This window comes from Telmatospirillum sp. J64-1, assembly GCF_006980715.1.
Lineage (GTDB): Bacteria > Pseudomonadota > Alphaproteobacteria > Rhodospirillales > Magnetospirillaceae > Oleiliquidispirillum > Oleiliquidispirillum nitrogeniifigens.
In genome coordinates this window covers 1-106,726 of record NZ_SBHN01000023.1, presented here as the reverse complement: position 1 = coordinate 106,726, position 106,726 = coordinate 1, and the positions used below count along the sequence as shown (strand labels likewise).

Below are 106,726 nucleotides of genomic sequence, written 5' to 3'. Positions count from 1 at the left end.
CGGAGCCACCATCGCCCCCACCGGAGCCGCCGTCCCCGCCACCGGAACCACCGTCCCCGCCACCGGAACCGCCGTCACCTCCGCCGGAACCGCCGTCCCCGCCACCGGAGCCGCCATCCCCGCCGCCGGAGCCAGCATCGCCCCCACCGGAGCCGCCGTCACCTGCGCCGGAGCCACCATCCCCGTCACCGGAACCACCATCACTGCCGCCGGAGCCACCATCACCTCCACCGGAACCGCCGTCTCCGGCACCGCCGCTACTTCCTCCACTGCCGGTTCCGCCGCCAGCGTCTCCGCTCGCGTCGCCAGGGGCGGAGGCCAAGCCGATCCCGGCTCCTGATCCGCCGCTTGGCGTGGAGAAGATGTCGGGGGAGGTGGCGATGCCGCGTTCCTCGGCATAGCGGGCAAAGGCGTCGCGGCATTGGCCGCGTGCAGCGGCGTCGGCCAATTGTTCGGGCGTCAGGGTCCAGCAATCGAGGATCGCCGTTTCGGTCGGGCGCGTCGCGCAGCCTGCGGTCAAGGTGACGGCCAATCCGGCCGCCATCAGGGGGATGATTGGGCGGGGCATGCTTCTCCCTTTTCGTCTACAGCATCGCTCGGCATGCAGAACGGCGAGTATGACCACACCGTTCCGTCACAACGGGCGGTGCAAAAGGAGAGGGGGTGGAACTTCCGTCGAGTGAAGGCGTTCCTCGCAGATGCGCGGAGTCCGTAAAGGGCGGCGCATCCGCCTGCCTGACGGGGCGGCAGCAAGATTGAAGCAGCGGGGGAATGAATGTTCGACCAGATCCTGTCCTTCTACGGCTTGCAGACGAAGCCCTTCCGGAACGAGGGGGAAACGAGGTGGCTGATGCGCGGTACCTCCACCGAGGCGGCGTTGCGCGATGTGGCGCGGGCGGTGGAGAAGCGGCGCGGCGTGATCCTGCTGCTGGGCGAGGGCGGCATCGGCAAGACCGCGCTTCTTGACCTGCTGAACGAGGATCTGGCGGCGGAGGCGGAAATCCTGCGCCTGAAGGCCGAGCCGCCCTCGGAGGGGCGGCCGGTCACGCGCCAGGTCTTCGAGGCCCTGAGGCGCCATCGCGGCGGAATCGGTGCCGACCGCATGCTGGTGCTGATGGTCGATGATGCCGAGAAGGCGGGCGAGGAGGAATTGCAGCGCCTGCTGGAACTGGCCGATCCCCAGACCTTGGGCAGCACGCGGCTGCAACTGGTCCTGGCCGGGCGGCCCGAGATCGACGGGCAGATGGAACGGGCGGTCTTCCGCTGTCCCCGCCGTCCGGTGGTCTGGCGCCGCCGCATGGAAGCGCTGCCCGAGGCGGAGCTGGTCGCCCTGCTGCGCCATCGCCTGAAACAGGCGGGCGCGACGCGCGACATCTTCGCCCCCGAGGCCCTGGCGCGGATCGCCCATCATGCCAAAGGCCTGCCGCGCCAGGCGGGCCTGATCGCCACCAACGCGCTGTTCTTCGCCTATCCCGCCGATCCCATCCAGGCGGTCCATGTGGAGGCCATCGCGGTCAAGGACGGCGATGACGGGCATTCCACGGAGCCCTTGTCGCCGGGCAGGATTCCCCTGACGGCCAAGGACGACCTGCCGCTGCCTTTCGACGACGAAGAGGAACGCCCCGCACGGCGCCGGGTCCATGCTACCGCCGTGGCCGCTGCCCTGGTGATCTCCGCCGGGGCAGGGGTGCTGCTGTATCAGGGGGTGCGGGACGTGACACGGGCGGAGCCGGAGGTGGCCGCCAATCCGGCCTATGTCGGCGAGGATTACCTTACCGACCAATTGGGCCGGTACGAGGAGGCCCTGCCGGTCTACGAGGAAGCCCGCCCGACGCAGATCGCTTCGCTGCCCGATGCCAGCGATCCCATGCCCGATCCTGAGGAACCGCCGATCCTGGCGGAGGGCATCCAGGTCGAGGCGCCGGGCGTCTCGCTGCCGAGCGTGGCGGTGCCGGACGAGCCTCCGGCGGTTCCCTTGGCGCCGGAACTGGAGGCGCGCGCGCCCGAGGGGCCGCAGCCGCCGCAATTGCTGTCGGTGGCTCCGCTCGACCTGTCCCGGCCCGAGCCGCAGCCGCTGCGGGCGCCCGAGGCGGAGGTGGAAACGGCGGTGGCGCCCGAGCCCGCTCCGGCTCCGGTCGAGGTTCAAGCCCCGGCCCCGGAACCCGAACAGCCTTCCCTGGAGGAGAGGGTAGCCGAGCTTCTGGGCAAGGCCGAGGACCAGGCCCGCGCCCTGGCCCTGACCAGGCCGCCCGGCGACAACGCGCTGGAAACCTATCGCGAAGTGCTGGCCCTGGTGCCGGACGAACCGCGCGCCTTGGCCGGTATCCGTGCCTTGGCCGGACGGTATGCCGACCTGTCGGTGACGGCCGAACGGCGGGGGGACATGGCGCGGGCGCAGGAATATCTCGACCTGGGCCTGTCGCTGGCGCCGGATCACCCGGTGCTGCGCCGTGTGGCGGAACGGCGCGAGCAGGAAGAGGCGCAGCGTCAGATAGCCGAGGCCGAAAGGCGGGAACAGGCTGAACGGGAATTGCAGGAGGCCATGCGCCTGGAGGAAGAACAGCGCGCCCGGCAGGAAGCCGAACTGCGCCGTCAGGTGGAAGAGCGGCAATTGGCCGAAAGCCAGCCGCCGCAATTCACCGAACCGGAAAGCCTGCTCCGTCCCGTGCCGGAGGACCCGCCCGGAACCGTGATCGTCTACCAGTCGCCTCAGCTCTCGCAGGATGGTCCGGTCCCGCTCTATCCGCCCCGGCAGCAGGCGGCGGTGGTCCAGGCGGTCCGTCCGCTGCAGATCAACATGATGGACAATCCCGCCGCCCTGCAGGCCGCCCTGGACAGCGGGGCCGATGCCAATACCAGTTTCGCCAATGGCCGTCCAGCCTTGGTGGTGGCGGCCGAACGGGGGCGGGCCGATCTGGTGCGTCTGCTGCTCGACCGGGGCGCCCAGCCCGACCTGCCCTCGAATGACCGGGCGACGGCCCTGATGTATGCCGCCTGGAACGGCGATGCCGACAGCACCAGGGCTCTGCTGAGTGCGGGCGCCAATCCCAACCTGGTCAATCTGGACGGCAAGACCCCCTTGATGGGGGCGGCCTTGCAGGGCCATGACGCCATCGTCCGCCTGCTGCTGGACCGGGGCGCCAATCCCGACATTCAGGCTGGTAACGGCTGGACGGCCCTGATGTATGCGGTCTGGCAGGGCAACGGCTCGACCGTGGCGCTGCTGCGCCAGGCCGGGGCCAATCCCGACTTGCGCAATGCCGAGGGCGAAACCGCCCGCGACCTGGCCCAGCGCAGCGGCCAACGGACGATCGTCGGCCTGATGGAGTGATCTTTTCGCGTCCTCGGGAAGGCTTCAGCCATTTCCGTACTTGCGGCGGCCCGCGCTGATGGGGTACAGCGCGGGCCATGATCCATCTCGTCAAGCTTGCCGTCGGCATCGAGGATGTCGGCCATCTGCGCCGCATCCAGTCCCAACGCCTGAAGGACCATGGCATGGTCTTCCACCGCACCCGCATGATCCCCCGCCGGGCCGAGGAATTATGCGCGGGCGGCTCGATCTACTGGGTGGTCAAGGGCAGCATCGTTGCCCGCCAGAAGGTGCTGGCCGTGCATGAGGACAAGGAAGACGACGGGCGGCCTTTCTGCCTGCTGGAACTCGATGCGGAACTCGTCGAGACCATGCCCCAGCCCAAGCGGCCCTTCCAGGGCTGGCGCTATCTCAAGCCCGAGGACGCGCCCGCGGACATGGCGGGCGGCGACATCGCCGAGATGCCGCCCGAGATGCTGCGCGAGTTGAAGGAATTGGGGCTGCTGTAGGGGGCTGGGCCGCCTCGCCCTTCGAGACGGCCGCTATGCGGCCTCCTCAGGGTGAGGCTAATTTCTTATTTCCTTTCAATAAGATAAATCTCATGCTGAGGAGGCCCGAAGGGCCGTCTCGAAGCATGGCCTGCCGCCTCACACCGGCCGCAGCAGGTGCAGGCTGAACAGCCCGGCATCGTCCACATAGGTCTTCTCGGTCGCGAAACCGGCCTCCCGGGCCAGGCGGCGGAAGCCTTCCACCGAGTATTTGTAGGAATTCTCGGTATGGATCGTCTCGCCGGCGGCGAAGGAGAAATCGTGGCCGCAGGCCCGGGCCGTCTGGCCATGGCGGCTTTCCAGATGCATTTCCACCCGGCTGTCCTCGTCGTTCCAGCGGGCGCGGTGGCGGAAGGCGGCGAGGTCGAAATCCCCGTCCAACTCGCGGTTGATGCGGGCCAGAAGGTTCAGGTTGAATTCCGCCGTCACGCCTTCGCGGTCGTCATAGGCGGCATGCAGGATCTCAGGGGCCTTGCGCAGGTCGACTCCCACCAGCATGGCCCCCTTCGGCCCCAGCAGGCGGGCGGTGCGGCTCAGGAAATCGCGGGCCTGGGCCGGGGTGAAATTGCCGATGGTCGAGCCGGGAAAGAAGCCGAGCGTCGCGCCCGCCCCGCTTTCTAGGCGGGGCAGGGCGAAGGATTGGGTGAAATCGGCGCAGATCGGCAGGACCGCAAGGTCGGGATAGTCGAAGGCCAGCAGGCGGGCCTGGGCCAGCAGATGCTCGCGCGAGATGTCCACCGGCAGATAGCAGGCCGGGCGCTCCAGCGCCTCGAGCAGGATGCGGACCTTGCGGGTCGAGCCGCTGCCGAATTCCACCAAGCGGCAGCCCGGCCCCATGCGCCGGGCGATGTCGCGGCTATAATGCTGCAACAGGCCCATCTCGGTGCGGGTGGGGTAGTATTCCTCCAGCTCGCAGATACGCTCGAACAGGGCCGATCCACGCTCGTCATAGAGAAACTTGCAGGATACTTCCTTGCGTGGGGCCGACAGGCCGGTCACCACGGCCTTGCGGAATTCCTCGAGAAGGTCGTGGTGGGCTTTCTGATGCTTCATGCGTCCTCCGCAAGTCGGATTCCCGCCACCTGCCAGCGGGCCGAGGGATAGAAGAAATTGCGGTAGCTGGGCCGGATATGGCCGGAGGGCGTGACGCAGGATCCTCCGCGCAGCACCATCTGGTTGCACATGAACTTGCCGTTATATTCGCCCACCGCGCCGGAGGCCGGGCGGAAGCCCGGATAGGGGATGTAGGGACTGCAGGTCCATTCCCAGACATCGCCGAACATCTGGCTCAGCCCGGTCCCCCTGGCGGCGCGGGGCAGCAGCGGCCCGTCGGCGAAATTGCCCTTCTCGGGCGCATCGGGGCCGAGAGAGACGGCGGCCACTTCCCATTCCGCTTCGCTGGGCAGGCGCTTGCCCGCCCAGTTCGCATAGGCGGAGGCCTCGTAGAAGCTGAGATGCCGCACCGGGGCATGGGGGTCGAGGTCCAGGGGGCCGAGCAGGGTCATCTCCTCCCAGCCGCCTTCCTCCGTCCGCCGCCAGTAAAGGGGATGGCGCCATCTTTCCGCCCTCACCTGCGCCCAGCCGTCGGACAGCCAGAAATCCGGCCGCTCGTAGCCGCCATCGGCGACGAAGGCGGCATATTCGCCATTGGTGACGACGCGGCTGGCCAAGCGGAAGGGGCGCAACAGGACCTCGTGTCGGGGACCTTCGTTGTCGTAGGCGAAGGCCGGATCGGCGGCGTCATGGCCGATGGTATGGATGCCGCCCTCGAAATCGATCCAGGTCAGCGGCGGCGCAGGGGAGGAAACGGGCGGCGGCGCGGCGCTGAAGGCCGGACGCAGGGGATTGAGGGAGAAGAGATGCAGGATGTCGGTCAGGATCAGTTCCTGATGCTGCTGCTCGTGGTTCAGCCCCAGCTCCAGCAGGGGCGCCACCGAGGCCCAGACGGCATCCTGGGCCTGGACGATCAGGCGCTGGACGGCTTCGTCCACATGGATGCGGTAATCCATGATGTGGTCCAGGCTGGGACGGGTCAGCATGCCCCGCGCCGGGCGGGGATGACGCTCGCCCAGGGCCTCATAATAGGAATTGAAGAGATAGGCGAAATCCGGATCGAAGGGGCGGTAGCCCGGCATATGGGGCGCCAGGACCAGCGTTTCGAAGAACCAGGTGGTATGGCCCAGATGCCATTTGGTCGGGCTGGCGTCGGGCATGGACTGAACCGTCTGGTCCTCGGGCGAAAGGCGGGCCGACAGGACCATGCTGGCGGTGCGGATGGCGCCATATTTCTTCGCGGCGGCGGCGCGGCCGAAGCCAAGGGACGCCGTTTCGACGAGGTCGGAGCGGCGGAGTTGGCTATCGCGTGGCATGAAACTCTCCCCTTATCACGGCTTCTGCTTTTGCATCGTCACCTGGGACTGCCGGGCTTGTCTGCCAAGGCTGCGTTTACGTCAGGTCCACTCGCCTTTGGTCAGGGGTTCGATGGGATGGCGGGACTTGATCATGTGCAATTCGCGGAAGATTCCGGCTTGGTCGGGGTCCTCGCAGCCGTGGGGCAGGTCGACGTCCAGTTCCGCCTCGGCATCCTCGCGCGCGCCCACCAGAAGCAGTTCCATTCCCTCGTAGTCGAGGAAGTCGGGGGGATCGGCGGGGGCGAATTTACGGTCGTGGAAGACCTCCTCCAGCCGCCTGGGCAGGTCGGCCTTGCGCTGCGAGGGCAATCCGGCTTCCTTGGGGGAAGGCTTCTGCGGGTTCTTGACCGACAGCACGTAGGAGCCCTCGGGCTCGATATGCAATTCCTTCTGGGCCTCGCCGGGCTCGCTGGGGAGCTGCAGGCTGTAGGCGAGATGGGTGTGGTTGCCGTGGCGCAGGATCAGGTAATGCCCCTCCCCGGCGGGACGGGCGGGTTCCTCGGGGCGTCCGCCGGCTTCCGCGCCGCTCTTGCCCTGCAGGTCGCGCTCGACCGTCGTGCCGCTTTGCGCCACCTGATCGACGAAGCCCCAATGACGCTGATGCGCGTCGATGCGCGCCATCTTCTTGCGCCCCAGCACCAGGCGGCGCAGGCGTTTCTTGCCTCGGGGGCTGAGGACCACGAAGAAGCGCTGCACATCCGACAGGTCTTCCACTTCCTCGGCCCCTTTCTTGGGGCGATAGATGAAGTAGATGCTGCCGTCTTCGAGGATTTCGGTGTCTTCGTCCTTGCGGGCCATTTCCGCCTCCTGCCCTGCGGCTCTTCAAGGACGAACAGGAGGCGGGCGCGAGGGTTCCCTTACAGCGGCAATTGCATGGCGGCGGCCGGACTGCGCATGGAGGATGTGGCGAGGGCCTCGCCATAGGCGGCGCAATAGGCTTCGGCCATGCGGCGCGAACCATAGCGCAGGGCGCGGCTGCGGGCGGCATGGCCCATGGCCTCGCGCAGGGAGCGGTCCTCGGCCAGCTGGCGCAGCCTGGCGGCAAAGGCGGCGGGATCGTCAGGGCAGGCGAAGAGGGCCGCCCCCGTCCAGATTTCCCGCAAGGAAGGCGTATCGGCCAGGACCAGGGCGCAACCCGACAGCGCGGCTTCCAGCACCGACAGGCCCGAGGGTTCGAAACGCGAGGGATAGACGAAGATGGCGGCGCGGGCATACCACGCGGCCAATTGCCCTTGGGGCAGGCGGCCCAGCAGCGAGACGTTGTCCAGGCGGATCGCCTCGCCCGCAGGGGTGCGGTTGTCGCCCGCAACGACCATCGGCCAGTTCAGCAGCGGCGCGATGTCGTCGAGCAGCGAGAAATTCTTGGCCGATTCCCAGACTCGGCCGACGCCCAGAATCAGCGGTTCCTTGTCCGCCGGTGCGAAGGCGGAGGGGTCGCGGCCGGGGGGAATGATGCGTCCGCCGGACAGCCCGTAGCTTTCCACCAGCAGGGACAGCACGGCATGGCTGGGTGCTACCACCAGATCGGCGGCGGTCAGGCTGCGGCGCAGGGTTTCGCGCTGGCGGGCCCAGCTATCGGGATCGTTCGCCTGGGGCGGCCGGGTCAACTGGCCGGGATGGACGGACATGACGGTGCGGGTGCGCCAGGGCAGGGCGCCCTCGAGGCAGCCGTTGAGATGGACCACCCGGGGCGACAGGGCGTCTTCCAGGTCCAGCAGCCAATCGGCGCATTCTTCCGGTCGCGAGGACGCATTCTCCTGCATGTCCAGGCCCGGGATGCGGTAGGCCAGGGCCCGCTGGTCGGGAGAGAGGGAGCCGCCGGTCACGGCCAGGGTCACCTCGGACCCCGCATCGCATAATTCCCGGGCCAGTTCGACGCTGCGCGTCCAGGCGCCGCCCGCAGGCTCCACGGTCATCAGGATGCTGGCGGGGACTGGTGGAATGGCCGGATGCTCCATCATACTCTCTCCTCCCTCCAGGTCGGTCGGCATTGTTTTCTGCTTGGACCGATCCCGCTATCCCACCACATCCGGCCCGATGCCTGGCCCCGGCGGAAGGGGCAGGAAGAAGGTGCAGAAGAGGAGGGATCAAAGACCCGGTCACCCTTATGGGTACGCCGAATGCACGGTAGGGGTGCAATATGTCTTCCGACCTGTCGCCGAATGGGTGGGGAGAGGGAAGGGCTGGCGCTCAGGGCATTTCAATCCTCCGGCGAAGCCAGGGAGCGTGTCGCCGGGCCGTTGACCACGTTCCCGTAGCGGTCGAAACGCGAGCCGTGGCAGGGGCAGTCCCAGCTTTTCTCGGCATCGTTCCAGCGCACCAGGCATTTCATGTGCGAGCAGACCGCCGAGCGCTTGTGCAGATGGCCTAATTCGTCGCGGTAGACGGCCAGATGGCTCAGGCCATGGGCGATGATCGCGCCCTGGCCGGGGGCGATGTCGGTGGTGCTTTCGACATCGCCACCGCCCAGCCAGCGGGCGTAATGCTCGGCCACTTGAAGGTTGTCGCTGGCATATTCGGCGGCGGCCTTCATGGTCACGCGGCTGGGATCGTAGAGGGCGGCCCAGGGATTGTCCCGGCCTTGGATCAGGTCCGAGATGATCATGCCGGCGATGGTGCCGTGGGTGATGCCGTTGCCGGAATCCCCCGTGGCGACATAGACGTTCCTCTCTCCTGGGTTGCGTCCGGCGAAGGCGATGCCGTCCGCCGGTTCGATAATATGGCCCGACCAGCGCCAGCGGACCTCGCCCATGGTGGGAAAGCGCTTGCGCGCCCAGTCCTCCAGGCGTTTCCAGCGCTGCTCGCCTTCCGCCGGGCGGCCGGTGCGGTGATCTTCGCCGCCGACGATCAGCACCTCGGTGCCGTCCTCCATGCGGTGCAGGCGGACGTAATGATAGGGCTCGTCATTGTCCCAATAGAGGCCGAAGGGCACGGAGCCGGCGGCGACGGGGGCGGCGATGACATAGGTGCGGTCGGGGCTCTGCTTGGAATGCAGGGTGATGCGGTCGTTGATGGGGGTGCAGGTGGCGACGACGGCGGCCTGCGCGGTGACCTGAAGGGATTTGCCCACGCTGACGCGGACCGTGTCGCCATCGCTGACGCCATGGACCGGCGAGCCGGTATGGATGCGCCCGCCATGACGCCTGACCGCCTCGGCCAGGCCCAGGACATAGCGATAGGGATCGAACTGCGCCTGGTTGGGGAAGCGGATGGCCGGGCCCTTGCCCAATCCCGCCACCGGCGCATGGTCGCGCAATTCCGCATCGGCCAGTCCGGCCGCACGGGCCGCCTTCACCTCGTCGCGCATCTCCTGCTCGGTGCCGCCTTCGCCGGGATAAAGCCAGCCGTCCAGGCGCTGGAAGGCGCAGTCGATGCCTTCCTCGGCCTGGATGCGCTCGATCATGTCGATGGCCGCGCCATGGCTGGCGGCGACCAGCCGGGCGGCCTCGGCGCCCAGCAGGTTGCTCAGTTCCGCGTAATGATCGTCCACGGCGCTGGCGATATGGGCGGTCGAGCGCCCCGTCTCGCCGCAGCCGACCCCGCCCCGGTCGAGCACCAGAACCTGACGCCCGGCGCGCGCCAGCAGATAGGCGGTGGTCAATCCGGCGATGCCGGCCCCAATGATGCAGATCTCCGTCTGCACCGCTTCGCGCAGGGGATCAAGCTCGGGAAAGGTCTTTCCGTCCTGCCACAACGGCATGGTCTCGTGGGCATCATGGCTCATTGACTGTGCTCCGGGGCAAGGGTGGCCTTGTTGATCTGGGGCGGGGGGCGGTCGGGCATAGGCCCGATTGCCCGTTATCGGGGGCGCCGCGTCATGGGGCGTACTCCCCAAGGAACCATTTGCTGCGTCGAATGTTTGCTTGCCAGGACCACGACGTCAGCAACAACGGAGTACGCATCCATGGCTTCGAATCAACTCTTCGAGATGCTCAAGCAGGACCATCAGCGGGTGCGTGATCTGTTCAGCCAGATCGAACAGACCTCGAACGGCGCCAAGAAGGACCGCGAGGAATTGTTCCACAAGCTGAAGCAGGAATTGATCGCTCATGCCCATGCCGAGGAGAAGGTCTTCTACCCGCCTCTGCATGAGAAGCAGAAGGACATGATCGACGAGGCCACCGAGGAGCATCACGAAGTGGAGAAGATGCTGGGCGAGGCCGAGAAGCAGCCCATCGACAGCGACGCTTGGCTGAAATGCATCCAGCAGATCAAGGAAATGGTCGAGCACCATGTCCAGGAAGAGGAGAGCGAGATTTTCGACAATGCCCAGAAGCTGCTGGGCGAGGAAGACATGGAGCACATGGTTGAGGATGTCGAGGAGGTGAAGGAAGAGGAAAAGAAGCACATTTCCTGACCCTTCGGTAAGCGTTTCCCGCCGTTCCGTCCTTTCGGACCGCAGGCCGCCGCCCCTTCGTTCGGGGGCGGCGGCCGTTCGCGTCTCCCTGTCCGATTAGGGATTACTCCATCAGTTCAACTTAATTTCATCGGTTGGTCTCCACACCTCTTGGCCTATCCAACGGATATAGACTGACAGACTCCCGGGAGCAGAGACGAGCCCCATCCACGACGTTCGTCGTTATTTTCCCCCCGCAAAAGGTGAAGGACATGGCGGAATTCGCACTCATGGTTTCCGAGCACATCCCCAACCTGCGGCGTTATGCTCGTGTCCTTGTCCGGGATTCGGTTCATGCAGAGGACCTTGTCCAGGACTGTCTAGAGCGCGCTATATCAAGGGAACATTTGTGGCGCCAAGGAAGCAATCTTCGTGCTTGGTTGTTCACTATTCTCCATAACCTTTATATCAACCAGTATCTCCGCCACTCTTCCGTGACGAATACGGTGCCTTTGCTTGACGAGCACCAGGTTCTGTCCTGCCCTGCCCGCCAATACCATAGCGTCACCCTGACCGATCTGGCCCGTGCCTTCGACGACCTGCCCGAACAGGAACAGCAGGTGGTCCTGATGGTCGGCCTGGAAGGCATGCAATACGAAGACGCGGCCGAAGCCCTGGGCGTTCCCATGGGCACGGTGAAATCCCGGTTGTCCCGGGCGCGGCGCCGCCTGCGCAACCTGATGGACGGCGATCTGCGCTCACCCATGCCGCGCGGGCGCTCCGGGATGCCGCGCCCCATGGTCGGTGGGCGGCGGCGTGCCGGGTGATGCTGTGACAAAAGGAGGAGAACGGAAGGAGAGGGCGGCGCATTGCGCCGCCCTCGCTATTTTAAGGACAGCGAAACGCTATAGAGACGGAGGAAGTCGGATGAAGAACATCAAGAAGAGCGTCGCGGCGCTGCTCTCGGCGGCCATGCTTGCCTCCTGCGCGCAAGGGGGCGCCGGCGGAACGGGGATGAGCGGCGAAACGGTGGGGACCCTGGGCGGCGCTGCGGCCGGGGCCTTGGCGGGCGCGCAGTTCGGACGCGGTTCGGGCCAGTTGGCGGCGACGGCGGCGGGCACGCTGCTGGGCGCCTATCTCGGCCGTCAGGTCGGCGCGCGTCTCAGCGAGCCGGCCCAGAACCAGGCCGCCCAGGCCGAGCGTCAGGCCCTGGCCTCCAACAGTTCGATCACCTGGAACAATCCGGAAAGCAATGCCAGCGGTACGGTGACGCCGGTGCGCAGCTATCAGGACGGCAACCGGAACTGCCGCGATTATGTCCATACCATCTATATCGAGGGGCGCGCCCAGGAAGCCCGCGGCACCGCCTGCCAGCAGCCCGATGGAAGCTGGCAGCTGGCCAACTGAGACCACGGACCGGCGGCCCCGGCCGGATCGGGTGAAACCCGGCGGTGCGGCCGCCTTCCCCGGCGTTTTTTGCAATGCTGGGGGGAGCGGACGCGCAGAGGATTCGGTCAGGCCGGGACGGCGGAACCTTTCATGTTGCGCCGCCGTTGTTTCCCATAGGGCATGGCACTGCCGGTGTCGTGTACCGATACCTCCCTGCTAACTTAAGGCCGGCCTCGCGCCGGCCTCTTTTTCGTGCCCGGCAGGTCCGGAATTTCCCGTTCCATCTCCATGGGATGCTTGGTTTTTCCCCGAAAGTCCGGGCTCCCTCCCCGAAAGAAAGGGGGAACTCCCGGCGAGCCGGGGGCGTTAGTCCCAGTGAGTGGCGGGCGGGCATATCGCTCCGCCCCGCAAGGGACGCATCCCATTCCAGGGACGTATTCCAAGGACGAATGGCAACACGGAGGAATTCCTAGATGCTCAAGCGCATAATCAGCCCTGCCGCCATCGCTCTGATGCTTTCCACCCCGGTTTGGGCGCAGGGGGCTCAGCCCGCCGAAGATCCGGCGGCTGCTCCCCAGCAGCAGGGTGCTGGTCAGCAGCTCGAGGTCGGCGCCGCCGCTGACGACATGGAGCAACTGCAGGCCCAACTGCCGCAGAACGCCATCCCAAGCGATGACATCGTCGGCCGCAGCGCGGTCAATCCGCAGGGCGAGAATCTCGGTAATATCGACAGCCTGATCATCGACCGCGACAACGGCCAAATCACTCATGCCGTGGTTTCGGTGGGTGGCTTCCTGGGCATGGGCGACCGCAAGGTAGCGCTGAACTGGGACAGCCTGGAAATCACTCCGGAACAGGTGACCGTCAACGCCACCCGCGAACAGCTTGAACAGGCCGAAGCCTATGTCGATCCGGATCAGGCGGGTCAGCAGGGCAGCGCGCCGCAGGATGCCGAGCAGCAGCCCGCGCCGGGCGGTACCGCTCAGTAAGAAGTGCGTTTATTGGTCCCGTAGGAGAGGGTGACCTCCGGCTGGTCACCAAAGACCCCCAAACTGCGGCGCATGCCTTCCGGCTTGCGCCGCTTTTTTCTGTCCCGGAAGGACAGCGGAATCGCGAGAGGTCGGGAAGGGAGCTTGGGCCTGCCGCCCGCCCCTGGAGGGGGCCGGGGCCGGCAGGTCTAAGCAGGAAGACAATACAGAACGTCGAATATGTCTCGCCTCGCCCGGATGCCTGCCATCCGTCCTGCGGGACGGGGTGGACGGCCCCGGAGCCGCTTAATGGCTGATGCTCGACACGTTGTCGGGCGAGGTCAGGCCAAGCTGGGCGGCGGCGACCACCGCACGGGTGCGGTTGTTGACGTTCAGCGCCTTCAGGATCGCGGTGACATGCAGCTTGACGGTTCCTTCCGCCAGTTGCAGGACGCGGGCGATTTCCTTGTTCGACTTGCCCTGGCCCAGCAGGGTCAGGACCTCGCGCTGGCGCGGCGTCAGGAAGGAAGCGGTGTTCTCGGCACCGAAGGGGCTGCCGGGATTGTCCATCATCGGCTGGCTGGAGGCGCTTTGCTCCAGCAGGGCCGGAGGCAGATAGACGCCGCCCGACAGGACCAGCTTGAGCGCGCTCAGCATGACGCGGGAGCTGGACGTCTTGGGGATGAAGCCGGCGGCACCGATATTGACGGCCTGCAGGACATGGCGGCGATCGTCCGATGCCGACAGGACGATGATCGGCACTTCCTCGGGCAGACGCTCGCGCAGGGCTTGCAGGCCCTCGCCCCAAGGCATGCCGGGCATGGCCAGGTCCATCAGCACGATGTCCAGGCCTTCTTCGGTCGAGGCCTTTTCCAAGGCCTCGGCATAATCGCTCGCCTCGATAATCGTCAGGCCGTCACCCAGCTGGTCGAGGACGTGGCGGAGCCCGTCCCGAAACAACTCATGATCATCTGCGATCATAATTTTCATGACCTTGTCCCTCACCATATGCGACGGGCCGTCTGTGACCACTGCCATACCTACCCCCATCGGCTCGAAGGATACCTCATTCCATACCGGAATGCAGCTATTGCTACGCCCAAAATAGCTTTAGGGGAATTGAAAGCAACTTATTTGTGGGCCAATACGGCGGTCTAACTCCATGGTCATATGACAGGCATAATGCCAGTTATACCAAAGCCTTGACCTTTCTCTTTCAGTGTCGTTCTTCTTTGTTAAGAAATTGTTCTCTGTGTGGAGATTTACGTCAGGCCTGATTCTCTACCAAGGATTGGGGTGTTTTCTCTAATTCTTGCGACAGAAGACTGCGTAGTCTTTCGGGTCTGACGGGCTTGTGCAGCAGCGGCAGGCCGTGGCTCAGCGCCTCGCGCAGGCGGTCGGGCGCGGTGTCGCCGGTGACCAGCAGGGCCGGAACGGGGGCCTGCTGCTGGCGCCGGATGTCCTCGATCGCAGCGCCGCCGGTCAGGCCGCCGCACAGGCGGTAATCGGCGACGATGGCGTCGAGTCGGATCTTTTTCTTTTCCAGCAGGGCCAGCGCCTCGGCGGCGGAGGCCGCCGAGTAGGTCCGGCAGTTCCAGGCCTCGAACAGCAGGCGCAACGCCTCGCGCACGTTGTTTTCGTCGTCGATGACCAGGATGGTGCGGCCGCTCAGGTCGTCGGTGGCGGCCTGGGGCATGGGCACCGGACGCGGCGCGGCGCCTTGGGCCAGGGGGATCTCTATGCCGAAAGTCGAGCCTCGCCCCAGACGCGACCGAACCTCCAGATGAAGTCCTAGCAAAGCGGCGGTGCGTTCAACAATAGCCAGTCCCAGTCCAAGTCCTTTATTTCCCTTGGCAGGGGCTTCCAACTGGACGAATTCATGGAAGATCTCCCCGACCTTGTCTTCGGGAATACCGGGGCCGGTGTCCCAGACCTCGATGCGCAGCATGGATCCGCGCCGGCGGCAGCCGACCAGCACGCCGCCCCTCCGGGTGTAGCGCACGGCATTGGATACCAGGTTGCGCAGGATGCGTTCCAGCAGGGCCGGGTCGGTATGGGTCAGCAGCGGCAGCGGCCGCACCGCCAGGCGCAGCCCCTTGGCCTGGGCGAGGGGCGCGAAATCGGCGGCGATACGTGCCAGCATGGCATTGATCGGGAAGGTGGTCGGCACCGGCTCGACCACGCCGGCATCCAGCCTTGAGAGGTCGAGCAAGGCGTCGAACAGGCTTTCCAGCGCTTCCAGCGAGCCCTGGATCTTGCCCACCAGGGCCCTTTCCTCCGGCGGCAGGTCGCGTTCGGCCAGGGTCGCCGAGAACATGCCCAGGGCTTGCAGGGGCTGGCGCAGGTCGTGGCTGGCGGCGGCCAGGAAACGGGTCTTCTCCAGGTCCGCTTCCTCGGCGGCCTCCTTGGCCTCGCGCAATTCCTCCTCGCGGATCTTGGTGTCGGTGATGTCGATGAACATCCCGACGATGGAACCATCGGTCATGCGATGCTTGCGGATATGCAGCCAGCGCCCGTTCACATGGCGCTCGGTGACGCCGCTCCGCCCGTCTTTTCCCTCGGGCAGCAGCGTTTCGAGGTCGGCGCCCTGGGGGAACAGGTTGCGGAAGTGGCTGTTGGCCAGCAGGACCTTGCCGTCCGGAGCCAGCAGCAGGAAGCCTTCTGGGATGTTGTCCACCGCGTCGATGAGGCGCTGCTGGGCCGCCGCGGCCTTCTCCTGGGCCTCGACCTCCTGGGTGATGTCGGTGCCGGTGCCGCGATAGCCGAGCAAGGTGCCGTCTTCCGCGAAGATCGGCCTGCCGCTGAGCCGGGCATGAATCCAGCGTCCGTCCGGCCCTTTCAGGCGGTAGCGGAAATCGCGGAAGGATTCGTGGCGGCGCAGCTGATCGAGATGACGGCGCCATGCCATCTCGTCTTCCGCCTCGGCGAGACGTTCGGGCATCAGGCGGCCGTACATCGTCGCCGAAAGCAGGGCGGCAAGGCTGTCCGGGCGTTCCGAGATATAGGTGAATTTCAGGTCCGGGCCCCGTTCCCACAGCCATTCCGAGCCCGCCTCGGCGATATCGCGGAAGCGCTGTTCGCTGGCGCGCAAGGCGGCTTCGGCGGTGTCGCGGGCCGAGACGAAGACCCGCAGCGCGCGGGCCATGTCGGTGATCTCGTCCTGGCCCTGGAGGGGGATTTCCACTTTCTCGCCGGCGGCACCGGCCACCATCGCCGTCTTCAGGTCCTCGATGCGCCGCAGAATGGTCCGCGAGACATAGGCGGCGAGGGCGAGGACGCCCAGCAGGCAGAGGAGAGTCAGCAGGATCAGCAGCCGGCTGTGGGACGCCAGCAGGTCTTGGCTTTCGGTCGTGGAGGCCTCGATGCGCCGCTGGGCGGCATGGCTGAGTTCGCTGACGGTGAAGATCAGCCGGTCGGAAAGATGGGCATGGCGGATCAGCAGCCCTTCCAACTCGCTCTGGGCGGCCAGTTCGCGGCGGCGCTGCGTGAAAAGACCGTTCTCCCCGATCCCGATCTGCCGGATCTGTTCCAGGTCCGGGTCATCGGCCAGGGCGGCGGATTGCACAAGGCGGAGGAATTCCGCTTCGAGCCGGTCGATCTCGCGGTAATGCTGGGCCAGTCCCCCCTGCAGCAGCAGGTCCAGGGCCTGGCGCGACGGCGCCTGTTCGTTCGGGGCGGACTGGAGCTGGGCGAGATCGTCCAGCAGCGCCTGCTTGCGCAGACGAGCGTCGATATGACGGCGCGCCGCCGTGTTCAAACCGTGGAAGGTGGCGCTCAGCAAACGCTGCTCGAAGGCGATGGCGTTGATCTGCTCGGAAGAGACGCCCGGCATGCCCGACAGGAGGTCCAGCAATTCGTTCAGCCGGGCTTCCTGGTCGCGGATACGGTAGAAGGCGGTCTGGCGCTGGGAATGCATCAGCGACGCGGCGACGGCCGGCGCGGCGGACACGGTGGCCTCGGCCTGCTGGGCCAGGTTGTGGGCCGCGATCAGGGTCGGCAATTCATAGGAGGAGATTTCCGACAATTCACGCTTCAGCCGGGTGAAGGCGTCGATGGCCACACCGCTGGCGATGATCGTGAATGCAGCCGCCCCCACCAGACTGATCATCAGGCGGGTTCTTACCCCCATGCGGAAGGCTTTCATGATTCGCCCTGCTTTCCGTTCGGGTGCCCGTCGCATTGAACCCGGCTAAGAGGTATACTAGCTTTGGCGCTCCGATATGACAATGGACGTGTCCCATGTCCCGTTTTCTCGTTCTGTTCCTCTCGCTTCTGATCTTCGTGGCGAGTGCACATATGGTTCAGGCGAGTCAGACCCTTGAAGAGGTGCGGCGGCGGGGGATGCTCCATTGCGGGGTCCCGCCCAATGTGCCGGGTTTCGCCTCGGTCATGGAAAATGGCCGCTGGACCGGTTTCGAGGTCGATTTCTGCCGAGCCCTCGCGGCCGCCGTTCTGGGCGACGGCGAGCGGGTGAAATTCGTGCCGCTCGGCGTCCAGACGCGGATCCCGGCCCTCCAGACGGGCGAGGTGGACGTCCTGTTCCGCAGCACCACCTGGACCTATTCGCGGGATGCCGCCATGGGGGTCCATTTCGCCAGCACCATCTTCTATGACGGCCAGGCCTTCATGATGCGGCGCAGCCAGGGCGTGACGCGGCTGAGCGAAGTTCCTGCCGGCGCGTCGGTCTGCGTCCAGGCCGGTACCACGGCGCATCAGAACCTGACGGATTACCTGCAGGTTCACCGTCTCGACCTGCGTCTGATGGTCTTCAATTCCGAGCAGGAAATGAAGACCGCCTTCTTCACCGATCGCTGCGATCTCTATACCAGTGACAGTCTTCTCCTGATGGCGCTCCGCCTGAGCGCCGCGCCGAATCCCGACGATTTCCTGATCCTGCCCGAGCGGATTTCCAAGGAGCCCATGACGCCGGCGGTGCGGGACGACGACCCGGCCTGGTTCAATATCCTGCGCTGGGTGATCTTCGTCATGATCGAGGCCGAGGAACGGGAGATCACGCAGGCCAACGCGCCGGAGATGCGCAGCCACGGCAACCCGGAAAACCGCCGCCTGCTGGGCAGCGTGCCGGGGATCGGCGGGCCGTTGGGCCTGGACGACGAATGGGCCTATCGCATCCTGCGCACGGTGGGCAATTACGGGGAAATCTTCGAGCGCCATCTCGGCGCGAAGTCTCCGTTGCAGCTGGAACGGGGCCTCAACGATCTGTGGACGCGCGGCGGCCTGCTCTATGCCAGCCCGATGCGCTGAAAGAATTCTTGATTTTCTCAGGGCCAGCCCGGAAAACACGCGGCATGACTGACACACTCTCCGACATCGTTTCCACGCGGCGTACCTTCGCCATCATCTCGCATCCTGACGCCGGTAAGACGACGCTGACCGAAAAGCTTCTGATGTTCGGCGGCGCCATCCAGGCGGCCGGGGCCGTGCGTGCGCGCGGCGAGCAGCGCCGTACCCGCTCGGACTGGATGAAGATCGAACGCGAGCGCGGCATCTCCGTCACCGCCTCGGTGATGACCTTCGAGCATGAGGGGCTGACCTTCAACCTGCTCGACACCCCCGGCCACGAAGACTTCAGCGAGGATACCTACCGTACCCTGACGGCGGTGGACTCGGCGGTCATGGTGCTGGATGCGGCGAAGGGCATCGAGACGCAGACGCGCAAGCTGTTCGAAGTCTGCCGCATGCGCGACGTGCCGATCATCACTTTCGTCAACAAGGTGGACCGCGAGGGCCTGGAGCCGTTCGAGCTGCTGGACGAGATCGAGAAGACCCTGGCGCTGGACGTCACGCCGCTGACCTGGCCCATCGGCATGGGCCGCGACCTGAAGGGCTGCTACGACCTGGTCAACGACCGGGTGCTGCTGTTCGATCCGGGCCGGGGCGACCATATCGTCACCGAGACGGTGGACGTGTCGCTGGAGGATGCGCGGCTGGACGAGGTGGTGGGCGCGGCCAATGCGGAGAAGCTGCGCGAGGAAGTGGAATTGGCCCGTGCCGCCTGTCCACCCTTCGACCTCGAATCCTATCGGGCCGGTCATCTGACGCCCGTCTTCTTCGGCAGCGCGCTGAAGACCTTTGGCGTGCGCGAATTGCTGGGCGGCCTGGCCCAATACGCGCCCCCGCCCCAGCCGCAGAGCGCCCAGCCGCGCGAGATCGCGCCGGAAGAAGAGAAAGTCACCGGCTTCGTGTTCAAGGTCCAGGCCAACATGGACCCCAACCACCGCGACCGCGTGGCCTTCGTGCGGCTGTGCTCGGGCCGCTTCAAGCGCGGCATGAAGCTCAAGCATGTCCGTTCGGGCAAGGCGATCGCCGTCTACAACCCGATGTTCTTTCTGGCCCGCGACCGCGAACTGGCCGAGGAAGCCTTCCCCGGCGACATCATCGGCATTCCCAACCACGGCAACCTGCGTATCGGCGACACCCTGACCGAAGGCGAGGATCTGCAGGTCACCGGCATCCCCAGCTTCGCCCCGGAAGTCCTGCGCCGCGTGCGCCTGGACGATCCCATGCGTGCCAAGCAGCTGCGCCGCGCGCTGGAGGATCTGGCCGAGGAAGGCGTCAGCCAGGTCTTCAAGCCGCTGGCCGGTTCGGCCTGGATCGTCGGCGTGGTCGGCTATCTGCAATTCGAAGTGCTGAGCACCCGGATCGAGACCGAATACAACATCAAGGCCGGTTTCGAGGAAGCGCCCTTCGAGACGGCCCGCTGGGTCGATTGCGAGGACAAGGCCATGCTGAAGAAATTCCAGGAAGCCAACAGCAGCAACATGGCCGAGGACCGCGACGGCGCCCTGGTCTATCTGGCCCGCAATTCCTGGCAGCTCGGCCGCGCCCAGCAGGATTTCCCGGAAATCCGCTTCTCGGCCACGCGCGAGCAGCATTAGGGGGAAGAACGCAGGGCGCCGCCCTGCACTCGCCAAGGGCCTCGGGCCCTTGGAACCTCTTTATGGTTCGCCTCGCCTTCATCCTGAGGAGGCCCGAAAGGGCCGTCTCGAAGGATGAACGAGGGGCCGGTTCTCAGCGGTGGTCCGAGAACAGGTCCCTGACCTTGCACAGCAATTCCCCCACCGGACGCGGTTTGGGCGGGGCGAGGCGGTGGGCGAGCCAGTCGGCGGCAGCCTTGGCGGGATCGGACTCGGCGGTCAGGGCGGCTTCGATGCCGCGCTTTTCCATACGCCGCTTGAAGCTTTCGCCGGCACTGGCAGCGATGACCACGGCGACGTCGCCCAGGGGGTGGGGACGGTCGTCCTTGAAGTGATGGAAGACCAGTTCCTTGGGCAGTTCGACGCGGGTCGCTTCCGTCGGCGGGGAGTCGGGCTGCGCAAGGAAGACCAGCCAGCGGCGGCATTGACCGGCATGGCCTGCGGTTCTGTTCCAGTCGGCCCCCACGGCGACGGCGATCTTCATGGCTTGCGGTCCCGTCCGAAGAAATAACCATAAAAATTTTAAGATATTTCTTCGTTCGCCGCAACTTCGTCCAGCCTTTCCTTGTCCGGGGCGTTTCCGGGATGGCGGAAGCCGGAACGCCGCCGGACAAGGTGGGGGCCGTCAGGCCGTTCCGCCCTGGGTTTCGCTGGGCAAGGGGATTTCGTATTTCTCGATCAGGCGGTAGAGGGTGACCCGCGAGATGCCCAACTGTTCGGCGGCGCGCGTGATGTTGCGCCGATGCAGGGTCAGGGCCTTGCGGATCAGGCTTTCCTCGACCTCTTCGCGGGCGGTCTTGAGCATCGGCAGGCCGCTGCGCCCGCGTCGGGGCGGGGGAGGCAGGCCCAGGTCCTCGGCCTGGATCCATTCGCCCTCGGCCATCACCACGGCGCGGCGGACGCAGGCGATCAGTTCGCGGATATTGCCCGGCCAGGGATGGGTCTGCACGACCTGCGCGGCTTCCTGCGACAGGCCATGGACGGGGCGGCCGATCTCGGCGGCGAAGCGTTCGAGGAAATGGCCGAACAGCAGGATCACGTCGTCGCCCCTTTCGCGCAGGGGCGGCATTTCCACGCTCAGGACGTTGAGGCGATAGAACAGGTCCTCGCGGAAGCGGCCCTCGGCCACGGCCTGGCGCAGCGGCACGTTGGTGGCCGCGACGATGCGGGCATTGACGGTGATCGGTTGCGAGCCGCCGACGCGGTCGATGGTGCCTTCCTGGAGGAAACGAAGCAGATGGGCCTGCAGGTCGAGCGGCAGGTCGCCGATCTCGTCCAGGAAGACCGTGCCGCCGTCGGCGGCCTGAAGGCGGCCGATGCGGCGCTGATCGGCGCCGGTGAAGGCACCCTTTTCATGGCCGAACAATTCCGATGCGATCAGGGTCGGCGGCAGGGCTGCGCAATTGATGGCGACGAAGGGGCCGGACGCGCAGGGCGAACCGGCATGGATGAAATGCGCCGCGACTTCCTTGCCGGTGCCGCTTTCGCCGGTGATCAGGACCGGGGCGCGAGTGGCGGCGAATTTGGCAAGGGTTTCGCGTACACGTTGCATGGCCGGGCTGCGGCCGACCAATCTGGGTGCCGTCCGGTTGTTTTCCACCGTGGCGGGAGGCTGGGCGCGGGCAGGCAGGGCAGGGCGAAGCCGTTCCAGAAGGTCAGGATCTTTTACGGCCTGTTCTAGAAGAAGATTCGCCAAGTAATCGCTGCCCAGAGACTTGAGCATATCCTTCGTTACCGAAGAATTGTTCCGACAGTTCATGTGAAGTGTCATTGCGTCTCGCAGTAATGGGGAGAAAACGCCGTTTGCGCTGACGTCAGGGGCACGCGAACGGATATTGTTATACGTCGCGTGGGGATGGGCAGCCACGGTGCAGACAGCTTACTACCCTGGCCCTAGGCTCCTCCGCCTGGGTCAACCGTCAGGTGGGTTGACCCCCTATGGGTGGAGAATTGGGGGAGAGACGCCCCCTTCCTAGCCCGGTTGCGTAGGCTCCGCTCTCTGTTCTCCCCATCCGAATCGCTCCTTTTGGTACGTCGTTTCATCCCTTTGTCCATGTTCCCGGCGTGGATGGTGAAGAGGAGGAGCATCCGGGCGGGTGGGATGGAGGCGCTGCGGCATCGCTCGTATATTCGCTCACAGGCGTCGCCTTGAAGTTTTATTTCCAGGACCACGCAGAATTACGGTGCGTGTGTGGGCTTTACTTTGTGCAGGCCGCCCCGCGCCATAGCCCGATCTCACTACCCGAGGTGTCCATGAAGCCGAGATTAATGACATCCGCCGCCGTGCTCGCCCTGACTGGCGGGCTTGCAGCGGCCGGTGGAGCTGGGGCTGGAGAGATTGAGCCGGCTCCTCCGATTGCCGTGCAGCAAAACCAGGCGGACAAGGATATCGAACAACTCAAGCGCGATATGGAGGCCTTGAAGGCCCTGGCGGCGTATCAGCAGGGTGAGATGGACCGCCAGAGCCAGGAACTGGAGGCGCAGCGCCAGAAGATGGCCTTGATCGAGGCCGGACTGGGCGGGCCGGGATATCAGATCGGCACTTTCGCCGGACCTCGGCCTGCGGCGGTTCCGCTCGCCCAGGCCGGTGGCGCGGCGCGGATACAGACGGTTCAGGCTCCCGCTCCGGCCCAGACCATGCAGCAGCAACCCCAGCCCCAGCCGCAACCGCAGCCCCAGCAGCAATCCCAGCCGCAGACCCAGGGGAGCGTGGATGCGCCGCGCGGGACGAATGTGCTGACGCCGCCCGGCCGTTTCGTCATCGAGCCGTCCCTGGAATTCAGCCATACCTCGTCCAACCGTTTCGTCGTCGGCGGCGCCGCCGTGCTCGATACGGTTCTGATCGGTGCCTTCGAGGCGACGCAGGCCCGGCGCGAGACCGTGACGGCGACCCTGGGCGTCCGCACGGGGATCATGAACCGCCTGGAAGGGGAAATCCGCATCCCCTATGTCTACCGCTCGGACCGCACCACCAATACCATTCTCGCCACCGAGACGACGACGGCCACCACCGATATCAGCAGCCACGACCTGGGCGATATCGAGGCGGCGCTGCATTACCAGCTGAACGAGGCCCGTCCCGGCGAGCCGGTGCTGATCGCCAATCTGCGCGTCAAGAGCGACAGCGGCCGCGGCCCCTATGACGTCTCGCGCACCACCAGCGGCCCGACGGCCGGGCTGGAAACCGAATTGCCGACCGGTTCGGGCTTCTGGGGGATCGAGCCCAGCGTCACCTTCCTGATGCCCAGCGACCCGGTCGTGTTCTTCGGGAATATCGGCTATATGTGGAACATCGCCCGCGACATTAACAAGTCGATCGGCGGCGCGCTGGTCGAGCGTGTCGATCCCGGCGATTCGATCCGCTTCAGCGTCGGCATGGGCCTGGCGATGAACGAGCGCACTTCCTTCTCGCTCAGCTATTCCTACGACTACATCTATCCCACCGACACGCGGATCGACGGCGTGAAATACTCCACCGAAACCCTGCATGTGGGCGCGCTGACCTTCGGCGTGAACTACCAGCTGCGGGACGATTTCGGCATCAATTTCAGCGTCGGCGCCGGCTTGACCGAGGATGCGCCGGACATGCGGATGATCCTGCGCACGCCTTTCAGCTTCTGACCGCCTGCCTCCCGGCATCACCCGGTCCCCGCAAGGGGGCCGGGTTCTTTTTATGGCCGGGGGCGGATGGTCCGGCCGGACGGACAAAAGGCCCGGACGTTTCCGTCCGGGCCTTTGTCCGCCAGCCCGCCGGAGGGCGGATCAGGCTGTCAGTAGCGATGGCCGAGCCGGGCCGCTTCGCGTGCGACGCGGGCGGCATTGGCGACGCTGTTGAAATGCGTCACGGCGTTGTTGAAGCCGGGTGCCGTGATGTGGAAGTCGGTGGCGTTGTTGACGGTCACGTCGTTGAGATTGTTGCTGATGACGACGCCGACCGAGTTGGAGGAGATCTGGTGCAATACCCGGGTCGCCTCGGCGGTGATGGCCTCGGCCAGGGCCGCGGCATCGGGCACGGCGCCGTCCGGGCCGACGACGAGGCCGATATCCGTGCCGGTTCCGTTGGGCGTGGTGAAGGTGATGCCGTCCATGCCGTTCTTCACCACGTCGCTGACCACGTCCTGGATATTGCCCATCTGATCGAGGGTCAGGCGGGTGGTCAGGCCGATATCGCCGGTTGCGGTCTCGACGGTGGTGCGGATGTCGACGGCGAAGTTGAAGGTCAGGTTGCCGAAGCTCATACCGCCGCGCAGCTCGTTCATCTCTTCCGCGCCCAGGGGCGAGAATTCGGCGAAGGTCGCCGGCCCTTCCAGGGCGGCGGCACCGGCGGAGAACCCGGCCAGGGCCAGGCTGCCGGCGATGGCCGCGACGGCAAGGCGGTTGCGTGCAGGATGCGATCTGGGTTGGATATTGTTGTTGTCGTTCATTCGTGGAGTCTCTCCGTTTCCGCGCCGGAAAACAGATCAGGCGGCTCCTAGAAGCCGCCGATGCTACCGCTGCGCAAGGGCAAGGTAAGGTGATGCAAGGGCAGGGTGGCTGACCCCAGCCCTCGCCGTTGGAACCCGGTCTCCAGCGGAGAAGATGGCTGCAACCCCCATTCCTCGACCTGATTGAAGCTGGCCTGGCCCACCGGCGTTTCGTCACGGATCACGAAAAGCACGCCGCTCCAGATCTTCTCGAAATCCTCCCGCCCCATAGTCTTCACGCCCAGGGCGGGATCACCGATGAGGATGCGCCCGTCGCGGATGCCCTTGATCACCACGAAGTGGCGATAGCCCTTGGTGTCGATCAGGGTGACGGCGGGAACGCCGACTTCGATCAGCTTGTCCAGCGGTACCCGGAACCCGTCGGAGCGCAATCCGTGGGTCGCGAGATAGGCTTTCATGTCCAGCAGCGAAAAACCGTGCTTGCGGATGGCCTGCTGGTCGCCGTTCTCCCACATGGCCTTGAAGACTTCCTTCTCGGGCGTGGGACGGCCGTAATGATAGGTCAACAGCGTGGCGATGGCGGCCGAGCCGCAGGAAAAGTCGTATTCCTGCTGCACCACTCGCTTGAAACGGGCTTCCTTCATGCTGATCACCGGCATCGAGAAACTGGCTCCGGCGACATGGGCCCGTACTTCTCCGGCCGCGGCAGAAACGGCGCTGCCGCCGTAAAGGCAGACAGCCAAGGCGGCGGCGATCAACGGAGTCTTGTGGGACAGCGGGGTTTTGCGGGGCATCGCGTCTCTCCCGTCCGGGCGTGACGGCTATTGCAAATAGACGTTCACGCTCATGGCATGGTTCATGTTCACCAGGTTCCCGGTGTTCTGCATCACGGTCAGGACACCGCTGTTATGGGACATGCCGACATTGCCGATGGCGCCGTTGTTCATGCTCGCGCCGTTGCCGAGGCCGATGGTGTTGTTGTTGTTGGCGCTGTCGATATTGGTGTTGTTGTTCTGGGTGACGTTGGTGTTGATCTCGAAGTTGTCGTAGCGGCCGGCGGCGCTGGCCAGTTCTTCTCCCGGCATTTCCTGCCAGCCTGCGAGGGCATCCAGTTCCCCCGCCCAGGCCGGAGCGGCCAGGAAGAGGGCACAGGCGGCCACAGTGGCAATCCGTACAGTCATTGCTCTCTCCATCACATGCGCACAACGCGACACGGCCGGCGGGAGGAATTCCCGCCGGCCGGTCTTCGTCCTTAACGGAAGGACGAGTGGGCGTTGATGTTGACCGACTGCAGCTGGTGGGTGTTGATGCCGGTGCTCATGGACAGCGCGGTCAGGCCGTTGACCTGATTGAAGCTGACCGAGCCCAGGGCGCCGGTCGAGAAGCTGGCGGTCACGTTGCCAGCCGAACCACCCCAAGCGTCGCCGCCGAAGACCTGGGTGTCCAGGTTGGCCGCGGCGGTCTGCTCGGCATTGCCGCCCGCGCCGGTCAGGCTGCCGGTGGCCGCGCCACCGTTGCCGCTTTCGGCGATCGCGCTGGCATCGCCGCCTTCGCCGCCCGTGGCGGTGGTGTTGGCGTTGCCGCCGTTGCCGGCATTGGCGCGGGATTCACCGGCCTGAGCCAGATCGGCATCAGCCGTCGGGCTGTTGGTGCCGCCGTTGCCGCCGGTCGCGGCGGAGTCGACATTGGCGTTGCCCTGGGAACCAGCGCCGTTGCCGCCGCCGGATTCGTCGGTCACGGCGACGGAGACCGGAACGGTCACGCCCACGCCACCGGCATTGGCTTCGGCACCGTCGGCGCCATCGGCGTCGGCACCGGCAGCGGACAGGCCCAGGTTGCCCTGCAGGGAAACGGCCAGACCGCCAGCCCCGCTGGTCGAACCGCCGGCCGTGGCGGTGGATTCGCCGCCGGCCACGCCGTCAACGGCAGCGCCGGTGGTGCCGCCGGTCAGGCCGCTGACTTCACCGTCGAAGGCACCGGCGGTGTTGGTGGCATCCACGGCGGCCGTGGGAGTGGCCGAGGTTTCGCCCGAGGTGGCATCGCCGCCACGCGACGGACCGGCGCTCAGCGTGAAGGAGGTGTCGGTGTTCGACGAGGACATGTCGATGGTGTTTTCCATCGTCAGCTCCGTCGTGTTGAAGGTGTTGTTGTAGCTGCCGCTGGTCGTCGTCGTGGTGCTGGTCGCGGTGTTGGTGCTGTTGTCGTTGAAGGAGTCGCTGATAGCGGTGTTGTAGGAGTCAGCGATCGAGTTGTCGCTGTTGTCGTTATGGGAGTCGGTGATCGAGTTGTCGCTGCTGTCGATCGTGGCATCCACGTCGACGGCCACCGCGACATTGGTGCTGTTGTCGTTGTGGGAGTCGGTGATCGAGTTGTCGTTCGCCGACAGGTTCAGATGGGTTTCGTTGTTGGAGTCGGTGACCGAGTTGTCGTTCGCCGACAGGTTGAGGTTGGTTTCATTGTAGGAGTCGGTGACCGAATTGTCGTTCGCCGACAGGTTCAGGTTGGTGCTGCTATCGTTCTGGGAGTCGACGATATTGCCCATACCCGCGATCGCGTCACCAGCGCCGGTGCCGGCTTCGTTGTAGCTGCCATCGATGTCCGTGGCCCAAGCCGACGCCGAGAACATCAGGGCGGCGGCGGCAACGCCGGTCAGAAGCGACTTTTTCATCTGTTTCCCTCCGTAGGATTTCGTCTGCACGCAGATACCAAGGCTGCCGAAAAGGCGTCCTCTCCGGTCGGGGCTTCCGTGTCCCCGGTACCGGGGGATCAACCCACCGGCTCCGGCTGCCCCAATGATTGCATTCGTCGTGCCAACTCGGCTGGAGAGATGAAAGGCATTGAAAAAGAATAAAAAAAATTCCGGCGCGGGGCGTGGCCCCGGCCGGAAAACTGTTTCAGGAATGAAACGGGCTGTTTCGCTTCTTTACGCTTCTTTCGGGATCAGCCTGAGCGAGGCGGAGTTCATGCACCAGCGCATGCCCGTCGGGCGGGGGCCGTCGTTGAAGACGTGGCCCAGATGGGCTTCGCAGCGGGCGCAGATCGCTTCGTCGCGGATCATGCCGTGACTGGTGTCGAGGCGGGTGGCGACGGCGTCCTCGCGGATGGGGGCGAAGAAGCTGGGCCAGCCACTGCCGGAATCGTATTTCGTCTCGCTGCTGAACAATTCGTTGCCGCAGCAGGCGCAGACATAGATGCCCGGTGTCTTGGTGTCCCAGTACTTGCCGGTGAAGGGCGCCTCGGTGCCGCCGCAACGGCATATATTGTATTGCTCGGGCGTCAGTTCGGCCCGCCATTCCTCGTCGCTTTTCCGCAGCTTGTCGGGTGACTCGGCCATGATGCTCTCCTGTGCCTAGGCGGGCGTGGGGGCGGCCAGCTGTGCCTTCTGGGCGTCGGTGAAGCCCAGGACGACCATGCCGTCGCGTTCGAAGACGGGGCGCTTGATCAGGGCCGGATGGGCCAGCATCAGCGCCTTCGCCTTGTCTTCGTTGAGACCGGCGGTCTGTTCGGCCGGCAGGCCGCGCCAAGTGGTGCCGCGCTTGTTGAGCAGCGCCTCCCAGCCCAGCCTGCCGATCCAGCGGTCCAGCATCGCCTGGTCCAGGCCATCGGCGCGCAGATCGTGCCAATGGTGGGCGATGCCCTGGGACTCGAGCCAGGCACGGGCCTTGCGGCAGGTGTCGCAGCTCTTGATGCCGTAGACCGCGAGCATGATCAGGCGGTGCGCTGGATCAGGTGGAAGCCGAACGGCGTCTCGACCACGCCGGAAACTTCGCCGGGCTGCAGGGCGAAGGCGGCGTCCTCGAAGCCCTTGACCATCATGCCGCGGCCGAAGCTGCCTAGGCTGCCGCCTTCGGCGGAGGAGGGGCAATCGGAGAATTCGCGGGCGACGTCGGCGAACTCGGCGCCGTTGTCGATACGGGCCTTCAGTTCGGCAATCTGGGTTTCCGCTTCTTCGCGCGAGCGGGTGGCGGTCGAGCGCATCGAGCCCTGATACATCAGGAGGATATGCGAAGCGCGGATCTGGTCGGACATGATCACCTCTCGATTAAACGAAGCGGCACCTTAACCGGTGCCGCCGCTCCGGGCCAGAATTTCCAGCCCATTTGGTCTGGTGGGGCTGCCTCGGCTGGGGTAGAAGCCTTGTGGTTTCATTGCCAAACGGAGAGCCCTGTCATGCTGGCCCTGCTGTCGCCCGCCAAGAAGCTGGACTTCGATCCGCCCGTGCTGCCCTTGCCCCATACCCAGCCCGCCTTCCTCGAGGAAACGGCGATCCTGGTGGAAACGGCACGGGGGCTGTCGCGGGCCGATCTGTCCCGCCTGATGGACATCAGCCCCAGCCTTGCGGATATGAATTATGAACGCTTCCGCTCCTTTTCCACGCCTTTTACGCCGCAGAACGCCAAACAGGCGGTCCTCGCTTTCGCCGGTGACACCTATATCGGCCTGGAGGCTTCGACGCTGGGGGTGGAGGACCTGACCTGGGCACAGGACCATCTGGGCATTCTGTCCGGCCTTTACGGCCTTCTGCGCCCCTTCGACCTGATCCAGCCCTACCGCCTGGAGATGGGGACGCGGATGGCGAATCCGCGCGGCAACGATCTGTACGACTTCTGGGGGGCGCGTCTCGCCCAGGCGGCGGAAGCCGCCGTCGCCGGCCATGCGAGCCCGGTCATCGTCAACCTGGCCTCGACGGAATATTTCAAGGCGGTGGGGGCCAAGCGCCTGTCGGTGCCCCTGATCACGCCGGTCTTCAAGGAGGTCAAGGGCGGCCAGGCCAAGGTCATCGGCCTGATGGCCAAGCGCGCGCGCGGCATGATGGCCCGCTTCATGATCGAGAACCGCATCGACGAGCCCGAGGCGCTGAAGGATTTCTGTGCATCCGGCTATCGCTTCCGTGCGGATCTGTCGAACGGCAAGGAATGGGTCTTCCTGCGTGACCACGACCTCCAGGAAAGCCTAAGCGAAAAGGAGGTAATGCTCGCCTAGCTATGGCGATCACCTTTCCTTCCGTATAGAAGGACTTGGCCGAATGGCCTGTGGCAAGAAGGACACGCTTTCTTTTTCACACATTCTTCCTCGTCAAGAACAGTGACGGCGGACAGAATAGTGCTATGATGAGTAGTCGGTCTCGCCACCTTGGACATCCGGGATGGAGTTGGTAACCGCTGATACGTCTTTCCGAGCCCTGCGGCCCCGAGCCGCCGGGAAAGGTCGTGTTGGCACGGAAGCGCCCCGCCATGGTCGCTGACTTCGAGATCGAGTGGGCAAAACAGGAATACGTTGCGGCAGGACGAAGCCGACACAACCGCCTTGTATTCCAGGCTTTGGGCTGTGGCCTGGAAAACGCCGGACCAGTTCCCGTCATCGCGGGGACGCGCCGGGGGACAGGGTGGAAGGTCGGAACGGCCGAGGCTGAGTAGGCCAGCGGCGACAGACGAGTAGATTAAGATACCTAACGGACTGGAAGTTAGAACATGGCATGGAAGCGCGACAACTTTGGCGATCGCCCGCGGCGTGGTGGGCGTGGGGATGATTTCGAGGCGGCCTTTGAGCCTCGGATGCCCAGCCGCAGCCCCTCGATGGGCTTCGGTGGTGGTGCCCCCCGCCAAGCGGTTGTGGATACTCCGAACGTCACCGCTACGGTGAAGTGGTTCAACGCCTCGAAGGGCTTCGGCTTCGTCGCGCCGACGGACGGTTCGCAGGACGCGTTCCTGCACGTCTCCGTGCTGACCCGCGCCGGTCTGGGTGAAGTCGAGGAAGGCGCAACCATCGTTTGCGACCTGGGCCCGGGCCAGCGTGGCCCGCAGGTCATGAACGTGCATAGCGTCGACAGCAGCACCGCCGTCGCGTCTCCCCGCTCCGCTCCGCGTGGTGGCGGCCACATGTCGATGCCTTCCGAAACGGTCGAAGGCACCGTCAAGTTCTTCAGCGCCGACAAGGGCTTCGGCTTTGTCGCTCCCGATGAGGGCGGCAAGGACGTGTTCGTCCACATCAAGGCGCTGGAACGCTCGGGTCTCCGTGCCCTGGAAACCGACCAGCGCGTGCGCATGTCGGTCAGCATGGGCCAGAAGGGCCCGCAGGCCGAGCGCGTCGACCTGATCTAAAAAAGAAGGGCGGCAATCTTCGGATTGCCGCCCTTTTTCTTTTCTGGCCATGACAGCGGAGCCTACTGCTCCGCAGAGACTCTTTTTGTCTCTATTCTTGGCCTTGGTGTCTTTCTGTCTTGGCGGTTCCTCGCGTTTAGAAAGCGACCAAGACACAAAGATGCCAAGAGGCTGCTTTCGGGGGCTGGCCACCTTCCCGACAGTTTCCGCCCCTATAGTTTCCGCCCCTACAGTTTCCGCAACGTCTCGCAGAAGCGGGCGATCTCGCCTTCCGTGTTGTAGTAATGCGGCGAGGCGCGCAGCAGGGCCGTCAGGCCCCGTTCCGCGAAATCCAGCGGCGCCGCCCCGGCTTCCGCGACGGAAACATTGATTCCTTTCGCCGCCAGGGCCTGTGCCGCCTGCGCCGCAGACATGCGCTCCAATTCGAAGGTGACGATACCGGCCAGCGGGGCGCCGCATTCCTGGAGCGTCACGCCGGGAACGGCGGACAAGTCTTTCCGCAGCTTGTCGGCCAGGCGGCGCACATCCTGCCAGATGGTTTCCGGGCCGACCTCCAGGCAATAGAGGATCGCCTGGGTCAGGGCGATGCGCGCGGCCAGGGAATGTTCGTATTGCTCGAAGCGGCGGGCCGCGCCGCGCGGGACGAAATCTTCCGGCCCGGTCCAGCGGAAACCAGCGAGGTCGGGCAGGGGCGGGCACAGGCGGTCCAGCATCTCGCCGCGGACATAGAGCAGGCCGCTGCCGCGCGGACCGCGCAGCCATTTCCGCCCTGTCGCGGCCAGCATGTCGCAGCCGATTCTTTTCACGTCCACCGGCATCTGGCCGACCGTCTGACAGGCGTCGAGCAGGAAGGGAACGCCCTGCCGCCGGGCCAGGGCGCCGATCTCGCGGGCCGGGGCGACGGCTCCGCCGGTGCTGGCGAGATGGGTGACGGCAAGCAGGCCCGCCGGACGTTCCAGGGCGGCGGCCAGGGCCTCCAGCGAGACGCTGCCGGTGGCGGCATCGTCGGGCAGGATCTCGATCTCCAGCCCTCTTCGCCTGGCCTCCTGATAGAGGCTCATCAGGTTGCTGCCATATTCGGCCCGTCCGATCAGGACGCGGCTGCCGCGTTTCAGGTCCAGGGCATGGAAGGCGGTCTGCCAGGCCTGGGTGGCGCTGACGGCAAAGGCGATTTCATCCCTGCCGCAGCCCAGCAGCTTCGCGGCGGCGGAGTAGAAGCCCTCGGCGTCCTCGGCGGCCTCGCGGGCGGCACGGGTTCCGCCGCGCATCAATTCGCGGGCGAGATGTCCGACCTGGGCGCGATGCACCGGCAGCGGCATCAGCGCCGCACCGGCATTGTTCAGGTGAAGGACTTCGCTGCATCCCGGGGTGTCCCGGCGCAGCCGTTCCAGGCTGATCCCGCCCGTGTCGAAGAAGGGGCCGGATTCCGGCATCGCACATCTCCTGGTGGTGGTTCCCCCACCGCCGGAATGTGGGACGGTGCTAGAGCGGCTGCAATGGCCAGAAGACGGGGATCAGCAGGGTCGCGGCGATCCAGAAGATGAAGTTCAAGGGAGCGCCGATCCGCACGAAATCGAACCAGCGATAGCCGCCCGCCGTATAAACCAGGGTATTGGTCTGATAGCCGATGGGGGTGGCGAAGCTGGCGCTGCCGCCGAACATCACGGCGACGATGAAGGGGCGGGGGTCGAGGCCCATCTGGTAGGCCATGCCGATGGCGATCGGCGTGACCAGCACGGCGACGGCGGCGTTGGTCACGATCTCGGTTAGGATCGAGGTCAGCAGATAGAGCATCGCTAGCACGGCGATCGGCCCCAACGCCCCGACCATGGCCACCGAATGCTGGGCGATCAGGGCGGCGGCCCCGGTCTTGTCCATGGCGAGGCCCAGGCTCAGCATGCCGAAGATGATCAGCAGCACCGGCCAATGGACGGCGCGCAGCAGGTCGGCAGGTTCGATACAGCGCAGCAGCACCACCGCCACGGCGGCGATCAGCGCCAGCCCAGCGATGGGCATGATGTCGAAGGCGGCCAGCCCGATCACTGCGGCCACCGCGATCACGGCGATGGGGGCTTTGTCACGGCGCAGGGGGCGTTCCTGGGGCTCGGTGATGTTGATCAGCTCGCCCGCCTCGATCAGCTTGCGGATGTCCTCGTTGCGGCCTTCCAGCAGCAGGGTGTCGCCTACGGCCAGACGGGTGCCCTCGAAGTCGCGCAGATTCTCGCCCTGGCGATGGACGGCGACGATATAGACGCCGAAATGGCGGCGGACCTGGGCGCTGGCGAGCTTGCGGCTGACCAGCGACGAACCCGGCCCGACCACGCCTTCGGCAATGGTCGTGCTGCGGGTGCCGATCTCTTCAAGCTCCGCGTCGAAGACGATGCCGGCCCGCTCGCGCAGGGCCATCAGCCCGGCGACATCGGCCTTGATGACCAGACGGTCGCCGCTTTGCAGCCGGACCGAGGAGAGGGCGTCGCGCAGTGATTCGTCGTCGCGGATCAGGTCGACGATGCGGGCGGCGGGAATGGCGTCCAGCCTGCTTTCCGAGATGGACTGGCCGATCAGGGGCGAGCCGCTGGGAACGGCCACTTCGGTCAGGAAACGGCGTGCGGGGGCCTCGGCCAGCAGGAAGGACGGGGTCATGCGGTCGGGCATGAAGCGTTGGACGATGATCAGATAGATCAGGCCGATGACGGCCATGCAGACGCCCAGTCCGGTGATCTCGAACACGCCGAAGGCGGGCTGTCCCATCTGCCGGGCCACACCGTCCACCACCAGATTGGTCGAGGTGCCGATCAGGGTGCAGGTGCCCCCCAGGATAGCGGCATAGGACAGCGGGATCAGCAGGCGCGACGGCGCCAGGTGGAAATGCTGGGCCAGGCGGATCGCCACCGGGATCAGGATCACCACCACCGGGGTGTTGTTGATGAAGGCCGAAGTCACGACGGCAAAGGCGATCAGCCCGGCAAAACCCAGCAGGGCGCTTTCCCCGGCCATGCGGGTGACGGCATTGCCCAGCGCCTCGATACAGCCCGTTCGTTCCAGCGCGGCGCTGAGGACGAACATGCAGGCGATGGTGAACATGGCGTTGTTGGACAGGGTGTCCAACACTTCGTTGGGCGTCAGCACGCCGCTGATCAGCAGCACCGGCGGCACGCAGAGCGCCACCATTTCGGGCGGTACCCATTCCTTCATGAAGGCGACCAGGGTGGCCACCAACACGGCGAACACGACCACCAGATGCAGCGTTGCTGCGTCCATCCCCATTCACCCCCCTGTCTGCTGTCGTTCACATTGTTTTGGTTTTGCGCCGCCTCCCATTCTCTCCGTCACCTCCGCTTGCGCGGGAATGACGGGAGAAAGAACAGAAGCCTAATGCGCGAGCGCCCAATTCTCCGCCGCACCGGTCTCGACCACCAGCGGCACGTCCAGGCTGGCGGCGCTTTCCATCACCTGCTTGACCAGGGCACGGGTGGCCTCGACCTCGGCATCGGGCACTTCGAAGACCAATTCGTCATGCACCTGCAGCAGCATCTTGGCCGACAGCCCCGCCGCGGCCAGGGCCGGAGGCAGGCGCAGCATGGCGCGCTTGATGATGTCGGCGGCCCCGCCCTGGATGGGCGCGTTGATGGCCGCGCGCTCGGCGAAGCTGCGCATGGCGCCGTTGCGGTCCTTGATGCCCGGCGTGAAGCATTTGCGGCCGAAGGGCGTGGTCACGAAGCCCTTTTCTCGCGCCTCTTCCTTGGTCCGCTCCATATAGTCGCGGATTTCCGGATAGCGGGCGAAATAGGCCTCGATATAGCGCTTCGCCTCGCCCTGGGGGATGCCCAGCTGGTTCGCCAGGCCGAAGGCGCTGATGCCGTAGATGATGCCGAAATTGATGGCCTTGGCCTGACGGCGGATCATCGGGTCCATACCCTCGACCGGCACGCCGAAGACCTGGCTGGCGGTGACGGCATGAATGTCGGTGCCCTCGTGGAAGGCCTGTTTCAGCCCCTCGATATTCGCCACGTGGGCCACCAAGCGCAGCTCGATCTGCGAATAGTCGGCCGACAGCAGCTTGCAGCCCTCGGGCGCCACGAAGGCGCGGCGGATCTTGCGCCCGTCCTCGCTGCGGATCGGGATGTTCTGCAGGTTCGGGTCCGAGGAAGACAGGCGGCCCGTCGTGGTGACGGCCATGGAATAGCTGGTATGGATGCGCCCGGTCTTCGGATTGATCTGGCCGCCCAAGGCATCGGCATAGGTGCTTTTCAGCTTGGCCAACTGGCGCCAGTCGAGCACGCGGGCGGGCAGGTCGTGGCCCTGGGCGGCAAGGTTTTCCAGGATATCGGCGCCGGTGGAATAGGCCCCGGTCTTGCTTTTCTTGCCGCCGGGCAGGCCGAGCTCGTCGAACAGGATCTCGCCCAATTGTTTGGGCGAGCCGATATTGAACGTGCGCCCGGCCAGTTTGTGGATCTCTTCCTCGAAAGTGGCTAGACGGCGGCCGAAATCCTCGGACAGGGCCTTCAGCTCGGCGGCATCGACCTTGATGCCTTCGCGTTCCATGGCGGCCAGGACCGGCACCAGGGGGCGTTCCAGCGTCTCGTAGACCGTGACCATGTGCTCGGCCACCAGGCGCGGCTTGAGCAGGCTGTGCAGGCGCAGGGTGACGTCCGCATCCTCGGCGGCATAGTCGAGCGCCCGGTCCAGCGGCACCTTGTCGAAGGTGATCTGCGCCTTGCCGGTGCCGCAGACATCGGCGAACTTGATGGTTTCATGGTTCAGGTGCAGCGAGCACAGCTCGTCCAGCCCGTGACCATGGGCGCCGCCGTCCAGCACGTAGGACAGCAGCATGGTGTCGTCGATGGGCGAGACCGCCAAGCCGTGGCGGTCCAGGACCTGAAGGTCGTATTTGATGTTATGCCCGACCTTCAGCACGGCGGGATCGGCCAGCAGCGGCGCCAGCCGCTCGACCGCTTGGTCCAGCGGAATCAGGCGGACGGCCTCGGCATTTTCCTCGGGCGCGGACAGCGCAAGGCTGCCCTGGGCCTCGGTCGGGGTGTGGCGCAGTGGGATGTAGCAGGCCTTGCCCGGCGCGACGGCCATGGAAATGCCGACCAGATCGCAGCTCATGGCGTCCAGGCCGGTGGTCTCGCTGTCCAGGCCGATGATTCCGGCCTTGCGGGCCAGGGCGATCCACCTGTCCAGGTCCTCGACGGTCAGGACCAGTTCGTATTCGGGCTTCACCGGGGCGGCGGCGGGGGCGATCTCGGCCCGCACCGCGCCCTTGGCGGCGAGATGGCTCTGCACCCGGCCCAGGATCGACTTGAAGCCCTGCTGGCTGAGGAAGTTCAGCAGGAATTCCGCATCGGCCTGGCGCACCGCCAGGCTTTCCATCGGCTCGGGCAGCGGGCAATCGACGCAGAGGCGCACCAATTGCTGCGAGATGCGGGCGGCCTCGGCATTGTCGAGCAGGGTCTGGCGGCGCTTGGGCTGCTTGATCTCGCCCGCGCGGGCCAGCAGCGTTTCCAGGTCACCGTAATCCTGGATCAACTGGGCGGCGGTCTTGATGCCGATGCCGGGCACGCCGGGGACGTTGTCGGTGGGATCGCCCGCCAGGGCCTGGACATCCACCACGCGCTCGGGGCCGACGAAGAATTTCTCGCGCACCTGATCGGGGCCGATGACGCGGTTCTTGATGGGGTCGAGCATGTCCACCCGCTCGCCTACCAATTGCATCAGGTCCTTGTCCGAGGACACGATGGTCACGCGCGCCCCCCGTTCCACCGCCTCGCGGGTATAGGTGGCGATCAAGTCGTCGGCTTCGTATCCCTGCAATTCCAGGCAGGAGACGTTGAAGGCCCGCGTCGCCTCGCGGATCAGGGGGAATTGCGGGATCAGCTCTTCCGGCAGTTCGGGGCGGTGGGCCTTGTACTGCGGGTAGATGTCGCTGCGGAAGGTGGGGCCGCTGGCGTCGAAGATCACCGCCAGATGATCGGCATCCGTGTCCTGCAACAGCTTCATCAGCATATTGACGAAGCCGTAGACCGCATTGACCGGGGTGCCGTCGGCACGGGTCATGGGCGGAAGAGCGTGGAAGGCGCGGAAGATGAATCCGGAGCCGTCCACGAGGAAGACGTGGCGGGGGGTGGTCCCGCTCATGCGCGCACCTACGATCTAGCGTCCCGCGGCAGGCGGCTCTGGCGCAAGCCGGGGACAGAGGGGAAGGGAAGGGCTTTAAAAACGGACCTGGCGGGCTTTAATGATGCCAAGTCCGGCTCAATGATGATCGTCCTTGGCGCCCGGCAGCAGCTTGTAGGTGCGCGAGCAATAAGGGCAGACGACTTCGGTGTCGCCGGGTTTGAAGGTCATATAAATCATGGGATGACCCAAGGGGCCGCCGCCGCCGTCGCATGCGACGGTCTTGGTCTTGACCTCGATCACTTCCTGCTGCTGCATGATCACGCCTCGTAGAGGTAGGGGGATGCCTATCCGTTTGACCGGTATGATGGGCGGATGATACCCATGTGCGCCCCAGGTTCAACGACATCTTGTATAGCCAAACCGAGTTAGGGCCACCATAGATGAGCGATGCGCTTCCCACCAATGCCGTCGAGATCGACGGACTGAACAAAATTTATCGCGGTCGCGGGGCGCCCAAACATGCCCTGCGAGACGTGTCCCTGGCGATTCCGCGCGGCTCCTTCTTTGCCTTGCTGGGCCCCAACGGTGCCGGAAAATCCACCCTGATCAACATCCTTGCCGGTCTGGTGACCAAGAGCACGGGCAGCGTGAAGGTGTGGGGCCACGACATCGACAAGGCCGAACGCCAGGCCCGCCTCGCTATCGGCGTGGTGCCGCAGGAGTTGAACCTCGACCCCTTCTTCACGCCGCGCGAATTGCTGGAGGTCCAGGCGGGCATGTATGGCGTGCCCAAGTCCCAGCGCCGCACCGACGAAATCCTGGAAGCGGTGGGACTGACCGACAAGGCCGATTCCTATGCCCGCACCCTCTCGGGCGGGATGCGGCGGCGCCTGCTGGTGGCCAAGGCCATGGTCCATTCGCCGCCGATCCTGGTGCTGGACGAGCCCACCGCCGGGGTGGACATAGAATTGCGCCAGAATCTGTGGGCCTATGTGCGCCAGCTGAACATGGCCGGCACCACGGTCGTCCTGACCACCCATTACCTGGAAGAGGCGGAAGAGCTCTGCGACGAGATCGCCATCATCGACCGGGGTGAGGTGGTGGCCTGCGAGCCCAAGCAGAAACTGCTCCGCCGCCTGGATTCCAAGGTCCTGCGCATCACGCCGGACCGACCGCTGACGGCGGTGCCGGGGGAATTGTCGCCCTTCTCGGCCGAGCTGGATGAGGAAGGCCGCTTGGTCTTCCACTACAAGCCCAGCCGCACGCCCATCGACGCCATCCTTTCGGCCTGCCATGCCGGCGGGCTGGGCGTGGCCGATCTCTCGACCGAGGAAGCCGACCTCGAGGACATCTTCCTGCAGCTCACAGGGACGGCCCGTGACGCGCAAAAGGAGAGGTAGAAACGGGACGCTGGCTTCACTGGGGGCATACCTTATATTGGGTAGACGAAGACGCGGCGGCGGTTGTCTCCGCGCTGGCCCCCAGATTCCATTGGTAGAGCCCGCTTGTGAAAAACGTCCGTCCGACGCCTTTCAAACACGCTTTCCGCGTCCTTGTCGTCCTGGCCGCCGCAGCGATGATCGCCTGCACTTCGCAGGGGCAGCCCTTGGGAGTGTCCTTTTCTCCCCCTTCCGTGAGAGGGGAGGAGGGGATCTCGGCGGCTGCCAAGGCGCCGGCCTTGCCCCTGCGCTCCTGGTTGCCGGAGGGACAGGAGGTGACGGCGGCGGTGGTGGCGCTGCACGGCTTCAACGATTATTCCAAGGCCTATACCGGCGCCGGCGAGCATCTGTCGGCGCGCGGCGTGGCCGTCTATGCCTATGACCAGCGCGGCTTCGGCCAAGCGCCTTTCCCCGGCATCTGGGCCGGGGCCGATGCCCTGGTCGAGGATGCCAAGCGCATGGTCGCCATGGTGCGCGAACGCCATCCCGGCGTGCCGGTCTATCTGCTGGGGGAAAGCATGGGCGGCGCGGTGGTCATGGCGACCATGACCCGTCCCAACCCGCCCGAGGTGGACGGCGTGATCCTTTCCGCCCCGGCGGTCTGGGGGCGTTCGACCATGAATCCCTTCCAATCGGCGGCGCTGTGGGTGGTGGCCAATACCTTCCCCAGCCTGAAGCTGTCGGGCAAGGGCGTCATCAAGGTCACGCCCTCGGACAATATCGAGATGCTGCGCGCCCTGTCCCGCGATCCGCTGGTGATCAAGGAAACCCGCGCCGATGCCATCTATGGCTTGGTCGATCTGATGGATGAAGCCCTGGCGGCGGGCCGCCGCCTGACCGTGCCGACCCTGGTGCTCTATGGCGAGCGCGACGAGATCGTGCCGCCGCGTCCGACCTTCCGCATGATCAGCGAATTGCCGCGCAACGGCGCCAGCCCGACCGTGGCCCTCTATCCCCAGGGCTATCATCTGCTGATGCGCGACCTGCAGGCCGAGGTGGTGCTGAACGACATCGCCGCCTGGATCAACAATCCCGGCCAGCCTCTGCCCTCGCGCGCCGATCGTCGGGCGGCCGAGAGACTGGCCGAGCAGCAGGAGGCCGGCGGGCAGCGCAGCTGAGGACGCCGCATCGCGGCTCAGACGGCTGACAACCCCTTTTTTCCTCGTCACTCCCGCGGAAGCGGGAGTCCATGGAGCCGGCAGAGGCGTTCATAGCCAAAGAAAAAGGGGCGGCCGAAGCCGCCCCTTGATCTTTTCCGGCAAAGGCTGCCGCGCTTAGATTTCGCGCAGGTTGCCGGCCGAGGTCTTGCCGCTGCGCTGGTCGCGCTGGGCCTCGAAGGACAGCTTCTGGCCTTCGCGGAGGTTGCCCAGGCCGGCGCGCTCGACGGCGGAGATGTGGACGAAGACGTCGGCGGTGCCGTCGTCAGGCTGAATGAAGCCGTAGCCTTTGGTGCTGTTGAACCATTTCACGGTGCCAGTGGACATGGATGTCTCCCTTTCCGGCGTTTCCCCACACAGAATTATGAGGGGAGCAATCAAATTCGTCAGGGGAACATCAGGGTCGTCACTGAAGAACGTGACCTGTCTTCGGCCCAAAGCAAACTCGATGGGTAGAAACATAGGGGGCTTGCCGAGGGGCTGCAAGCGAGCATTTGGGAATTATTTTTCCTCATTCGCGGCCACGCCCCCATGCTTTCAGCGGTTGCCGCCGGCCAGACGGACGGAATCGGGGTGGGCGCGCAGCCTGCTCATGGCCCAGACACCCAGGAAGGGGCCGATGGCGAGGCTGGCGAAGGCATAGCGCCAGCTCACCTGTTCCGCCAGCCAGGGCACCAGATGGATGGTCAGCAGGGTCAGCAGGAAGCCCAGGCATGTCTGCACCGTCAGCATGGTGCCGATCTGCGAACGGTCCGACAGTTCCGCGACGCTGGCCGAGAATTGCGCGGAATCGGCGACGATGCTGGCCCCCCAGACCAGGCACAGGGCGACCAGCAGCCAGGGATGGGCGCCGAACAGGAAGCCGACGAGCAAGGCGCAGCTGCCGCTGACCGCCATCGCCAGCATGGTCAGGGTGGTGCGTCCCCAACGGTCGGCGAAAAAGCCTCCGGCCAGGCTGCCCACCGCCCCGGCGGCCACCGTCGCGAAGGCCGCGAGGCGCGACCAATAGGCGGCGTCGCTGCCCGGCATGGAAAGCTCGAAACTGGCATGCAGGAAGACGGCGATCCACGCCCACATGGCGTAGAGTTCCCACATATGGCCGAGATAGCCGAGATTGGCGAGGCGGATGGATTTCACCTGCCAGGCGCGCAGGGCCATGCCGGGCGTGAAGCGGGGGGCGGGGCCGAGATTGGGGCCCAGACGAACAAAATTGATTATCACCGCCGCCCCCAGCGCGGCCAGGGAGGTGGCGCCGATGGTGAAGCGCCAGTCGATGCCGCCCAGGGCGTTGAACAGATGCGGCGAGGCCGAGCCGAAGGTCAGTGCGCCGACCAGGATGCCGACCAGCAGCCCGACATCTCCCTTGGCCCAGCTTGCCGCCATCTTCATGCCGACGGGATAGATCCCAGCCATGCACATGCCGGTGACGAAGCGCAGCAACGTCACCGAATAGGATGTGGGATCGGCCACCAGGATCAGGGCATTGGCGCCACCCGCGACCAGGGCGCAGGCCATGAAGAAACGGCGGGGATCGAGGCGGTCCGCAAGGCCCAGCAGGGCGCTGGCCAGGGTGCCGGCGACGAAACCGGCCTGGACGGCGCTGGTGAACAGCGAGGCGTGGAAGGGCTCCAGCCCGTATTCCGCACGCAAGGACGGCACCACGGCCGAGGCGGAAAACCACAAGGCCAGGGCCAACACCTCCGATGCCGCCAGCAAGGCCAGCGACGGCCATTTCCCAGACATGCTTCCTCCGGCGCGCTTTCTTGCGCGTTCGTATCAACCGTTACAGCTTAGCTTCTGGCGGGGCCGGTGCAAGCCTTCCCTCCCATTCGTCATTGCAGGATGGGCTGCTACGGGCTACCACGGCGCGGAGCGATTTGGAGAGCCTTCATGCGTAGCTGCGGACCCTGCACCATCTGTTGCCATTTCTTCCGTGTGCCGGAAACCGGCAAGCCGGAAAACCAATGGTGCGGGCATTGCACCGACCGGGGCTGCGCCATCCATGAGACGCGGCCGCAATCCTGCCGGAACTTCGAATGCTTCTGGCTGATGGAGGAAAACTTCCCCGAGGACATGCGCCCCGACCTCTGCGGCATCGTCGTCTCCTTCAACGACGACAAGGACAGCGTTGTGCTGCATGTGGACCCCGACCGCCCCGAGGCGCTGGGCGAGGAGGCCGGGGAAGCCTGGGTCGAGGCGCTGCTGAAATCCTATCGGCGCCTCTACATCGTCTGCGGCGAGGACCGCATGATGCTGGATCGCGACGAATTGCTGGGGAACGGCGCGTCGGAATAGGACCGTCGCGAAGGGCGGGGCGGGCCAAAAGCCTTTTCAGGCGGTAACGGCTGAAGCCTTACCGTATCCGCCCGCGCACGAAGCCGCCGTTGCGGCGGCGCATTTCCGCCGCCAGCAGATTTTCCACATGGCGGCCCTGGAACAGGGTGATGCCGAGGCTGTGGCCCAGGGTGATGGCTTCCTGGGTGTCGCAGCGGCACAGGATGACGCGGCTGGGGCCGGTGCGCTCGATGGCCTCGGCCAGGCGTTCGCGGCTTGCCTGGTTGCCCTGTAGCATGTCGTCGTCCCACACCACCTTGACCAGGTCGGCGCCCAGCCGTCCGCGATCGATGAAGGGCAGGGTCATGTGGTTCATGCCGTCGATGCAGATGCGGTAGCCGCGTTCGTGGGCGAAGTCGCGGGCGAAGAGATAGGCGCCCAGGTCGGCGAAGATGTCCACCTTCTGCAATTCCAGAACGATGGTTCCGCGCGCTCCGGCCTTGATGTTGTCGTCGAAGGTCAGGAAATCGGGCGACAGCAGCGTGGCGACGTTGAGATTGATGCTGACATTGCCGGCGATGGTGCGGTCGTCATGCTTGTTCAGCAGGGCCAGCACGCGGCGGTCCAGCGTTTCCGTCAATTGCTGGAACAGCCAGCGCGAGGAATTGAGGTTGACGTTGGGCAGCAGGGTGTCGCGCAGATCGGCGATCGAGATGAAAAGCTCGTTGAAGACCGGTTCGGGCGCGCCCTTGCCGACGATGGCGCAGATGGCCTGGCGGCGCAGCAGGTTGGCGAGGTCGGCCTGGACCAGCGCCTGTTCGCAACGGGCCAGCAGTTCCGGCGTCAGGTCGTCTGTGCTGCGCGGGCGCGAACGGGCAACGTTCGCCCCCTGGGATTTCTGCAATTCCTGGGCGCGGCGCTGTTCTTCCTCGGCCACCATGCGGCGGCTCAGCTCGATCACCTTGTCGTAATCCTTGGCCAGCGCATACCAGGTGGCGAAGACGCCCTGGCGGTCCTCGGTGTCGTCGGCCAGCATGGGGTCGTCGGAGAACAGGAAGCGTAGCTTGATGATCGCCGCTTCCACGTCATCCAGCGCCGCCTCCTTGAAGACGAACATCAGGTCCGAATTGCCCAGCACGAAGATCTGTCCCTTCAGCATGCGGACCAGGCTGTCGAAGGTATTGGCGGCAATGCGCACGTGATGCTCGCGCCGGTTCTGCGCCATCAGCCGCGAGAGATGGATATGGACGGCGTGGCGGTCCTTGCGGTGCTTGTCGAGCCGGTTGAGGTAATCGAGAAGCAGGTGTTCCTGCGCCGGAAGGCGCTGCTGGATCTGGGTCTTCTGCACTGTCATAGCCATTATCGCCGCGGTGCCTGCATCCGGGGGAAAGCGTCGAGTCGGGTCAGGTCGCCGCATTCGGCCCGCGGCGCGCCGGACAGCACGCCGCGCCGGCTGATGCATTGCCCCAGCGTGCAGCCCAAGGGCTTGCCCTGGGGACATCCGGCCATGGTATAGGCGGCCAGCATGGCGTCGACATAGCGGCCCTGGAACTTGGTGATGCCGGTTTCCATGCCCCAGCGTATGGCGCTTTCGGAATCGCAGCGGGCCAGGATGGCCTTGTCCAGGCCGAAACGCAGCAGGCCTTCCTGCACCTCTTCGCCGGTGCCGCCCTCGGTATAGTCGGGGCTCCAGTTCAGCTTGACCAGATCGGCGCCGTATTGGGTGATGTCGGAGAATTGCAGCGACAGCGGGTTGAGGCCGTCGAGCAGGACCCGGTGGCCCCGTTCCTGCAGCCAGTCGCGGGCGAAGAAGAAGGCGCCGAGATCCGAGAAGACGTCGATCAGCTGCACTTCGACGATCAGCTTCACCCGCTTTTCGATGGCGGCGACGAATTCCTTGAAGCTGGGATTGATGGTGGTGCCGACATTCAGGTTGACGCTGGCCGCCGGAGGCAGGGATTTCAGCTTGAGGTCGGACAGCACGCCCAGCATGCGGCGGTCCAGCGTCTCGCTCATATGCTGGAACAGCCAGCGATTGCCGAGAAGCCCGGTATCGGGCGCGACCGCACGCTGCAGATCGGCGACCGAGAAGAAGAATTCCTGGAAGATGACCCCGGCATGGGAGCCGGTGGCGATGTCGATGGCGGCCTGCCGGCGCACGAAGGGCGAGACGTCGATGGTGCCCAGCTGGTGCAGCAATTCGCCCAGGCGCTTGGGCTCCAGCGGCGGCAGGGAAGCCCCCTCGGGCTGCTGCTGGCGCATGCGGCGGCGGGCTTCCTCGTCCATCTCGCGCGCCATGGCGAAGAAGGCCTCGTAATCCTCGGCCAGTTCGTACCAGGTGCAGAAGCGGTCGCGGCCGTCGCCGGAATCGGAGAAGGTCAGCGGGTCCTTGGCGAACAGCGCGCGCAATTTGTAGACGAGTTCATCCAGGTCGCGCAGCGGCACGTCGCGGCACAGTAGGACGATGTCGGAATTGGTCAGCAGGAACAATTGCGACCGATGGCCGTTCACCAGGGGATCGAACATGCGCAAGGCAATGCGCAGATGCGCGTCCTGCCGGTTGTAGGGGCGCAATTGGGACAGGTGCAGGTGGATGCCGATCCATCCCTGGCGAATCTTGGACAAACGTTCGGCGGCCTGAAAAAGCAGCGCCTCTTGGGTTACCACTTCCTGCTTTGCGCCGAGTGGGCCTTGCACCGTCGCGTTCATCCCCCGTGCCTTTCGTCGCTACCCATCTGCCCCGCTTGCCGCGCACGGGTAGACGGCCGATGTTACGGCAAAGTCATAGCATCGTGCACCGTTTACAACCAGAGGAGAAATGTTTTTCAGCCCGATCAAGAGAGCAGCCCGCATGTCTTGTGTTCCTGACGGCAGTATTGTCTACGCCATCGGTGACGTCCACGGCCGTGCCGACTTGCTGGATTCATTGCTCGCCCTGATCGAAGACGATGCCGAACAGGCCAGCGCCTCGCGGCGGCTGGTGGTTTTCCTGGGCGACTACATCGATCGCGGCGCCCATTCGCGCGAAGTGCTGGACCGGCTGGTGGCCGGTCCCGCGCCCGGCTTCGAATGGAAAACCCTGCGGGGAAATCACGAGGATTTCCTTCTGCGCTTCCTGCAGGGACAGGCGGTGGGGCCGACTTGGCTGATCAATGGCGGGCTGGAAACCCTGGGAAGCTATCTGGGGGAAACACCGGAAATGCCGGCCACTCTGGGCGAAACCGAGGCCCTGCGGCTGGCGCTGGAGGCGGCCCTGCCTCCGGAACACAAGGCTTTCCTGGAAGGGCTGGCGGTCAGCCACCAGGAGGGGGACTACTTCTTCGCCCATGCGGGCGTGCGGCCCGGGATTCCGCTGGAGCGCCAGAATCCGGCGGACCTGATGTGGATCCGGGGCGACTTCCTCGAATCGAAGGCGGATTTCGGCAAGGTGGTGGTGCACGGCCATACCATCGTCCCCCGCCCCGAGACACGCACCAACCGCATCGGCATCGATACCGGTGCCTATGCCAGCGGACGACTGACGGCGCTGGCGCTCGAGGGAGAGCGCCAGCGGTTTCTACAGACTTGAAGGCGGCGCCTTTCCGGGCGCCCCTCCCTGAACCCGGCTAAGGAGGCGCAAGGACTATGCAGGTTTCAAAACGCATTCTCGTCACCGGCGGGGCCGGCTTTCTGGGCTCCCATCTTTGCGAGCGTCTTCTGGCCGACGGCCATGACGTCTTGTGCGTCGACAATTACTTCACCGGCCGGCGCGAGAATGTGGCCCGTCTGATGGACAATCCCCGCTTCGAGGTCATGCGCCACGACGTCACCTTCCCGCTTTATGTGGAAGTGGACGAAATCTACAATCTCGCCTGCCCGGCCTCGCCCATCCACTACCAGTTCGACCCGGTCCAGACGACCAAGACCAGCGTGCATGGCGCCATCAACATGCTGGGCCTGGCCAAACGCACGCGGGCCAAGATCTTCCAGGCCTCGACCAGCGAGGTCTACGGCAATCCGCTGGTCCATCCCCAGGTCGAAGCCTATTGGGGCAACGTCAATCCCATCGGCCCGCGCGCCTGCTACGACGAGGGCAAGCGCTGCGCCGAGACGCTGTTCTTTGACTATCACCGCCAGCACAATGTGGAGATCCGCGTGGCGCGCATCTTCAACACCTATGGCCCGCGCATGCACCCTAATGACGGCCGCGTGGTGTCGAACTTCGTCGTCCAGGCGCTGAAGGGCGAGCCCATTACCATCTATGGCGACGGCCAGCAGACCCGTTCCTTCTGCTATGTGGACGACATGATCGAGGCCTTCGTCCGGCTTATGGACCATCCCAAGCTGACCGGGCCGGTCAATGTGGGCAATCCCGGCGAGTTCACCATGCTGGAACTGGCCGAGATGGTGCTGCGCCAGACCAATTCCCGCTCGCGCATCGAATTCAGGCCGCTGCCGGTCGACGACCCGACCCAGCGCCGTCCCGACATCACCGTGGCGCGCGAGGAAATGGGCTGGGAACCCAAGGTGCCGCTGGAAGACGGCTTGCGGGAGACGGTCAATTATTTCCGTCAGATGATGATGTAACCGTCCAGGCCCGTCCGCGGCGGGTGCGGGTGGCACGATTTTTCCTTCTATGTTAATAGGTTCTATCCGGCCATACTGTCTGCGGGGATGGCCTGGAGGCTATTTGAGGGAAAAATGTCGTCGCTACGTTTCCTGCCGACGGACGTTGCAGGCGAGGCACTGGGCATGGTGCTGGACGAGGGCGCCTTTGGCGATTTCCTCGATGCCGTGCCGGCCCATGTGGCTGTCCTTGACCGCAAAGGCACGGTTCTCGCCGTCAATGCCGCCTGGACCCGCTTTGCCGCCCTCAACGGCATCGACCCGGCCCTTTCCGGCGTGGGTGCCGATTATCTTTCCCTCTATGCCGCGATCATGAGGAATGATCCCGCCGAGGCGGAGGAGATCGTCCAGGGGGTCCGCTCGGTCCTGGACGGCCTTCTGGCGAATTACCAGATGGAATACGCTTTCCTCGCCGGTCCGGTGAGGCGCTGGTTCCGCTGCTATGTCTCCCCGTTGCATCGCAAAAGGCTGCCGGGCACGCAAGGGGACGGCACGGAACGGGTGCTGCAGGGGGCGCTGGTGATGCATGTGGACATCACCGACCGCAAGCTGGCCGAGGAAGAGGCCCTGCTGGCCGCCGAACGGATCCGGCTGATCGCCGATTCCGTACCGGCCCTGGTTTCCTATGTGGATGCCGACGAAATCTTCCAGTTCGTCAATCGCCGCTACGAGGAATTCTACGGCCTGCCGGCCGAGGATATCGTCGGCAAGCGCCTGTCCGATCTGCTGGGCGAAACCGTCTATAACCGTATCAAGCCCGATGTCGACAGGGTGCTGGCGGGGCATCCGGCGCGGTTCGAGGGCATCTCACAGGTGGACGGCGAAAGCTGGTACTGCGCCAATCTGGTGCCGCATGTCAGTGCCGACGGACGGGTGCTGGGATATTTCACGCTGGTCCAGGACATCAGCGAGCATAAGCGCCTGGAGCAGGAACTAACCGAGGCCAAGGCCCGGGCCGAGCGGAACAATGCCGCCAAGTCCGATTTCCTGGCCAATATGAGCCACGAATTGCGCACGCCGCTCAATGCCATCCTCGGCTTCTCGGAAGTGCTGACGGGGCAGTTCTTCGGTCCGCTGGGGCATGCCCGCTATGCCGAATATGCCGCCGACATCCATTTCTCGGGGCAGCATCTGCTGGGGCTGATCAACGACATCCTGGACCTGTCCAAGATCGAAGCCGGGCGCATGGAACTGCACGAGGAACGGGTCGATCTGGACGAGGAAATCCGCCATGTCCTGTCGATGCTGGCCGATCGGGCCGCGCGCGGCGGGGTGAGCCTGCAGCGCGACCTGCCCGAACGGATGCCCGCGGTGCGGGGGGATGTGCGGCTGCTGCGCCAGGCGCTGCTGAACCTTCTGTCCAATGCCGTCAAGTTCACGCCGCCGGGCGGCTGCGTGGTGCTGGGAATGCGCCATGAGGACGGGATGCTGTGCCTGGAGGTGCGGGACAACGGCATGGGCATTCCCGCCGACAAGATCGCCACCGTGCTGGAGCCCTTCGGGCAGGCGGGCAATAGTGCCCTCAGCGGGGAACGCGGCACCGGCCTGGGCCTGCCCTTGGCGCGCCGCTTCATCGAATTGCATGGTGGGCGGCTCAACCTGTCCAGCACGGTCGGCCGGGGCACGACCGTGACGATCATGCTGCCGCTGGAACGGGTTCTGGCGGACCGGTAACCCTCTCTTTACGTCTTTCCTGCACCCTTCCGCTTGCGCGGAAGCGTCAGTTGCGCTAGGGCAAGCCGGCTGCTTTGCCGCGCTTGCCGAAGGACCCGATTTCATGACCGACCAGTCCCTGCTTGCCGCCCATGTGGAAAATCTGAACGGGGCCGCCGTGCTCTGCGTCGGGGATGTGATGCTCGACCGCTTCGTCTATGGCGAGGTGGAGCGCATTTCCCCCGAGGCGCCGATCCCCGTGCTGCGCATCCAGCGCGACAGCACCATGCTGGGTGGTGCCGGCAACGTGGTGCGCAATCTGGTGGCCCTGGGGGCGGCACCGGCTTTCGTCTCGGTGATCGGCGACGACGTGGCGGGGCGCGACCTGGCCGGGCTGGTCGGCGAGCATTCCGATGTCGATCCCTGCCTGGTGGTGGAGCAGGGGCGGCAGACTACGGTGAAGATCCGCTATGTCGCGGGCAGCCAGCAATTGTTGCGGGCCGACCAGGAAACCTCGGCGCCGCTGTCGGAACATACGCGCGAGCAGCTGATCCAGCATGTCGAGCGGCTGGTGGGCGAGGCTTCGGTCCTGCTGCTGTCGGATTACGGCAAGGGTGTCTTCTCTCCGACCGTGCTGCAACGGCTGATCGCCGCCGCCCGTGTTGCCGGCAAGCCGGTGATTGTCGATCCTAAGGGCACTAACTACACCATCTATCGCGGCGCCAGCCTGCTGACGCCCAACCGCAAGGAACTGGCCGAGGCGACCAAGATGCCGGTCGGCAGCGATGACGACATCGTCACGGCGGCGCGCTGGCTGATGACCAGCTGCGAGGTCCCCGCCGTGCTGGTCACTCGCAGCCAGGACGGCATGACCCTGGTGACCGAGGACGGCGCGGTGCGCCACCTGCCCGCCGAAGCGCGCGAGGTCTTCGACGTCTCGGGCGCCGGGGACACGGTGATCGCCACCGTCGCCGCCGCCGTCGCGGCGGGCGTGCCGCTGGAGGATGCGGCGCGGCTCGCCAATACCGCCGCCGGTATCGTGGTCGGCAAGGTCGGGACCGCCGTCGCCTATGCCGCCGATCTTATCGCCGCCCTGCATCACAGCGATCTCACCAGCGCCGAAAGCAAGGTGCTGACCCTGGAAGCGGCGAAGGACCGCATCGCGCAATGGCGCCGCAAGGGCCTGCGCGTGGGCTTCACCAATGGCTGCTTCGACCTGCTGCATCCCGGCCATGTCTCGCTGCTGGCCCAGGCCCGGGCCGCCTGCGACCGGCTGGTGGTGGGGCTGAATTCCGATGCTTCCGTCTCGCGCCTGAAGGGCCCCCAGCGTCCCGTCCAGTCGGAAGCCGCCCGCGCCACCGTGCTGGCCTCGCTGTCCTCGGTTGATGCGGTAGTGATCTTCGGCGAGGATACCCCCTTGCGGGTGATCGAGGGCTTGCGCCCCGACGTGCTGGTCAAGGGGGCGGACTACACCATCGACAAGGTGGTCGGCGCCGACTTGGTCCAGGGCTGGGGCGGGCGCGTGGTGCTGGCCGAATTGCAGGCCGGTTTCTCGACCACGGCTACCGTGGCGCGGATAGCCCAGCGCTGATCCAGCTTCCGCCGAAGCAAAACCTCCGAACCTTTCCGGGTTGCCGTGCGTTCACTTTCTAGAACGTGATGCAGGGACGCTGCCTCACGCTCCGGGAAGATTTTTGCGCCCTGTCCAAGTGCGCGCCTCCGCGCGCTTGGCCGCTCCAAAGGAAGGAGGCTCGGATGTTCGAATTCATCGGTAAGACGGCGCTGGCGATTTTCGTGATCGGGCTGCTGGTCGTGATCGGATTGATCGCGCTTCTCGTCTCGCTGTTCTGATGTCGAGGAGGTAACGATGTTCGGTTGCCTCGGTCGCACCGTTCTCATCATTTTCCTGATCGGCCTGATCGTCGTGGTCGGGCTGCTCAGCCTGATCTTTTAGTCATTCGCCCATATTCAGCAGCAGGCCGCGCTTGCGGGCGATGTGGTGGACCCACAGGAACAGGATTGTGGCGCTGCCGAGATAGAGGGCGTTCAGCGCCACAGCGTTGAACAGCAGGTCCCAGCGGAAGCCGTGGCCGAACAGGACCGAGCGCATGCCTTCGAAGACGTGGGAGGCCGGCAGCGCCCAGGCGACGGGTTGCAGCCAGTGCGGCAGCACCTCGATTGGATAGTAGATGCCGCTCAACGGCGCCAGGGCGAAGATCAGCGCCCAGGCCAGGCTTTCCGCGCCCAGGCCGAAGCGCAGCACCATGGCGGAAACGGCCAGCCCCACCGCCCAGCCGGTGACCAGCAGATTGCCGAAGAAGGCGACCAGCGGCAGGCCCAGGGTGAAGATGTTGTAGTGATAGAGCGGGATCGCCAGCAGGGCGGCGGGCAGCAGGCCGATGGTGGTGCGCAGCAGGCTCATGGTCATCAGGGCGACGACCATCTCGCCGGGGCGCAGGGGGCTGACCGCCAGATGGCCCAGGTTGCGCGACCACATCTCTTCCATGAAGGACAGCGACAGGCCCAGATTGCCCCGGAACATCACGTCCCACAGCAGCACGGCGGCCAGCAGTACGCCGGCTGCCTGCGCCACCCAGTCGGAATGGCCGGCGAAGAACTGGGTGATGAAGCCCCACATGACCATCTGCACGGTGGGCCAATAGGCCATCTCAACAAGGCGGGGCCAGGACCCGCGCAGCACGAAGACATGGCGCAGCACCAGGGCGTAGACCCGTCGGGGCGAGAAGCCCGACCAAGTGCTGGCATGATGGCGGACCTGCCGGGTCATTGCACGGCCTCGTCCTTGCGGCGCGAGCGGGCGATGTCGAGGAAGACGTCCTCCATGGTCTCGCGGCCATAGCGCGACAGCAGGTCCTGGGGCGATCCCTGATCGACGATCTCTCCGGCACGCATCATCAGCACGTTGTCGCACATGCGCTCGACCTCGGTCATGTTGTGCGAGGCCAGCAGGATCGTCGCGCCGGTGCGTTGCTGATAGGCCTGGAACCAGCCGCGGACCCAATCGGCGGTATCGGGGTCGAGCGAGGCGGTGGGCTCATCCAGAAGCAGCAGATCAGGCTCGTTCAGCAGGGCCTTCGCCAGCGCCACCCGCGTCTTTTGCCCCGCCGACAGCTTGCCCGCCGGGCGTTTCAGCAGGTCCGTCAGGTCCAGTTCCTCGGCCAGTTGCGCGATGCGCTGCTTAAGGTTGCGGATGCCGTAGAGATGGCCGTAGACGACCAGATTCTCGCGCACGCTCAGGCGATGGGGTAGGTCGACATAGGGCGAGGAGAAATTCAGCCGCGGCAGCACCCGGTGGCGGTGGCGTACCATGTCCTCACCCAGCACGCGGATGCTGCCCGAACTCGGCAGCAGCAGCCCCAGCAGCATGGAAATGGTGGTGGTCTTGCCCGCGCCGTTGCCGCCCAGCAGGGCCGTGGTGGAGCCTGCGGGCACGGAAAAGGACAGGCCGCGCACCGCCTGGACAGGCCCGAAGGACTTGGTCAGGTCGCGGACATCGAGGGCTGCTTCGGTCATCGCCCGAATATGGGGCGGATTCTCCGGCGGCACCAGGGGGTTGGTGCAGGGGAGCGGCTCCCCCCTCGAATGCCGCTCCCCTGGTCAGGTCACCGCCCCAGCAAGCCGCGGGCGATGACCTGGGCCTGGATCTCCGCCGCGCCCTCGAAGATGTTGAGGATGCGGGCATCGCAGAGGATGCGGCTGATCGGGTATTCCTCGGCATAGCCGTTGCCGCCGTGGATCTGCAGGGCGTTGTCGGCGCAGGACCAGGCGACGCGGGCGCCCAGCAGCTTGGCCATGCCGGCCTCGATGTCGCAGCGCTTGTCGCTGTCCTTCTGGCGCGCCGAGAAATAGGTGAGCTGGCGGGCGATCATGATTTCCACGATCATCCAGGCCAGCTTGCCCGAGACGCGGGGGAAGGCGTAAAGCGGCTTGCCGAACTGGATGCGTTCCTGGGCGTAGCGCATCCCGGTTTCCATGGCACATTGGGCCACGCCGACGGCGCGGGCGGCGGTCTGGATGCGGGCCGATTCGAAGGTTTCCATCAGCTGCTTGAAGCCCTGGCCCTCGACACCGCCCAGCAGGTTGGCAGCGGGCACTTCGAAACCGTCGAAGCCCAACTCGTATTCCTTCATGCCGCGATAGCCCAGCACCTTGATCTCGCCGCCGGTCATGCCCTGGGCGGGGAAGGGATCCTCGTCGGTGCCGCGCGGCTTTTCGGCCAGGAACATGGACAGGCCGCGCCAATCCTTGCTGTCGGGATCGGTGCGCACCAGCAGGGTCATCATGTCGGTGCGGGCGGCATGGGTGATCCAGGTCTTGGCACCGGTGACCTTGTAGACGTCGCCTTCCTTGACCGCGCGGGTGCGCAGGGAGCCGAGGTCCGAGCCGGTATTGGGCTCGGTGAAGACGGCGGTGGGCAGGATCTCGCCCGAGGCGATCTTGGGCAGGTAATGCCGCTTCTGCTCCTCGGTACCGCCCAGGCGGATCAGTTCGCCCGCGATTTCCGACCGGGTGCCCAGGCTGCCGACGCCGATATAGCCGCGCGAGAGTTCCTCGGTGACCACGCACATGGCGGTCTTGCCCATGCCAAGCCCGCCATATTCCTCGGGCAGGGTGAGGCCGAAGACGCCCATCTCGGCGACCTGCTCGACCACGTCAAGCGGGATCAGTTCGTCCTTCAGGTGCCATTCATGGGCATGGGGGATGACCTGTTCCTCGCTGAAGCGACGGAATTGGTCGCGAATCATCTCCAGCGTCTCGTCGCCCAGGCCCAGTGCGCCGAAATTGCCGTCGGCGGCCAGTTCGGCGATGCGGTTACGCACGGCGGCGGTATTGCCGTTCTCGCGCAGGGCCGCGATTTCCGGGCTGCTGAGCTTGTGGCGCTGGGGGGCTGCGATGCCGAAATCGGCGGGGCGGACCACTTCGCCCTGGCTCATGGGGATGCCGCCGAAGATCTGGTCGAGATATTCGCCATAGGCGGCCTGAAGGATCAGGCTTTCCAACTCGCCCAGCTTGCCCTCTTCCTTCAGGCGCTCGGCCCAGCCCAGCATCTGCGCCAGGGCTTCCACATAGGTCGCCAGCCAGGCATAGCCATGGGCGGCGAATTGGTTGGCCTCCAGCAGGGCGCCGTCGATCTTTCCTTGCGGCGCCACGAGCTGGAGCACGCCCTGCTTGGCCGCATCCTGCACTTTGCGGATGGAGCCGAGGGCGGAGGCACAAAGGGGCAGAAGGTCGGCGAGAAGCACATCCTGCGGAGCGATGGCATTCATGGGTGTGGTCTCCGATGGAAAGGCGGGTGGGGCGGAAGCATCCTCCGGCCCCTTACTGGTTTGCGCGGACAGAGCTTGTGAAAGAAACGATTGAGCGCCAGGCATCCTTCGAGACGGCCCTGCGGGCCTCCTCAGGGTGAGGTGTCTTTCTCTGACAATTAGCCTCATCTTGAGGAGCCGCGAAGCGGCGTCTCGAAAGGTGCAGGCGGGCCAAAAGCGTTTCTTTACGATTCTTCACAAAACATCAGCCCTCGATGCATTCCTCGATGGTGCGGCGGCCCGGGACTCGGGCCTGGACCAGGACGGCCATGTTGCCGGGCTTGTGTTCGTTGCGCAGCATCTTCATATGCGCGGCCGGGATGTCGTCCCAGGCAAAGACCTCGGACATGCAGGGGTCGATGCGGCGTTCGATCACCAACTGGTTGGCCTGGGCCGATTGCAGCAGGTTGGCGAAGTGGCTGCCCTGGATGCGCTTCTGGCGCATCCACACGAAGCGGGCGTCGAAGGTCAGGTTGAAGCCGGTGGTGCCGGCGCAGAACACCACCATGCCGCCGCGCTTGACGACGTTGCAGGACACCGGGAAGGTGGCCTCGCCGGGATGTTCGAAGACGAAGTCGACGTCGTTGCCCTTGCCGGTGATCTCCCAGATCGCCTTGCCGAATTCGCGCACCCGTTTCATGTAATCGGCAAAGACGGCGGGGTCGCCGTCGACATCGGGCAACTGGCCCCAGCAGTTGAAGTTCTTGCGGTTCAGCACGCCCTTGGCGCCCAGCCCCATCACGAAGTCGCGCTTGTCCTCTTCCGAGATCACGCCGATGGCATGGGCGCCCGCCGTCGCGATCAGCTGGATGGCCATCGAGCCCAGCCCGCCCGAAGCGCCCCAGACCAGCACGTTCTGGCCGGGCCGCAGGATATGCGGGCGATGGCCGAACAGCATGCGGTAGGCGGTCGCCAGCGTCAGGACGTAGCAGCCCGATTCCTCCCAGGTCAGATGCTTGGGGCGGTGCATCAATTGCTGGGCCTGGACGCGGGTGAACTGGGCGAAGGAGCCGTCGGGCGTCTCGTAGCCCCAGATGCGCTGGCTGGGCGAGAACATGGGGTCGCCACCATTGCATTCCTCGTCGTCGCCGTCGGTCTGGTTGCAATGCACCACGACCTCGTCGCCGACCTTCCAGCGCTTCACCTTGCTGCCGACCTTCCAGACGATGCCCGAGGCATCCGAACCGGCGATATGGTAGGGCGCCTTGTGGTAGTCGAAGGGAGAGATGGGTTTGCCGAGCGAGGCCCAGACGCCGTTGTAGTTGACGCCTGCGGCCATGACCATGACCAGCACTTCGTTGCTGTCGATCTCGGGCGTCTCGACCACTTCGCATTGCATGGCCGTGTCGGGCGTGCAATGGCGCTCGCGCCGGATCGCCCAGGCATACATCTGCTTCGGGACATGGCCGAGCGGGGGAATCTCGCCGATCTCGTAGAGATCCTTCTTCGCCTGGCCGGGCCGGGGTTCGACCATTTGCGCCGCTTCGCTCATGCCGATTCTCCTTCCTTGGTCGAGGGCGCCCGCCAAAGGCTGGAAGACGCCGCACGACACCCCAATCTCAATCCCACAGGCTGTGAGCTGCCGGGACTTCTCGCTCTCTTGTAGCGTTTTGCCCCTTTCTTCGCAATGCACAAAATGATAGTTTATTTCGCACAGGCAAGGTACTAAGTAATTTTTTGTCGCCATCTGGCGACAATAGGTAGCATACGACCGCTGAAGTATTCGCTTTCGTGGAGTTATAGGATGATCCCCACCCCCGCCGCCGAACCCCGAAAGGATATACCTTCGCGCGAAAAGCCCTGGCTTTTCCGTACATATTCCGGCCATTCCTCGGCCGCCGAAACCAACAAGCTGTTCCGCACGAATCTTTCGCGCGGCCAGACCGGCCTGTCGGTCGCCTTCGACCTGCCGACGCAGACGGGATATGATTCCGATCATGTCCTGGCGCGGGGCGAGGTGGGGAAGGTCGGGGTGCCGGTCAGCCATATCGGCGATATGGAAACCCTGTTCGAGGGCATTCCCCTGGACAGGATGAACACCTCGATGACCATCAACGCGACGGCGGCCTGGCTGCTGTCGCTCTACATCGCGGTGGCCGAGCGCCAGGGCGCGGCGCGTTCCTCGCTGGCGGGCACCACGCAGAACGACATCATCAAGGAATATCTCTCGCGCGGGACCTACATCTTCCCGCCCGAGCCCTCGATGCGCCTGACGGCGGACGTCATCTCCTTCACCTACAAGGAGGTGCCGAAATGGAATCCGATGAACGTCTGCTCCTACCACCTGCAGGAGGCAGGCGCCACGCCGGAACAGGAACTGGCCTTCGCCCTGGCCACCGCCCAGGCGGTGCTGGACACGGTCCAGGCCTCGGGCCAGGTGCCTCCGGCCGATTTCGCCCAGGTGGTGGGGCGCATCAGCTTCTTCGTGAATGCGGGCATCCGCTTCATCACCGAAATGTGCAAGATGCGCGCCTTCACCCAGCTGTGGGATGAAATCTGCCGCGAGCGCTACGGCATCGAGGACGCCAAGATGCGCCGCTTCCGCTATGGCGTGCAGGTCAATTCCCTGGGCCTGACCGAGCAGCAGCCGGAAAACAACGTCTACCGCATCCTGCTGGAGATGCTGGCCGTCACCCTGTCCAAGGATGCCCGTGCCCGCGCCGTACAGCTGCCCGCCTGGAACGAGGCCCTGGGCCTGCCGCGTCCCTGGGACCAGCAATGGTCGCTGCGCCTGCAGCAGATCGTCGCCTTCGAGACGGACCTGCTGGAATATGGCGATATCTTCGACGGTTCCCGCGTGATCGCTGAGAAGGTCGAGGAGTTGAAGCTGCTGGCGCGCGAGGAACTGGCCCGCATCGATGCCATGGGCGGCGCCATCGCGGCGGTGGAATCCAGCTACATGAAGCAGAAGCTGGTGGAATCGAATACCCGCCGCATCGCCGCCATCGAGGGGGGCGAGCAGATCGTCGTCGGCGTCAACAAGTTCACCGATGCCGAACCCAGCCCGCTGACCACGGGCGAAGGCTCCATCCTGACCGTCGATCCCGCCGCCGAACAGGCCCAGATCGAAAGCCTGAAGGCCTGGCGGGCCAGCCGCGACGGCCAGGCGGTGGAGAAGGCCCTGGCCGAGCTGCGTGCTGCCGCCCAGGAAGGCCGCAACATCATGGAACCCTCCATCGCCTGCGCCCATGCCGGTGTCACCACCGGCGAATGGGCGGGTCTCCTGCGCGAGATCTTCGGCGAATACCGCGCCCCGACCGGGGTGGGCCGTGCCGCCTCGCATGCCGGACGCGACGACATGAAGGCGGTGCAGGGCCGGGTCGAGGAAATCTCCGCCCAGCTTGGCCGCCGCATCAAGATGCTGGTGGGCAAACCCGGCCTGGACGGCCATTCCAACGGGGCCGAGCAGATCGCCGTGCGTGCGCGCGATGCGGGCATGGAAGTGGTCTATGAAGGCATCCGCCTGACCCCGGCCCAAATCGTCAATGCCGCCCTGGAAGAAGGCGTGCACGTGGTCGGGCTGTCCATTCTGTCGGGCAGCCATGTGCCCTTGGTCACCGAAGTGCTGGACCGCATGCGCAAGGCGGGGCTGGGCGACATCCCGGTGGTGGCGGGCGGCATCATTCCGCCCGAGGACGAGAAGACCCTGCGGGCGGCGGGATGCGCGCGCATCTACACCCCCAAGGATTACGATTTGACGGCGATCATGCGCGATATAGTAGAATTGGTGGGCGAGAGCGGTCAAAAGGCGGCGTAAGAAAGAAACGGCAAGGGAAGAAACGATTTCACGCTTTCATCCGAAAGGATTGCCGTTCTTTCGCCATCTGAAGTGTTTCAGTCTTCGTCTTCGATCCCCACTGTAATTATACGGAAGCGCGCTCCTCGTTTTCTCATCGGCGCGGAAAAGCGATCCGTACCGCCAGGCTTCTCTCTCTCTTTGGCGGTGGGTTTTGAAGGCCATTACGCTCCTCTCTCTCCGGGCGGGGGTGGGTTGTCCCGCCTCCGCCTATTTTCTGACGGAATGCCGCGGAGGATTGATGAAGACTGAAATCGCGATCACCAATCGTCACGGGACCAAGCGCATCATCGCCCAGGTCAACGAACCCGATCACTGCGGCGATGACCTGATCATCGCTCCTGGCGAAACCGTTGTGGCGGCATTGAACAACGGCACGACGATCTCCCTGAGGGAGATGCCGGTCACGGACGGGGAAACCATCGACGTTCTTCACACTCTAGGGCTCGCCCAGGCGGCGGAATGACGGCCCGGCAAGAAATGGCACAATAGGGATGGAAGCAGGGAGGGAGATTCGGTCTCCCCGGACCTCCCTCCGGAAAGCTGCCCAGCTTCTTTTCTCTCCTCTCTCATTCTTTTCTTGCGACCGGAAGTGGAGTATCCTTGCCCGAATCATCCCTTCTTGAGCGGGTCGAGGGCAGGAGGCTTCATGGTCGTTCATCTTGGTGCGCATTCCGCGTCCGCGCCTTCCCTTTCCTGGCGGAACGGCCAAGCCGGGCAGGACAAGCCCGCCCCCTTCGCCCAGGAACGGGACGAGAAGGCGGAAAAGGCCCTCCAGGCGCTGGAGCATCTGCGTCGTACCACCTCGAAACCCTCGGAAACGCGCAAGGCGGCGGCCAAGGCCAAGTTGCTCCGGCTGAAGGAGCAGATCCGGATGCTGCGCATGTTCTCCTTCGGCGATCCGAAGGCCATCGCCCGCCAGGCCAAGAGGCTGGCGCGGGAATTGTCCTCGGCCGCCGCAGCCTATGGCGCGGAAGGGGGCGGCAGCGTGACCGTGGCCTCCGCTGCGTCGGTGCCTTCAGGACAGCAGCAGGCGGAACAGCAGGCCGCCGCTTCCCGGCCGGAGAATGCCGGAAAGGCCGAGGCGGAGGCGCAGGCGGCGATCCGGCAGGCCGAAACGAAGGACAAGGACGGAGAGGAAAGGAAAATCCTTCGGCCCACCAAGGATGAGGAGTTCATTCTTCTGGCGCGCCGCCTGTCCAAGGAATTGAAGGCGATCATGCAGAAACAGGCCCTGCGCCTGCGCCAGCAGGCCGGAAAGGACACGCCGGAAGCCCGCGAGGTCGAGGCCCTGGCCCGCAAGACTGAACTGGCGGTGATGGATGCCGAACGGAATCTGCGGAAGGGAGGACCAGCGGTCCTGTCGCTCCTCGTATAGCGTTTAAGAGGCGATTAAGAGGAAGGGCGCCCGACGCCTCTTCTCGTCACTCCCGCGGAAGCGGGAGTCCATGGAGCCGCTTCATCCCTTTCTAGCGGCTTACATCTCCATGCTCCTCAACATGGGCCGCCGCTTCCGCGGGGGCGACGATCTGCTGTGGGCGGTAACTGCTTCGTCCGCAGCCTGAGGACGGAGGGGCGCCCGGCACCCCTCCTTTCGCGTCATTGGGTGGGAAGCGGGTCCTGGATGATGGCGCCGTACCAGCCCAGGCCGCGATAGGTTTCGTAACCCGGGGTGAGGGCGAAGCCGACGACTTGTCCCTCGGGGCTGATATAGCTGCCCATGTCCTTGCCGCCGGTTTCCAAAGGATAGCGTTCCCGCAGGATGCCGTTGCCGTCGGAAGCGGCGATGACGCGGAAATTGCGGTCCAGCAGCAGGCAGCGCGTGCGGTTTTTCTCGTCGGCGCCCAGGCGCACGCCCTCGACCACCGCCGCAGCCTGGGGAGTCCAGTCGAAATGGATGCCCAGCACGCCCACCACGGGGCCATGGGTCAGGCCGCCTTCGCGGATGGCGGTGGCATAGGTGGCGACGGCTTGGCCGCCCAGAAGGTCGTTGGCTTCGATATCCATGGCGACGAATTCCTCGCCGCTGGCGGTCTTCATGGCGTCCTGGAACCAAGCGGTCTTGGCGACCGAGCGTCCGCAGACATGGGGGAAGCGACCGGATTGCGCATTGGCCAGGATGGTGCCATCCAGTCCGGCCACCCACAGATCGCAATAGACGGTATAAGAATTGATGATCACGCCCAGGCGTTCGGCGGCATGGGAACAGGTGGCTGGGCCGGGATTGCTGGCGGCCTCGACGATGGCTTGGTCGGTCGCCCACCAGCGTACGTCGCAGGAGCGTTCATAAAGATTGCGGTCGATGATCTCGATCATGTTGAGGCTGAGATCGGCCAGGCGCTGCCCGCGCATCTGGTCGATCATACGGGCGCCCAGTTCCTCCAGCTCGTGCAGGGCGCCGCGCAATTCGGTCGTCAATTCGTTGGCAACCAGGGTGATGTTGCCCGAAACCCCCTTGACTTCGTTGGCGACAACGGCGAAACCCCGTCCCGCCTCGCCGGCGCGCGTCGCTTCGATCATGGCGTTCAGGGCCAGGATGCGCGTGCTGGCGGTGATGGCGTTGATGCGCTCTATCTTGCTCTCGGTAATGGCGGAAGCCTGCCGAGTCAAAGTCAGAATCCGTTCCGGTTCGGCCATCCACACCTCCAGGGTGATCGGTTTCTGTGCAATTAAAAAATAGAACAATTTTTAATCATCAATAACTGTAAGTTTTTTGTGGGATTGGGGTGTGATCGCCCTGGGTGGAAAAGCAGGGGCGAGAGCGGGCGGGTTAGCTTTCATTGCCGTTGCGGCAATGCGCCGCCCTGCCCAGATGTCGCAGAAAGAACCAGGAAGGAGGCGCAACGCATATGCTGGGGCGGAAAAGGCTGAAGGACGTGGTCCCGACGGTGGACGGCAAGGCGATTCCCATCCTGGCTGCCTTCGACCTGGATGAAACGGTCGGCTTTTATCGCTGCCTGGGTTTCGGCCTCCAGGCCCGCTACGACGATTATGCCGTCCTGGCGCGCGGACAGATCGAGCTGCATTTCTGGGTGCCCGAGGGGCAGGTCTCGGCCGATGGTGCCGGCTGCTATCTCCGCGTCAACGATGTCACCGCGCTTTACTACGAAGTCCTCGCCTCCGGACTGACCTCGGTCGGGCGGCTGGAGGACAAGCCCTGGGGCATGCGCGAATTCCACATCAGCGACCCCAGCGGCAACCTGCTGCGCATCGGCCAGCAGATCCGCTAGAGGCTGCGGAGAAAGTCGGCTCTGTCTGCACCGCCTCGCCACCCCCGCGAAAGCGGGGGGCATGTGGGGGCTTGTGGAAATGCGAAGCGCTCAATACTGATGCTGCGGCAGCCTGGGTTCCCGCTTTCGCGGAATGACGAGGAAAACAGCGGTTTTTTCCGCAGACTGCTAGGCCTGGGCGGGCTTGCGGACGGTCATGTGCCGTCCCCATTCCCGCAAGGCGGCGAAGGCCGTCATCACGGCAACCCCGGCCAGCCCGACCGTGATTTGGACCGCCAGTCCGTCTCCCGCCAGGGTGCACAGGGCGTCGGCGATGGGCGCCAGCAGGACTCCCAAGCAGAAGACCTCCAGCGAATGGCGCCCCATCAGCCGGATCTGGCGGGGCAGGGGAGTATCGAGCCAGACGCCCCGGGGAATCAGGATGGCGGTGCAATAGGCCAGCGAGAGGAAATGGATCAGCCGCAGCGGGTCCAAGTTGGTCTTGTCGATGGGATAGAGCCATTGCCCCAGGGTTGGCGCGATCAGCGCGTCGTGGAGCTCGGGTCGGCCCCAGGTCCAGACCAGGGCGGCGGACAAGGCCAGGACGACCAGGGCGGCGGACAGCAGCCAGCGGTTCGGCGCCCTGGGCGCGGCGAAGGGCACGCCCCGGTACAAGGCGGCCACGCCGCCCAGGAAGAACAGGAACTGCCAGGCCAGCGGATTGAAGAACCATCCCCCGCCCGTCTCGGAGGGCAGGTTCCAGTCGAAATGCAGAGCCAGCGCATAGAGGCCGCCGGAGGCCGCCAGGCTGGCCAGCGGATATTTCACCAGCAAGGGCAGCATCGCCGCGAAGGCCAGCATCAGGATGATGTAGAGCGGCAGCGGGTCCATCAGATGCGGCTTGAAGCGCAGCGTCAGCGCTTCGATCATCGCCTGTTCGGGATGGCTGACGAAATAGGCGAGATGCATCTCCTGGACGAAATCGCGCGTCTCGACATGGCTGTTGGCGAGGGATACGGCGCCGATCAGCAGGACCAGCAGGAAGATATGGGCGATATACAGCGTCCAGGCACGGCGCAGGATGCGGCCGCAGGCGGCGGCGAAGCCGTCGCGGAGCAGCACGTTCCGATAGGCCAGCGTCGCGACATAGCCGGCCAGGAAGACGAACATCTCGGCCGCATCGCTGAGGCCGAAATTACGGATCGTGACGTCGCCCAGCACGTTGCCGGGAATGTGGTCCCAGAAGATGAAGACCAGGGCAAGGCCACGAAAGAAGTCGATACGGTCGTCGCGTATACCCTGCATGAGCGTTTCCCTCCGACCGCTACATGATCAGCCGGAGGAGTATGAGTAGAAAAAATGGCAAGAGTTTGCAGCTTGTGACGGCAATGTTACCGCCGCTTCAGGCCTCGGCCTTCGGCCCCGTATAGAATTCCGGCCATTCCCGCCGCACCACCTCGCTGTCCGAGGCCAGGGCGTGGCAGGTGTCGAGCAGGCCGGGGCGCGGCGTCTTGCCCTCCGTCTCCATGCGCTTCTTGCGCAGGGGATAGATGGTCTGGAAGGCGGTGGTGGCCAGCGGGCCGAACAGCTCCACCAGATGGGTGCAGCCCTGGCGGCCGCCGAAGCGGCTGCGCAATTCCCGCATGAAGCCCTTGTCGATGCGCAGGCCCTTCAGTTCGGAGAAGCTGGGGGCGATGGACGGACAGAGGGTGAAGGGGGAATGGTCGGTCACCGCCTCGACCGCATGGATCAGCATGTCGTCGTCCAGGGTCACGCGCAGCCACATCTCGTGGATCGGCTCGCCCGCCGCGATGCCGCCGCGATCCTTGTTGGGGAAGGCGTAGGTCTTGACGTCGGTCATGTGGCCTTCGATGTCCCACAGCCCATCGGCACGGCGATAGCCGGTGCAGGTGACCTTGCGGGTATGGATGTGTTCGCGGTCTGCGGGCGGTGAGAGAGGCATGGCTGTCAGATGGGAAGATGCTGCATTGCGGTCAAGCGGGAGCCTATGCCTTGTCTTCGAGGCTGTCGCGCGGCGGCGGGGTGATGCGGATGGCGGTCAGCTGGTTGCGGTGGCGGCGCACCACGTCGAAACGGAAGCCGTGGAACATGAAGCTTTGCCCCACTTCCGGGATCAGCCGGGATTCGTGCAGCACCAGCCCGGCGATGGTCGAGGCCTCCTCGTCGGGCAGGCGCCAGTCGAATTCCCGGTTCAGGTCGCGGATGGTGACGTTGCCGTCCACCACATAGGAGCCGTCGGTCTGCGGCCGCACGCCCAGCACGGCGATATCGTGCTCGTCCGAGATTTCGCCGACGATCTCTTCCAGGATGTCTTCCAGGGTGACGATGCCCAGCAGGGCGCCGTATTCGTCCACCACGATGGCAAAATGCTCGCGCCGGTCGCGGAAGGCCTGAAGCTGGTCGAACAGGCTGGTGGAATCGGGAATGAACCAGGGCGGCGAGGCCAGCGACACCACGTCCAGCTCGTCCAGGTCGCCGGGATGGGCGCGCACGGCGCGCAGCAGCGCCTTGGCGTGCAGGATGCCGACCACGTTGTCCTGTTCGCCCTGCCACAGCGGCAGGCGGGTGAACGGGCTGGCCAGCACCTGATCGACGATGGCCGAGGCCGGCTGGCTGGCGTCGATGGTGACCATGTTGCGGCGATGGGTCATGATCTCGGCCACCTCGACCTCGTCCAGGTCGAGGATCGAACGCAGCATGGCGCGCTCGTGCTTCACTTCCTCGGTGGTGTGCAATTCGATGGCGCCGCGCAGCTCGGCCAGGGCCTCGGTCAGGCTCATCTTGGCCGCTTGCTTGCCGCCGAACAGGCGCATGGTGGCGCGCACGATCACCTCGATCACCACCACCACCGGGGCCAGTACCACCGACAGGATGCGCAACGGCAGGGCCACGATCAGGGCCAGCTTGTTGGCATTGTTGATGGCGTAGGTCTTGGGCATGATCTCGCCGAAGATCAGCACCACGACCGTCAGCCCGACGGTGGCATAGGCCACGCCCGCCTCGCCATAGAGGCTGATCAGCAAGCTGGTGGTCAGGGCCGAGGCCAGGATGTTGACGAGGTTGTTGCCGAGCAGGATGGTGCCCAGCATGCGGTCCTTGGCCTCGTGCAGGCGGTTGACGAAGCTGGCGCGCCGGTCGCCCTCCTGCTCCATCTGGTGCATCAGCGGCTTCGATGCCGCGGTCAATGCCGTTTCCGAGGCAGAGAAGAAGGCCGACAGCAGCAGCAGGAACAGGACGGCCAGAAGGGTGAGGAGCATGGGAGTGTTCGTCTCTTGGCGTCAGCCGGTCGTCAGGGAATCGGCCAGGACGCCCAGTACTTGTTCGGGGTCCACGTCGCGGTCGAGATAAGCTTGGCCGATGCCTCGGGCAAGGACGAAGGTGACCTTGCCTTCCTTGACCTTCTTGTCGCTGGCCATGTGCCCCAACAGCACGCGGGCGTCCCAGTCCACCCCCGGCAGGCGGGGCGGCGTGACGGGCATGTCCAGGGCGCGCAGATGGCGGACCAGGCGCTCGACATCCTCGCGCGGGGCCAGGCCCATGCGGGCGGAAAGCTCGAAGGCCATGACCATGCCGATCGACACCGCCTCGCCATGCAGCAGGCCGGCGCCGTAACCGGCTTCGGCTTCCAGGGCATGGCCGAAGGTATGGCCGAGATTGAGCAGGGCGCGCAGGCCGTTTTCCTTTTCGTCCAGGGCGACGATGCGGGCCTTGGCGGCGCAGCTCGTGACCACCGCCTGGCGCTGGACGTCCTCGTCGCCCGCCAGCAGGCGCGCGCCGTTCTCTTCCAGCCATGCGAAGAAGGCCGGATCGTCGATCAGGCCGTATTTCAGCACCTCGGCATATCCGGCCTGCAATTCCCGCCGGGGCAGGGTGGACAGGGTCTCGGTATCGGCCAGGACCATGCGCGGCTGGTGGAAGCTGCCGACCAGATTCTTGCCGTGGCGGGTGTTGATGCCGGTCTTGCCGCCCACCGAACTGTCGACCTGGGACAGCAGGGTGGTGGGGATCTGCACGAAATCGACGCCGCGCAGCAGCACCGAGGCGGCAAAGCCGGTGATGTCGCCGATCACCCCGCCGCCCAGGGCGACGATCATGGTGTCGCGCTCGCAGCGTGCCTCCAGCATCGCGTCCAGCAGGCCTTCGAGATGGGCGAAATCCTTGGTCGCCTCGCCTGCCGGCAGCACCGCATGGGCGTGGCGGATGCCTGCCGCATCGAAGGACTTGCCCAGCCGGTCGAGATAGAGCGGCGCCACGTTGTCGTCGCTGACCACGAAGGCGCGCTTCTGGCGCATCACCGGGGCCATCAGCGCGCCCGCGCGGTCGATCAGGCCGCGCCCGACATGGATGGCGTAGGATCGCTCGCCCAGCGAGACGGTCAGTTCGGTCGTGCTCATGGCGTCACCGCCTGATGGCAGGCCAGGGCTTCCAGAACGCGCTTGACGGTGACTTCGGGGACTTCGTCGGCACTATCCACGACGATATCGGCTTGGGCATACACGGGATATCTCTTCTCCATGAGGGCCGCCAGGGTCTGGCGCGGATCGCCCTGGTTCAGCAGCGGCCGGTGTCCGCGTCCGGCGGTGCGCTTGACCAGCAGGTCGAGATCGGCGCGCAGCCAGACGGAAATGGCCCGGTCGCGGATCAGGCTGCGGGTCTGGCCGTCCATGAAGGCGCCGCCGCCGGTGGCCAGGATGCAGGGCTTGCCTTCCAGCAGGCGGCCGATGACGCGGCGTTCGCCTTCGCGGAAATGGGCTTCGCCGAACCGCGTGAAGATTTCGGTGATCGGCATGCCTGCGGCGGCTTCGATCTCGGTATCGGCGTCCAGGAAGGGCATGTGCAGGCGGGCCGCCAATTTGCGGCCGATGCAGCTTTTTCCGGCACCCATGAGGCCGATCAGGACAACGGTCCGGTTCGGCCGGACAAAAGTATCACAAGGGTCAGAGGACATAAACGCTCCGGCGGCGTTGAAAGCCGCAGCCGAGGAAGATAGACTGCCGCAGTTTCGCCATGGTCGAACCCTATCACAATCCGCAAGGCCCTAACAGAATAGGTTGTTTGGGCCAAGCCTTCTTGGGTCCGGCGAGCAAAAAGAGCATCCGTCGGTTGTTGCCAGGGGCAAAATTGTCGTCCGCTCTTTGCCGTCTGTTTACCATGGCGAGGCCATGATGGACAGAGCTGGCGGCGACTTCCGCCGGTCCGCTTCGGGCTTGTAGCCGTGGAGGCGGGCGCTGTCCACACGCGAGTAACGGTGCCGAGCACAACATGACCAAGTTCCTGAGCCTTCTTTTCCTGCTTTTCCTCTTTGCCGTTATCGGTGGTGGTGTTTGGCTGGCGACCTCCGACATGCCCGCGCCCACCGCCATGGTGGAGAAAGTCATCCCAGATGAACGTTTCAGACGTTAGCCGTCGGGCCGTCGCGGCCCTTGTGGTCGCGGCGGCCATGACCGGCCCGGTGATGGCGGCTTCGGCTGCGCCATCCGACATTTCGGCGCCTTTGCGGCTGCTGCCCCTGCCGGGGGGCGGCATGCCATCGCCTGCGCCCCAGGGCGAGCAATCGTTCCAGGATTGGCCGTCCGAACCCGCGGCGGCTCCGGTGGAGCGGGAGGTGGCGCCGCGAAGCGACATTCCCTGGATCGAGGTGCAGGAGCTGAAGGCGCCTTCCGCCGCCGCCGTCGGCATTCTCGAGGAAGCCCAGGGCGGTTTCGGCCTGGATATGTGGAGCGGCACTCGCCTGGCGCTGGTCCAGCGCCTGCTGCCCCATCTGCCTGCCGTCAGCGATTCGCCCGCCATGCGCGACCTGTCGCGCCGCCTGCTGCTGAGCACGGCCCGCGTGCCCGAGGGCAAGGGCAACGGCGAATCCCTGCTGAAATTGCGCTTCGAGCGCCTGTGGGCCATGGGCGACGTGGACGGGATGATGCGCCTGCTGCAGGCCGTTCCGGCCAGCGCGGTGACGCCCGAGATCCAGCGCTTCAAGTTCGACGCCTTGCTGCTGCGCGGCGACACCAAGGGGGCCTGCCGCGAACTGCCCGTCCTGATCAAGCGCAGCCCCTCCGATTACCTGACCAAGGGCCAGGCTTTCTGCCAATTGCTCGACGGCAGGATGCGCGAGGCCGGGCTGACGCTGGAATTGCTGCGCGAGCAGGGGCATCAGGACCCGGCCTTCTTTGCCGCGGCGGAAACCATCATGGGCCAGCGCCGGAACGATCCGATCAAGTCGCTGAACGACCCCGATCCGCTGCAACTGGCCGCGCTGATCCAGGCCAAGCTGCCGCTGCCCACGGATGTCGTCGAGAGCCGGCGTCCGGCGGTCCTGGCGGCGATCGCCGCCAATGACGAGACCGCAATGGAGATCCGCCTGCGCGCCGCCGAGCGGGCCGAGCGCTTCGGTGCTCTGTCGACGCAGATTCTGCGCGATCTCTATAACAACACGACCTTCACCGAACAGGAATTGGGGGCCCCTCTCAGCCAGGTTGATACCGCCCTGGGGGCGCGCGGCCATGCCCTGTTCTTCCGTCTGGCGCAGATGGAAGCCGCGCCCAACGTGCGGGCCGAGATCATCGCCCGCGCGCTGAACCGGGCGCAGAATGACGGGCGCTTCGCCGATGCCTCGCGCATCTATGCGCCCTTGATCCTGTCGCTGCGTCCTTCCTCTGAACTGGTGTGGTTCTCGGGCCATGCTGCCCGCGCCTTGCTGGCGGCGGGCGAGATCGACGGCGCGCGGGTCTGGGGCGATGTCGCCGCCCGCGCCAGCCGCAACAATCCCGATGCCGCCGCCACCGTTGCCGGTCTGTGGCCGCTGCTGCGCATCGTCGATACCGAGGAAGGGGTGCCGCGTCCCGAGGACGTTCTCGACAAGTGGCGCAAGGCCCGTCCCGCCGAGACGCCCGAACAGGAAATGCGCCGCAGCGCCGTGCTCTACAGCATGCTCGACGCCCTGGGCGAGCCGATCCGGACGGAAGATTGGGTGCCGCTGATGGAGCGTCCGATCCTGACCCAGGTCAACATGCCCCAGCCCGCCCTGTGGCATGCCCTGCGCATCGCCGCCGAGGATCTGCGCCTGGGCGAGACCGTTCTGCTGGGCCTGGTTTCGCTGGGTGAGGGCGGACCGACGCGGGCCGAGGCCACCAGCCTGTACCGCGTCGTCGCCAGCCTGCGCCTTGTCGGCCTGGATGCCGAAGCGCGCCGCCTGGCCCTGGAAGCGGCCATCGCCACCGGGGTCTAGCAGCCGTCAGGATGCCCGCGAAGGCGGGCATCCTCGCTGCCGCCGGGTCTTCCGGGCCTGGCTCGGCATCCCGCTTGTGGGGGTGCGGCAGGGTTGAGTTCATTCGTTACGCGAAGGAAGACCGGCAGGAATGTCCCGCCATATCGAGACCTTCCTTGAGATGATGGCGGCCGAGCGCGGGGCGGCCGCCAATACGCTGGAAGCCTATCGCCGCGACCTCGACGACCTTTCCGGCTTCCTGGAGGGGCGGGGCGTGGCCGTCCATGCCGCCTCGGTCGAGGATTTGCGCGCCTATATGAGCGCCCTGGCCGCACAAGGGTTGGCCCCGCGCACGGCGGCGCGGCGTCTTTCGACCCTGCGCCAGTTCCATCGCTTCCTCTATGCCGAGGCGGTGCGCAAGGAAGATCCCAGCCTCACGCTCGACACGCCGCGCCTGGGCCAGCCCTTGCCGAAATACCTGTCGAAGGCCGAGGTCGACGGATTGCTGCTGGCGGCGCGGAAGCGCGACCGGCGGGCGCTGGTCCTGCTCGAACTGATCTATGCCACCGGCATGCGCGTCTCGGAACTGGTCGGCCTGCCCTTCGCCGCGGTGGCCCGCGATCCCGAGGTGATCATCGTGCGCGGCAAGGGGGCCAAGGAACGCATGATCCCCCTGGGCCAGCCCGCCCGCGAGGCGGTGAAGCTCTGGCTGCCCGAGCGCCAGGAGATGCTGGGCAAGAAGACCTCGCGCTGGCTTTTTCCTTCCGACAGCGCCTCGGGCCATCTCACCCGGGACGGCTTCGCCAAGATGCTGCAGATCCTGGCCCTCGAAGCGGGGATCGATCCTCGCCGCGTCTCGCCCCATGTGCTGCGCCATTCCTTCGCCAGCCATCTCCTGGCGGGCGGGGCCGACCTGCGCAGCGTGCAGCAGATGCTCGGCCATGCCGACATCGCCACCACGCAGATCTACACCCATGTCCAGGAAGACCGCCTTCAGGCCCTGGTCGGGGGGCATCATCCCCTGGCGCTGAAACGGCCGAAGCGCTGAGTCTCGCCGTCTTAATCTGCGGTTTCCCGATTTTCCCGTATTGCTCCCGTTCGTGAGGGGGTACGCCCATGGGAGAGGGGGGTGCTCCCCCTGGGGGCGTAGCGCTTCTGCGAGGTCTTCAGGGAAGAGGGAACGATGTAGGCTCTTTCCCGGTTTCGGAACATGGGAAGAGGAGACCGGTATGAGTGAACGGAGAAATCAGGCCAAGGCCAGCACCGTCGAGCCGATGGCCCTGCTGCCGCGCTTCGACAGCGAGGACATGATGCGGGCGATGCAGAGCATGGCCGAGGACTGGAGCGAGCTGAACAGCCAGTTGGCGAACATGACCAATTCGGTCTTTCAGACCAACATGGAAGCCCTGGAACGCCTGCGTCATTGCCAGTCGCCGCAGGAGGCTGTGGATGTGCAGATGCGGATGCTGCAGAAATCCATGGACGAGTATCTTGCCGGTACGCGCCAGGCCGGCGACCTGCTGATGCATATGTCCAGCACCGCCCTGTCCTGCTTCCGCCCCGCGCAGGCCTGAGCCGAAGGCCTCCACGAGAAGGGGCAAGACCAGGGGGGCGGGATCGTCCGCCCCCTTACCAAAGGTCGTTCAGGGGAGGGGGCGCCGGTTCAGGCGTCCGTGGTCTTGACGGGGGCCTTGACCACGAAAGGCTTCAGCCGCAGGTCCTGCTCGATGATGTGGTTGACCAGCCATTCCCGCAGGAAGATAGCCAGGTCGCGCACCATCTCGTCCCGTTCCGGGCCGTCCTTGGCGGCGCAGTAGCGTTCGTGCAGAACGTTCAGCTTACGGATCAGTTCCTGATGGGCCTGGCGGTGGGATTCGTAGAAGGGATAGCGCGCCGCGCGCTGCAGGGCTTCTTCCCGGGCGAAGTGGTCCTGGGTGTATCCGAACAGATGGCTGATGATGCTGGCGATGGCGGTATGGTCGATGCGGCCTTCGGTCGCGGCCTCGAACTCGTTGATCAGCTTGATCAGATATTTGTGGTCGCCGTCGATGACGGGTTCTCCTACGCCCAAGGCATCGCGCCAGACGATCGGCATCTTTATTCTCCTAGTATCTCGGCGATAGATCGCCGCCTGCCAACCGGTCCTCGCGGGACGGTGGCAGCAAAACGCTGAGCCCTTGCCTCAGTGGGAAGAAGCGGAAAAAGCCTTTGTGCCTCCCCGTGGGGTGCCGGGCTCAGCGGACACGCGCGACAAGGGGCTTCTTCGAACCTAGGGTCTTGTTGCGATTGTACTCCTTGATATAGGGAGCCATGCGCAGGTCGCTCTCGATGATGTGCTTGATCAGCCAGTCGCGCAGGAAGCTGGCCAGATGGCGGACGATGGCGTCGCGCCGGCCTTCTTCCTTCAGTTTCCCGTATCCCTCGATGATGCTGTGCAACTCGCGGATCACGTCGCGGTGAGCCTTGCAATGGGACTCGTAATAGGGATAGCGGATGCGGCGCTGCAACGCCTCTTCCCGCTCGAAATGATCCTTGGTGTACTGGAACAGGCCGAGGATGAGTCGTGCAACGGCCTTGTGGTCGATCTGCGGACCGCTGATCGCCTTCTCGAAGCTGTTGATCATCTCGACGAGCTGGCGGTGGTCGCTGTCGATGTCTTCTTCTCCAACATTCAGGGCATCGCGCCATGTAATGGGCATGTTCTTCCCCTCTCTTCCGCCACCTTCACTCTTCTCCGATGCCGGACAGGCATGATCGGGCTGTTTCTTCCCGTAGTCTAGTATGACATTTTATGGGGTTTTGTCCATTATGTTGACAACCAGGGGAGCGGAAAGAACTTGGCGCGCGCCTACTTCCAGGGACTGGAGCCTTTCTAATTTCTGCACGAACATTTCTATCCGGAGACCTGTCGAGATTTTACCACAGAAAGGAACGGGTTGATATAATACAGCCTTGAAGAGTAAGAAGGCTGCTGTGGCCTTCGAGGGGAGTGGATGGCTTCGCGGAAAGAAACCTTCTGGACTGCCATCCGGCCAAGTTGGGGCGTCTGGGGAGCGGTTCTGCTGCTGACGCTGATCGGAGCCTTTTTCTGGTCGGCGGCAATCATCACTGATTATCGCGAATCCTTGCTGCGGGCCCGTGCCGTGGCGGCCGACACCGCTTTGCTGCTGGACGAGCATATGCGGCGCGTGGTCGAGGTCACGGACCTGATCCTCGAACAGGAAGCCGACTATCTGGCGACCACCGAACTGGACTACCCGATCTCGACTTCCTATTCCGCTTGGCTGCGCCTGCGGGAGCGGGCGCGGCCCTTGCCCCAGGTGGGCAGCCTGTGGCTCATCGACGCCAAGGGGGTCGTCCTGCTGGGGACATTGCGTTTCCCCATCGCGCGCCTCGAAGTTTCCGACCGCGATTATTTCCGCCTCCATGCGCAAGGCTTGGCGTCTCATCTGGGGCCGTCCCTCGAAGGGCGCGCGACCGGCGCGCGCGGCTTCACCATCAGCCGCCGCATCAGCGGCCCCGACGGCAGTTTCAAGGGCGTGATCCTGGCCTATCTGCCGCCCCCCCTGCTCGGCGAGATCGCGACCTTGGGCCGGGGGATGAATACCCGTCTGGCCGTCTATCGCACCGACGGCAGCGTCATCTTCGAAAGCCCCGAGAGCGAACAAGGCGGGCACAGCATCGCGGGAAGCGCGCTGCTGCACGATCATTTGCCGACGGGCCTGTCCGGGACCTATCAGGAGACGTCCAGCCGTACTGCCGGAGAGAGCATCATCAGCTGGCGCCATCTCCATGACCTGGGGCTGGTCGTCGTGGCCGAGATCGATGCCGATCTCGTCATGGCCGAATGGCGCAACCGATTCTACCGCAACCTCCTGCTGGCGGGATTGGGGATGACGGCGGTTCTGGGGCTGGCCTTCCTGACGACGCGGGGCCTGCGGCGCGAACGGGCGGCGCAGCGGGCGCTGGCTTTGTCCCATGAAGCCCTGGCGCAGCGTAGCCATGCGCTCAACGATGCCAATCTGCTGTTGACGGCGGCCAATATGGAGGCCCAGCGGGCGCAGGAAGCCAAATCCCGCTTCCTGGCCGCCGCCAGCCACGACCTGCGCCAGCCGCTTCAGGCGACCCGCCTGTTCCTCGACGTGCTGATGCTGCGTCAGAAGGACGAGAAGCTGCGGGAGGTGACGGAGCGGGCGGTCGAGGCCCTGGAAGGCGCCAATTCGCTGCTCAACACCCTGCTCGACGTTTCGACCCTGGAGGCGGGGATCGTCAAGCCCGAGATCCGCGACCTGCCGGTCAACCAGATTCTTATCGCCCTGGCCCGGGATTGCGCGCCGGAAGCCATGGCGGTGGGGCTGCGCTTGTCCATGGTTCCCTGTTCGGCGGTGGTGCGTTCGGACCCCGTGCTGCTGCAGCGCATGGTCCGCAACCTGGTCGTCAATGCCATCCGCTATACCGGCGAGGGGCGCATCCTGCTGGGCTGCCGCCGGCGCGGCGACAGGCTGTCGATCGAAGTCTGGGATACCGGCCCCGGCATCCCCGAGGACCGCCTGAACCTCATCTTCGAGGACTTCTACCAGATCGGCAATCCCGAACGGGACCGCCGCAAGGGCCTGGGGCTGGGCCTGTCCATCGTGCAGCGCACCGGCGAATTGCTGGGGCACCGCATCTGGGTCCGCTCCCGTCTGGGCAAGGGCTCGGCCTTTGGAGTCGTGGTGCCGGTGGTGGGCGAAGCGCCCCTCTTTTCAGCCGTTATTCCCCAGCACGAGGCGGCTCTGGATTAGAGCCGTTTCCATTCTGACGGTACCGGCTTTGGGCTCTGCGTGACGTGCTCCTCCCGGGGCCGCTCAAGCGCCGCGCCTTCGCCTGACTTCCTCGGAACGAAACGCGCTCAAGGGCGGAGAAGAAGCGAAAGAGGTTTTTCTTCTTTCTTCTTCGTTCGCTGAAAAATGGTTGAGAATGATTCCGATTCTTATTATCAAAAAAGACGGGGAGGCCTCCTCCTAATTGCAGGGGAGTGCCCGGAGGTTGATCTGCCGTCGCAACGCGGCAGAAAGGGCCGGTTTGTGCCGGCTCGGATTCTGTTGTTAATAATTATTCTTATTTGCGTTCGCAAGGGGTGGTGGAGAGAACCCTGACAACCCTCTCCGCTTCGGGTTCAGAAAAGGACAGCCAATGTCGAGTTTTCAAAGGGCTTCAGCCGTAAAAGTCCGCACCATAGTGCCCCGTGTGGCGCTGGCGACGGGCCTGACCATTACCGCCATGACCGCTTTCTATGCCGAGGCCCAGGCCCAGCAGGCAGAGGAAAGCCAGCCGGTGGAATTGCCGGCCATTTCCGTTGAGGGGACGACGGAAAGCGACGGCTACAAGGCCGATCATTCCGCCAATCATAAACTAACCGCGCCCCTGCTCGATACGCCGCGCACGGTGACCATCATCAACCAGCAGATGATGGAGGATCGCGGCTTCACCTCGCTGACCGATGTGCTGCGCACCACGCCGGGCATCACGCTCGGCTCCGGCGAAGGCGGCACGCCGGTGGGGGATCGGCCCTTCATTCGCGGTTTCGAAGCCAGCACCGACATGATGGTCGACGGCATGCGGAACCTGGGCCGCATCAATTACGAGGTGTTCAACCTCGAACAGGTCGAGATCAACAAGGGCCCGGGTTCGGCTTATGCCGGTCGCGGCTCGACCGGCGGTACCATCAACATGGTCAGCAAGACGCCGCAGGCCGAAAACTTTGCCCATGGCAGCGCGACCATCGGCACCGACGCCACCAAGCGCGTCACCGTCGACGGCAACTACATGGTCAACGAGAATGTCGCCATCCGCCTCAATGCCATGTGGCATGATGCCGAGGTCGCGGGGCGTGACCATGTCGATTTCACCAAGATGGGGTTCGCGCCGTCGATCACGGTCGGCCTGAACAGCCCGACCCGCGCGACGCTCAGCTACTATCACCTGCAGACCGACGAGATGCCGGATTTCGGCCATCCCTTCGATCCGCGCACCGGCAAGCCGGCGGATGTCTCCCGCAAGACCTTCTACGGTTTCGTCAATCGTGACTTCCGTGAGACGCAGACGGACCTGGCGACCCTGACGGTCGAGCATGACCTGAACGATGCCGTGACCTTGCGGAACGCCACGCGCTATTCGTGGATGAACAACGATTACGCCCTGACCCGTCCCAGCCAGACCGCCGCCCAGGCCGCTGCCGGAGAGGTCGCGCGCGCCTTCCGCAGCAGCAATCGCGACACCACCAGCCTGCTGAACCAGACCGACGTCCTGGCGAAGTTCGAAACCGGCACCATCAAGCATGATCTGGTGTTCGGCTTCGAGATCAGCCGGGAAGAAGGGCGCAACCGCGGCTATAGCAGCGCGAACCAGCCGACGGTGATCAGCCCCATCCACAATCCGGACGTCCATTTGCCGACCAACCCCCTGCTGACCGCCACGGGGGAGAGCAGACCGGTCGTCAATCACAACAAGGCTATCTATCTGTTCGATACCATCACTCTGACGGATCAGTGGATGGTGAATGGCGGGCTGCGTTGGGATGATTACAAGGTGGAAAGCGGAGACGTCAGCAGTTCGTCTTCCTTCCTCAACTATCAGGCGGGCATCGTCTACAAACCCGTGTCCAATGCCAGCATCTATTTCAATTACGGTACGTCGTCCAATCCCTCGGGCGAGACCGAGGGCATGTCGGGTGGAGCCGATGGCCCGGCCGGCGGCAATCTGGGCGGCAACCGCGCCGAACTGGATCCCGAGCGCAGCCACAGCTTCGAAATCGGGACCAAATGGGATCTGCTCAACGAAAGGCTGTCGCTGACCGCTGCCGTCTTCCGTACCGAGAAGACCAATCAGCGCGCCACGGATCCGGCAACGGGCGAGGTCGCCTTGATCGGCAATACCCGCGTCGACGGCGTGGAACTGGGGATCGCCGGCAAGATTACCGAAGCCTGGTCGGTCTGGGGGGGCTATACCTACCTGGATGCCGTCCTGCGGGATGACGGTGCCGGAACGAATGAAGGGAATCTCCTGAAATTCATCGCCCCGCACAGCTTCAGCCTGTGGACGACCTACGACGTCACCTCGGCCTTCACCTTGGGCGGCGGCGCCTTCTATACCGACCGCCGTTATGTCAACGATGCCAATACCATGAAGTTCGATCCGTATTGGCGTTTCGATGCGATGGCCAGTTATCGGGTCAACGACAGGCTGGATTTGCAGCTGAATGTCTTGAATTTGCTTGACGAAACCATCTATGACGCATCGCATGTAGGGGCTTTCGCTTTGGTTGCGCCGGGGCGTTCAGCACTGTTGACCGCGAACGTTCGGTTCTAGGCAATCGCGCCGGCCTTCATCAGCATGAAGGCCGGCGTTTTCAGGAGATTCCGCCATGATGTTCCGTATTCCCGAGGTTCTCTCCAAAGCGCAGGTCAAGCATTGCCGCGAGATCATCGATCAGGCCGAATGGGTGGACGGCAATGTGACCTCGGGGCATCAATCGGCCCTGGCCAAGCGTAACATGCAGTTGCCCGAAGGATCGGCGGCGGCCCGGCAGGTGGGGAACCTGATCCTGGATGCGCTGGAGCGGAATCCGCTCTTCATTTCCGCCGCCCTGCCGCTGAAGGTCTATCCGCCGCTGTTCAACCGCTATGCCAGCAACGAATTCTTCGGGACCCATGTGGACAATTCGATCCGTCCGCTGCGCGGCACCGATTTCCGCATCCGCACCGATCTGTCCTGCACCCTCTTCCTGTCCGAGCCCGAGGAATATGACGGCGGGGAGCTTTGCGTCGAGGACACCTATGGCGTGCACCGGGTGAAGCTGCCGGCCGGGCACATGGTCCTTTATCCTTCGACCAGCCTGCATCACGTGTCGCCGGTGACGCGCGGTGCCCGCGTCGCGTCCTTCTTCTGGCTGCAGAGCATGGTGCGCGACGAGGGCCAGCGGACCCTGATGTTCCAGCTGGACAAGGCCATTCAGGGCCTGACCTCGGATCTCGGCAAGGACCACCAGGCCCTGGTCGAACTCACCGGCATCTATCACAACCTGATGCGCCGTTGGGCCGATAGCTGATCTTCCTGAAAACTTCATTTGCTGAGCGCGGCCGACAGGGGAAACCTCGTCGGCCGCTCGCCGTTTGTCCTTCCCCTTTCGAAATATTTTCCCAAGGGCGTAGGATCGGCCTGCTTCATCCGTGAAAGCTACATCAACCGGCCCCGGCCTCGGCTCTGCCGTCGGCTCGCTGGCTGTCCTGAACGGGATTGGAATGCCTCTTTTCTTTCGTGATGACGCGGATGACCGCTTGCTGGCGCGCATTGCCGAAGGGGACGAGGCGGCTTTCCGGACCTTGATGGACCGCCATCTGGACCGGGCGTTCGGCCTTGCGCAGAGAATTCTGGGATCGCGCAGTGACGCGGAGGATGTGGTGCAGGATGCTTTTCTGAAGGTCTGGGACCGGGCCGAGTCCTGGCGCCCGGGTGAGGCGAAGTTCTCCACCTGGCTGTGGCGGGTGGTGACCAACCGCTGCCTGGACCTTCACCGCCGCCCGCGTCACGAAGCGCTGGAGGCCGTGCCCGAACCCCAGGACCCGGCCGAGGACGTGGTTTCGTCCATCGCCGCCGGACAGGAGGAGCGGCGGCTGAAGGCGGCCATGGCCGATCTGCCCGAACGCCAGCGCGCGGCCCTGGCGCTGATCTACGAGACCGGGTTGAGCAATGCGCAGGCGGCGGAAGTCCTGGGGATTTCGGTCGGGGCGCTGGAACAGCTGCTGGTGCGCGCCAAGCGCAGCCTGCGCGGGCGTCTGCAAGAGGAGACGGAGTAATGAGCGACCTGTCCGGCTTTCAGGACCGGCTCGACATCCATGGTGCGGAGCTCGCGGCATGGCCGGAGGAGGAACGCCGCGCCGCCGAGGCGCTGCTCGCCCGCTCGGCCGAGGCCCGTGCGCTTCTCGACCGGGCGCGGCATCTGGACGGTCTTCTGTCCGCGCTGCCGGTGCGGGAGGCCGGGCCGGATCTGCGCGCGCGCATCGCCGCCATCCCGGCCCGAAGCCCACGCCGCCAGGCGGCGCGGCGACGGCGTTTCGTCTTCCCATGGCCGCTGGCGCGCTGGCAGATGCATTTCGGCGGCGGCGCCGCCATGGCGGCATCGGTGCTGCTGGGTCTGTATGTGGGGGCGGCGGGACTGGTTCCGCCGCTTCAGGACGAGGTCGCGCAGGAAGCGACCGAGATGGCCTCCCTGCCTTATGAGGTGGCCTTCGAATTGGAGGAAATCCGATGATCGTAAGCGGCCGGATGGCACGTCTTCTGCTGGGCGCGCTGATCCTTTCGGTCTGTCTCAACCTCTTTGCCGCGGCGGCTTTCGGCGGGCGCTTCCTGGCGCAGCCGGAACGGGGCAAGGGGCAGGGCGGAATCGAGCGGATGGTGCATTCGGCCCCCGAGGCGGCGCGTCCGCTTTTCGCCGCGAAGCTCGAGGAGAACCAAGAGGAATTGACCGAACGGAGCCGGGCGATGGCCGAGGCGCGGCGCGAGGTCGCCCGCCTGCTGCGGAGCGAAGGGATGGATGCCGCAGCCTATGAGGCGGCCTTCGCGCAGTTGCGTGAACGGATGAACAATATGCACAGCCTGATCGATTCCATTTTGATTGAGACATTGGCCGAGGTTTCGCCCGAAATCCGCGCCGAATGGGCCCAGAGGTGGGAGCGCCGTCGATGAAGAATTTCCTGATTGCCGGACTGCTCGTCGCGGCTGCAGCCCTGGGCCTGGGCGGCTGGTATTTCGCCACGGCGGGCGATCCGCCCGTCACCCATGTCACCGCCATCGCCCAGCGCGGCAGCCTTGAACGCAGCGTTTCGGCCCTGGGCAAGGTCGAACCGCAGGAATATGTGGATGTCGGCGCGCAGATTTCGGGCCAGTTGATGACCATCCATGTCCAGCCCGGCGATTTCGTGCATGAAGGCGACCTGCTGGCCGAGCTGGACCCCACCGTCTACCGCGCCCGGGTCGAGGCCGACCGCGCCACCCTGGTCGGGCTGGAAGCCCAGTTGGCCGAACGCCGCGCCATGCTGCGCCTGGCCGAGCAGCAGCACCAGCGCCAGCAAGGCCTGTTGAAGGCCAATGCCACCAGCCGTGAAGCCTTCGACGCCGCGACGGCGGAGGTGGAGGCCTCGCGGGCCCGCCTTGCCGTGCTGGAAGCCGAGATCTCCAAGGCGCGTTCGACCCTCGAGGCCGACGAGGCCAATCTCAGCTATACCCAGATCCGTGCCCCGATGGCGGGCACGGTGATGTCCCTGAGCGCCCGCCAGGGCCAGACCCTGAACGCCAACCAGCAGGCGCCGATCATCCTGCAGATCGCCGACCTCGAAACCATGACCGTGCGGACCCAGGTCTCGGAAGCCGATGTGGGCAAGCTGCAGCCGGGGATGGACGCCTATTTCACCATCCTGGGCGATACCAACCGCCGCTGGACGGGCAAGCTGCGCCAGATCCTGCCGACGCCGGAAGTGGTCAACGACGTGGTGCTCTATAACGCCCTGTTCGAGGTCGACAACACCGACCGCCGCCTGTTGCCGCAGATGTCGGCCCAGGTCTTCTTCATCCAGGACAGGGTCGAGGATGCGGTCCTGGTGCCGATGGCCGCCGTGCAGCCCGGTGGGGAGCGGGGACGGCGGGTCGTGCAGGTGCTGACCGAAAGCGGCGAGCTGGAGACGCGCCCGGTGCGTGTCGGCATCTCCGACCGCATCAGCATCCAGATCGTCGAAGGGATCGAGGAAGGCGAGCGCGTGGTACTGAATTCCGGCGGCGCCTATCGTCCGGACATGGCCGGCGGCCCCGGCATGGGGCCGGGCGCGGGCCGGTCCCCCCGTATCGGCGGTGCACCCAGGATCGGCTCATGACCCGGCCGCTGATCTCGCTCCGCGACATCACCAAGAGCTTCCGTCGCGGCGGGCTGGAAACCCAGGTCCTGCACGGAATCTCGCTCGATATCTATCCCGGCGAATTCGTCGCCATCCTGGGCGCGTCGGGCTCGGGCAAGTCCACGCTGATGAATATCCTGGGCTGCCTGGACCGGCCCAGCGGCGGGCATTACCTGCTGGACGGGCAGGACGTGGCCGGGCTGGGCCGCGATGCCCTGGCGCGGCTGCGCCGCGATGTCTTCGGCTTCGTCTTCCAGCAATACAACCTGCTGCCTACCGCCACCGCCGTCGAGAATGTGGAGATCCCGGCCATCTATGCCGGTCATCCCCGTGCCGAGCGGCAGGAGCGGGCGCGGTCCGTGCTGGAGCGCCTGGGCCTGGGAGACCGGCTGGATCACCGGCCGTCGCAGCTTTCGGGCGGCCAGCAGCAGCGCGTCTCCATCGCCCGCGCCCTGATCAACGGCGGGCGGGTGATCCTGGCCGACGAGCCCACCGGCGCCCTGGACAGCCGCAGCGGGCGCGAGGTCATGGACCTCTTGCGCGAGCTCAACGCCAAGGGCCACACGGTCATCCTGATCACCCATGACGCCGATGTGGCGAAGGAGGCCAAGCGCCGCATCCGCATCGCCGACGGGCTCATCGTTTCCGACGAGATCGCCGAGGAGGCCGAAGAGGAGACGGGGCAGTCCCTGCCGCCCTCCGACGCGCGGAACGGCAATGTCCTCTCGGACATGGGCGAAGCGGTGCGCATGGCCTTCCGCTCCATGCGCGGCAACATCTTCCGCACCATCCTGACCCTGCTGGGCATCGTCATCGGCGTCGGTTCGGTGATCGCCATGCTGGCCATCGGCGACGGCGCCAAGAAGGCGGTGATCGACAACATCTCGGCCATGGGGACCGATCTGCTGCTGGTCCGCCCCGGCGCGCCCAACATGCGCATGGCCGGGGCCAGCACCAGCCTGACGCCCGAGGACGCCATCGAGATCGGGCGCCTGCCCGGTGTCGCCGCCTCGGTGCCCGAGATCAACACCACCCAGACCCTGCGGGCGGACAATCTGGATCACCAGACCAGCATCACCGCCACCTCGTCCGCCTTCCCCCAGGCGCGCAACTGGCGGGTGGCGCAAGGCGTGTTCTTCGACGAGAACGACACGCTGGAATACGCGCCGGTGGCGGTGCTGGGCGGGACGGTGGCGCAGGCGCTGTTCCCCGACGGGCGCAGCCCGCTGGGGCGTTACATCCTGATCAGGAACGTTCCCTTCCAGGTGATCGGCGTGCTGGAGGAAAAAGGCGCCTCGCCGCAGGGCATGGACCAGGACGACATGGTCCTCGTTCCCTTGAGCACCGGGCAGCTGCGCCTGATCGGCCAGCGCCATCTGCGCAACATCACCGTGCAGGTCGAACCTACCGCCGACATGAACGCGGTGCAGGAAAGCATCGAATCGCTGCTGCTGGCCCGCCACGGCCGGGTCGATTTCCAGGTCCGCAACATGGCCGCGCTGCTGGAAAGCGTGGGCCGCACGCAGGATACCTTCCGCCTGCTGCTGGGCTCGATCGCCGCCATCTCGCTGCTGGTGGGCGGGATCGGCGTGATGAACATCATGCTGGTCAGCGTCACCGAGCGTACCCGCGAGATCGGCATCCGCATGGCGACCGGCGCGCGTGGCATCAACATCCAGATGCAATTCCTGACCGAGGCGCTGGTGGTTTGCTGCACCGGCGGCCTGCTGGGCGTGGCCGGGGGGCTTGCCACCGGCTGGCTGATCGGCAGGCTGGGCAGCCCGGTGGAATTCTCGCTCACGCCGGTCCTCGTCGCCTTCTTCTGCGCCGCCGGCACCGGCCTCGTCTTCGGTTTCCTGCCGGCGCGCAAGGCGGCCCGGCTAGACCCCGTGGTGGCGCTGGCCTCTGATTGAGAAACGGACATATGGCAACCAACCGACCCCTTCTTCTCGCCGTGGCGATGGCCTTCGCCGTTGGCGGCTGCGCTCCCCAGACCTTGGGTGAGCGTCCCGCCGTGGCCGTGCCTGCCGCCTGGACCTCGGGCGGACAGCAGGGCGTGGCCGCCGTGCCCGATGCCTCCTGGTGGACGGCCTTCGAAAGCCCGGAACTGACGCGCCTGCTCGATCAGGCCGCCGCGAACAATCCCGATTTGGCCGCGTCGCGCCAGCGTATCGCCCAGGCCATCGCCCAGGTCGAGGTGGCGGGGGCGGGGCTGCTGCCGACGCTCGATGGCTCGGGCAGCGCCACCCGCAACTGGAGCGGCGAAGGCCGCACCAGCAACGCCTTCCGCCTGGGCCTGAGCGCCGCCTACGAGGTGGATGTCTGGGGCCGCAACCGCTATGCCGCCGAAGCCGCCGAGGCCTCCTATGCGGCCAGCGAGTTCGATCACCGGGCGGCCGAGCTGAGCCTCGCCGCGCAGGTCGCCACGGCCTATTTCCAGTATCTGTCCGCCAATGACCGCATCGCCAATGCCCGGCGCATCCTGGCGATTGCCGAACGGGTGCTGTCCCTGGTCGAGACGCGGGAAAGCTTCGGCACCGCCTCGGGCCTCGACCTCGCCCAGCAGCGTCTGGCCGTTGCCAGCCTGCGTGCCAATCTGCCGTCGCTGGAACAGTCGCGGGTGCAGACCCGCAATGCCCTGGCGGCCCTGCTCGGCCTGCCGCCCCAGGACCTGGCGCTGGAAGGGGAAAGCCTGCAAAGCATCAGCCTGCCCGCCATCAGTCCCGGTATCCCGGCGGAAGTGCTGGAACGCCGTCCCGACCTGCGCCGTGCCGAGGCCCAGCTTGTCGCCGCCCAGGCCAATCTGGGTGCCGCCCGCGCGGCCATGTTCCCGTCCATCCGCCTGACCGGCAGCACCGGCTATTCCAGCGACGAACTCGCCAACCTGTTCTCGCCCTCGGGCCTGATCAGCAGCTTGGCGGCCGGTCTGACCGCGCCCCTGTTCGACGGCAACCGCCTGGCCGGTCAGCGCGACGCCGCCGAGGCCCGCGAGGCGGAAGTCGTCGCCAATTACCGCTCGGCCGTGATTTCGGCCTTCCAGGATGTGGAGGACGCGCTGGCGGCGGTGCGCTTCAGCGACGAGTTGCAGCGGGCGCAGGAAGCCTCCGCCGTCCAGGCGCGGCAGGCCTATGAACTGGCGGAAGTGCGCTACCGCACCGGGGCCATCGATTTCCTGAGCGTGCTGGATGCCCAGCGCAGCCTGTTCCAGCAGGAAGACGCCCTGGAACAGGTCCGTCTCGCGCGCCTGACCTCGGTGGTCGGCCTGTACCGGGCCCTGGGCGGGGCCTGGTAGGACGAAAACGGAAAAGGCCAGGGTTCCTGACGGACCCTGGCCTTTTCTTTCCTCTTCGCTCAGCGCATGAAGAACTGGATCGGCACGACCAATTCCAGACGGTTGCCGGACATGTCCGCAGGCATGGGGGGCAGGGGAGAAGCCTCCTGGATCAGCTTTTCGACGGCGCGGTCGAGCAGGGGGTAGCCCGAGCCCTTTTCGATCTTCCAGCTCAGCACATTGCCGCCCCGGTCGATGGCGAAGCGCAGCATGACGGTGCCCTGCTGGCGGCGGATCTGGGCGTGGCGGGGATATTCCTTGTGCCGTTCCAGCCAGGCCTGAATCTGGCCCAGATAGGTCGGGGTGGCACCGGGCCTGCCGCCACCGCTGGGCGCGGCGCTTTCGCCTTGGCCGGCCGTGCCCTGGGCGGCAGCGCCGACCTGGCCCTGATTGCCCGCCTCGGCGGTGGGGCCGGGGGCTGCTTCCGTGACCGGGTTGGGGGAAGGCGGCGCCTCGGTGCGCGGCTGCGGTTCGGGCTGCGGCTTGGGTTGGGGCTTCGGCTGCGGCTTGGGCTTCGGTTCCGGTTTCGGCTTGGGTTCCGGCTTGGGCTTGGGCTTGGGCTCCGGCTTCGGTTCGGGCTTGACCGGCTCGGCCTCGGTCACCGGCACGGCTTCCGGTTCAGGCTCGGGTTCCGGTTCGACCTCGGGTTCGGGCTCGGGTTCCGGCTCAGGCTCAGGCTCAGGCTCAGGCTCAACCACGGGCGGTGGCGGCGGCGCGCTGGCGGTGGCGCCGGCAGCGGCCCCGGCAGGTGCCAGGGCGACCTCGAAGCCTTGAAGGCCGGGCATGGGGGCGCCGGGTTTCGGTTCTTCCTTGTTCAGGCTGAAGGCGGCTGCGGCGTGCAGTCCCACGGCCACGGCAATGGCCACGGGCCAGTGCCGCTTGCGCATACGGATCTGCGTCATGACCGCCGCTCCAGGGCGAGCAGCATCACCCGTTCCACGCCCGCTTCCTTCAGCATTTCCATCACTTCGATCACATGCTCGGCCGGGGCCGCGCCATCGGCCTTCAGGCGCAGGAGCATGTCGGGCTCCCGAGCGCGGAAGGCGGCGACGGCCTTGTCCAGGCTGTCGGCGGTGATTTCGTTGCCCTCGAAGGCTAGGCGTCCGTCGGCGGCGATCAGCAGCAGGCCTTCGCCGGCCTCGGCCTCGGTCCCGCTGGCCATGACGGGCGGTTCCACGTCGAACAGGTCGGCCTTCTCCAGCACGCCGGCGATCATGAAGAAGATCAGCAGCAGGAAGACGACATTGATCAGCGGCAGAACGTTTTCCGGCTGTTCTCTCTCTTCGGTCTTGCGGAATTCCATGGCTTCACCGGCTCCTCAAGGACGCGACAGCGACACATTGGTCGCGCCCAGGGCGGCAGCCTGATCCATCACCTCCACGATGCGCTGCAGGGCCACCTGGTCCTCGGGCCGCAGGATGACCCGGCGGTCGGGTGTGGTTTGCAGGATCTTCTGCAATTCGGTTTCGAAACCGGCGGCATCGAGCGTCCGGTCCTCGATGATGATGCCTTCCTGGGTGACGCGGACCAGCAGGGCCGGATTGGCGGCGCTTCGCGACGTCACCTGGGCGGGGGAGGAAAGGGACAGGCCCCGCCAGTCGTTGAAGCTCGACGCCAGCATGAAGAAGACCAGCAGGATGAAGACCACGTCGATCAGCGGTGTCAGGCTGACCAGTTGCCGGGTACGGGACGGACGGTGCAGACGCATGTCATTCGGCGCTTTGCAGGGCGAGGCCGCGCTGGCCGCGGAACAGGTTTTCCGCCGGGGTGTGGGTGAAGACCTGGGTGGCGGAATCCTCCATGCGGCGCGCGATGCGGTCGACGACGCCTTCCAGCCAGTGATGGGCCGCCGCCGCCGGGATGGCGACCACCAGGCCCGCCGCCGTGGTCAGCAGCGCGACCCAGATGCCGCCCGACAGGATCGAGGGATCGACGCGGTTGCCAGCACCTTCCAGCGCCTGGAAGGCGTCGATCATGCCCATCACCGTGCCCAGCAGGCCGAGCAGCGGGCTCAGCGTGGCGACCAGGGCCAGGAAGCGCAGGCCGGATTTCAGCTCGTCCAACTGCAGCCCGGCGACGCGGGTCGTTTCCTCGCGCAGCTTTTCTTCGCTCAGGGTGCCGCGCAGCCGTCCGCGGATGGCGGTGTCCAGCACGCGGGCGACGGGATTGGGATGGGCTTCCAGGACGGGCAGGGCTTCGTCGCCCCGGCCGCCATGCCACAATTCCAAGGCGCGGTCGGCGGTGCCGTTGCCCCAGGCGCGGGCCAGGGTGAACTGGATCACCTTCATGACGACCAGGGCGGCGGCCAGGATCGACAGGGCGGCGAGCACATACATGATCGGCCCGCCGGCCGCCATCAGGTCGAGTACCTTGTCGAAACCGGACAATTCCGCTCCGGTCGGGACAGGGGCCGAGAGGTCGAGGCCCGCAGGGGCTCCGTCCAGTCCGGCCGGAGCGCCCTCCAGTCCGGCCGGAGCGCCTTCCAGCCCGGTCGGACCGCCTTCCAATCCGGCCGGAGCAGCCTCCGGCCCGGACGGAATCGAAGGGGCGGCAAGGTCGGTTCCGGTGGCCGGTGGTTCGGCAAGCGCATTTCCAGAAAGCGTATTCCCAGAAGGCTCGTTTCCAGAAATCTCATCCATTGCCTTGCTCCTGCGATCCTGCGTTCAGACTAAGGTACGATATCAATAATCATTCTCAATAATACCCTCGGGTACGAAATGCAATAAAGTTCGTAAAAGGAGGGGTATTCATGCGGCCTATGCCGCCTTGCGAAGGCGGGGAAATATGCCTTCGGGGAGAGCGCGAAGGATGCAGGCACGCCCTTTCATTCCCAAAGGTACAGGACGCCGAAAACCATCAGAGGAGGGCCAGAAGGTGGTTGTCCCAGCGGCCCGAGCGCAGATAGCGCCCCGGCAATTCCGCCGTTTCGCCGCTTTCCGACCATGTCCAGGCGCCGCCCAGGCCGCTGCTCATGACGATCTCACCGGCGCCCGCGCCCGCCGCCACGCCGCAGCCGTCGGGAATCTTGACGCTGCCGAGGAAGCGCTTGCTCGCCGTGTCCCAGAAGCCGACGCGGTTGCCGCGCGGGCAGGAGGCGGCGGCCAGGCGCCCGCTCCGGTCCACGCAGATGCTGCCGGCGTAATTGGCCGTCTGCCCCGCCCAGTCGGCGGGCTGGTCCACCAGGGCAAGGGCGCCGGAACCATGCTGGAAACCGACCAGCGGCACGGCCTCGTCCTCGCCCCCCTGGTGCTGGCAGGCCAGGGCCACGCCGTCCTGTCCGAACAGGGCGAGATGGCGCATGCTGAGCAGGCGGAGGCTTTCGTCCAGCCGCCATTGTCCCAGCAGGGCGCCGGTGCGGCTGTCGAGATGGACCAGCGAGGAGTCCATGTCCTCGATATTCAGCTTGGCCCGGCCGTATCCGGGATGGGTGCGGATGCCGCCATTGGCGACCACCAGGGTTCGCCCGTCGGGCCGCATGCGGATGTCGTGGGGTTCGATGCCGTAGGAGGGAATCTCTCCGACCCGGCGCCAGGTGGCGCTGTCCCAGATGCCGATGACGCCGCGCCCGTCATTCTCGAAATCGTTCTCCGAGGTGAAGAGCAGCCGCCCGTCGCCGGAAAAGGCGGCATGGCCGTGGAAATGCCGGTCGGGCGGGGCGGTGAGCCAGCCCAGTTCACGGCCGCTGGGAAGATGGGCGGCGACGGCGAAGCTGCCCGGCCGCCGCGCCATCATGACGGCAATGCTCTTGTCGGGCGACAGGGCGATGCCGTGGCCGCGTCCCGGCAGGTCGATCTCGAAGACCTTCGCCCCTTGGTGGTCGAAGGCGGCGAAGACATGTTGTCCGGCCGCGTCCGAGCGGGCGCTGAGGAAAACCGGCCCTTCGGCGGCATGGGCGCCTTTCAGCGGCAGGCCTGCCGCCGCCGCCAGGACCAGGAAGCGGCGGCGGTCAATCACCATCGAGTGCATTGAAACCAATCCTGATGTTCAGCGCCGGGGCGATCTCGGCGCCCAGAAGGGTGGAGGCCTCCTTGAGGTCGGCGCGGATGGCATCGAGCTGCGTCCAGCCTTCCGGCGTGGCCATGACCGTTTCCATCGGGCCTTCCAGGGCGCGGGTCTTGGCCAGGGCGCGTTCCAGCGCGGCGCGCAGCCGCTCGTCCAGATCCGCCCGGCCTTCCGCCACCAGGGCGCGGGAGAAGCCTTGTCCGCCGCCGCCGGCATAGAAGGCGTTCAGGGCTTCGATATTGACGGCGAGGTTGCGGGCCGAACGGGCCGAGCGCCAGGATTCCAGACGGATGGTGCGGGCCTGTTCGGGGCTGTCGCCCATGGGATAGGCCAGTTTCACGTCGGCCAGGGCCTCGACCTGGGTATGCAGGGCGTTGAACATCTGCGAGGCCGCCTCGGCGGCGGAAGCATAGGGGCTGGAAGGCTCGCCGGCCGTGGCGATGCCGTCGCGGAAGCCGCCGGGCTTGGTCCAGTCCTCGCTTAGTTCCTGGCCGATGCCGGTCAGGTTGTGGGCGATGGCGGAGACGAGGCGGCAGCGGAAGGCGCTGTCCTCGCCGTCCAGAAGGCGTTCTGCCTGTTCGCCGAACAGCAGGTATTCCAAGGCGGGCAGGCCCTGGACGGCGACGCTGGCGAAGGTGAAGCGTCCGCCTTCCAGGATGCTGTCGTTCCGCGATTTCAGCAACTGTCCCATCTGGCGGTCGCTGGCATTCTTCTTGTCGGGCCAGAACTGCACGCGCTGCCCGCGCGAAAAGGCCTCGACCGGGCCGAAGGAGACATGCTGCACCCCTTGCCAGGCATCCATCACGCCGTGATAGCCCTGGCGCAGGGGCTCCAGCTTCTCGGCATCGGGAGCGGCGCAGAAGCCTTCCGCCTGCCGCCCGAGCGCGGCGGCGGCATCGGTGAAGCGCTGATAGCCGGGGATGACCTGTCCCTCGGCCACCGAAAGGGCCAGGGCCTTGTAGTCGGGCTCGGCCCAGGCGGCGGAGGAGAAGAGGGCGCTGCCCATCAGCAGGACGGTCAGGAAGGATTTCACCATCGGCTCCTAGAGGGAATTCAGGAAACGCAGCAGGGCGTCGCGGTCGGCCTTGGGCATGGCGATCACGCGGTCGCGGGCGGCCTGGGCCTCGCCGCCATGCCACAGAACGGCTTCCAGAACATCGCGCGCCCGGCCGTCATGCAGCAGATAGGTATGGCCGTTGACCGTCTCGGTCAGGCCGATGCCCCAGAGCGGTGCGGTGCGCCATTCGCTGCCCGATGCCGCGCCTTCCGGGCGGTTGTCGGCCAGTCCCTCGCCCATGTCGTGCAGCAGCAGGTCGGTATAGGGCCAGATTTTCTGGCCCGACTGCTCGGGCCGGTCGGGAAGAACGGCGGTGACATGGCTGGGCGTATGGCAGGCGGCACAGCCGCTTTCATGGAAGACGCGCTTGCCGTGCAGAACCTGGGGATCGGCCACGTCGCGGCGCGGCGGCAAAGCGAGGTTGCGGGCGTAGAAGGACACCAGGTCCAGCACTTCCTGGGGCACTTCATAGCCGTCATATTGTGGGTCCCCGCCATGGGGGGCGTCGAGGCAGGCCTGCTGGGCGGGGGTGCAGTCGCCGGAATTCAGCGGCACCAGGGGGGTGGACAGGCCCATGTCGCCGGCGAAGGCCTCGGCGCTTTGCTGCGCCACGCTCGGCGTGCCGGCCTTCCAGCCGAAGCGGCCCAGCATCACCCGGTCCTCTTCCAGGCTCCACACCCGTTGCGGCTTGCCGGAAATGCCGTCGCCATCGGCGTCGTCGGGATCGGCCAGGGCCAGGATCGCCTCTTCCGGAATCGCTTCCAGTAGCCCCAGCCCGATCATCGGTGGGGCGATGCGGGGCGAGATCATGACTTCGGGATGCATCTCGCCATAGCCCAGATTGGCAATGGAATAGGCGGGCTTGCGCAGGGAGGCCTGCTCGCCCTCGGACAATTCCACCGGGATTTCCTCGTATTCGATCACCATGCGGCCTTCCGCCACATGTCCGGCGAGGGAGAAATTCTGCAATTGCCCGCCATAGACCGGCTCGGGGATGACATTGACGCGCCTGGACTCCAGCAGCGCCCTCTGTTCCTCGTTCTGGGGCGGGATGGAGAGGCGCAGGAACATCGAGACGGCATCTTCGTCATTGCTGGCGGGCGGCTTGCCGCGCCCGTCCTTGAGATGGCAGTTCTGGCAGCCGCGGGCGTTGAACAGCGGCCCCAGCCCGTCGGCTGCCTTGGTCGAGCTGGGCGCGGTGACCCACAGGCGGCGGAAGAAGCCGTTGCCGATCTTGAAATCCATCTCCTTGGCGAAGCTCATATTGGCCGAGGGATGGGAGAAGGCGTCGCGGTTCAGCAGCTTGGCATGGGTGGTGGCGCCGCCCTGCATTTCCTCGCCCGGTTCGGGCGCCGAAAAATCGAGGTCGAGCGCCAGGGCCGGAGCCAGGGCGGTCATCACGACCAGGCTTGCGGCGATAAGATGTCTCACGGCTGCATTCCTCTTGGAATCGCAAAAGGGCGGGTGCCGCGGCACCCGCCCCATCCTGCTTACTGGCCGACCTTTTCCGGGGCGTCCAGGCTGTCGGAGCCTTCGAACTTGACCGCCGACAGGCTCAGCGCGGCGACCACCTTCTCCAGGCTGCGGGTCTGGCCCACCAGGGAGTCGATGGCGGCCTGGACCTTGGCATTGCCTTCCACGTTGCCGGCGCCGATCATCTGGTCATAGGCTTCACCGGCCTCGGCCGTCTGCACCAGCACGGTCATGCTGTCCATGGTGGCGTCCAGCTTGGCCTTCATGTCGGCATCCGCTGCCGCATCCTTGGCCACGGCGAGGCTGGACAGGCTGGGGCCGCTGACCTCGGTGCCGTCGATCCGGCGATAGCTGCCGAGATAGACATTGCGGATGCCCAGGGCGTTGTAATAGTGCGAGTTGTGGGTGTTGTCGCTGAAGCAGTCGTGCTCTTCCTCCGGATCGTGGAGCATCAGGCCCAGCTTCATGCGCTCGCCCGCCAATTCGCCATAGGACAGGCTGCCCATGCCGGTGACGATGCGGCCCAGGGCTTCCTCTTCCGGCAGGCCGAGCAATTCGACCCGCGCTTCTCCCTCGGCGCTCCAATACCCGGTCATTTCCTCCAGGTCTTCCACCAGCATGGCGGCTGCCGTCTGGAGATAGGCGGCGCGGCGGTCGCAATTGCCGCCGGTGCAGTTCTGCAGGTCGTAATCGGTATGGGGACGGTTCCCGGCGCCGGCCTCGGTGCCGTTCAGGTCCTGACCCCAGAGCAGGAATTCGATGGCGTGGTAGCCGGTGGCGACATTGGCCTCGACCTCTTCGGCCTCGTGCAGCACGTCGCGCAGCAAGTCCTTGGTGATCTGCGAGGTATCGACGGTCTTGCCGTTGATGGTCAGGGAGGTGCTGGCGATGACATTGGCGGTGAACAGAAGGTTCTCGCCCGATTCGTTGCCGTAATAATCCTGGTCGACGTAATCGATCAGGCCCTCGTCCAGCGGCCAGGCATTCACCCGCCCTTCCCAATCGTCGACGATGGGATTGCCGAAGCGATAGACCTCCGACTGCTGGTAAGGCACGCGCGCGGCGATCCAGGCTTGCCGCGCCGCTTCCAGCGTGTCGGGGCTGGGCTGGGCGACCAGGGCGTCGATGGCGCTTTGCAGGGCCTTCGCGCTGATCAGCGAATCCTCGTAAACGGCATGGGCGATATCGGCATAGGTGGTCAGAACGGCCCGGGTATCGGGCGAGGCCGCCAGGGCCGGTTGTGCGGCGAGACCACCGGCCAGGAGCGCAGCGGCAGCGAACAGCTTCATCGGAGAATACCCCTTTATCTCATGCGAGAATATACAGCTTTATCGCAAGTGCGAGTCATTATCAAGCTCAAGCATGGAGGGGTATACGGGATATACGATAGTTGAGGCTGTATTAACCATTGGGATATAGAAACCTTAGGTATCGAGTGGGTTAACGGCGCGCCATGGGCGCTATCAGGAGTAGAAATGAAACTTCAGGTCAGTGTCCGCGCTTCCCTCAGGGCCGCGATTCTCGTGCTTTCCCTGTTGGCCCTGCTAGCGAGCGGATTCGTCATCCTCCAAGAGAGGGAACATTATGCGCGGGCGGAGGAAAGCCTGCGCTATCTCGATGCGTTCGCAGGCGGTCTTGCGACGCTGCATCACTTGAATGTGGAGCGCGGGGCGTTGAATGCCGCCCTGCGGGCGCCCCAAGCGGCCAGCCAGGCGGAACTGGAAGGCTTTCAGCGGCAGATCGCCAATACCGATACCGCCTTGTCAGCCATCCGCGAGGGGCTGCGCGAGGAGGATGCCGCGCTTCGGGAACGGCTTGCGGAAACGGTACAGGCCTTGGCGCGGGTGCGGCAGGAGACACTCCGCCAGATCGCCCAGGGACCCGAGGCCCGAACTGCGTCGGTGGTGGGGGCCTATACGCCGGAGATGATGCGCATCAACGATCTGGTGATGAACGTCTCCACCTCGCTGGCGCTGACGCTCAAGCAGTTGGCGCCGGTGACGGGGGTCTATGTCGACATGGCCTTCGATGCCTTGAACCTGCGCGACGCCACCGGCCGGCGGACCACCTTGATGGTCAATACGGTGGCCTCGGGCGGCCCGATGTCCGCCGCGGACATGGATCTGTGGCTGAACCTGCAAGGGCGTATCGAACTGTTCTGGGACAATATCCGGGCCGCCTCGCAATCCCTGGGCAACCGTCCCATCGAGAATGCCGTGCGGGATGTGGAGCGGGTCTATATGGGCGAGATCGGCGCGATGTTCGCCGACCTCTTCGCTTCCGCCCGCGGCGATGCCAATTACGCCCTCGGCGTCGCCGAGATGCGGACCCGGAACAATGCCGCGCTGGCGACCTTGGTGAATATGCGGGAAGTGCCGCTGGAGGAGGCCAAGGGCGTGGCGGAGGCCAATCGTGCGGCCGCCCTGGAACGCCTCGTGGTGACGGGACTGGGCATGACGGTCGTGCTGGTCATCGCCCTGGTGATCATCCTGGCCTTCGAGCGGCGCGTCAGCAGGCCGCTGGCGACGCTGACGGCGCGCATCCTCGGCCTAGCGCGCGGGGATAACGACAGCGCCGTGGAAGGCGTCGAGCGCGGGGACGAGATCGGCAGCATCGCGCAGTCGCTGGAGGTGCTGCGGCAGAACGCCCGCAAGGCCGAGCAGCAGGCCCAGGCCATGCGGCAGATGGAAGAGGACCAGAAGCGCCGGACGGAAGAGGAAAGGCTGCGCATCGCCGAACAGTTCGAGGCTCAGGTCGGCGGTGTCGTCAAGGCCCTGGTGGGCATGGCCGACCTCTTCGGTCAGCGGGCCCAGCTCATGCTGCAGGCCGCCGAGACGACTTCCCTGCAGGCGACCACGGTGTCCTCGGCCGCCGAACAGACCGCGCGGAACGTGGATTCGGTCGCGGCCGCGTCCGAGGAACTGGCGGCTTCGAGCAGCGAGATCGGCACGCTGATCGCCCGCGCCACCAGCCTGACCGCCACCGCCGTCGCCGATGCCGACGGCGCCACCGGCAAGGTCGAAAGCCTGAACGAGGCGGCACGGCGGATCGGGGAAGTGGCGGATCTGATCGGCTCGATCGCCAATCAGACCAATCTGCTGGCACTGAACGCCACCATCGAGGCCGCCCGCGCGGGCGAGGCCGGCAAGGGCTTCGCCGTGGTGGCGAGCGAGGTGAAGGCCCTGGCGACCCAGACTGCCAAGGCGACGGAGGAGATTTCCAGCCAGATCCTCGCCGTCCAGCAGGCCACCGGCGAAACCAGCCAGGCGATTACCGGAATCAGCAGCAGGATCGGCACCATCGACGAAATCTCGGCCAGCATCGCTTCGGCGGTCGAGGAGCAGGGCGCGGCGACCCAGGAAATCGCCCGCAACATGAGCGAGGCCTCGGCCGGGGCGTCGGAGGTTTCCGGCACCATCGGCAGCATGCGGACGGCGTCTTCGGAAACCCGCGAGGCCGCCGAGGAAGTTTCCACCCAGGCGGCCGAATTGCGCCATCAGGTGGAGCAATTGCAGATCCACGTCACCGCTTTCCTCGACGGCATCCGCCAGCGGAGCGCGTGACCTCCTGATATCGGGTGGGGGCTGGGCGGTTCCGTTCAGTCCCCCGCCGTTTCGGCCACGCGCAGGATCTCCACGGCAGGCGGCGCGGTCAGGATCTCGCTGAAGGCGTGCATCCAGTTTCCCGTATCCTCGCTCGATCCCACGCCGCGCTGACGGAATTGGTCGAGCTGGTCCAGGCTCGTCAATTCGACTTCGAACAGCAGGGCCGCGCCGCCATGGCTGCGCGTCAGGGGAATCAGCAGCCGTGCCTTCAGGCCATTGGCGCGTGCCGCCTCGACCTCCTTGCGGATGAAGTCGATGGCGTTCCGGCGGTTGATCGGCAGCACATCATAGGAAAAGCGGGCGAGATACACGGCCACCTCCTGTTCGGCAATGAGGGCGGGACAAGAGGGTAAACAGGCTGCGCCCCCTTCTGTTCGGCACGCGGAGGCGCTTTGCCTCCTCTTCCGTATTCCGTGCCGCTCTTCTGGAGTTTCAAAGGGGTTAACTCAAAATCCCGGGTTGAGATCGGCTGGTGAATTGTCTGAAAATAAGAAAGATGGGAGTGAATTCTTCTTGAATAATTGTATCGGAAATTCACGTGCGGGGTATTGTTATGGGAAATATGATTTTTTCGGAAGACATTGTCGTTCCGGTAAGGAAGGACTATGAGGATAGTCTTGTTCCTTGCATCCCCATTTATTGTTTAGGCCTTTCGACAAGGTCGCTGAACGCATTGGCCAAGAACGGCATCCGCTATGCCGGCGACATCCTGTCGCGCAGCCGCGAGGAGATGAAGCTGCTGGAAGGCTTCGGCCTGCGGGCCGAGGCGCTCTTGTACGAGAAGCTGAACGAGCTGATCCAGGAAGGCGGAACCGGCAGCACCGAGTGGTCGCAGAAGAAGCGGGAACTGGCGGAGAAATACGAACTGGAGATCGCGGCGGCCTATCGCAACCGGGGCCTTCAGGGGGTGAAGGACCTGGCGCGCAGCACGACCCTCACGGATGACGCCGCCGGTGAGGAGTTTTGCGCCAGTTGCCGCTTCTGGGTGGCGGAAGGCAGCGGGCAGAAGGCGACGCACGGTCTTTGCCGCCGGCACAGTCCCGTGATCGGCCGTCTGGGCGGGCGTGTCTGGTCCTGGCCGGAAACCAGCGCCGGGGATTGGTGCGGGGATTTCGACCGCCGCTAGTTCCTTTTTTCCTGTCGTCCGTTCCAAGGCGGCGCTGTCGGGCAGATGTCCCCGGCGGCGCCGCCTTTCTCATTTCACGGTCCGGCCCGAGGCGGCAGACCGGTCTTCGTCACATCCGTCCCAGGTCGTCGAGTTGTGCGATCCAGCGGTCGATGGAAGACGCGCTGGTCGGGGCGGTGGCGGCGGTGATGGGGCCGTCTTCCGAAAGGCCGCTGAACCAGTCCGGCGCGGCGGGCGGCCGCGACCACCACAGCCAGGGCTGTGTGTTCTCGCCCCAATATGCCTGCTCGCGGGGGAGATAAGGGGCCGCGGGCTGGCGCATGAAGGCCTGACCGTGGAAGCGCTCCACATCCAGCACCATTCCTTGCGGCGTGCGGATCATCTGGTTGGGGCGGATGCCTTCCAACCGGTCGCGCAGCATGGCCTGGCGATAGGCCATGCTCATGCCGACGGCCTCCTGTCCTGCCCGGGAGAAGCTGAAGGGCTGGTCACTGATCTGCGCCATAGACGGCCCGGCCAGTGAGATTGCGACCAGGGCTGCCGAAAGCCCGGTTCCTACCTTGGCCATGAGGGTCATGACATCCTCCCCTGCCGTAGCAAGGACTTACGATGGTCTTGCCTTGGATATTTGGCACCGGCAGGCCCCTTTGTCATCTGGCCTGATGGAGAGGGGAGGGGCTCTCTGCCGCTCCCGGCGGTTACCACCAAGGGATTCCCTTTTTGCGACTCCTCTATCCGAATTCTCGCGGAAGGAGAATGTCAGAAATACGCATGTAATGCTGGATTGCCTCTATTGCCATATATTTTTTGTGCTCTCTTTTTGACACAGTCCGACTGCAGCCACGGAAGTCTTCTGAAAGACGATCAAAGATCTCGTGGAAGACGGAATAATAATATCCGTTACAGGCGTGGCGCGTCGGGTGTGAAGGGTCACAAGGCCTCGAGAGGAGTGCGATGAGACGAATCATGAAGAAAGCCGCGCCTTTGGGCTTCCTTGCCTTGGCCGGTTGCGCGGCGCCGGGACATTATCCCGCCGAAGGCGTCCGGCCGTCTTTCAGCTTTCCGGTCACCACCAATCACACGCCTTACAGCCAATGTCTTTCGGAGCTGGGCACGACCGGTGGCAGCAACCTGCCGTCCTTCGCGGTGGGCGAGATCGCCGACAAGACCGGGCAGTTCCGCAGCGGCGTCAATCATAACAGCACCTGGTCCTCGCAAGGGATCGCGGAAATGCTGATGAGCGCGCTTTACAAGACGCGCAAGGCGCGCCTGGTGGAACGCTTCGACCTGCGCATCCCGCTCGCGCAGTTGAAGATGGTCGAGCAGAACCTGACGCCGCGCGAGGCGGGGCCGCAGCCGGGCATGATCCGCGGCAGCGACTTCGTGATCCTGGGGGCGCTGACCGAGCTGAACTACAACATCGTTTCGGAAGGCGCACGCCTCGCGATCTCGGGCATCGGCGGCGGCGGCCGGTCGGTCATCATGAATGTCGGCCTGGACCTGCGCGTCGTCAACTCACGCACCTTCGACGTCAACTATGTGACGTCTTTGCAGAAACAGATCCACGGCTACGAAGTCGAAGCGAACGTCTTTCGTTTCTTCGGCACACAGCTTGTCGAGTTCGATGCGGGCCGTATCCAGAACGAACCCCTTCAGCTCGGCATCAGATCCGTCGTCGAGATGGCCGCTTACCAGATCATGACGGATTTCCTCGGTCTCCCCAGCCGCGAAGACTGCCGGGTGATGGAGACGAAGTTCATGGATGGCTACCTCAATAATGAAAGGAATAATCATGACCTCTCGTAAGTCGATGTTGAAGGCCTCGGCGGCAGCCCTGGCCTTCGCGGGGATGGCTGCCGCCACGCCGGCCGCCGCCTTCGATGCCGTTAATTGGACCTGGAACAACACCGTCGATCAGACGATCAGGATCGGTATCGATATCGATGCCACCAACACCTTCATCCCGACGGGGATCACCCAACTCGAACGCCTGCAGGTCAGCGTCGGGGACCAGACCTCCTTCACCAATGTCAACCGCACCCAATTCCTGGCGGCCGAAGGCGACACCAATTACCTGCCGATCGTCGCTGTCCAGAATGCCTCGCTTGACCAGAATGCCCTCGCCCTCGCCCTGGCGGGTGCGCTGAACGTCAATGCCGGCCTGGGTGGTGCCGGCGGTGGTGCCGGTGGCGGTGGCGGTGGTGCCGGTGGTGGCGGCGGCGGCGGCGGCGGTGGCGGCGGTGTCGAGATCGATGGCGATGCCCTGGCCGCTGCCCTGGCGGCCGCGGGGAATATTGGCGCCATCATTCAGGTGATGAATATCGACCTGACCGACCTGCCGACCTTCGAAGCGCTGGATGCCCGCGATCATCTGGGCCGTCTGGACGCCTCCGCCACCTCCATCTCCAACCTGGCCAGCGTGCAGAGCGACGTCGCGACCTTCGTGCATGACGGTCAGGTGGCCTTCGGCGACTTCAATGCCGTGGACACGCCGTCGGAATATCTGCAGGCGCTGGCGGCCGGCCTCGTCACCGCGCTGGCCGTCCCCACCGGCAACCAGTCGCATGACGCCCTGGTCGCCGCCGCCATGGCGGCCCAGTTCGGTTTGATCGAGCAGGGAAACAATCAGGCCACCGCCCTCGGCCGGGAGGTCGTGAACGCCAACCTGAACCTGTCGGCCACGGCGGCGGGCAACCTGCACAGCATCACCGTCGGTCCCGATGCCCCCGTCGTGGCCAATGCTGCTTCCAACCCGCCGGATTTCGTGACCAACAGCATCGCCATCGCTGACCTGACCCAGTTCAGCTACATGAACAACGATTCCCGTGCGATCGCCACCGATCTGGTGGTCAGCGGCTACAGCCATCTCGGCAAACTGGCCGACCAGTACGGCACGCCCATCGCGGTCAGCACCGTGGCGGCCAGCTCGTTCGGCAATATGTCCAGCGTGACCAACCGCGTCGGCGGCCTGGCTCCGCTGCCCTACAACGTCACCCCGTAACCCCTGCCTTCCGGGTGGGCGATGCTTCGCCCACCCGGTCTTTTTCCCTTTCCTCTCCCGCGGAGATCAGATCATGAAACGGGCAATCCTCGGCTTGGCGGTGCTTTCCCCTTTCGTCCTGGCGTCGGTTCCTTCCTTCGCCCAGCCCATGGGCACGGAATCCTACAGCTTTCCCGCCCGCAATCCCTCCTTCGCCGCGCAGGTCGAACTGACCCGCAGGAATGGCGGCGGTGGCGCCGGCGGCGTGGGGACGCTGAACCAGTACGTGACCAACTACAATTCCAACTCGACCTCCATCGGCAACATGACCGAGATCACGCAGATCCTCGAAGGCGGGTCTTCGGCCTGGCTGGATTACAACAACAGCCAGAACAGCCACGGCAACCAGGGCTCGTCGGCCAATACCAGCACCACGGTCAACAACAGCCAGACCGTCAACACCTCCTCTTCGTCCCAGAGCGGGCCCGGCGACAGCGCCGCCAACTGACCTCGGCTTCCAGGAGATTCCGCCATGCACAGTTCCGCCCTTCTTCTCGCCGCAGGCCTTGCCGCCTTCGTCCTGACGGGCGGCCCGGCCCGGGCCGGGGATGCCCAGCCCAGCCTGGCGGAGGCGGTCGAGGCCGGGGACCCGCAGGCGCAATATCTCGCCGCCGTCCTGATCTTTTCCGGCAAGGCCGAGGCCGAACCCGCCGTGGCGGTCGCCTTGCTGCGCCGGGCGGCGGGGAAGGGATATGCACCGGCCGCCTATCTGCTCGGCGTGTTGCATCTGCGCGGCGCCGGTGTCGAGGCTTCGCCGGAGAAGGCCGCGATCCTGTTCCGTGCCGCCGCCGAGCAGGGCGATGCCGATGCCCAGAACGGTCTGGGCCAGTTGCTGCACCAGGGGGTGGGGCTGGCCCGCGACGACAGGGAGGCGCTGGCCTGGTTCGAGAAGAGCGCCGCGCAGGGTTCGTCGGCGGCCAAGGCCAATCTCGGTCATATGTATCTCAACGGTTTCGGCACCGCCCCCGATCCCGGCAAGGCGCTGGCTCATATCCGACCCGCCGCCGAACAGGGCTTGGCCGAGGCGCAGCATAACCTGGCCTGGATGTATCAGATGGGCAAGGGCGTGGGGCAGGACGACGCCGAGGCGGCGAAATGGTACCGCAAGGCCGCCGAGGACGGCCATGTCCCGGCGCAGTTCAACCTGGGTCTGCTCTATGCCCTGGGCCAAGGGGTGGAGAGCAATCCGGCGGAAAGCCTCAAATGGCTTTCCCTGGCGGCGCTGTCCCCCGATCCCGCCATCCGCCGCAAGGCGGAGAAGCATATGGCCATCGTCTCCGCCGCGGCCGGGCCAAGCGCGGTGTCGGACGGCATCATGGAAGCCCGGAAATGGTTGATCGCCAGAGGGAAGTAGCCGGGAAGCGACAAGCCCGCGCGGTGTTCGAGCGGAAACGGTTCTAGACGGCCTCTTCCGGCTTTTGCTCGATATTGGAGAGCAGGTCCTCGGGCCGGTAGGGCTTGATGAGGAGTCCCCATCCCTGCGCGGCGATCCGGGCCTGGGTGTCGGGCGAGGTGTCGCCCGTCGTGATGACCACTTTCGCATCCGGGGCGCAAAGCGCGGTCACCTTGGGCACTTCATCGAGGGCGGTTTGCGTGCCGAGCAGATAATCGGCGACGAGGAGATGCGGCTGGATGCCGCTCGTGGCGATCTGGTCCGCCAGTTCCGTACCGGAAGACCCGGCGATGACGTGGATTCCCTGGGCCTCGAGCAGCAATGTCACGGCGATCCGTACCGCCTTGTCGTCCTCCAGCAGGGCGATGGTCGTCGTTCCGTTGCTCGGCACATCCATAGAAATCAGATCCACGTTTCAATATCGCTGGAAAGTTATCCAGATAATTTTCTCTGCTGTCTGTACGCTTGCGTACAGACAGCAGAGAAGGCTGTGACAATTTTTGCCGGCTGAACTTGTGTAAGCGTCCGGCTGTTGAACCGGTAAGCAGTCTCGCACAGCGATGCCGGAGAAAATTCTTATGGAGAGTCGTAACTTCATTCTGGGCAGTCTTACTCCAGATGAAGAGAAGTTGATCCGACCCTATCTGAGCCGCGTTTCCTTGCCGCACAAAATGATCTACTACAGGTCCGATGAGCCTATCTTGCATGTATGGTTCATCGAGCGCGGTTGTGCTTCCGTGATCAATATCCTGCCCGATGGCGGTGCGGTCGAGGTCGGCACGATCGGCAACGAGGGACTGGTCGGCACGCCCATCCTGCTGGAAACGGATCGGATGATCTGTCGGTGCGAGATGCAGATTCCGGGCGACGGATGGCAGATGCCGGCACAGATGCTCACCGCCGCCCTGCGCCAGAGCGAGACATTGCGGGTGAAGCTGCTGCGCTTCGCCCAGGTGCATTTCAACCAGGTCGCCCAGACGGCGGCCTGCAACCGCCTCCACAGCCTCGAGGAACGCTGCGCCCGCTGGCTGCTGATGAGCCGGGACCGGGCCGGCGACACCTTCGCCCTCACCCATGAATATCTCGCCGTCATGCTGGGCGTCCGGCGGGCAGGGGTGACCGTGACCCTCAATATCCTGCAAAAGGCCGGTCTGATCCGTCACACGCGGGGATATATCACCATCACGGACCCGGCGGGACTGGAGGAAGTCTCCTGCGATTGCTACAGGATCATCCGCGACGACCTGAAACGCCTGCTGCCGCAGTGAACGGCTTACCCATGGCAGGGGCCGTGCGGATGATGGGAAAGCGGCTGGCCGCTGGTCTGTCGGGGGATGTGGAAGATGGCTGGGGCGCCTGGATTCGAACCAGGGAATGGCGGTACCAAAAACCGCTGCCTTACCGCTTGGCTACGCCCCACCGGGAAGGGAGGCGGAGAATATTCCGGAATCGGTGGGGACGCAAGGGGGTGTTTTAGGATTTTTCCGCAGGCAGCAAGGGGCAGGCGGACAACCACCATTGGGGGCGGGTCAGGCCGAGAATGCGGGCGGCGCTGCGGGCTTCTTCTTCCGCCCCGAAGAGGCCGAAGCAGGTGGCGCCGCTGCCGGACATGCGGGCGATCAGGCAGCCGGGCTGGGCGTCCAGCGCCGACAGGCAATCGGCGATGACGGGAGCCAGGGAGATGGCGGCGTCGGTCAGGTCGTTGCGGCGGCGGCTCAGGGCCTCGGCCAGGGCGCGGGCGTCGGCGGGGGACTCGGTCAAGGGATCGGCGGGCAGGAAATCGCCGCTGCGGGCGCGGAAGACGGCCGGGGTGGACAGGGCGATGCCGGGATTGACCAGGACCAGCCAGGCCGGAGGCAAGACAGGGGCGGGGGTCAGGCCGTCGCCCACGCCTTCCATGCGCATGGGCCGTCCGGCCAGGCAGACGGGGATGTCGGCGCCCAGGGACAGGCCGATCTTGTGCATCTCCGCCGCCGGGACGTCCAGCTTCCACAGGCGCGCCAGTCCGGTCAGGGCGGCGGCCGCATCGGCCGAGCCGCCGCCGATGCCCGAGGCCACCGGCAGGTGCTTGTGGAGCTCGATCCGCGCGCGGGGTGGGATTCCGGCCCAGGCGGCCAGGGCGCGGGCGGCCTTGAGGACCAGATTGTCGGCGGGATCTTCGCCGCGCAGCTTGTCGGCCTGGGGACCGGCCAGGGAGAGCGTCAGCTCCTCGGCGGGCCACAGGCGCAGGCGGTCGCCGGCTCCGGCGAAGACCACCAGGCTTTCCAGCAGGTGATATCCGTCTTCCCGGCGGCCGGTGACATGCAGGGTGAGATTGACCTTGGCCGGAGCGAAGAGATCCAGCGCAGGGTCGCTCATGGCAGGCCCTGCTTGAGCTTCTGCTCGATCTTGGCCTGCAGGTCGGGCTCGGGATTGTGGCTGAGCGCTCGGCGCCACTGGAAGCGGGCTTCCTCGGTACGGCCGACCTTCCACAGGGCATCGCCGAAATGGTCGTTGATCACCGGATCGGCGGGGCGCAGCTCGACGGCGCGTTCCAGATACTGCACCGCCCCCGGATAATCGCCGGTCTTGTAGAGAACCCAGCCCAGGCTGTCGACGATATAGCCGTCATTGGGGCGCAGCTCGACCGCCTTCTGGATCATGCGCTTGGCCTGGTCCAGGTGGACGCCCCGCTCGACCCAGCTATAGCCGAGATAGTTGAGCACGTAGGGCTGGTCCGGTTCCAGTTCGAGCGCCTGCAGGAAGTCGCGCTCGGCCTCCGGCCAGCGGTCGGATTGCTCGTAGGCGATGCCGCGCGAATAGAGCAGCGGCCAGTGGTGGCGCTCGATTCTCTCCAGCCGTGTCAGGGCCTCGGAATAGGCGTCGATGGCTTCGGGGAACTTCCTGGTGCCGCGCAGGACTTCGCCCAGGCTGACCAGGGCGTCGTGGCGCATCGGGTCCTTGGCGGCGAGGTCGCGCAGCAAGGCGATGGCTTCGTCGCTGCGGCCCATTTCGTTGAGGTTGCCCGCCACCCGCAACTGGGTAGTCCACCACAATTCCTCGGAAGGATCGATGGCGAGATAGGCGGCATTGGCCTCTTCCAGGCGGTTCAGCCCCTGCAGCAGGTCGCCGACCAGCAAATAGGCCAGCGGCAGGTTGGGCTCCAGGTCCAGGGCCATGCGGGCGAACAGCAGGGCCATGTCCGGCGCGTTGCTCTGGCGCATTGTGGTGGCGGCGCCGAAGAAGGCCTCGGCCATGCCCTGGCGCGCATCGGCCACCGGCCGTTCCACCGAGGAACCCTGCGCCAGCATGCGGGCGCTGTCGAACAGCACGGCTTCCGGATTGTGGCTCTGGTAGCGGGTGTAGAGGGCCTGCGCCTTGTCCATCTGGCCGGTGCGCTGATAGAAGGAGCCGACGGCGCGGATCGAGCGCAGGGTCAGGCCCGCGGTGCCGGCCACGGTGTTGCGGTAGTAATCCTCCGCCACCTTGGGCTGGTCGGCGAGGTCGCTGATCAGGGCGGCGTGGAAATCGTGGATGGCGGCGAAACTGCTGGTTTCAGACAAGGGCTGCAAGGCCGTCAGCGCCTTGTCGTAATCACCGGCGCCGACGCGGGCCCAGGCGCTGATCAGCGGCGTCATGAAGCTGCCCAGGCCGCGCTTGGGCAGGAATTCCACATGGCGCTCGGCCATGGACCAGTCCCCGGCCTTGGCGGCGCGGGACGCCAGCAGCAGGCGGGCGAGGCTGTTGGTGTCTTCGAAGGTCAGCAGGCGGCGGGCCAGTTCCTCGGCCTGTTCCATGTCGCCCTCGATCGCCATCAGCACGAAGGCGCGCGACAGCAGTTCGGGGTTCTCGGGGTCGCTTTCCAGGGCGTGAAGATAGAAGCTGGCGGCTTCACCGGCGGCGAACTGGCCCTGGGCATGCCGGGCGGCAAGGTAATTGCCGAAGCCGGAACGGCCCATGGAGATTTCCTGGGCGATCTCGGCCGGTTGGTGCTGCACCGGGTTCTTCTCGCTATGGGCGGCAGCACAGGCGGGCAGAAGGGCCAGGGCACCAAGAATCGCTGCACGACGAAAGGCGGGGCTGAGACGGACAGCCATTGGGGTCATCACCAACTCCAACACTCGACCGCACGGCACTCCCTGTCCGGGAGCGTCCGCGACCACTCCAAAAGGGGAGGGCGGGCGGACTCTAGCCCACGGTCCTGGGACACAACAAGGGATTCCGCTTCCTCTAAAGTAGTAGCGGCGGCCGGAAAGGAAAGGGCCGGACTGAAATTAGTCCGGCCCTTCAAGGGGTTACATATTGGGATAATTCGGCCCGCCGCCACCCTGCGGCACCACCCAATTGATGTTCTGGGTGGGGTCCTTGATGTCGCAGGTCTTGCAGTGGACGCAATTCTGGGCGTTGATCTGCAAGCGTGGGTTGCCGCCGTCATCCTCCCGCACGATTTCGTAGACGCCGGCCGGGCAGTAGCGCTGCTCGGGCGCATCGTACTGGGCCAAGTTGATCTCGACCGGCACCGAGGGATTCTTCAGCTGAAGATGGATCGGCTGATCCTCTTCATGATTGGTGTTGGAGATGAAGACCGAGGACAGCTTGTCGAAGGTCAACACGCCGTCGGGCTTGGGATAGTCGATCCTCGGCGCTTCGCTGGCCTTCTTCAACTGGGTATGGTCCTCGTGGTTGTGGAAGGTCCACGGCGCCTTGCCCCGGAACAGATAGGTGTCGATCGCCGAATAGGCGAGGCCGCCCCACAGCCCCTTGTGGAAGGAGGGGCGGATGTTGCGGGCGCGGTGCAATTCGTCCCACAGCCAGGTCTGCTTCAGCTTCTCGGGATAGGCCGTGGCTTCGTGGGCCTGTTCGTTGCTGGAGGCCAGCAGGTCGAAGACGGCCTCGGCGGCGGTCATGCCCGACTTCATGGCGGTGTGGCTGCCCTTGATCTTGGGCACGTTCAGGAAGCCTGCCGTATCGCCGATCAGCAGGCCGCCGGGGAAGGTCAGCTTGGGGATCGACTGGAAGCCGCCCTCGGAAATGGCGCGCGCGCCATAGGCGATGCGCCGCCCGCCCTCGAAGGTGTCGCGGATGGCCGGGTGGGTCTTGAAGCGCTGGAATTCGTCGAAGGGCGAGAGATGCGGGTTCTGGTAGTCCAGCCCGATCACGAAGCCCACCGCCACCTGGTTGTTCTCCAGGTGATAGAGGAAGGAGCCGCCATAGACGTCGCTGGTCAGCGGCCAGCCCACGGTGTGGACGACCTTGCCCGCCTTGTGCTTGGCCGGGTCGATCTCCCACAATTCCTTGATGCCGATGCCATAGGTCTGCGGGTCGCAGTCCTTGCGTAGGTCGAAGCGCTCGAACAGGGTCTTGGTCAGCGAGCCGCGGCAGCCTTCGGCGAAGATGGTCTGGCGGGCATGAAGCTCGACGCCCGGTTCGAAATGGGCGGTGGGCTGGCCGTCGCGGCCGACCCCCATGTCGCCGGTGGCGACGCCTTTGACCCGGCCGTCCTCGTGATAGAGCACTTCGGCGGCGGCGAAGCCGGGGAAGATCTCGACGCCCAGTTCCTCGGCCTGGGTCGCCAGCCAGCGACAGAGATTGCCCAGGCTGATGATGTAATTGCCGTGATTCTGCATCTGCGGCGGCGTCAGGGGGGACTTGATCGCCTTGGTCTCGGTCAGCAGCAGGAAGCTGTCTTCCGTGACCGGGGTGTTCAGCGGCGCTCCCTTTTCACGCCAGTCGGGAATCAACTCGTCCAGGGCATGGGGTTCGAAACAGGCGCCGGACAGGATATGCGCGCCCACTTCCGAACCTTTTTCCAGCACGCAGACGGAAAGTTCGCGTCCGGCGTCCTGGGCAAGCTGACGCAGGCGGATCGCGGCAGCCAGGCCAGATGGCCCGGCGCCGACGATCACCACGTCAAATTCCATCGATTCCCGTTCCATAGTCCTTCCCCTAGTCAGGCAACTCTCTTACGCTGATGTGCTCTATATCACGAGCGCGGCCGAGGGTCGCGTCAGAATATTTCGTAAAGGTCGGTTCCTGCGCATGTCTATTACTCAGTCGGCATACGAGCTTCTGCGCTGGTACGTCGATGCCGGTGTCGACGAAGCCATCGGCGAGATCCCGGTGGATCGCTACGCCGCTGCCGCGCGTGCCGCTGCGCCTGTCCGTCCGGCATCGCCGCCGCCAACCTTCCACCCGGAAACGGCCCCGCGTCCGGAAATAGGACGCGGGACCCTTGAACAAAGAGCCCCCGAGCAGAGAAGCAACGCAGCGCATCTTGCGGCAGAATGCAAGAGTCTTGATGAATTGTATGCCGCGATCGATTCCTTCGAGGCCTGTCCGTTGAAGATGACGGCGCGGAGGACCGTCTTCGGCGACGGCAATCCCAAGGCGCAGGTCATGCTGGTCGGCGAAGCCCCCGGCGCCGACGAGGACCGCATCGGCCGCCCCTTCGTCGGGGTGAGCGGGCAGTTGCTCGACCGTATGCTGGCCTCGATCGGACTGGACCGCAGCACCTGCTACATCACCAATATACTCCCCTGGCGCCCGCCGGGGAACCGCAAGCCGTCCCTGCCCGAGGTCGAGATGATGCTGCCCTTCGTCGAGCGGCATGTGGAACTGGTGGACCCGGCGGTGATGCTGCTGCTGGGCGGTGCCGCCGCCTCGGCGCTGCTGGCCCGCAACGAGCCGATCTCCCGGCTGCGCGGACGCTGGTTCGACTATGCCACGCCGGGGCTTCAGCGTCCGGTGGCGGCGCTGGCGACCTTCCATCCGGCTTTCCTGCTGCGCACGCCCGGTCAAAAGAGGGAGGCTTGGCGCGATTTTGTTACACTGCGCCAGAAGATTGATTTCCTTAATATTTTTTAAGCCTTTCTCCAAAAGTTGGAGTCTCCCCTCCCTTGTGATGCTTGCAGCGCCCTCGGAACGGCATCTATAACCGTCGCGGTTCATGATGATGTCGTTCCATAACGCGCGGAGACCGAGACGTGCGAAAGAAGCTGCTGCCAGCCTTGCTGGCCGCGACGATGGCCCTGTCGGGCCCGGCCTCGGCCGAAAGCACGCCCGCCTCCACGGCCGGCGACAAAGTCGCTACCTTGGGCTCCGGCGCCATCCGGCAGGGCCGCAAGGCTGAGATCCCCAAGCCGCTCTCGGTTGCGGATGCCGGACGCTATACCAGGATATTCGAGCTTCAAGGCAAGGGGCAGTGGGGGCAGGCGGATCGCCTGATCGCCCAGCTTGAAGACCGGATGCTGTTGGGCCATGTGCTGGCGCAGCGGCTGCTTCATCCCCATTACAAATCCCCCGCCGCCGAACTGGTCGCCTGGATGGCGGAATATGCCGACCATCCCGACGCCGACAGGATTTATAGCCTGGCCCGCAAGCGCGCCCCCGGCCAGAAGATCAAGTCGCCGCAAAGCAGCTATCTGGACGGCACCGGCATCCGGACACGCAATACCGGCGCCGATTGGGAAGACCTCAGCTACGAGCGCACGGGCCTCAGCGCTGCCCAGCGCAACAAGATCCGCGAGATCAAGACCCGCGCCCGCAGCATGGTCCGCCAGGGCCAGGCCGAGTCGGTGCTGGCGATGCTCGACGAGCCCCGGGTCAAGCTGGCGCTGGATCAATACGATGCCGACGACTTGCGGACCCTGGTCGGGGCCGGTTTCTTCGCGGCGGGCGAGGACAAGCGGGTCATCGAATTGCTGACGCCGGTGGCGAAGCGGTCCGGCGACGTCATCCCCTGGGCCCATTGGAAGCTGGCCCTGGCCCTATGGCGCCAGGGCGACCATGAAAAGGCGCGCCCGCATTTCGAGGCGGTGGCGCGCGGCCGGGATGACGGCTCGGGCTGGATGATCGCCGCCGGGGCCTATTGGGCGGGACGGGCCAACTTGGTCACCCGGCGGCCCGAGGCGGTCAATCACTGGCTGGAGATCGCCGCCGAGCATTCCCGTACCTTCTACGGCCAACTGGCCCGCCGGGCGCTGAACATGGGCTCCACTTTCTCGTGGGAACAGGCGCCCTTCACCGACCTGGACGCCGAGCTGATCCAGCGCGTCGAGCGCGGCAAGCGCATCCTGGGGCTGATGCAGATCGGACGCCGCGACTTGGCGGAGGAGGAGATCCGCCGCCTCGCCCCCAGTGCTACTCCAGCCCTGACGACGGCCTTGCTGGCCCTGGCCAATGCCGGGGGAATGCCGGAAGTGGCCTTGCGCCTTGGCAGCGTCGTGGCTTCGCAGGACGGCCGCTTCCATGATGCCGTCAGCTTCCCGATGCCGCCCTGGCAGCCCCAGGGCGGCTGGAAGGTGGACAAGGCGCTGGTCTTCGCCATCGTGCGCCAGGAATCCACCTTCGTCCCCACGGCGGTCAGCCCGGCGGGTGCGGCGGGGCTGATGCAGCTGATGCCGGCGACGGCGCGTTTCCTGGCCGGCGGCCCGGTGGAGCGGAGCCGGCTGCTCGACCCGGAATACAATCTCAGCCTGGGCCAGACCTATATCCAGCGTCTGCTGGACGATCCGGCGGTGCAGGGCAATCTGTTCAAGCTGGTGGTCGCCTATAACAGCGGGCCGGGCAATCTGCAGCGCTGGCTCGACACCCTGGACTACCAGGGCGATCCGCTGCTGTTCATCGAAAGCATCCCGGCGCGGGAAACTCGGATCTTCATCGAAAAAGTGATGTCCAATTTCTGGATTTACCGCCACCGTATGGGCCAGCCGGCTCTTTCGCTCGATCATCTCGTCTCGGGGGAATGGCCGCTTTATGATGCCATGGACCGAGTGCAGCGACAGGTGGCCAAGAATGTCTCGAATTGACGAAACCAAGCCCTTTCTGCCCGTCAACATCGCGGTGATGACCGTTTCGGACACACGCAGCGAGGAAGACGACAAATCCGGCCGTACCCTGGTCGAACGCATCGAGGAAGCCGGACACAAGGTCGCCGCCAGGGTGATCGTCAAGGATGATGTGGCCGACATCACCGCCCAACTGCGGGCCTGGATCGACGATCCGGGGGTGGATGTGGTGATCTCGACCGGCGGTACCGGCGTGACGGGGCGCGACGTCACCCCCGAAGCCTTCCATGCCGTCTACGACAAGGAAATCGTCGGCTTCGGCGAGATGTTCCGCTGGATCAGCGTCGCCAAGATCGGCAGTTCCACCATCCAGTCCCGCGCCACGGGGGGCGTTGCCAACGGCACCTATCTCTTCGCCCTGCCGGGTTCACCGGGCGCCTGCCGCGACGGCTGGGACGAGATCCTGAAATGGCAGCTCGATTCCCGCCACCGGCCCTGCAATCTGGTGGAACTGATGCCGCGCCTGAAGGAACATCTGAAGGGCTGAGGGTTTTCCTGGGCGCAGCCCAAACCCGCAAAGGGGCTTGGCCCCTTTGCTCCTTTGCCTTTTATAAAGAGGCTGAACGCTAGTCCATGCTTCGAGACGCCGCTTCGCGGCTCCTCAGCATGGAGACCTTTGCGCGGGGGAGGATCGGCCTTTTAGGTGGCAAATCGAGGCTGCTTTGCCCTTAACAAAACCGCCGCCAGAGCTTGATCTCTGGCGGCGGTCTACGTTT

The 106,726-nt window shown here is 65.4% G+C and carries 95 protein-coding genes, 1 tRNA gene and 1 pseudogene; 46 read left to right on the top strand and 51 right to left on the bottom strand.

Translation table 11 applies throughout. From position 1 onward, the window contains the following. From EPD66_RS24770 to EPD66_RS19435, 3 genes and pseudogenes are all read left to right on the top strand, one after another. Positions 1-340, top strand: a pseudogene (locus tag EPD66_RS24770) (hypothetical protein); the annotation flags it as partial. 435 nt (positions 341-775) lie between these two features. Continuing rightward, complete coding sequence (locus EPD66_RS19440) at positions 776-3,331, top strand: ankyrin repeat domain-containing protein (protein ID WP_142850183.1); 2,556 nt, start codon at positions 776-778, stop codon at positions 3,329-3,331. 77 nt (positions 3,332-3,408) lie between these two features. After that, a complete protein-coding gene (locus EPD66_RS19435) occupies positions 3,409-3,819 on the top strand; it encodes a DUF1489 family protein (protein ID WP_142850182.1) in 411 nt (136 codons plus the stop codon). 138 nt (positions 3,820-3,957) lie between these two features. Here EPD66_RS19435 and egtD read toward each other — a convergent pair whose 3' ends face one another. The 5 genes from egtD to EPD66_RS19410 form a co-directional block, all read right to left on the bottom strand. Continuing rightward, the gene (gene egtD / locus EPD66_RS19430; protein ID WP_142850181.1) at positions 3,958-4,911 is read right to left on the bottom strand and encodes an L-histidine N(alpha)-methyltransferase; all 954 of its coding nucleotides are present in this window, start codon (positions 4,909-4,911) and stop codon (positions 3,958-3,960) included. Beyond that, positions 4,908-6,227 (bottom strand): ergothioneine biosynthesis protein EgtB, encoded by a 1,320-nt coding sequence (gene egtB / locus EPD66_RS19425; RefSeq protein ID WP_142850180.1) that lies wholly within the window; start codon positions 6,225-6,227, stop codon positions 4,908-4,910. The genes egtD and egtB overlap by 4 nt, the downstream gene beginning before the upstream one ends. Before the next feature lie 81 nt (positions 6,228-6,308). Beyond that, the gene (locus EPD66_RS19420) at positions 6,309-7,067 is read right to left on the bottom strand and encodes a hypothetical protein (protein WP_142850179.1); all 759 of its coding nucleotides are present in this window, start codon (positions 7,065-7,067) and stop codon (positions 6,309-6,311) included. A 59-nt stretch (positions 7,068-7,126) separates the two neighbouring features. Then, complete coding sequence (locus EPD66_RS19415; protein WP_185961519.1) at positions 7,127-8,230, bottom strand: glycosyltransferase family 4 protein; 1,104 nt, start codon at positions 8,228-8,230, stop codon at positions 7,127-7,129. A 239-nt stretch (positions 8,231-8,469) separates the two neighbouring features. Further along, positions 8,470-9,993, bottom strand: a complete 1,524-nt coding sequence (locus tag EPD66_RS19410; RefSeq protein ID WP_142850177.1) for an FAD-dependent oxidoreductase — start codon at positions 9,991-9,993, stop codon at positions 8,470-8,472. 180 nt (positions 9,994-10,173) lie between these two features. Between EPD66_RS19410 and EPD66_RS19405 the strand changes: the two genes are divergently transcribed. The 4 genes from EPD66_RS19405 to EPD66_RS19390 all read left to right on the top strand — a co-directional run bounded on the left by EPD66_RS19405 (position 10,174) and on the right by EPD66_RS19390 (position 12,983). Continuing rightward, entirely contained in the window at positions 10,174-10,626 is a 453-nt protein-coding gene (locus EPD66_RS19405) for a hemerythrin domain-containing protein (protein ID WP_185961518.1), read from the top strand. Between the two features lie 251 nt (positions 10,627-10,877). After that, on the top strand, positions 10,878-11,432 hold the full coding sequence (locus EPD66_RS19400; RefSeq protein ID WP_142850175.1) for a sigma-70 family RNA polymerase sigma factor: 555 nt from the start codon (positions 10,878-10,880) through the stop codon (positions 11,430-11,432). A 100-nt stretch (positions 11,433-11,532) separates the two neighbouring features. Then, positions 11,533-12,012: an RT0821/Lpp0805 family surface protein gene (locus tag EPD66_RS19395; RefSeq protein ID WP_142850174.1), complete on the top strand. Its 480-nt coding sequence runs from the start codon at positions 11,533-11,535 to the stop codon at positions 12,010-12,012. A gap of 455 nt (positions 12,013-12,467) precedes the next feature. Further along, positions 12,468-12,983, top strand: coding sequence for a PRC-barrel domain-containing protein (locus EPD66_RS19390; RefSeq protein ID WP_142850173.1), 516 nt, complete (start codon positions 12,468-12,470; stop codon positions 12,981-12,983). A gap of 285 nt (positions 12,984-13,268) precedes the next feature. On the opposite strand, the gene EPD66_RS19385 is transcribed toward EPD66_RS19390, so the two are convergent. Then, positions 13,269-13,952, bottom strand: coding sequence for a response regulator transcription factor (locus EPD66_RS19385; protein WP_142850172.1), 684 nt, complete (start codon positions 13,950-13,952; stop codon positions 13,269-13,271). Positions 13,953-14,229: 277 nt separating this feature from the next. Then, positions 14,230-17,091: an ATP-binding protein gene (locus EPD66_RS19380; protein ID WP_185961517.1), complete on the bottom strand. Its 2,862-nt coding sequence runs from the start codon at positions 17,089-17,091 to the stop codon at positions 14,230-14,232. A gap of 110 nt (positions 17,092-17,201) precedes the next feature. On the opposite strand from EPD66_RS19380, the gene EPD66_RS19375 reads away from it, so the two are divergent. Both EPD66_RS19375 and EPD66_RS19370 read left to right on the top strand, forming a co-directional pair. Further along, a complete protein-coding gene (locus EPD66_RS19375) occupies positions 17,202-18,227 on the top strand; it encodes an amino acid ABC transporter substrate-binding protein (RefSeq protein ID WP_142850170.1) in 1,026 nt (341 codons plus the stop codon). A gap of 44 nt (positions 18,228-18,271) precedes the next feature. Continuing rightward, positions 18,272-19,861, top strand: coding sequence for a peptide chain release factor 3 (locus EPD66_RS19370; protein ID WP_142850169.1), 1,590 nt, complete (start codon positions 18,272-18,274; stop codon positions 19,859-19,861). Positions 19,862-19,994: 133 nt separating this feature from the next. Here EPD66_RS19370 and EPD66_RS19365 read toward each other — a convergent pair whose 3' ends face one another. Together EPD66_RS19365 and EPD66_RS19360 are read right to left on the bottom strand one after the other, a co-directional pair. Then, entirely contained in the window at positions 19,995-20,384 is a 390-nt protein-coding gene (locus EPD66_RS19365; RefSeq protein WP_142850168.1) for a hypothetical protein, read from the bottom strand. Between the two features lie 141 nt (positions 20,385-20,525). Then, positions 20,526-21,623: a sigma-54-dependent Fis family transcriptional regulator gene (locus tag EPD66_RS19360; RefSeq protein WP_255448586.1), complete on the bottom strand. Its 1,098-nt coding sequence runs from the start codon at positions 21,621-21,623 to the stop codon at positions 20,526-20,528. A 545-nt stretch (positions 21,624-22,168) separates the two neighbouring features. On the opposite strand from EPD66_RS19360, the gene EPD66_RS19355 reads away from it, so the two are divergent. Beyond that, positions 22,169-23,521 (top strand): transporter, encoded by a 1,353-nt coding sequence (locus EPD66_RS19355; protein ID WP_221931032.1) that lies wholly within the window; start codon positions 22,169-22,171, stop codon positions 23,519-23,521. Positions 23,522-23,670: 149 nt separating this feature from the next. Here EPD66_RS19355 and EPD66_RS19350 read toward each other — a convergent pair whose 3' ends face one another. The 7 genes from EPD66_RS19350 to EPD66_RS19320 form a co-directional block, all read right to left on the bottom strand. Then, positions 23,671-24,324: a hypothetical protein gene (locus tag EPD66_RS19350; protein ID WP_142850166.1), complete on the bottom strand. Its 654-nt coding sequence runs from the start codon at positions 24,322-24,324 to the stop codon at positions 23,671-23,673. Between the two features lie 47 nt (positions 24,325-24,371). After that, complete coding sequence (locus tag EPD66_RS19345) at positions 24,372-25,118, bottom strand: C39 family peptidase (protein ID WP_142850165.1); 747 nt, start codon at positions 25,116-25,118, stop codon at positions 24,372-24,374. Positions 25,119-25,145: 27 nt separating this feature from the next. Continuing rightward, positions 25,146-25,505, bottom strand: coding sequence for a hypothetical protein (locus tag EPD66_RS19340; protein WP_142850164.1), 360 nt, complete (start codon positions 25,503-25,505; stop codon positions 25,146-25,148). A 71-nt stretch (positions 25,506-25,576) separates the two neighbouring features. Then, complete coding sequence (locus EPD66_RS19335) at positions 25,577-26,992, bottom strand: hypothetical protein (protein ID WP_142850163.1); 1,416 nt, start codon at positions 26,990-26,992, stop codon at positions 25,577-25,579. 255 nt (positions 26,993-27,247) lie between these two features. Further along, the gene (msrB, locus tag EPD66_RS19330) at positions 27,248-27,658 is read right to left on the bottom strand and encodes a peptide-methionine (R)-S-oxide reductase MsrB (protein WP_142850162.1); all 411 of its coding nucleotides are present in this window, start codon (positions 27,656-27,658) and stop codon (positions 27,248-27,250) included. Between the two features lie 15 nt (positions 27,659-27,673). Next, positions 27,674-28,030, bottom strand: a complete 357-nt coding sequence (locus EPD66_RS19325) for an ArsC family reductase (protein WP_142850161.1) — start codon at positions 28,028-28,030, stop codon at positions 27,674-27,676. Between the two features lie 2 nt (positions 28,031-28,032). Then, positions 28,033-28,353, bottom strand: a complete 321-nt coding sequence (locus EPD66_RS19320; protein WP_142850160.1) for a peptidylprolyl isomerase — start codon at positions 28,351-28,353, stop codon at positions 28,033-28,035. Between the two features lie 141 nt (positions 28,354-28,494). Between EPD66_RS19320 and yaaA the strand changes: the two genes are divergently transcribed. Then, the gene (gene yaaA / locus EPD66_RS19315) at positions 28,495-29,307 is read left to right on the top strand and encodes a peroxide stress protein YaaA (RefSeq protein WP_142850159.1); all 813 of its coding nucleotides are present in this window, start codon (positions 28,495-28,497) and stop codon (positions 29,305-29,307) included. Positions 29,308-29,936: 629 nt separating this feature from the next. Further along, positions 29,937-30,425: a cold-shock protein gene (locus tag EPD66_RS24765; protein ID WP_370511902.1), complete on the top strand. Its 489-nt coding sequence runs from the start codon at positions 29,937-29,939 to the stop codon at positions 30,423-30,425. A 227-nt stretch (positions 30,426-30,652) separates the two neighbouring features. On the opposite strand, the gene EPD66_RS19305 is transcribed toward EPD66_RS24765, so the two are convergent. The 4 genes from EPD66_RS19305 to EPD66_RS19290 form a co-directional block, all read right to left on the bottom strand. Next, on the bottom strand, positions 30,653-31,858 hold the full coding sequence (locus EPD66_RS19305) for an aminotransferase class V-fold PLP-dependent enzyme (protein ID WP_142850157.1): 1,206 nt from the start codon (positions 31,856-31,858) through the stop codon (positions 30,653-30,655). 49 nt (positions 31,859-31,907) lie between these two features. Then, on the bottom strand, positions 31,908-33,686 hold the full coding sequence (locus EPD66_RS19300; protein ID WP_142850156.1) for an SLC13 family permease: 1,779 nt from the start codon (positions 33,684-33,686) through the stop codon (positions 31,908-31,910). A gap of 111 nt (positions 33,687-33,797) precedes the next feature. Beyond that, complete coding sequence (polA, locus tag EPD66_RS19295; protein ID WP_142850155.1) at positions 33,798-36,566, bottom strand: DNA polymerase I; 2,769 nt, start codon at positions 36,564-36,566, stop codon at positions 33,798-33,800. Between the two features lie 117 nt (positions 36,567-36,683). Then, the gene (locus tag EPD66_RS19290) at positions 36,684-36,863 is read right to left on the bottom strand and encodes a zinc-finger domain-containing protein (RefSeq protein ID WP_142850154.1); all 180 of its coding nucleotides are present in this window, start codon (positions 36,861-36,863) and stop codon (positions 36,684-36,686) included. A gap of 125 nt (positions 36,864-36,988) precedes the next feature. Here EPD66_RS19290 and EPD66_RS19285 point away from each other — a divergent pair, with 125 nt between their 5' ends. Then, positions 36,989-37,948 carry an ABC transporter ATP-binding protein gene (locus EPD66_RS19285; RefSeq protein ID WP_142850153.1) on the top strand — a complete coding sequence of 320 codons (960 nt, stop codon included), beginning with the start codon at positions 36,989-36,991 and terminating at the stop codon, positions 37,946-37,948. A 278-nt stretch (positions 37,949-38,226) separates the two neighbouring features. After that, entirely contained in the window at positions 38,227-39,105 is an 879-nt protein-coding gene (locus tag EPD66_RS19280; protein ID WP_255448585.1) for an alpha/beta hydrolase, read from the top strand. Between the two features lie 156 nt (positions 39,106-39,261). Here the strand turns inward: EPD66_RS19280 and EPD66_RS19275 are convergent, their stop codons facing one another. Together EPD66_RS19275 and EPD66_RS19270 are read right to left on the bottom strand one after the other, a co-directional pair. Next, positions 39,262-39,471, bottom strand: coding sequence for a cold-shock protein (locus EPD66_RS19275; RefSeq protein WP_142850152.1), 210 nt, complete (start codon positions 39,469-39,471; stop codon positions 39,262-39,264). A gap of 210 nt (positions 39,472-39,681) precedes the next feature. Continuing rightward, positions 39,682-40,887, bottom strand: coding sequence for an MFS transporter (locus tag EPD66_RS19270; RefSeq protein WP_142850151.1), 1,206 nt, complete (start codon positions 40,885-40,887; stop codon positions 39,682-39,684). A 147-nt stretch (positions 40,888-41,034) separates the two neighbouring features. Between EPD66_RS19270 and EPD66_RS19265 the strand changes: the two genes are divergently transcribed. After that, positions 41,035-41,439, top strand: coding sequence for a hypothetical protein (locus tag EPD66_RS19265; protein WP_142850150.1), 405 nt, complete (start codon positions 41,035-41,037; stop codon positions 41,437-41,439). Positions 41,440-41,497: 58 nt separating this feature from the next. Here EPD66_RS19265 and EPD66_RS19260 read toward each other — a convergent pair whose 3' ends face one another. Together EPD66_RS19260 and EPD66_RS19255 are read right to left on the bottom strand one after the other, a co-directional pair. Next, entirely contained in the window at positions 41,498-42,772 is a 1,275-nt protein-coding gene (locus EPD66_RS19260) for an EAL domain-containing protein (RefSeq protein WP_142850149.1), read from the bottom strand. Between the two features lie 5 nt (positions 42,773-42,777). Continuing rightward, entirely contained in the window at positions 42,778-44,043 is a 1,266-nt protein-coding gene (locus tag EPD66_RS19255) for a hypothetical protein (protein WP_142850148.1), read from the bottom strand. 226 nt (positions 44,044-44,269) lie between these two features. On the opposite strand from EPD66_RS19255, the gene EPD66_RS19250 reads away from it, so the two are divergent. From EPD66_RS19250 to rfaE1, 4 genes are all read left to right on the top strand, one after another. Beyond that, a complete protein-coding gene (locus EPD66_RS19250) occupies positions 44,270-44,986 on the top strand; it encodes a metallophosphoesterase (RefSeq protein WP_255448584.1) in 717 nt (238 codons plus the stop codon). Positions 44,987-45,042: 56 nt separating this feature from the next. Further along, positions 45,043-45,984, top strand: coding sequence for a UDP-glucuronic acid decarboxylase family protein (locus tag EPD66_RS19245; RefSeq protein WP_142850146.1), 942 nt, complete (start codon positions 45,043-45,045; stop codon positions 45,982-45,984). A gap of 114 nt (positions 45,985-46,098) precedes the next feature. Beyond that, positions 46,099-47,697 carry a PAS domain-containing sensor histidine kinase gene (locus tag EPD66_RS19240; RefSeq protein ID WP_185961515.1) on the top strand — a complete coding sequence of 533 codons (1,599 nt, stop codon included), beginning with the start codon at positions 46,099-46,101 and terminating at the stop codon, positions 47,695-47,697. Positions 47,698-47,800: 103 nt separating this feature from the next. Continuing rightward, positions 47,801-49,267: a D-glycero-beta-D-manno-heptose-7-phosphate kinase gene (rfaE1, locus tag EPD66_RS19235; RefSeq protein ID WP_142850144.1), complete on the top strand. Its 1,467-nt coding sequence runs from the start codon at positions 47,801-47,803 to the stop codon at positions 49,265-49,267. A 363-nt stretch (positions 49,268-49,630) separates the two neighbouring features. On the opposite strand, the gene EPD66_RS19230 is transcribed toward rfaE1, so the two are convergent. From EPD66_RS19230 to ccrA, 4 genes are all read right to left on the bottom strand, one after another. After that, positions 49,631-50,464 carry an ABC transporter permease gene (locus EPD66_RS19230; RefSeq protein ID WP_142850143.1) on the bottom strand — a complete coding sequence of 278 codons (834 nt, stop codon included), beginning with the start codon at positions 50,462-50,464 and terminating at the stop codon, positions 49,631-49,633. Further along, complete coding sequence (locus EPD66_RS19225; RefSeq protein WP_142850142.1) at positions 50,461-51,210, bottom strand: ABC transporter ATP-binding protein; 750 nt, start codon at positions 51,208-51,210, stop codon at positions 50,461-50,463. The genes EPD66_RS19230 and EPD66_RS19225 overlap by 4 nt, the downstream gene beginning before the upstream one ends. Positions 51,211-51,299: 89 nt before the next feature. After that, positions 51,300-52,964, bottom strand: a complete 1,665-nt coding sequence (locus EPD66_RS19220; protein WP_142850141.1) for an acyl-CoA dehydrogenase family protein — start codon at positions 52,962-52,964, stop codon at positions 51,300-51,302. Positions 52,965-53,208: 244 nt separating this feature from the next. Further along, positions 53,209-54,495, bottom strand: coding sequence for a crotonyl-CoA carboxylase/reductase (gene ccrA, locus EPD66_RS19215; protein WP_142850140.1), 1,287 nt, complete (start codon positions 54,493-54,495; stop codon positions 53,209-53,211). Between the two features lie 252 nt (positions 54,496-54,747). Here ccrA and EPD66_RS19210 point away from each other — a divergent pair, with 252 nt between their 5' ends. From EPD66_RS19210 to EPD66_RS19200, 3 genes are all read left to right on the top strand, one after another. After that, positions 54,748-56,760 (top strand): protein meaA, encoded by a 2,013-nt coding sequence (locus EPD66_RS19210; protein ID WP_142850139.1) that lies wholly within the window; start codon positions 54,748-54,750, stop codon positions 56,758-56,760. A 280-nt stretch (positions 56,761-57,040) separates the two neighbouring features. Next, a complete protein-coding gene (locus EPD66_RS19205) occupies positions 57,041-57,265 on the top strand; it encodes a hypothetical protein (RefSeq protein WP_142850138.1) in 225 nt (74 codons plus the stop codon). A 183-nt stretch (positions 57,266-57,448) separates the two neighbouring features. Continuing rightward, positions 57,449-58,177 (top strand): hypothetical protein, encoded by a 729-nt coding sequence (locus tag EPD66_RS19200; protein ID WP_142850137.1) that lies wholly within the window; start codon positions 57,449-57,451, stop codon positions 58,175-58,177. A gap of 221 nt (positions 58,178-58,398) precedes the next feature. Here EPD66_RS19200 and EPD66_RS19195 read toward each other — a convergent pair whose 3' ends face one another. Then, complete coding sequence (locus tag EPD66_RS19195; protein WP_142850136.1) at positions 58,399-59,436, bottom strand: methyl-accepting chemotaxis protein; 1,038 nt, start codon at positions 59,434-59,436, stop codon at positions 58,399-58,401. Between the two features lie 212 nt (positions 59,437-59,648). Here EPD66_RS19195 and EPD66_RS19190 point away from each other — a divergent pair, with 212 nt between their 5' ends. Then, positions 59,649-60,029, top strand: a complete 381-nt coding sequence (locus EPD66_RS19190; RefSeq protein WP_142850135.1) for a VOC family protein — start codon at positions 59,649-59,651, stop codon at positions 60,027-60,029. Positions 60,030-60,197: 168 nt separating this feature from the next. Here EPD66_RS19190 and EPD66_RS19185 read toward each other — a convergent pair whose 3' ends face one another. The 5 genes from EPD66_RS19185 to EPD66_RS19165 all read right to left on the bottom strand — a co-directional run bounded on the left by EPD66_RS19185 (position 60,198) and on the right by EPD66_RS19165 (position 64,914). Further along, complete coding sequence (locus EPD66_RS19185) at positions 60,198-61,313, bottom strand: OpgC family protein (protein WP_142850134.1); 1,116 nt, start codon at positions 61,311-61,313, stop codon at positions 60,198-60,200. Between the two features lie 97 nt (positions 61,314-61,410). Further along, a complete protein-coding gene (locus tag EPD66_RS19180; protein WP_142850133.1) occupies positions 61,411-61,971 on the bottom strand; it encodes a DUF2889 domain-containing protein in 561 nt (186 codons plus the stop codon). Positions 61,972-62,014: 43 nt separating this feature from the next. Further along, the gene (locus EPD66_RS19175) at positions 62,015-63,286 is read right to left on the bottom strand and encodes an HlyC/CorC family transporter (protein WP_142850132.1); all 1,272 of its coding nucleotides are present in this window, start codon (positions 63,284-63,286) and stop codon (positions 62,015-62,017) included. Between the two features lie 21 nt (positions 63,287-63,307). Further along, positions 63,308-64,423 (bottom strand): 3-dehydroquinate synthase, encoded by a 1,116-nt coding sequence (gene aroB, locus EPD66_RS19170; protein ID WP_142850131.1) that lies wholly within the window; start codon positions 64,421-64,423, stop codon positions 63,308-63,310. Then, the gene (locus EPD66_RS19165) at positions 64,420-64,914 is read right to left on the bottom strand and encodes a shikimate kinase (protein ID WP_370511901.1); all 495 of its coding nucleotides are present in this window, start codon (positions 64,912-64,914) and stop codon (positions 64,420-64,422) included. The genes aroB and EPD66_RS19165 overlap by 4 nt, the downstream gene beginning before the upstream one ends. A gap of 377 nt (positions 64,915-65,291) precedes the next feature. On the opposite strand from EPD66_RS19165, the gene EPD66_RS24150 reads away from it, so the two are divergent. From EPD66_RS24150 to EPD66_RS19150, 4 genes are all read left to right on the top strand, one after another. Continuing rightward, positions 65,292-65,432 (top strand): hypothetical protein, encoded by a 141-nt coding sequence (locus tag EPD66_RS24150; protein ID WP_185961514.1) that lies wholly within the window; start codon positions 65,292-65,294, stop codon positions 65,430-65,432. Continuing rightward, positions 65,413-67,251 carry an antifreeze protein gene (locus EPD66_RS19160; protein ID WP_142850129.1) on the top strand — a complete coding sequence of 613 codons (1,839 nt, stop codon included), beginning with the start codon at positions 65,413-65,415 and terminating at the stop codon, positions 67,249-67,251. Before EPD66_RS24150 ends, EPD66_RS19160 begins: the two co-directional genes overlap by 20 nt. Before the next feature lie 130 nt (positions 67,252-67,381). Further along, positions 67,382-68,278, top strand: a complete 897-nt coding sequence (locus tag EPD66_RS19155; RefSeq protein ID WP_142850128.1) for a site-specific tyrosine recombinase XerD — start codon at positions 67,382-67,384, stop codon at positions 68,276-68,278. Positions 68,279-68,459: 181 nt separating this feature from the next. Then, a complete protein-coding gene (locus EPD66_RS19150) occupies positions 68,460-68,804 on the top strand; it encodes a phasin family protein (protein ID WP_142850127.1) in 345 nt (114 codons plus the stop codon). Between the two features lie 89 nt (positions 68,805-68,893). On the opposite strand, the gene EPD66_RS19145 is transcribed toward EPD66_RS19150, so the two are convergent. Beyond that, complete coding sequence (locus EPD66_RS19145; RefSeq protein WP_142850126.1) at positions 68,894-69,325, bottom strand: bacteriohemerythrin; 432 nt, start codon at positions 69,323-69,325, stop codon at positions 68,894-68,896. 139 nt (positions 69,326-69,464) lie between these two features. Then, positions 69,465-69,929, bottom strand: coding sequence for a bacteriohemerythrin (locus EPD66_RS19140; RefSeq protein WP_142850125.1), 465 nt, complete (start codon positions 69,927-69,929; stop codon positions 69,465-69,467). Between the two features lie 294 nt (positions 69,930-70,223). On the opposite strand from EPD66_RS19140, the gene EPD66_RS19135 reads away from it, so the two are divergent. The 9 genes from EPD66_RS19135 to EPD66_RS19095 all read left to right on the top strand — a co-directional run bounded on the left by EPD66_RS19135 (position 70,224) and on the right by EPD66_RS19095 (position 81,450). Next, positions 70,224-72,014, top strand: coding sequence for an ATP-binding protein (locus tag EPD66_RS19135; protein WP_142850124.1), 1,791 nt, complete (start codon positions 70,224-70,226; stop codon positions 72,012-72,014). Positions 72,015-72,450: 436 nt separating this feature from the next. Next, positions 72,451-74,580, top strand: a complete 2,130-nt coding sequence (locus EPD66_RS19130) for a TonB-dependent siderophore receptor (protein ID WP_221931031.1) — start codon at positions 72,451-72,453, stop codon at positions 74,578-74,580. 55 nt (positions 74,581-74,635) lie between these two features. After that, positions 74,636-75,319: a Fe2+-dependent dioxygenase gene (locus EPD66_RS19125; protein WP_142850122.1), complete on the top strand. Its 684-nt coding sequence runs from the start codon at positions 74,636-74,638 to the stop codon at positions 75,317-75,319. Positions 75,320-75,512: 193 nt separating this feature from the next. Beyond that, positions 75,513-76,067, top strand: a complete 555-nt coding sequence (locus EPD66_RS19120) for an RNA polymerase sigma factor (RefSeq protein WP_142850121.1) — start codon at positions 75,513-75,515, stop codon at positions 76,065-76,067. Continuing rightward, entirely contained in the window at positions 76,067-76,522 is a 456-nt protein-coding gene (locus EPD66_RS19115; RefSeq protein WP_142850120.1) for a hypothetical protein, read from the top strand. Before EPD66_RS19120 ends, EPD66_RS19115 begins: the two co-directional genes overlap by 1 nt. After that, positions 76,519-76,956 (top strand): periplasmic heavy metal sensor, encoded by a 438-nt coding sequence (locus tag EPD66_RS19110; RefSeq protein ID WP_142850119.1) that lies wholly within the window; start codon positions 76,519-76,521, stop codon positions 76,954-76,956. The genes EPD66_RS19115 and EPD66_RS19110 overlap by 4 nt, the downstream gene beginning before the upstream one ends. After that, positions 76,953-78,137: an efflux RND transporter periplasmic adaptor subunit gene (locus tag EPD66_RS19105; protein WP_142850118.1), complete on the top strand. Its 1,185-nt coding sequence runs from the start codon at positions 76,953-76,955 to the stop codon at positions 78,135-78,137. The genes EPD66_RS19110 and EPD66_RS19105 overlap by 4 nt, the downstream gene beginning before the upstream one ends. Next, entirely contained in the window at positions 78,134-80,071 is a 1,938-nt protein-coding gene (locus EPD66_RS19100) for a MacB family efflux pump subunit (protein ID WP_142850117.1), read from the top strand. Before EPD66_RS19105 ends, EPD66_RS19100 begins: the two co-directional genes overlap by 4 nt. Positions 80,072-80,082: 11 nt before the next feature. Continuing rightward, positions 80,083-81,450 (top strand): efflux transporter outer membrane subunit, encoded by a 1,368-nt coding sequence (locus EPD66_RS19095; RefSeq protein ID WP_142850116.1) that lies wholly within the window; start codon positions 80,083-80,085, stop codon positions 81,448-81,450. 59 nt (positions 81,451-81,509) lie between these two features. On the opposite strand, the gene EPD66_RS19090 is transcribed toward EPD66_RS19095, so the two are convergent. The 8 genes from EPD66_RS19090 to EPD66_RS19055 all read right to left on the bottom strand — a co-directional run bounded on the left by EPD66_RS19090 (position 81,510) and on the right by EPD66_RS19055 (position 89,310). Further along, complete coding sequence (locus EPD66_RS19090; RefSeq protein ID WP_221931030.1) at positions 81,510-82,391, bottom strand: energy transducer TonB; 882 nt, start codon at positions 82,389-82,391, stop codon at positions 81,510-81,512. Continuing rightward, positions 82,388-82,792 carry a biopolymer transporter ExbD gene (locus tag EPD66_RS19085; RefSeq protein ID WP_142850115.1) on the bottom strand — a complete coding sequence of 135 codons (405 nt, stop codon included), beginning with the start codon at positions 82,790-82,792 and terminating at the stop codon, positions 82,388-82,390. The genes EPD66_RS19090 and EPD66_RS19085 overlap by 4 nt, the downstream gene beginning before the upstream one ends. A 15-nt stretch (positions 82,793-82,807) precedes the next feature. After that, positions 82,808-83,197 carry a biopolymer transporter ExbD gene (locus tag EPD66_RS19080; protein ID WP_142850114.1) on the bottom strand — a complete coding sequence of 130 codons (390 nt, stop codon included), beginning with the start codon at positions 83,195-83,197 and terminating at the stop codon, positions 82,808-82,810. A gap of 1 nt (position 83,198) precedes the next feature. Then, complete coding sequence (locus EPD66_RS19075; RefSeq protein WP_255448583.1) at positions 83,199-84,128, bottom strand: MotA/TolQ/ExbB proton channel family protein; 930 nt, start codon at positions 84,126-84,128, stop codon at positions 83,199-83,201. 217 nt (positions 84,129-84,345) lie between these two features. Further along, the gene (locus EPD66_RS19070) at positions 84,346-85,455 is read right to left on the bottom strand and encodes a DUF1513 domain-containing protein (protein ID WP_142850113.1); all 1,110 of its coding nucleotides are present in this window, start codon (positions 85,453-85,455) and stop codon (positions 84,346-84,348) included. Further along, on the bottom strand, positions 85,436-86,527 hold the full coding sequence (locus EPD66_RS19065) for an imelysin family protein (RefSeq protein WP_142850112.1): 1,092 nt from the start codon (positions 86,525-86,527) through the stop codon (positions 85,436-85,438). Before EPD66_RS19065 ends, EPD66_RS19070 begins: the two co-directional genes overlap by 20 nt. A 6-nt stretch (positions 86,528-86,533) precedes the next feature. After that, positions 86,534-87,979: a di-heme oxidoredictase family protein gene (locus tag EPD66_RS19060; protein WP_255448582.1), complete on the bottom strand. Its 1,446-nt coding sequence runs from the start codon at positions 87,977-87,979 to the stop codon at positions 86,534-86,536. 59 nt (positions 87,980-88,038) lie between these two features. Beyond that, positions 88,039-89,310 (bottom strand): imelysin family protein, encoded by a 1,272-nt coding sequence (locus EPD66_RS19055; protein ID WP_142850111.1) that lies wholly within the window; start codon positions 89,308-89,310, stop codon positions 88,039-88,041. A 186-nt stretch (positions 89,311-89,496) separates the two neighbouring features. On the opposite strand from EPD66_RS19055, the gene EPD66_RS19050 reads away from it, so the two are divergent. Next, a complete protein-coding gene (locus tag EPD66_RS19050) occupies positions 89,497-91,584 on the top strand; it encodes a methyl-accepting chemotaxis protein (protein WP_142850110.1) in 2,088 nt (695 codons plus the stop codon). Positions 91,585-91,619: 35 nt separating this feature from the next. On the opposite strand, the gene EPD66_RS19045 is transcribed toward EPD66_RS19050, so the two are convergent. Beyond that, positions 91,620-91,937 carry a hypothetical protein gene (locus EPD66_RS19045; RefSeq protein WP_142850109.1) on the bottom strand — a complete coding sequence of 106 codons (318 nt, stop codon included), beginning with the start codon at positions 91,935-91,937 and terminating at the stop codon, positions 91,620-91,622. A gap of 242 nt (positions 91,938-92,179) precedes the next feature. On the opposite strand from EPD66_RS19045, the gene EPD66_RS19040 reads away from it, so the two are divergent. After that, positions 92,180-92,752 (top strand): DNA-directed RNA polymerase subunit alpha C-terminal domain-containing protein, encoded by a 573-nt coding sequence (locus tag EPD66_RS19040; RefSeq protein WP_142850108.1) that lies wholly within the window; start codon positions 92,180-92,182, stop codon positions 92,750-92,752. A gap of 109 nt (positions 92,753-92,861) precedes the next feature. Here the strand turns inward: EPD66_RS19040 and EPD66_RS19035 are convergent, their stop codons facing one another. After that, positions 92,862-93,329: a hypothetical protein gene (locus EPD66_RS19035; RefSeq protein WP_142850107.1), complete on the bottom strand. Its 468-nt coding sequence runs from the start codon at positions 93,327-93,329 to the stop codon at positions 92,862-92,864. Between the two features lie 389 nt (positions 93,330-93,718). Between EPD66_RS19035 and EPD66_RS19030 the strand changes: the two genes are divergently transcribed. From EPD66_RS19030 to EPD66_RS19015, 4 genes are all read left to right on the top strand, one after another. Beyond that, positions 93,719-94,558, top strand: a complete 840-nt coding sequence (locus EPD66_RS19030; RefSeq protein ID WP_185961510.1) for a CsgG/HfaB family protein — start codon at positions 93,719-93,721, stop codon at positions 94,556-94,558. After that, positions 94,545-95,753 (top strand): hypothetical protein, encoded by a 1,209-nt coding sequence (locus EPD66_RS19025; RefSeq protein WP_142850105.1) that lies wholly within the window; start codon positions 94,545-94,547, stop codon positions 95,751-95,753. The genes EPD66_RS19030 and EPD66_RS19025 overlap by 14 nt, the downstream gene beginning before the upstream one ends. A 73-nt stretch (positions 95,754-95,826) precedes the next feature. After that, positions 95,827-96,240 carry a hypothetical protein gene (locus EPD66_RS19020; protein ID WP_142850104.1) on the top strand — a complete coding sequence of 138 codons (414 nt, stop codon included), beginning with the start codon at positions 95,827-95,829 and terminating at the stop codon, positions 96,238-96,240. A gap of 24 nt (positions 96,241-96,264) precedes the next feature. Then, positions 96,265-97,146, top strand: a complete 882-nt coding sequence (locus EPD66_RS19015) for a tetratricopeptide repeat protein (RefSeq protein WP_142850103.1) — start codon at positions 96,265-96,267, stop codon at positions 97,144-97,146. Positions 97,147-97,189: 43 nt separating this feature from the next. On the opposite strand, the gene EPD66_RS19010 is transcribed toward EPD66_RS19015, so the two are convergent. After that, positions 97,190-97,597, bottom strand: coding sequence for a response regulator (locus EPD66_RS19010; protein ID WP_142850102.1), 408 nt, complete (start codon positions 97,595-97,597; stop codon positions 97,190-97,192). Positions 97,598-97,886: 289 nt separating this feature from the next. Here EPD66_RS19010 and EPD66_RS19005 point away from each other — a divergent pair, with 289 nt between their 5' ends. Then, on the top strand, positions 97,887-98,453 hold the full coding sequence (locus EPD66_RS19005; protein ID WP_185961509.1) for a Crp/Fnr family transcriptional regulator: 567 nt from the start codon (positions 97,887-97,889) through the stop codon (positions 98,451-98,453). Between the two features lie 76 nt (positions 98,454-98,529). Here EPD66_RS19005 and EPD66_RS19000 read toward each other — a convergent pair. From EPD66_RS19000 to EPD66_RS18985, 4 genes are all read right to left on the bottom strand, one after another. Continuing rightward, positions 98,530-98,604 (bottom strand) — tRNA-Gln (locus EPD66_RS19000). A 54-nt stretch (positions 98,605-98,658) separates the two neighbouring features. Next, positions 98,659-99,543, bottom strand: a complete 885-nt coding sequence (locus tag EPD66_RS18995; RefSeq protein ID WP_142850100.1) for a 4-(cytidine 5'-diphospho)-2-C-methyl-D-erythritol kinase — start codon at positions 99,541-99,543, stop codon at positions 98,659-98,661. Beyond that, the gene (locus tag EPD66_RS18990; RefSeq protein WP_142850099.1) at positions 99,540-101,270 is read right to left on the bottom strand and encodes a tetratricopeptide repeat protein; all 1,731 of its coding nucleotides are present in this window, start codon (positions 101,268-101,270) and stop codon (positions 99,540-99,542) included. Before EPD66_RS18990 ends, EPD66_RS18995 begins: the two co-directional genes overlap by 4 nt. A gap of 189 nt (positions 101,271-101,459) precedes the next feature. After that, positions 101,460-103,100 (bottom strand): electron transfer flavoprotein-ubiquinone oxidoreductase, encoded by a 1,641-nt coding sequence (locus EPD66_RS18985; RefSeq protein ID WP_142850098.1) that lies wholly within the window; start codon positions 103,098-103,100, stop codon positions 101,460-101,462. A 103-nt stretch (positions 103,101-103,203) separates the two neighbouring features. On the opposite strand from EPD66_RS18985, the gene EPD66_RS18980 reads away from it, so the two are divergent. The 3 genes from EPD66_RS18980 to moaB all read left to right on the top strand — a co-directional run bounded on the left by EPD66_RS18980 (position 103,204) and on the right by moaB (position 106,497). Further along, positions 103,204-104,028 carry a uracil-DNA glycosylase family protein gene (locus EPD66_RS18980; RefSeq protein WP_142850097.1) on the top strand — a complete coding sequence of 275 codons (825 nt, stop codon included), beginning with the start codon at positions 103,204-103,206 and terminating at the stop codon, positions 104,026-104,028. A 119-nt stretch (positions 104,029-104,147) separates the two neighbouring features. After that, on the top strand, positions 104,148-105,971 hold the full coding sequence (locus EPD66_RS18975) for a lytic transglycosylase domain-containing protein (protein ID WP_142850096.1): 1,824 nt from the start codon (positions 104,148-104,150) through the stop codon (positions 105,969-105,971). Next, on the top strand, positions 105,958-106,497 hold the full coding sequence (gene moaB, locus EPD66_RS18970) for a molybdenum cofactor biosynthesis protein B (protein WP_142850095.1): 540 nt from the start codon (positions 105,958-105,960) through the stop codon (positions 106,495-106,497). The genes EPD66_RS18975 and moaB overlap by 14 nt, the downstream gene beginning before the upstream one ends. Positions 106,498-106,726: the final 229 nt, after the last annotated feature.

What these genes read in the sequence shown, in the direction of transcription:
- EPD66_RS19440 (WP_142850183.1), top strand. Translation starts at nt 776, where the DNA reads ATGTTCGACCAGATCCTGTCCTTCTACGGCTTGCAGACGAAGCCCTTC.
- EPD66_RS19435 (WP_142850182.1), top strand. Translation starts at nt 3,409, where the DNA reads ATGATCCATCTCGTCAAGCTTGCCGTCGGCATCGAGGATGTCGGCCAT.
- egtD (WP_142850181.1), bottom strand. Translation starts at nt 4,911, where the DNA reads ATGAAGCATCAGAAAGCCCACCACGACCTTCTCGAGGAATTCCGCAAG.
- egtB (WP_142850180.1), bottom strand. Translation starts at nt 6,227, where the DNA reads ATGCCACGCGATAGCCAACTCCGCCGCTCCGACCTCGTCGAAACGGCG.
- EPD66_RS19420 (WP_142850179.1), bottom strand. Translation starts at nt 7,067, where the DNA reads ATGGCCCGCAAGGACGAAGACACCGAAATCCTCGAAGACGGCAGCATC.
- EPD66_RS19415 (WP_185961519.1), bottom strand. Translation starts at nt 8,230, where the DNA reads ATGATGGAGCATCCGGCCATTCCACCAGTCCCCGCCAGCATCCTGATG.
- EPD66_RS19410 (WP_142850177.1), bottom strand. Translation starts at nt 9,993, where the DNA reads ATGAGCCATGATGCCCACGAGACCATGCCGTTGTGGCAGGACGGAAAG.
- EPD66_RS19405 (WP_185961518.1), top strand. Translation starts at nt 10,174, where the DNA reads ATGGCTTCGAATCAACTCTTCGAGATGCTCAAGCAGGACCATCAGCGG.
- EPD66_RS19400 (WP_142850175.1), top strand. Translation starts at nt 10,878, where the DNA reads ATGGCGGAATTCGCACTCATGGTTTCCGAGCACATCCCCAACCTGCGG.
- EPD66_RS19395 (WP_142850174.1), top strand. Translation starts at nt 11,533, where the DNA reads ATGAAGAACATCAAGAAGAGCGTCGCGGCGCTGCTCTCGGCGGCCATG.
- EPD66_RS19390 (WP_142850173.1), top strand. Translation starts at nt 12,468, where the DNA reads ATGCTCAAGCGCATAATCAGCCCTGCCGCCATCGCTCTGATGCTTTCC.
- EPD66_RS19385 (WP_142850172.1), bottom strand. Translation starts at nt 13,952, where the DNA reads ATGAAAATTATGATCGCAGATGATCATGAGTTGTTTCGGGACGGGCTC.
- EPD66_RS19380 (WP_185961517.1), bottom strand. Translation starts at nt 17,091, where the DNA reads ATGGGGGTAAGAACCCGCCTGATGATCAGTCTGGTGGGGGCGGCTGCA.
- EPD66_RS19375 (WP_142850170.1), top strand. Translation starts at nt 17,202, where the DNA reads ATGTCCCGTTTTCTCGTTCTGTTCCTCTCGCTTCTGATCTTCGTGGCG.
- EPD66_RS19370 (WP_142850169.1), top strand. Translation starts at nt 18,272, where the DNA reads ATGACTGACACACTCTCCGACATCGTTTCCACGCGGCGTACCTTCGCC.
- EPD66_RS19365 (WP_142850168.1), bottom strand. Translation starts at nt 20,384, where the DNA reads ATGAAGATCGCCGTCGCCGTGGGGGCCGACTGGAACAGAACCGCAGGC.
- EPD66_RS19360 (WP_255448586.1), bottom strand. Translation starts at nt 21,623, where the DNA reads ATGCTCAAGTCTCTGGGCAGCGATTACTTGGCGAATCTTCTTCTAGAA.
- EPD66_RS19355 (WP_221931032.1), top strand. Translation starts at nt 22,169, where the DNA reads ATGACATCCGCCGCCGTGCTCGCCCTGACTGGCGGGCTTGCAGCGGCC.
- EPD66_RS19350 (WP_142850166.1), bottom strand. Translation starts at nt 24,324, where the DNA reads ATGAACGACAACAACAATATCCAACCCAGATCGCATCCTGCACGCAAC.
- EPD66_RS19345 (WP_142850165.1), bottom strand. Translation starts at nt 25,118, where the DNA reads ATGCCCCGCAAAACCCCGCTGTCCCACAAGACTCCGTTGATCGCCGCC.
- EPD66_RS19340 (WP_142850164.1), bottom strand. Translation starts at nt 25,505, where the DNA reads ATGACTGTACGGATTGCCACTGTGGCCGCCTGTGCCCTCTTCCTGGCC.
- EPD66_RS19335 (WP_142850163.1), bottom strand. Translation starts at nt 26,992, where the DNA reads ATGAAAAAGTCGCTTCTGACCGGCGTTGCCGCCGCCGCCCTGATGTTC.
- msrB (WP_142850162.1), bottom strand. Translation starts at nt 27,658, where the DNA reads ATGGCCGAGTCACCCGACAAGCTGCGGAAAAGCGACGAGGAATGGCGG.
- EPD66_RS19325 (WP_142850161.1), bottom strand. Translation starts at nt 28,030, where the DNA reads ATGCTCGCGGTCTACGGCATCAAGAGCTGCGACACCTGCCGCAAGGCC.
- EPD66_RS19320 (WP_142850160.1), bottom strand. Translation starts at nt 28,353, where the DNA reads ATGTCCGACCAGATCCGCGCTTCGCATATCCTCCTGATGTATCAGGGC.
- yaaA (WP_142850159.1), top strand. Translation starts at nt 28,495, where the DNA reads ATGCTGGCCCTGCTGTCGCCCGCCAAGAAGCTGGACTTCGATCCGCCC.
- EPD66_RS19305 (WP_142850157.1), bottom strand. Translation starts at nt 31,858, where the DNA reads ATGCCGGAATCCGGCCCCTTCTTCGACACGGGCGGGATCAGCCTGGAA.
- EPD66_RS19300 (WP_142850156.1), bottom strand. Translation starts at nt 33,686, where the DNA reads ATGGACGCAGCAACGCTGCATCTGGTGGTCGTGTTCGCCGTGTTGGTG.
- polA (WP_142850155.1), bottom strand. Translation starts at nt 36,566, where the DNA reads ATGAGCGGGACCACCCCCCGCCACGTCTTCCTCGTGGACGGCTCCGGA.
- EPD66_RS19290 (WP_142850154.1), bottom strand. Translation starts at nt 36,863, where the DNA reads ATGCAGCAGCAGGAAGTGATCGAGGTCAAGACCAAGACCGTCGCATGC.
- EPD66_RS19285 (WP_142850153.1), top strand. Translation starts at nt 36,989, where the DNA reads ATGAGCGATGCGCTTCCCACCAATGCCGTCGAGATCGACGGACTGAAC.
- EPD66_RS19275 (WP_142850152.1), bottom strand. Translation starts at nt 39,471, where the DNA reads ATGTCCACTGGCACCGTGAAATGGTTCAACAGCACCAAAGGCTACGGC.
- EPD66_RS19270 (WP_142850151.1), bottom strand. Translation starts at nt 40,887, where the DNA reads ATGTCTGGGAAATGGCCGTCGCTGGCCTTGCTGGCGGCATCGGAGGTG.
- EPD66_RS19265 (WP_142850150.1), top strand. Translation starts at nt 41,035, where the DNA reads ATGCGTAGCTGCGGACCCTGCACCATCTGTTGCCATTTCTTCCGTGTG.
- EPD66_RS19260 (WP_142850149.1), bottom strand. Translation starts at nt 42,772, where the DNA reads ATGACAGTGCAGAAGACCCAGATCCAGCAGCGCCTTCCGGCGCAGGAA.
- EPD66_RS19250 (WP_255448584.1), top strand. Translation starts at nt 44,270, where the DNA reads ATGTCTTGTGTTCCTGACGGCAGTATTGTCTACGCCATCGGTGACGTC.
- EPD66_RS19245 (WP_142850146.1), top strand. Translation starts at nt 45,043, where the DNA reads ATGCAGGTTTCAAAACGCATTCTCGTCACCGGCGGGGCCGGCTTTCTG.
- EPD66_RS19240 (WP_185961515.1), top strand. Translation starts at nt 46,099, where the DNA reads ATGTCGTCGCTACGTTTCCTGCCGACGGACGTTGCAGGCGAGGCACTG.
- rfaE1 (WP_142850144.1), top strand. Translation starts at nt 47,801, where the DNA reads ATGACCGACCAGTCCCTGCTTGCCGCCCATGTGGAAAATCTGAACGGG.
- EPD66_RS19230 (WP_142850143.1), bottom strand. Translation starts at nt 50,464, where the DNA reads ATGACCCGGCAGGTCCGCCATCATGCCAGCACTTGGTCGGGCTTCTCG.
- EPD66_RS19225 (WP_142850142.1), bottom strand. Translation starts at nt 51,210, where the DNA reads ATGACCGAAGCAGCCCTCGATGTCCGCGACCTGACCAAGTCCTTCGGG.
- EPD66_RS19220 (WP_142850141.1), bottom strand. Translation starts at nt 52,964, where the DNA reads ATGAATGCCATCGCTCCGCAGGATGTGCTTCTCGCCGACCTTCTGCCC.
- ccrA (WP_142850140.1), bottom strand. Translation starts at nt 54,495, where the DNA reads ATGAGCGAAGCGGCGCAAATGGTCGAACCCCGGCCCGGCCAGGCGAAG.
- EPD66_RS19210 (WP_142850139.1), top strand. Translation starts at nt 54,748, where the DNA reads ATGATCCCCACCCCCGCCGCCGAACCCCGAAAGGATATACCTTCGCGC.
- EPD66_RS19205 (WP_142850138.1), top strand. Translation starts at nt 57,041, where the DNA reads ATGAAGACTGAAATCGCGATCACCAATCGTCACGGGACCAAGCGCATC.
- EPD66_RS19200 (WP_142850137.1), top strand. Translation starts at nt 57,449, where the DNA reads ATGGTCGTTCATCTTGGTGCGCATTCCGCGTCCGCGCCTTCCCTTTCC.
- EPD66_RS19195 (WP_142850136.1), bottom strand. Translation starts at nt 59,436, where the DNA reads ATGGCCGAACCGGAACGGATTCTGACTTTGACTCGGCAGGCTTCCGCC.
- EPD66_RS19190 (WP_142850135.1), top strand. Translation starts at nt 59,649, where the DNA reads ATGCTGGGGCGGAAAAGGCTGAAGGACGTGGTCCCGACGGTGGACGGC.
- EPD66_RS19185 (WP_142850134.1), bottom strand. Translation starts at nt 61,313, where the DNA reads ATGCAGGGTATACGCGACGACCGTATCGACTTCTTTCGTGGCCTTGCC.
- EPD66_RS19180 (WP_142850133.1), bottom strand. Translation starts at nt 61,971, where the DNA reads ATGCCTCTCTCACCGCCCGCAGACCGCGAACACATCCATACCCGCAAG.
- EPD66_RS19175 (WP_142850132.1), bottom strand. Translation starts at nt 63,286, where the DNA reads ATGCTCCTCACCCTTCTGGCCGTCCTGTTCCTGCTGCTGCTGTCGGCC.
- aroB (WP_142850131.1), bottom strand. Translation starts at nt 64,423, where the DNA reads ATGAGCACGACCGAACTGACCGTCTCGCTGGGCGAGCGATCCTACGCC.
- EPD66_RS19165 (WP_370511901.1), bottom strand. Translation starts at nt 64,914, where the DNA reads ATGGGTGCCGGAAAAAGCTGCATCGGCCGCAAATTGGCGGCCCGCCTG.
- EPD66_RS24150 (WP_185961514.1), top strand. Translation starts at nt 65,292, where the DNA reads ATGACCAAGTTCCTGAGCCTTCTTTTCCTGCTTTTCCTCTTTGCCGTT.
- EPD66_RS19160 (WP_142850129.1), top strand. Translation starts at nt 65,413, where the DNA reads ATGAACGTTTCAGACGTTAGCCGTCGGGCCGTCGCGGCCCTTGTGGTC.
- EPD66_RS19155 (WP_142850128.1), top strand. Translation starts at nt 67,382, where the DNA reads ATGTCCCGCCATATCGAGACCTTCCTTGAGATGATGGCGGCCGAGCGC.
- EPD66_RS19150 (WP_142850127.1), top strand. Translation starts at nt 68,460, where the DNA reads ATGAGTGAACGGAGAAATCAGGCCAAGGCCAGCACCGTCGAGCCGATG.
- EPD66_RS19145 (WP_142850126.1), bottom strand. Translation starts at nt 69,325, where the DNA reads ATGCCGATCGTCTGGCGCGATGCCTTGGGCGTAGGAGAACCCGTCATC.
- EPD66_RS19140 (WP_142850125.1), bottom strand. Translation starts at nt 69,929, where the DNA reads ATGCCCATTACATGGCGCGATGCCCTGAATGTTGGAGAAGAAGACATC.
- EPD66_RS19135 (WP_142850124.1), top strand. Translation starts at nt 70,224, where the DNA reads ATGGCTTCGCGGAAAGAAACCTTCTGGACTGCCATCCGGCCAAGTTGG.
- EPD66_RS19125 (WP_142850122.1), top strand. Translation starts at nt 74,636, where the DNA reads ATGATGTTCCGTATTCCCGAGGTTCTCTCCAAAGCGCAGGTCAAGCAT.
- EPD66_RS19120 (WP_142850121.1), top strand. Translation starts at nt 75,513, where the DNA reads ATGCCTCTTTTCTTTCGTGATGACGCGGATGACCGCTTGCTGGCGCGC.
- EPD66_RS19115 (WP_142850120.1), top strand. Translation starts at nt 76,067, where the DNA reads ATGAGCGACCTGTCCGGCTTTCAGGACCGGCTCGACATCCATGGTGCG.
- EPD66_RS19110 (WP_142850119.1), top strand. Translation starts at nt 76,519, where the DNA reads ATGATCGTAAGCGGCCGGATGGCACGTCTTCTGCTGGGCGCGCTGATC.
- EPD66_RS19105 (WP_142850118.1), top strand. Translation starts at nt 76,953, where the DNA reads ATGAAGAATTTCCTGATTGCCGGACTGCTCGTCGCGGCTGCAGCCCTG.
- EPD66_RS19100 (WP_142850117.1), top strand. Translation starts at nt 78,134, where the DNA reads ATGACCCGGCCGCTGATCTCGCTCCGCGACATCACCAAGAGCTTCCGT.
- EPD66_RS19095 (WP_142850116.1), top strand. Translation starts at nt 80,083, where the DNA reads ATGGCAACCAACCGACCCCTTCTTCTCGCCGTGGCGATGGCCTTCGCC.
- EPD66_RS19090 (WP_221931030.1), bottom strand. Translation starts at nt 82,391, where the DNA reads ATGACGCAGATCCGTATGCGCAAGCGGCACTGGCCCGTGGCCATTGCC.
- EPD66_RS19085 (WP_142850115.1), bottom strand. Translation starts at nt 82,792, where the DNA reads ATGGAATTCCGCAAGACCGAAGAGAGAGAACAGCCGGAAAACGTTCTG.
- EPD66_RS19080 (WP_142850114.1), bottom strand. Translation starts at nt 83,197, where the DNA reads ATGCGTCTGCACCGTCCGTCCCGTACCCGGCAACTGGTCAGCCTGACA.
- EPD66_RS19075 (WP_255448583.1), bottom strand. Translation starts at nt 84,128, where the DNA reads ATGGATGAGATTTCTGGAAACGAGCCTTCTGGGAATACGCTTTCTGGA.
- EPD66_RS19070 (WP_142850113.1), bottom strand. Translation starts at nt 85,455, where the DNA reads ATGCACTCGATGGTGATTGACCGCCGCCGCTTCCTGGTCCTGGCGGCG.
- EPD66_RS19065 (WP_142850112.1), bottom strand. Translation starts at nt 86,527, where the DNA reads ATGGTGAAATCCTTCCTGACCGTCCTGCTGATGGGCAGCGCCCTCTTC.
- EPD66_RS19055 (WP_142850111.1), bottom strand. Translation starts at nt 89,310, where the DNA reads ATGAAGCTGTTCGCTGCCGCTGCGCTCCTGGCCGGTGGTCTCGCCGCA.
- EPD66_RS19050 (WP_142850110.1), top strand. Translation starts at nt 89,497, where the DNA reads ATGAAACTTCAGGTCAGTGTCCGCGCTTCCCTCAGGGCCGCGATTCTC.
- EPD66_RS19040 (WP_142850108.1), top strand. Translation starts at nt 92,180, where the DNA reads ATGGGAAATATGATTTTTTCGGAAGACATTGTCGTTCCGGTAAGGAAG.
- EPD66_RS19035 (WP_142850107.1), bottom strand. Translation starts at nt 93,329, where the DNA reads ATGACCCTCATGGCCAAGGTAGGAACCGGGCTTTCGGCAGCCCTGGTC.
- EPD66_RS19030 (WP_185961510.1), top strand. Translation starts at nt 93,719, where the DNA reads ATGAAGAAAGCCGCGCCTTTGGGCTTCCTTGCCTTGGCCGGTTGCGCG.
- EPD66_RS19025 (WP_142850105.1), top strand. Translation starts at nt 94,545, where the DNA reads ATGACCTCTCGTAAGTCGATGTTGAAGGCCTCGGCGGCAGCCCTGGCC.
- EPD66_RS19020 (WP_142850104.1), top strand. Translation starts at nt 95,827, where the DNA reads ATGAAACGGGCAATCCTCGGCTTGGCGGTGCTTTCCCCTTTCGTCCTG.
- EPD66_RS19015 (WP_142850103.1), top strand. Translation starts at nt 96,265, where the DNA reads ATGCACAGTTCCGCCCTTCTTCTCGCCGCAGGCCTTGCCGCCTTCGTC.
- EPD66_RS18995 (WP_142850100.1), bottom strand. Translation starts at nt 99,543, where the DNA reads ATGAGCGACCCTGCGCTGGATCTCTTCGCTCCGGCCAAGGTCAATCTC.
- EPD66_RS18990 (WP_142850099.1), bottom strand. Translation starts at nt 101,270, where the DNA reads ATGACCCCAATGGCTGTCCGTCTCAGCCCCGCCTTTCGTCGTGCAGCG.
- EPD66_RS18985 (WP_142850098.1), bottom strand. Translation starts at nt 103,100, where the DNA reads ATGGAACGGGAATCGATGGAATTTGACGTGGTGATCGTCGGCGCCGGG.
- EPD66_RS18980 (WP_142850097.1), top strand. Translation starts at nt 103,204, where the DNA reads ATGTCTATTACTCAGTCGGCATACGAGCTTCTGCGCTGGTACGTCGAT.
- moaB (WP_142850095.1), top strand. Translation starts at nt 105,958, where the DNA reads ATGTCTCGAATTGACGAAACCAAGCCCTTTCTGCCCGTCAACATCGCG.